102 protein-coding genes, 1 other RNA gene and 4 pseudogenes (1 of these 107 only partly in view) are annotated in these 111953 nt (G+C 64.2%); 57 read left to right on the plus strand and 50 right to left on the minus strand.

Features of this window, described 5'->3' with window-relative positions:
- Nucleotides 1-85 precede the first annotated feature (85 nt).
- Nucleotides 86-2494, plus strand: coding sequence for an NAD-dependent DNA ligase LigA (gene ligA, locus AB5S05_RS11600; RefSeq protein ID WP_369287683.1), 2409 nt, complete (start codon nucleotides 86-88; stop codon nucleotides 2492-2494).
- Nucleotides 2495-2654: 160 nt separating this feature from the next.
- Here the strand turns inward: ligA and AB5S05_RS11605 are convergent, their stop codons facing one another.
- Nucleotides 2655-3503, minus strand: a complete 849-nt coding sequence (locus tag AB5S05_RS11605; RefSeq protein WP_369287684.1) for a helix-turn-helix domain-containing protein — start codon at nucleotides 3501-3503, stop codon at nucleotides 2655-2657.
- A gap of 693 nt (nucleotides 3504-4196) precedes the next feature.
- On the opposite strand from AB5S05_RS11605, the gene AB5S05_RS11610 reads away from it, so the two are divergent.
- The 15 genes from AB5S05_RS11610 to AB5S05_RS11680 all read left to right on the plus strand — a co-directional run bounded on the left by AB5S05_RS11610 (nucleotide 4197) and on the right by AB5S05_RS11680 (nucleotide 18544).
- A complete protein-coding gene (locus tag AB5S05_RS11610) occupies nucleotides 4197-4847 on the plus strand; it encodes a DsbA family protein (RefSeq protein WP_369287685.1) in 651 nt (216 codons plus the stop codon).
- A 616-nt stretch (nucleotides 4848-5463) separates the two neighbouring features.
- The gene (locus AB5S05_RS11615; protein WP_369287686.1) at nucleotides 5464-5670 is read left to right on the plus strand and encodes a Flp family type IVb pilin; all 207 of its coding nucleotides are present in this window, start codon (nucleotides 5464-5466) and stop codon (nucleotides 5668-5670) included.
- Nucleotides 5671-5686: 16 nt separating this feature from the next.
- Nucleotides 5687-6202, plus strand: coding sequence for an A24 family peptidase (locus tag AB5S05_RS11620; protein ID WP_369287687.1), 516 nt, complete (start codon nucleotides 5687-5689; stop codon nucleotides 6200-6202).
- A 12-nt stretch (nucleotides 6203-6214) separates the two neighbouring features.
- A complete protein-coding gene (locus AB5S05_RS11625) occupies nucleotides 6215-7540 on the plus strand; it encodes a DUF8689 domain-containing protein (RefSeq protein WP_369287688.1) in 1326 nt (441 codons plus the stop codon).
- Between the two features lie 17 nt (nucleotides 7541-7557).
- Nucleotides 7558-8370 (plus strand): Flp pilus assembly protein CpaB, encoded by an 813-nt coding sequence (gene cpaB, locus AB5S05_RS11630; protein WP_369287689.1) that lies wholly within the window; start codon nucleotides 7558-7560, stop codon nucleotides 8368-8370.
- Nucleotides 8371-8543: 173 nt separating this feature from the next.
- Nucleotides 8544-10025, plus strand: coding sequence for a type II and III secretion system protein family protein (locus AB5S05_RS11635; RefSeq protein WP_369287690.1), 1482 nt, complete (start codon nucleotides 8544-8546; stop codon nucleotides 10023-10025).
- Nucleotides 10026-10135: 110 nt separating this feature from the next.
- Nucleotides 10136-10408 carry a hypothetical protein gene (locus tag AB5S05_RS11640; RefSeq protein ID WP_369287691.1) on the plus strand — a complete coding sequence of 91 codons (273 nt, stop codon included), beginning with the start codon at nucleotides 10136-10138 and terminating at the stop codon, nucleotides 10406-10408.
- A 71-nt stretch (nucleotides 10409-10479) separates the two neighbouring features.
- Complete coding sequence (locus AB5S05_RS11645) at nucleotides 10480-11772, plus strand: pilus assembly protein TadG-related protein (protein ID WP_369287692.1); 1293 nt, start codon at nucleotides 10480-10482, stop codon at nucleotides 11770-11772.
- Between the two features lie 120 nt (nucleotides 11773-11892).
- Entirely contained in the window at nucleotides 11893-12360 is a 468-nt protein-coding gene (locus tag AB5S05_RS11650) for a TadE/TadG family type IV pilus assembly protein (RefSeq protein ID WP_369287693.1), read from the plus strand.
- Between the two features lie 8 nt (nucleotides 12361-12368).
- Complete coding sequence (locus tag AB5S05_RS11655) at nucleotides 12369-12872, plus strand: TadE/TadG family type IV pilus assembly protein (protein WP_369287808.1); 504 nt, start codon at nucleotides 12369-12371, stop codon at nucleotides 12870-12872.
- Complete coding sequence (locus AB5S05_RS11660; RefSeq protein ID WP_369287694.1) at nucleotides 12866-14098, plus strand: AAA family ATPase; 1233 nt, start codon at nucleotides 12866-12868, stop codon at nucleotides 14096-14098. The genes AB5S05_RS11655 and AB5S05_RS11660 overlap by 7 nt, the downstream gene beginning before the upstream one ends.
- A 3-nt stretch (nucleotides 14099-14101) precedes the next feature.
- Entirely contained in the window at nucleotides 14102-15538 is a 1437-nt protein-coding gene (locus AB5S05_RS11665) for a TadA family conjugal transfer-associated ATPase (protein WP_369287695.1), read from the plus strand.
- A complete protein-coding gene (locus AB5S05_RS11670; protein ID WP_369287696.1) occupies nucleotides 15535-16521 on the plus strand; it encodes a type II secretion system F family protein in 987 nt (328 codons plus the stop codon). The genes AB5S05_RS11665 and AB5S05_RS11670 overlap by 4 nt, the downstream gene beginning before the upstream one ends.
- A gap of 24 nt (nucleotides 16522-16545) precedes the next feature.
- Nucleotides 16546-17514, plus strand: a complete 969-nt coding sequence (locus AB5S05_RS11675) for a type II secretion system F family protein (RefSeq protein ID WP_369287697.1) — start codon at nucleotides 16546-16548, stop codon at nucleotides 17512-17514.
- Nucleotide 17515: 1 nt separating this feature from the next.
- Nucleotides 17516-18544: a tetratricopeptide repeat protein gene (locus AB5S05_RS11680; protein WP_369287698.1), complete on the plus strand. Its 1029-nt coding sequence runs from the start codon at nucleotides 17516-17518 to the stop codon at nucleotides 18542-18544.
- A gap of 163 nt (nucleotides 18545-18707) precedes the next feature.
- On the opposite strand, the gene AB5S05_RS11685 is transcribed toward AB5S05_RS11680, so the two are convergent.
- Complete coding sequence (locus AB5S05_RS11685; protein ID WP_369287699.1) at nucleotides 18708-18986, minus strand: HU family DNA-binding protein; 279 nt, start codon at nucleotides 18984-18986, stop codon at nucleotides 18708-18710.
- A gap of 299 nt (nucleotides 18987-19285) precedes the next feature.
- On the opposite strand from AB5S05_RS11685, the gene ffs reads away from it, so the two are divergent.
- An RNA gene (ffs, locus tag AB5S05_RS11690) (signal recognition particle sRNA small type) lies at nucleotides 19286-19382 on the plus strand.
- Between the two features lie 152 nt (nucleotides 19383-19534).
- Here ffs and AB5S05_RS11695 read toward each other — a convergent pair.
- Complete coding sequence (locus AB5S05_RS11695) at nucleotides 19535-19822, minus strand: DUF3509 domain-containing protein (protein WP_369287700.1); 288 nt, start codon at nucleotides 19820-19822, stop codon at nucleotides 19535-19537.
- Nucleotides 19823-19892: 70 nt separating this feature from the next.
- The gene (locus AB5S05_RS11700; RefSeq protein WP_369287809.1) at nucleotides 19893-20114 is read right to left on the minus strand and encodes a hypothetical protein; all 222 of its coding nucleotides are present in this window, start codon (nucleotides 20112-20114) and stop codon (nucleotides 19893-19895) included.
- A 463-nt stretch (nucleotides 20115-20577) separates the two neighbouring features.
- Here AB5S05_RS11700 and dnaX point away from each other — a divergent pair, with 463 nt between their 5' ends.
- From dnaX to recR, 3 genes are all read left to right on the plus strand, one after another.
- Complete coding sequence (dnaX, locus tag AB5S05_RS11705; RefSeq protein WP_369287701.1) at nucleotides 20578-22632, plus strand: DNA polymerase III subunit gamma/tau; 2055 nt, start codon at nucleotides 20578-20580, stop codon at nucleotides 22630-22632.
- A gap of 19 nt (nucleotides 22633-22651) precedes the next feature.
- On the plus strand, nucleotides 22652-22978 hold the full coding sequence (locus tag AB5S05_RS11710) for a YbaB/EbfC family nucleoid-associated protein (RefSeq protein ID WP_016491885.1): 327 nt from the start codon (nucleotides 22652-22654) through the stop codon (nucleotides 22976-22978).
- A gap of 260 nt (nucleotides 22979-23238) precedes the next feature.
- Nucleotides 23239-23838: a recombination mediator RecR gene (gene recR / locus AB5S05_RS11715; RefSeq protein ID WP_369287702.1), complete on the plus strand. Its 600-nt coding sequence runs from the start codon at nucleotides 23239-23241 to the stop codon at nucleotides 23836-23838.
- Between the two features lie 3 nt (nucleotides 23839-23841).
- Here recR and AB5S05_RS11720 read toward each other — a convergent pair whose 3' ends face one another.
- Both AB5S05_RS11720 and AB5S05_RS11725 read right to left on the minus strand, forming a co-directional pair.
- On the minus strand, nucleotides 23842-24282 hold the full coding sequence (locus AB5S05_RS11720; protein ID WP_369287703.1) for a GNAT family N-acetyltransferase: 441 nt from the start codon (nucleotides 24280-24282) through the stop codon (nucleotides 23842-23844).
- Between the two features lie 47 nt (nucleotides 24283-24329).
- Nucleotides 24330-24773 (minus strand): rhodanese-like domain-containing protein, encoded by a 444-nt coding sequence (locus AB5S05_RS11725; RefSeq protein WP_369287704.1) that lies wholly within the window; start codon nucleotides 24771-24773, stop codon nucleotides 24330-24332.
- A gap of 100 nt (nucleotides 24774-24873) precedes the next feature.
- Here AB5S05_RS11725 and ftrA point away from each other — a divergent pair, with 100 nt between their 5' ends.
- Nucleotides 24874-25842: a transcriptional regulator FtrA gene (gene ftrA, locus AB5S05_RS11730; RefSeq protein WP_369287705.1), complete on the plus strand. Its 969-nt coding sequence runs from the start codon at nucleotides 24874-24876 to the stop codon at nucleotides 25840-25842.
- Nucleotides 25843-25917: 75 nt separating this feature from the next.
- Entirely contained in the window at nucleotides 25918-27066 is a 1149-nt protein-coding gene (locus tag AB5S05_RS11735) for an acyl-CoA dehydrogenase family protein (RefSeq protein WP_369287706.1), read from the plus strand.
- A 230-nt stretch (nucleotides 27067-27296) separates the two neighbouring features.
- On the opposite strand, the gene AB5S05_RS11740 is transcribed toward AB5S05_RS11735, so the two are convergent.
- The 12 genes and pseudogenes from AB5S05_RS11740 to AB5S05_RS11795 form a co-directional block, all read right to left on the minus strand.
- Nucleotides 27297-27725: an organic hydroperoxide resistance protein gene (locus tag AB5S05_RS11740; RefSeq protein WP_369287707.1), complete on the minus strand. Its 429-nt coding sequence runs from the start codon at nucleotides 27723-27725 to the stop codon at nucleotides 27297-27299.
- 302 nt (nucleotides 27726-28027) lie between these two features.
- Nucleotides 28028-28480, minus strand: a complete 453-nt coding sequence (locus AB5S05_RS11745) for a MarR family winged helix-turn-helix transcriptional regulator (protein WP_369287708.1) — start codon at nucleotides 28478-28480, stop codon at nucleotides 28028-28030.
- Nucleotides 28481-28587: 107 nt separating this feature from the next.
- A pseudogene (locus AB5S05_RS11750) lies at nucleotides 28588-28730 on the minus strand (NAD(P)-binding protein); the annotation flags it as partial.
- 111 nt (nucleotides 28731-28841) lie between these two features.
- Nucleotides 28842-32075 carry an EAL domain-containing protein gene (locus AB5S05_RS11755; RefSeq protein WP_369287709.1) on the minus strand — a complete coding sequence of 1078 codons (3234 nt, stop codon included), beginning with the start codon at nucleotides 32073-32075 and terminating at the stop codon, nucleotides 28842-28844.
- Entirely contained in the window at nucleotides 32072-32530 is a 459-nt protein-coding gene (locus AB5S05_RS11760; RefSeq protein ID WP_369287710.1) for a response regulator, read from the minus strand. The genes AB5S05_RS11755 and AB5S05_RS11760 overlap by 4 nt, the downstream gene beginning before the upstream one ends.
- A gap of 12 nt (nucleotides 32531-32542) precedes the next feature.
- Entirely contained in the window at nucleotides 32543-37219 is a 4677-nt protein-coding gene (locus AB5S05_RS11765) for a PAS domain S-box protein (protein ID WP_369287711.1), read from the minus strand.
- Nucleotides 37216-39447 (minus strand): ATPase, T2SS/T4P/T4SS family, encoded by a 2232-nt coding sequence (locus AB5S05_RS11770; RefSeq protein ID WP_369287712.1) that lies wholly within the window; start codon nucleotides 39445-39447, stop codon nucleotides 37216-37218. Before AB5S05_RS11770 ends, AB5S05_RS11765 begins: the two co-directional genes overlap by 4 nt.
- 9 nt (nucleotides 39448-39456) lie before the next feature.
- Nucleotides 39457-40584, minus strand: coding sequence for a sensor histidine kinase (locus AB5S05_RS11775; RefSeq protein WP_369287713.1), 1128 nt, complete (start codon nucleotides 40582-40584; stop codon nucleotides 39457-39459).
- Complete coding sequence (locus AB5S05_RS11780) at nucleotides 40577-41245, minus strand: GTP-binding protein (protein WP_369287714.1); 669 nt, start codon at nucleotides 41243-41245, stop codon at nucleotides 40577-40579. The genes AB5S05_RS11775 and AB5S05_RS11780 overlap by 8 nt, the downstream gene beginning before the upstream one ends.
- Nucleotides 41246-41252: 7 nt before the next feature.
- Nucleotides 41253-41780 carry a response regulator gene (locus AB5S05_RS11785; RefSeq protein ID WP_369287715.1) on the minus strand — a complete coding sequence of 176 codons (528 nt, stop codon included), beginning with the start codon at nucleotides 41778-41780 and terminating at the stop codon, nucleotides 41253-41255.
- Nucleotides 41777-43126 carry a response regulator c-di-GMP phosphodiesterase, NosR family gene (nosR, locus tag AB5S05_RS11790; protein WP_369287716.1) on the minus strand — a complete coding sequence of 450 codons (1350 nt, stop codon included), beginning with the start codon at nucleotides 43124-43126 and terminating at the stop codon, nucleotides 41777-41779. The genes AB5S05_RS11785 and nosR overlap by 4 nt, the downstream gene beginning before the upstream one ends.
- Nucleotides 43119-44414, minus strand: a complete 1296-nt coding sequence (locus AB5S05_RS11795; protein ID WP_369287717.1) for an ATP-binding protein — start codon at nucleotides 44412-44414, stop codon at nucleotides 43119-43121. The genes nosR and AB5S05_RS11795 overlap by 8 nt, the downstream gene beginning before the upstream one ends.
- Nucleotides 44415-44590: 176 nt before the next feature.
- On the opposite strand from AB5S05_RS11795, the gene AB5S05_RS11800 reads away from it, so the two are divergent.
- Complete coding sequence (locus AB5S05_RS11800) at nucleotides 44591-45265, plus strand: DUF6901 family protein (protein ID WP_369287718.1); 675 nt, start codon at nucleotides 44591-44593, stop codon at nucleotides 45263-45265.
- 15 nt (nucleotides 45266-45280) lie between these two features.
- On the opposite strand, the gene AB5S05_RS11805 is transcribed toward AB5S05_RS11800, so the two are convergent.
- The 16 genes from AB5S05_RS11805 to ccoN (AB5S05_RS11880) form a co-directional block, all read right to left on the minus strand.
- The gene (locus AB5S05_RS11805; RefSeq protein ID WP_369287719.1) at nucleotides 45281-45829 is read right to left on the minus strand and encodes an adenine phosphoribosyltransferase; all 549 of its coding nucleotides are present in this window, start codon (nucleotides 45827-45829) and stop codon (nucleotides 45281-45283) included.
- A 68-nt stretch (nucleotides 45830-45897) separates the two neighbouring features.
- Nucleotides 45898-46632: a fumarate/nitrate reduction transcriptional regulator Fnr gene (gene fnr / locus AB5S05_RS11810; protein ID WP_369287720.1), complete on the minus strand. Its 735-nt coding sequence runs from the start codon at nucleotides 46630-46632 to the stop codon at nucleotides 45898-45900.
- 205 nt (nucleotides 46633-46837) lie between these two features.
- A complete protein-coding gene (gene hemN, locus AB5S05_RS11815; RefSeq protein WP_369287721.1) occupies nucleotides 46838-48220 on the minus strand; it encodes an oxygen-independent coproporphyrinogen III oxidase in 1383 nt (460 codons plus the stop codon).
- A 113-nt stretch (nucleotides 48221-48333) separates the two neighbouring features.
- A complete protein-coding gene (locus AB5S05_RS11820) occupies nucleotides 48334-49017 on the minus strand; it encodes a sulfite exporter TauE/SafE family protein (protein WP_369287722.1) in 684 nt (227 codons plus the stop codon).
- A complete protein-coding gene (gene ccoS, locus AB5S05_RS11825; protein ID WP_369287723.1) occupies nucleotides 49010-49228 on the minus strand; it encodes a cbb3-type cytochrome oxidase assembly protein CcoS in 219 nt (72 codons plus the stop codon). Before ccoS ends, AB5S05_RS11820 begins: the two co-directional genes overlap by 8 nt.
- A gap of 106 nt (nucleotides 49229-49334) precedes the next feature.
- Nucleotides 49335-51734 carry a heavy metal translocating P-type ATPase gene (locus AB5S05_RS11830; RefSeq protein ID WP_369287724.1) on the minus strand — a complete coding sequence of 800 codons (2400 nt, stop codon included), beginning with the start codon at nucleotides 51732-51734 and terminating at the stop codon, nucleotides 49335-49337.
- A gap of 24 nt (nucleotides 51735-51758) precedes the next feature.
- Nucleotides 51759-52265, minus strand: a complete 507-nt coding sequence (locus AB5S05_RS11835) for a FixH family protein (protein WP_369287725.1) — start codon at nucleotides 52263-52265, stop codon at nucleotides 51759-51761.
- A 15-nt stretch (nucleotides 52266-52280) separates the two neighbouring features.
- Nucleotides 52281-53687 carry a cytochrome c oxidase accessory protein CcoG gene (gene ccoG, locus AB5S05_RS11840; RefSeq protein WP_369287726.1) on the minus strand — a complete coding sequence of 469 codons (1407 nt, stop codon included), beginning with the start codon at nucleotides 53685-53687 and terminating at the stop codon, nucleotides 52281-52283.
- Between the two features lie 137 nt (nucleotides 53688-53824).
- The gene (gene ccoP, locus AB5S05_RS11845; RefSeq protein WP_369287727.1) at nucleotides 53825-54811 is read right to left on the minus strand and encodes a cytochrome-c oxidase, cbb3-type subunit III; all 987 of its coding nucleotides are present in this window, start codon (nucleotides 54809-54811) and stop codon (nucleotides 53825-53827) included.
- Nucleotides 54808-54996 carry a cbb3-type cytochrome oxidase subunit 3 gene (locus tag AB5S05_RS11850; RefSeq protein WP_369287728.1) on the minus strand — a complete coding sequence of 63 codons (189 nt, stop codon included), beginning with the start codon at nucleotides 54994-54996 and terminating at the stop codon, nucleotides 54808-54810. The genes ccoP (AB5S05_RS11845) and AB5S05_RS11850 overlap by 4 nt, the downstream gene beginning before the upstream one ends.
- Nucleotides 54997-55002: 6 nt before the next feature.
- Nucleotides 55003-55611 carry a cytochrome-c oxidase, cbb3-type subunit II gene (gene ccoO, locus AB5S05_RS11855; protein ID WP_369287729.1) on the minus strand — a complete coding sequence of 203 codons (609 nt, stop codon included), beginning with the start codon at nucleotides 55609-55611 and terminating at the stop codon, nucleotides 55003-55005.
- Nucleotides 55611-57053, minus strand: a complete 1443-nt coding sequence (ccoN, locus tag AB5S05_RS11860) for a cytochrome-c oxidase, cbb3-type subunit I (protein ID WP_369287730.1) — start codon at nucleotides 57051-57053, stop codon at nucleotides 55611-55613. Before ccoN (AB5S05_RS11860) ends, ccoO (AB5S05_RS11855) begins: the two co-directional genes overlap by 1 nt.
- A gap of 364 nt (nucleotides 57054-57417) precedes the next feature.
- Entirely contained in the window at nucleotides 57418-58335 is a 918-nt protein-coding gene (ccoP, locus tag AB5S05_RS11865) for a cytochrome-c oxidase, cbb3-type subunit III (RefSeq protein ID WP_369287731.1), read from the minus strand.
- Entirely contained in the window at nucleotides 58332-58517 is a 186-nt protein-coding gene (locus tag AB5S05_RS11870) for a cbb3-type cytochrome oxidase subunit 3 (protein WP_369287732.1), read from the minus strand. Before AB5S05_RS11870 ends, ccoP (AB5S05_RS11865) begins: the two co-directional genes overlap by 4 nt.
- A 4-nt stretch (nucleotides 58518-58521) precedes the next feature.
- Nucleotides 58522-59130 carry a cytochrome-c oxidase, cbb3-type subunit II gene (gene ccoO, locus AB5S05_RS11875; protein ID WP_369287733.1) on the minus strand — a complete coding sequence of 203 codons (609 nt, stop codon included), beginning with the start codon at nucleotides 59128-59130 and terminating at the stop codon, nucleotides 58522-58524.
- The gene (gene ccoN, locus AB5S05_RS11880) at nucleotides 59130-60569 is read right to left on the minus strand and encodes a cytochrome-c oxidase, cbb3-type subunit I (protein WP_369287734.1); all 1440 of its coding nucleotides are present in this window, start codon (nucleotides 60567-60569) and stop codon (nucleotides 59130-59132) included. Before ccoN (AB5S05_RS11880) ends, ccoO (AB5S05_RS11875) begins: the two co-directional genes overlap by 1 nt.
- A 104-nt stretch (nucleotides 60570-60673) precedes the next feature.
- Between ccoN (AB5S05_RS11880) and AB5S05_RS11885 the strand changes: the two genes are divergently transcribed.
- A complete protein-coding gene (locus AB5S05_RS11885) occupies nucleotides 60674-61357 on the plus strand; it encodes an alpha/beta family hydrolase (RefSeq protein WP_369287810.1) in 684 nt (227 codons plus the stop codon).
- Nucleotides 61358-61382: 25 nt separating this feature from the next.
- On the opposite strand, the gene AB5S05_RS11890 is transcribed toward AB5S05_RS11885, so the two are convergent.
- The 3 genes from AB5S05_RS11890 to acnA form a co-directional block, all read right to left on the minus strand.
- Entirely contained in the window at nucleotides 61383-61862 is a 480-nt protein-coding gene (locus AB5S05_RS11890; protein ID WP_369287735.1) for a cyclic nucleotide-binding domain-containing protein, read from the minus strand.
- 185 nt (nucleotides 61863-62047) lie between these two features.
- Nucleotides 62048-63613 carry a methyl-accepting chemotaxis protein gene (locus AB5S05_RS11895; RefSeq protein WP_369287736.1) on the minus strand — a complete coding sequence of 522 codons (1566 nt, stop codon included), beginning with the start codon at nucleotides 63611-63613 and terminating at the stop codon, nucleotides 62048-62050.
- A 177-nt stretch (nucleotides 63614-63790) separates the two neighbouring features.
- Nucleotides 63791-66535 carry an aconitate hydratase AcnA gene (gene acnA, locus AB5S05_RS11900; RefSeq protein ID WP_369287737.1) on the minus strand — a complete coding sequence of 915 codons (2745 nt, stop codon included), beginning with the start codon at nucleotides 66533-66535 and terminating at the stop codon, nucleotides 63791-63793.
- A 214-nt stretch (nucleotides 66536-66749) separates the two neighbouring features.
- Here acnA and rlmM point away from each other — a divergent pair, with 214 nt between their 5' ends.
- The gene (gene rlmM, locus AB5S05_RS11905) at nucleotides 66750-67805 is read left to right on the plus strand and encodes a 23S rRNA (cytidine(2498)-2'-O)-methyltransferase RlmM (RefSeq protein ID WP_369287738.1); all 1056 of its coding nucleotides are present in this window, start codon (nucleotides 66750-66752) and stop codon (nucleotides 67803-67805) included.
- A gap of 13 nt (nucleotides 67806-67818) precedes the next feature.
- Here rlmM and AB5S05_RS11910 read toward each other — a convergent pair whose 3' ends face one another.
- Nucleotides 67819-68007: a hypothetical protein gene (locus tag AB5S05_RS11910; protein ID WP_369287739.1), complete on the minus strand. Its 189-nt coding sequence runs from the start codon at nucleotides 68005-68007 to the stop codon at nucleotides 67819-67821.
- Nucleotides 68008-68179: 172 nt separating this feature from the next.
- On the opposite strand from AB5S05_RS11910, the gene tusA reads away from it, so the two are divergent.
- Both tusA and AB5S05_RS11920 read left to right on the plus strand, forming a co-directional pair.
- Entirely contained in the window at nucleotides 68180-68431 is a 252-nt protein-coding gene (tusA, locus tag AB5S05_RS11915) for a sulfurtransferase TusA (RefSeq protein ID WP_369287740.1), read from the plus strand.
- Complete coding sequence (locus AB5S05_RS11920; RefSeq protein WP_369287741.1) at nucleotides 68431-68883, plus strand: gamma-glutamylcyclotransferase family protein; 453 nt, start codon at nucleotides 68431-68433, stop codon at nucleotides 68881-68883. Before tusA ends, AB5S05_RS11920 begins: the two co-directional genes overlap by 1 nt.
- On the opposite strand, the gene AB5S05_RS11925 is transcribed toward AB5S05_RS11920, so the two are convergent.
- Both AB5S05_RS11925 and AB5S05_RS11930 read right to left on the minus strand, forming a co-directional pair.
- Nucleotides 68841-69935 carry a DUF3080 family protein gene (locus AB5S05_RS11925; RefSeq protein ID WP_369287742.1) on the minus strand — a complete coding sequence of 365 codons (1095 nt, stop codon included), beginning with the start codon at nucleotides 69933-69935 and terminating at the stop codon, nucleotides 68841-68843. The two genes, AB5S05_RS11920 and AB5S05_RS11925, sit on opposite strands and share 43 nt — an antisense overlap.
- Nucleotides 69932-71323: an MATE family efflux transporter gene (locus AB5S05_RS11930; protein WP_369287743.1), complete on the minus strand. Its 1392-nt coding sequence runs from the start codon at nucleotides 71321-71323 to the stop codon at nucleotides 69932-69934. The genes AB5S05_RS11925 and AB5S05_RS11930 overlap by 4 nt, the downstream gene beginning before the upstream one ends.
- Nucleotides 71324-71471: 148 nt before the next feature.
- On the opposite strand from AB5S05_RS11930, the gene pdxB reads away from it, so the two are divergent.
- On the plus strand, nucleotides 71472-72620 hold the full coding sequence (gene pdxB, locus AB5S05_RS11935) for a 4-phosphoerythronate dehydrogenase PdxB (RefSeq protein ID WP_369287744.1): 1149 nt from the start codon (nucleotides 71472-71474) through the stop codon (nucleotides 72618-72620).
- 68 nt (nucleotides 72621-72688) lie between these two features.
- Here the strand turns inward: pdxB and AB5S05_RS11940 are convergent, their stop codons facing one another.
- The gene (locus AB5S05_RS11940; RefSeq protein WP_369287745.1) at nucleotides 72689-72862 is read right to left on the minus strand and encodes a PA1571 family protein; all 174 of its coding nucleotides are present in this window, start codon (nucleotides 72860-72862) and stop codon (nucleotides 72689-72691) included.
- 191 nt (nucleotides 72863-73053) lie between these two features.
- Here AB5S05_RS11940 and AB5S05_RS11945 point away from each other — a divergent pair, with 191 nt between their 5' ends.
- From AB5S05_RS11945 to AB5S05_RS11960, 4 genes are read left to right on the plus strand one after another with little or no spacing between them, the layout of a single operon-like run.
- A complete protein-coding gene (locus AB5S05_RS11945) occupies nucleotides 73054-74169 on the plus strand; it encodes an ATP-NAD kinase family protein (RefSeq protein WP_369287746.1) in 1116 nt (371 codons plus the stop codon).
- A 57-nt stretch (nucleotides 74170-74226) separates the two neighbouring features.
- Nucleotides 74227-74661 (plus strand): thiol-disulfide oxidoreductase DCC family protein, encoded by a 435-nt coding sequence (locus AB5S05_RS11950; RefSeq protein WP_369287747.1) that lies wholly within the window; start codon nucleotides 74227-74229, stop codon nucleotides 74659-74661.
- Complete coding sequence (locus tag AB5S05_RS11955) at nucleotides 74654-75067, plus strand: DoxX-like family protein (protein ID WP_369287748.1); 414 nt, start codon at nucleotides 74654-74656, stop codon at nucleotides 75065-75067. The genes AB5S05_RS11950 and AB5S05_RS11955 overlap by 8 nt, the downstream gene beginning before the upstream one ends.
- Before the next feature lie 29 nt (nucleotides 75068-75096).
- Entirely contained in the window at nucleotides 75097-76875 is a 1779-nt protein-coding gene (locus AB5S05_RS11960; protein ID WP_369287749.1) for an ABC transporter transmembrane domain-containing protein, read from the plus strand.
- Nucleotides 76876-76877: 2 nt separating this feature from the next.
- On the opposite strand, the gene rhtA is transcribed toward AB5S05_RS11960, so the two are convergent.
- Nucleotides 76878-77750 carry a threonine/homoserine exporter RhtA gene (gene rhtA, locus AB5S05_RS11965; RefSeq protein ID WP_369287750.1) on the minus strand — a complete coding sequence of 291 codons (873 nt, stop codon included), beginning with the start codon at nucleotides 77748-77750 and terminating at the stop codon, nucleotides 76878-76880.
- A gap of 211 nt (nucleotides 77751-77961) precedes the next feature.
- Between rhtA and AB5S05_RS11970 the strand changes: the two genes are divergently transcribed.
- The gene (locus AB5S05_RS11970) at nucleotides 77962-78747 is read left to right on the plus strand and encodes a dienelactone hydrolase family protein (RefSeq protein ID WP_369287751.1); all 786 of its coding nucleotides are present in this window, start codon (nucleotides 77962-77964) and stop codon (nucleotides 78745-78747) included.
- On the opposite strand, the gene AB5S05_RS11975 is transcribed toward AB5S05_RS11970, so the two are convergent.
- Complete coding sequence (locus tag AB5S05_RS11975) at nucleotides 78744-79604, minus strand: pirin family protein (RefSeq protein WP_369287752.1); 861 nt, start codon at nucleotides 79602-79604, stop codon at nucleotides 78744-78746. The two genes, AB5S05_RS11970 and AB5S05_RS11975, sit on opposite strands and share 4 nt — an antisense overlap.
- A 208-nt stretch (nucleotides 79605-79812) precedes the next feature.
- Here AB5S05_RS11975 and AB5S05_RS11980 point away from each other — a divergent pair, with 208 nt between their 5' ends.
- On the plus strand, nucleotides 79813-80277 hold the full coding sequence (locus AB5S05_RS11980) for a DUF3859 domain-containing protein (protein ID WP_369287753.1): 465 nt from the start codon (nucleotides 79813-79815) through the stop codon (nucleotides 80275-80277).
- 10 nt (nucleotides 80278-80287) lie between these two features.
- Here the strand turns inward: AB5S05_RS11980 and AB5S05_RS11985 are convergent, their stop codons facing one another.
- Nucleotides 80288-80722 carry an OsmC family protein gene (locus AB5S05_RS11985; RefSeq protein ID WP_369287754.1) on the minus strand — a complete coding sequence of 145 codons (435 nt, stop codon included), beginning with the start codon at nucleotides 80720-80722 and terminating at the stop codon, nucleotides 80288-80290.
- Nucleotides 80723-80907: 185 nt separating this feature from the next.
- Here AB5S05_RS11985 and AB5S05_RS11990 point away from each other — a divergent pair, with 185 nt between their 5' ends.
- The 4 genes from AB5S05_RS11990 to mddA all read left to right on the plus strand — a co-directional run bounded on the left by AB5S05_RS11990 (nucleotide 80908) and on the right by mddA (nucleotide 85721).
- On the plus strand, nucleotides 80908-81612 hold the full coding sequence (locus tag AB5S05_RS11990; protein WP_369287755.1) for a response regulator: 705 nt from the start codon (nucleotides 80908-80910) through the stop codon (nucleotides 81610-81612).
- Nucleotides 81613-81710: 98 nt separating this feature from the next.
- Nucleotides 81711-84512, plus strand: coding sequence for a PAS domain S-box protein (locus AB5S05_RS11995; RefSeq protein WP_369287756.1), 2802 nt, complete (start codon nucleotides 81711-81713; stop codon nucleotides 84510-84512).
- Nucleotides 84513-84629: 117 nt separating this feature from the next.
- Nucleotides 84630-84905, plus strand: coding sequence for a DUF4242 domain-containing protein (locus AB5S05_RS12000; protein ID WP_369287757.1), 276 nt, complete (start codon nucleotides 84630-84632; stop codon nucleotides 84903-84905).
- 54 nt (nucleotides 84906-84959) lie between these two features.
- A complete protein-coding gene (gene mddA, locus AB5S05_RS12005; RefSeq protein WP_369287758.1) occupies nucleotides 84960-85721 on the plus strand; it encodes a methanethiol S-methyltransferase in 762 nt (253 codons plus the stop codon).
- Between the two features lie 70 nt (nucleotides 85722-85791).
- Here mddA and fabB read toward each other — a convergent pair whose 3' ends face one another.
- From fabB to AB5S05_RS12030, 5 genes are all read right to left on the minus strand, one after another.
- Nucleotides 85792-87012 carry a beta-ketoacyl-ACP synthase I gene (gene fabB / locus AB5S05_RS12010; RefSeq protein ID WP_369287759.1) on the minus strand — a complete coding sequence of 407 codons (1221 nt, stop codon included), beginning with the start codon at nucleotides 87010-87012 and terminating at the stop codon, nucleotides 85792-85794.
- 12 nt (nucleotides 87013-87024) lie between these two features.
- Nucleotides 87025-87540: a 3-hydroxyacyl-[acyl-carrier-protein] dehydratase FabA gene (gene fabA, locus AB5S05_RS12015; protein ID WP_369287760.1), complete on the minus strand. Its 516-nt coding sequence runs from the start codon at nucleotides 87538-87540 to the stop codon at nucleotides 87025-87027.
- A gap of 193 nt (nucleotides 87541-87733) precedes the next feature.
- Nucleotides 87734-89683, minus strand: a complete 1950-nt coding sequence (locus tag AB5S05_RS12020; RefSeq protein ID WP_369287761.1) for an ATP-binding protein — start codon at nucleotides 89681-89683, stop codon at nucleotides 87734-87736.
- Nucleotides 89680-90576, minus strand: coding sequence for an ABC transporter substrate-binding protein (locus AB5S05_RS12025; RefSeq protein WP_369287762.1), 897 nt, complete (start codon nucleotides 90574-90576; stop codon nucleotides 89680-89682). Before AB5S05_RS12025 ends, AB5S05_RS12020 begins: the two co-directional genes overlap by 4 nt.
- A 31-nt stretch (nucleotides 90577-90607) precedes the next feature.
- On the minus strand, nucleotides 90608-92752 hold the full coding sequence (locus tag AB5S05_RS12030; RefSeq protein WP_438943570.1) for a TonB-dependent receptor plug domain-containing protein: 2145 nt from the start codon (nucleotides 92750-92752) through the stop codon (nucleotides 90608-90610).
- Nucleotides 92753-92912: 160 nt separating this feature from the next.
- Here AB5S05_RS12030 and AB5S05_RS12035 point away from each other — a divergent pair, with 160 nt between their 5' ends.
- The 10 genes and pseudogenes from AB5S05_RS12035 (at nucleotide 92913) to AB5S05_RS12080 (ending at nucleotide 101625) form a co-directional block, all read left to right on the plus strand.
- Entirely contained in the window at nucleotides 92913-93935 is a 1023-nt protein-coding gene (locus AB5S05_RS12035) for an NAD(P)H-dependent glycerol-3-phosphate dehydrogenase (protein WP_369287763.1), read from the plus strand.
- 23 nt (nucleotides 93936-93958) lie between these two features.
- Complete coding sequence (locus AB5S05_RS12040; RefSeq protein WP_369287764.1) at nucleotides 93959-94306, plus strand: DUF4389 domain-containing protein; 348 nt, start codon at nucleotides 93959-93961, stop codon at nucleotides 94304-94306.
- Nucleotides 94307-94316: 10 nt separating this feature from the next.
- Nucleotides 94317-94787, plus strand: coding sequence for a phosphohistidine phosphatase SixA (gene sixA / locus AB5S05_RS12045; protein WP_369287765.1), 471 nt, complete (start codon nucleotides 94317-94319; stop codon nucleotides 94785-94787).
- Between the two features lie 109 nt (nucleotides 94788-94896).
- On the plus strand, nucleotides 94897-96564 hold the full coding sequence (locus AB5S05_RS12050; protein ID WP_369287766.1) for an AMP-binding protein: 1668 nt from the start codon (nucleotides 94897-94899) through the stop codon (nucleotides 96562-96564).
- 72 nt (nucleotides 96565-96636) lie between these two features.
- Nucleotides 96637-97084 (plus strand): annotated as a pseudogene (locus tag AB5S05_RS12055) (hotdog fold thioesterase).
- Between the two features lie 138 nt (nucleotides 97085-97222).
- Nucleotides 97223-98032, plus strand: coding sequence for an alpha/beta fold hydrolase (locus AB5S05_RS12060; protein ID WP_369287767.1), 810 nt, complete (start codon nucleotides 97223-97225; stop codon nucleotides 98030-98032).
- Nucleotides 98029-98892 carry an alpha/beta hydrolase gene (locus AB5S05_RS12065; protein ID WP_369287768.1) on the plus strand — a complete coding sequence of 288 codons (864 nt, stop codon included), beginning with the start codon at nucleotides 98029-98031 and terminating at the stop codon, nucleotides 98890-98892. The genes AB5S05_RS12060 and AB5S05_RS12065 overlap by 4 nt, the downstream gene beginning before the upstream one ends.
- A 51-nt stretch (nucleotides 98893-98943) precedes the next feature.
- Nucleotides 98944-99606 (plus strand): glutathione S-transferase family protein, encoded by a 663-nt coding sequence (locus tag AB5S05_RS12070; RefSeq protein ID WP_369287769.1) that lies wholly within the window; start codon nucleotides 98944-98946, stop codon nucleotides 99604-99606.
- 8 nt (nucleotides 99607-99614) lie between these two features.
- The gene (locus AB5S05_RS12075; RefSeq protein ID WP_369287770.1) at nucleotides 99615-100418 is read left to right on the plus strand and encodes a DUF4892 domain-containing protein; all 804 of its coding nucleotides are present in this window, start codon (nucleotides 99615-99617) and stop codon (nucleotides 100416-100418) included.
- A 124-nt stretch (nucleotides 100419-100542) separates the two neighbouring features.
- The gene (locus tag AB5S05_RS12080) at nucleotides 100543-101625 is read left to right on the plus strand and encodes an AI-2E family transporter (protein WP_369287771.1); all 1083 of its coding nucleotides are present in this window, start codon (nucleotides 100543-100545) and stop codon (nucleotides 101623-101625) included.
- 18 nt (nucleotides 101626-101643) lie between these two features.
- Here AB5S05_RS12080 and AB5S05_RS12085 read toward each other — a convergent pair whose 3' ends face one another.
- Nucleotides 101644-102663: a patatin-like phospholipase family protein gene (locus AB5S05_RS12085; protein ID WP_369287772.1), complete on the minus strand. Its 1020-nt coding sequence runs from the start codon at nucleotides 102661-102663 to the stop codon at nucleotides 101644-101646.
- Between the two features lie 109 nt (nucleotides 102664-102772).
- Here AB5S05_RS12085 and selD point away from each other — a divergent pair, with 109 nt between their 5' ends.
- The 9 genes and pseudogenes from selD to AB5S05_RS12125 all read left to right on the plus strand — a co-directional run.
- The gene (gene selD, locus AB5S05_RS12090) at nucleotides 102773-103807 is read left to right on the plus strand and encodes a selenide, water dikinase SelD (protein WP_369287773.1); all 1035 of its coding nucleotides are present in this window, start codon (nucleotides 102773-102775) and stop codon (nucleotides 103805-103807) included.
- Nucleotides 103807-104907, plus strand: coding sequence for a tRNA 2-selenouridine(34) synthase MnmH (gene mnmH / locus AB5S05_RS12095; protein ID WP_369287774.1), 1101 nt, complete (start codon nucleotides 103807-103809; stop codon nucleotides 104905-104907). The genes selD and mnmH overlap by 1 nt, the downstream gene beginning before the upstream one ends.
- A gap of 151 nt (nucleotides 104908-105058) precedes the next feature.
- Nucleotides 105059-105337, plus strand: coding sequence for a hypothetical protein (locus AB5S05_RS12100; protein WP_369287775.1), 279 nt, complete (start codon nucleotides 105059-105061; stop codon nucleotides 105335-105337).
- Nucleotides 105338-105705: 368 nt separating this feature from the next.
- A pseudogene (locus AB5S05_RS22200) lies at nucleotides 105706-106791 on the plus strand (HAMP domain-containing protein); the annotation flags it as partial.
- Nucleotides 106792-107139: 348 nt separating this feature from the next.
- A pseudogene (locus tag AB5S05_RS22205) lies at nucleotides 107140-107646 on the plus strand (methyl-accepting chemotaxis protein); the annotation flags it as partial.
- Nucleotides 107647-107758: 112 nt separating this feature from the next.
- Nucleotides 107759-108676: an AAA family ATPase gene (locus AB5S05_RS12110; protein ID WP_369287777.1), complete on the plus strand. Its 918-nt coding sequence runs from the start codon at nucleotides 107759-107761 to the stop codon at nucleotides 108674-108676.
- On the plus strand, nucleotides 108673-109629 hold the full coding sequence (locus AB5S05_RS12115) for a DUF58 domain-containing protein (protein ID WP_369287778.1): 957 nt from the start codon (nucleotides 108673-108675) through the stop codon (nucleotides 109627-109629). The genes AB5S05_RS12110 and AB5S05_RS12115 overlap by 4 nt, the downstream gene beginning before the upstream one ends.
- On the plus strand, nucleotides 109626-111629 hold the full coding sequence (locus AB5S05_RS12120) for a transglutaminase TgpA family protein (protein ID WP_369287779.1): 2004 nt from the start codon (nucleotides 109626-109628) through the stop codon (nucleotides 111627-111629). The genes AB5S05_RS12115 and AB5S05_RS12120 overlap by 4 nt, the downstream gene beginning before the upstream one ends.
- Nucleotides 111629-111953, plus strand: partial view of a CHAD domain-containing protein gene (locus AB5S05_RS12125; RefSeq protein WP_369287780.1) — the 5' end (the start) only. It continues 446 nt past the right edge of the window; 325 of the gene's 771 nt are visible here — the first part of the coding sequence; its start codon is at nucleotides 111629-111631; its stop codon lies beyond the right edge, outside the window. Before AB5S05_RS12120 ends, AB5S05_RS12125 begins: the two co-directional genes overlap by 1 nt.

Consider the following 111953-nt stretch of genomic DNA (forward strand, 5'->3'; position numbering starts at 1 on the left):
CGTGGCCCGTCAGCTCTGGTTGTTAAGTTGAGTAAAATAGTGCGAGAGCAGCCGAGGCTGCTCTTTTCGTTTCCGAGAGACCGACATGACCGAAGCCCCCCAGCGTGATGCCGCGCAACGGAGTGCCGCCCAAACCGAGGCCGCCCAGCGCATTCTCCAGCTTCGTGGCGAACTGGATGAGCACAATTACCGTTACTACGTGCTGGACGAGCCCAGTGTTCCGGATGCCGAGTACGACCGCCTGTTCAACGAGCTGAAGGCCCTGGAGGCCGAGCACCCCGAGCTGGTCAGCCGCGACTCGCCCACCCAGCGTGTCGGTGGCGAGGCGTTGGCGGCCTTTGGTCAGGTGCGTCACGAGGTGCCGATGCTCAGTCTCGGCAATGCCTTCGAAGAGCAGGACCTGTTGGATTTCGACCGGCGTGTGCGCGAGGGTCTGGACCTGCCGGGCGGCGATCTGTTTGGCGATGGCGCCCTGATCGACTATAGCTGCGAACCCAAGCTCGATGGTCTGGCGGTCAGCCTGCTGTACCAGGACGGCCGGCTGGTGCGCGGCGCCACCCGCGGCGACGGCAGCACGGGCGAGGACATCAGCAGCAACGTACGCACCGTGCGCAACATTCCGCTCAAGCTGCATGGCGAAGACTGGCCCGGCGTGCTGGAGGTGCGCGGCGAGGTATTCATGTCCAAGGCCGGCTTCGAGGCCCTTAATGCCCGCCAGCTGGAATCAGGTGGCAAACCGTTCGCCAATCCGCGCAATGCCGCTGCCGGCAGCCTGCGCCAGCTCGATCCCAAGGTGACCGCCAGCCGGCCGCTGGAGTTCTGCTGCTACGGCATTGGCCGGGTCGAAGGCGAGCTGCCCGACAGCCATATCGGCATTCTCCAGGCTCTCAAGCGCTGGGGGCTGCCAATCAGCCCTGAACTCAAGCTGGCCAAGGGCGCCGAGGCATGTCTGGCCTACTACCGCGCGATTGGCGAGAAGCGCGATGCGCTGCCCTACGAAATCGACGGCGTGGTGTTCAAGGTCGATAACCTGGCCTTTCAGCGCGAACTGGGCTTTCGTGCCCGCGAACCCCGGTGGGCGATTGCCCACAAGTTTCCCGCGCGCGAGGAGGTGACCGAGCTGCTCGATGTCGAGTTTCAGGTCGGTCGCACCGGCGCCATTACGCCGGTGGCGCGCCTGAAGCCGGTTCAGGTAGCGGGGGTCACGGTGTCCAACGCAACCTTGCACAACATGGATGAAGTCGCCCGACTCGGCGTGATGATCGGCGATAGCGTGATCGTGCGCCGCGCCGGCGACGTGATTCCGCAGGTGCTCGGGGTGATCGCCGAACGTCGCCCGGCCGATGCGCGGGCGGTGCAGGTGCCGAGCCAATGTCCGGTCTGCGGTTCGGCGGTGGAGCGCACCCAGCTGATCAAGCGCAGCAAGGGCAAGGAGTCGGTCAGTGAGGGCTCGATCTATCGCTGCGTCGGTCGTCTTGCCTGCCAGGCCCAGCTCAAGCAGGCGATCATTCATTTCGTCTCGCGCCGGGCGATGGACATCGACGGGCTTGGCGACAAGATCGTCGAGCAGCTGGTCGACGAGGGTCTGGTCAGCTCGCCGGCCGATCTATACACCCTAGGGTTTGACCAGGTCGTCGCCCTGGATGGTTTCGCCGAGGTTTCGAGCAACAACCTGCTGGCCGCTATCGAAGCGAGCAAGCGGCCGACCCTGGCACGTTTTATCTATGCCCTGGGCATTCCGGATGTGGGGGAGGAGACTGCCAAGTTGCTGGCTCGTGCCCTTGGCTCCCTGCAGCGTATCGAGCAGGCGCTTCCCGAAGTGCTGACCTATCTGCCGGATGTCGGCCAGGAAGTCGCCCATGAAATTCATAGCTTCTTTCAGGATGGCCACAATCATGAGGTGATTGCACAGCTGCTCGAACGTGGCATCGATTTGCAGGAGGAGGGCGGACCGCACGCCGAGTTCGCTGCCTGTGCGAGCTTCGCGGGCTTCGTCGATAAGCTGAATATCTCGGGTATTGCCGCGACTGGCGCGAAGAATCTGGCCGACAAGGCCGGCAGCCTCGAGGCGTTGATCGCGCTTAGTCAGGACTGGCTGGAATTGAGTGTGATGAAGGGCCTCAACGGGAGAGCCAAGCAGGCACTGCGCGAGTTCTTCGCCAAGCCGCAGAATGTCGAGCGCGCTCGTGCGATCGAGGCGCAACTGCGCGAGTTCGGGATGCACTGGCACAGCGAGAAGAAAATCGTCGAGGGCCTGCCGTTGGCTGGGCAGACCTGGGTGCTGACCGGTAGCCTGGAGGTCATGAGCCGCGATGAGGCCAAGGTCAAGCTGGAAAACCTGGGGGCCAAGGTGGCCGGTTCGGTATCGGCCAAGACTACCTGTGTAGTCGCCGGGCCGGGCGCCGGATCGAAGTTGGCCAAGGCCAGCGAACTGGGCGTGAAGGTATTGGATGAGGAGGCATTCCTTGCCGAACTCGAGCGCCTGGCTGGTTGATCGCCGCGCACCTGGTACGGGGAGGCTGCAGCGGCTGGGTCGTAGCCTTGTGCGGTGTCACCTGAAGCCGCGCGCCAGCCCGATCAGCGGATCGCCCGGCTGGCGAACGGCCTGGCAACTGTGGGCTGCGCGACTTTGACGTAGCCAGGTTCTTTGCCCGTCACAGCACCCTCGTCTCGCTGAGGGCGAGGCTGCGCTCGGGCTGTGGCGCTGTGCCGGGCTGCTCGCGGCGGTAGTCGCTCGGGCTGCAACCGAAGTGCTGCTTGAAGGCACGTGCGAAATAGGAAGGGTCCTGGAATCCCACCTGATAGGCGATGGTGGTGATCGGCATTTCGCTGTTGTTCAGCAGTGCCTCGGCCTCTTCCATGCGCTTGCGCTGGACATATTCGAGGAAGCCCACGCCATAGGTTTGCTTGAACAGCCGGCTGAAGCGAAATGGGCTCATTTCGCAGCGTTCGGCCAGGTCCTTTTGCTCGATGTGTTCCTTGTAGTGCAGTTCGATGTACTGGATAGCCTTGTGCAATGCATGTTGCTTCTGGTGCTCGGCGGTAAGGCGTACGCTCTCCGGCAGGCTGATTGTGCGAGTCAGCAACTGCTTGTTTTTGCTCGAGCTTGCATCACTGCGAATCTGACACAGCTCATGCAGTGCTTTCAGGTAGCGATTGCGTTCGGACTGCAGCAGCGGCAAGACCAGATAATCCCACACCCCCGAGCGGAAGGCCCAGACCGCCAGTTCTTCGGAGTGCTGCATGGTCAACATGGTGATAGGGATAGAGGGCGCCGCGCGTTTGACGGCAATCAGCAGGTCGAGGCTCAAGGTGTCCGGATAGTCATAGTGCATGCAGATCATATCCGGGCGCTGCTGGCTGGTAACCCCGGAAACGCTGAGGTCGCGGGCCAACTTGACGTGGCACGTGTCCGAAAACTCTTGTATGGAATCCGAGGCTGATTGGTCGTGGGTAAGGTCGAACCACAACAACCGCGGAGCCGTTTCAGCGTGTGTGTTCATATGCACCTTGAACAGCTCTTTTGACTATTGATTCTTGTTCGTTACACGGGCAGAACCTGCTTCGTGTACTTTACAGTTAGGGTCAGAAGCTGTTCAGTGGCAAGAACAATTAGCTATAAGTTAATTCGCTTATATGTGTACAGGTTTTATTTTCTGCCAGGTAGCGGCCGAATTCATTGAGCAAGATGTAAGGAAATTTCTAGCAATATGATGCAGTTGGCATAGACTTTCTGGATGATTGTAGCGCCGCTGACTAGCTGAACACTTGGTGTATCGTCCAGTTTTCACCGCGACTAGCCGACAAATGGCCGGAACATTCATACAGCACGGGAATATCCACGGGACAGATGGCGCCAAAGCCTCTGCAAGAGATCGATGTGGTGGCGAACTGAATGCTCAAAGCCTCGGCTTTGGCAGGGGACGCAATCGAAGCAATGGGAAATCGATTAGGTGGGCTTTGCCTCTGCGCCATGACGAGTCCGGGGCATCGGCGATGAGCCCGCAGCAACGCAGTCTTAGTGCAGGTGTTGCTACGCTGGAGTAATTCCGCAAAGTATCCAACCCTATGGGGCAAGGCTATCCTGTTCCGGTGCCAACATGAATGCTTTGGTGGTATTCCGCTAGCATTGGTCTCGCTGTATGCATTTGCGCTGATCATCGTTGTTGTTTCTTTATCCGCCGGATGTCAAGTTCATGAACAGACGGATTGTCGTTCTCGTTATCAGCATCATTACCGCAGTGGGCTTTGTCGCCGCTGCGATCTTTCAGCAGCAGTTTTCCTCAGAGCAGGAAATCGTTCCTCCCGCCCCTCTGGACCCCAACTCCCTGGTTCGCTCTTATTCGCCGGTGATAGGACCCAAGAGCGCGCCAGTGACCATTGTTGAGTTCTTCGACCCATCTTGCGGGGCGTGCCGAATCCTCTACCCAATCGTCAAGCAAGTCTTGGCGGAACACCCGGGAGATGTTCGTCTGGTAATGCGTTATGTGCTGTTTCACCGAGGCTCTGAAGAAGCGGCAAGAATTCTTGAAGTTGCGCGTAAGCAGGGGCTTTTCGTACCTATTCTGGAGGCTATCCTCGACGCTCAGGCAGATTGGCATGATGACCCTGAGGCCCAGAAGGCTTGGGAGGCGGCCGCCGCTACGGGTTTGGATGTAGAAAAAGCCCGCGAAGTAATTTTGTCATCCGAGATTGATGCGGTGCTGAACAATGACATGGCTGACGTGAAAGCGATTGGTATTCGCAGGACGCCGACGTTCTTTGTCAATGGAGTGCCCCTTACGAAGCTCGGAGCAGAGCCGCTGCGAGAGCTTGTACGAAGCGAAATAGAGCGGGCGGCACAATAGTTCAGAGTTCTTCTGAATGGGCACCGCTCACAATGGGCACTCCGCAAGCAGGCTATTTTTCAATCGAATGCCTCGGTAATCACCACATTTCGCTCTCCGCCTCCCGGATGACCGGAAATCTCAAGTACCTCTTGTCCCGCTCTTTCTAGACGCGGTGCATTTCCTCTTCCAGTTCACACAGCCGAGCCACCGATAAGGCAACCTTGGTGAGTGTGCCGCACCAACTCCAGAGGCTCTTCGGGCTTGTGACTTACCCACCGCACCGCTTGGGTGTCGGCCAGGGTTTGCTCGAGGAGGAGTTTAGCGGGCTAAGCGAGAAGTGCGATGCCTTCACGCTCGATGCGATGGACTCGCTCGGCCGCGAGTTCTACGCCTGCCGGGTGCTGACTCCCAAGGGAGTTAACCGCGGAACCAGGTCTAGGGGCGATCAAGGTGAAGGGCAGGGTTGACCTGCTGACAATCCAGGCGCCTGCAAAAAATTACCAGTGATGTGCAAAAACCTCCTAACCCATCTCCCGGCTCTTAACTAGGGTTGAACAAAGGCGGAGCACGGCAAGGAGTTCATACAGGGAGAACACCGCGCCGCCTTTGCAAACACTCGAGTGAGGTGAGCAACATGACTATTCAAGCAATCAAGACTTCCGTGATGAAGTTCGTTAAGGACGAAGATGGCCTGACTATCGTGGAATATGCCGTGGCCGGTGGACTGGTAACCTTGGGAGCAGTGGCTGCATTTCTGCTTCTAGGTAACACCGTATGCGGTGCCATCGGTAGCCTGCAGCAGGCCATCCTGGGCAACGCAGTGGCCGTTACTCCCTGCTAGCGAAGGTGATGCAGCGATGTCCATGGAGCAGATGTTCCCCGTCATTTTGCTACTCGGGCTGCTGAGTGTTGCGGTGGTGAGCGATCTTCGCCGCCACCGCATCCCCAACGTGCTGGTGCTACTGGGCCTCGCTCTGGGCTTGGCCAGCCAGACCTATTCGGGCGGGGGCGATGGCCTGTTGGACGGGGTACTTGGGCTGTTAGTCGGCTTCGGGCTGTTTCTTCCCCTTTATGCCCTGGGGGGCATGGCGGCCGGCGATGTCAAGCTAATGGCCATGGTCGGCAGCTTTCTCGATCCGAATCTTGCGATGTGGGCCGCTTTTTTCAGCCTGATCGCCGGCGGGCTATGTGGGTTTCTGCTGATGCTGGCGCGAGGCCAGATAGCGCAGACCTTCAAGCGCTACTGGCTGATGCTGAAGGCCTTTACCTATCTAGCGCCGGCAGAGGACGAGGTGGCCGGAAAGCCTTTTCCTTATTCGGTCGCCATTTTACTGGGCACGTTGTTTATCAGCTATTTCCGGTTCTTTTCTTAGAGGGGTCTCGCCATGCATGCCCTAAGTCCCATTGGCAGTGATCATGTCGGCCTCGATCCGATTCAGCGCCTGGCACCGCAACCGTGCAGCGTGGCGGAAACCGGTCTGGCAGACAGTTTTCTCGGCGATCTGGTGTGCAAGCACCTGCACGACGCCGGTGTGCTGGACATGGCGCACCTGGTCGAGCGCTTGGCGCTGACCGGCTCGGTGCTGGAGGAGGTACTCGGCTATCAACGCAAGGACGGTCGTATCGAGGTGCTTGGCCAGACAGGGGGGCAAGGCTTGCGTTACGGCCTGACCGAGCGTGGCAGAAGCGCAGCCAAGGACGCCTTGGCGCGCAGTGGCTATATAGGGCCGGCGCCGTTCCCGGTGGAGCGCTACCGCAAGCTGCTGCTGGAGCAGACCGTGCACAACAGCCGGGTCGATGCCCAGGCCATGCGCGAGGCCTTCGCAGGTGTGGTGCTGCAAGAGGATATGCTCGACCAGCTTGGTCCGGCGATGAACTCGGGCCGCGCCATCATGATTTATGGGCCGGCTGGTACCGGCAAGACCTACATCAGCCAACGGTTGATCAACCTGTTCAACGAAGTGGTCTGGATTCCCCATGCCATCGCCATCAACGAGGCGGTGGTAGAGATCTTCGATCCCCAGGTGCACCAGCCGATACCCGTCGAGGCCAGGCAGCACAACTTGCGCCTGGACCAGGGCATCGACCGGCGCCTGTTGCAGTGTCGGCGGCCGATCATCGTGACCGGCGGCGAGCTGACCCTGGATATGCTGGATGTTCGCTTCGACCCCTACACCCGCCTGTATCAGGCGCCGCTTCAGCTCAAGGCCAGTAACGGCATCTTCATCATCGACGACCTGGGCCGTCAGCGGGTAGCACCGGTTGATCTGTTCAATCGTTGGATCGTGCCGATGGAGGAGAAGACTGACTTCCTCAATCTTGGCGGTGGTCGCCACTGCGAGATTCCCTTCGATCTGATTCTGGTGTTCTCCACCAATCTCAACCCGCTGGAGCTTGCCGACGAGGCCTTCCTTCGGCGCATTGGCTACAAGCTGCATTTCGACCACCTGCAGGTGGACGAGTACCAACGTATCTGGCAGCAGGAGTGCGCGAAGCTGGGCATTCCCCATGATCCCGAGTTGGTGAGCTATGCCATCGAGCGTCTGCATAAGGTGGAGGCCAAGCCACTGCTGCCTTGCCACCCGCGCGACCTGCTGGGCATGGCGCTGGACCGCCAACGCTACCTGGGTGAGGACGACTCGCACGCCATTACACCAAAGACGCTGATGTGGGCCTGGCGTAACTATTTCGTCAGCCTCGATCGCAGTTGAAAGAAGGAGACACCGTCATGAACTCTCGCACGCTTGTATTGATCGGTCTGTCAGTCGTCCTCGGCTTGGGCGCCGCCTTTCTGGCCAACAACTGGTTGAATGCGCGGCTCAATGCTGCAGGCCCGGACGACAATATGCTGAACGTGGTTGTGGCCACGGTTGAAATTCCTTTCGGCCAGATGGTCGAGGCCCAGCAGGTGACCTTGGTGCAGATGCCCAAGGGAACGGTGCCGGACGATGCCTTCGACTCCACTGACAAGGTGGTAGGCAAGATCGCCACCTTCGCCATGCTGCGTGGCGACATCGTGCGTGGTGCTCGTCTGGCCGAGCACCTGGGCGGCAGTACCCTGGCCTCGCTGATTGAATCGGACAAACGTGCGATCTCGGTGCGGGTGGACGATGTGGTCGGCGTTGGCGGCTTCCTGCTGCCGGGCAACCGGGTCGACGTGTTGGCCACCAAGAAGGTCAACGGCAGTGGCAACACCGCGAAGTCGGAAACCATCCTCGAGGATCTGCGGGTACTGGCAGTGGACCAGACCGCGAGCACCGACAAGACCCAGCCCGTGGTGGTGCGCGCAGTGACCCTGGAGATGACCAGCGAAGAGGCAGAGATTCTGGTCAAGGCGCAGCTCGAAGGCAAGTTGCAACTGGCCCTGCGCAATCCGCTGGATAACCAGAAGAAGCCGCTACCTCCAGTGGAGGAGGCTGTTGCCATGGTAGAGACCCCGGCGCCGGCGCCAAAGCCCGTAGTACGCCGTCGCAGTAGTGGCGGTGGTGGCGTCACCATCATCCGTGGCATCGAGGTTCAGGCTGCAAAGGTTCAGTTGTAGGACGTGCAACCCCTCTCCCTGCTTCGCCGCCGAGGGAGGGGTGCAGAAAAGGCAATGGCATCGACCATTTCGGTGTCCTGGCAAGCAGGCAAAGCGGCATACCAAGCAAGGAGTAGGGCATGGATATCATCCGAAGACTCGGGTCATACACGTTGTACGTACTAGGCGCCTGCATGCTGTCGAGCGCCGCTCTGCAGGCTGCCGAGCCAGCTCCGCTGGTCAGTGCCATGCCGACGGCGAACGTCAGCAATATTCAGGTGCCGATCTTCAAGTCGCGGGTGCTGACGACCCGCGCGCCGGTGAAGAAGGTCTCGGTCGGCAATCCGGATATCGCTGATATTCTGGTTACCAGCCCGACCCAGCTGTACCTGCTCGGGCGATCTCTGGGCAGCACCAACGTGCTGCTCTGGGATAGCCGCAACCGGCTGATCGACAGCCTCGATGTGGAGGTTGTGCATGATCTCGGTGGGCTGAAGAGCAAGCTGCATGAGCTGCTGCCCAATGAACAGGTGGCGGTGTACAGCGCCCAGGGTGCCCTGGTGCTGCGTGGCCAGGTGAGCAGCGCCGCGGCCATGGACACCGCGGTGAAGCTGGCCAAGACCTATAGCGCGCAAACCGCCAGCGTTGTTCAGGGCGAGGGAGAAGCCGCCGCGTCGACTCCGACCCAGTCCCTGGAGGTGATCAACCTGATGACGGTTGGCGGCAGCCAGCAGGTGATGCTCGAGGTCAAGGTAGCGGAGATGAAGCGCAGCCTGGTCAAGAGCCTCAACGTGCGCTTCAACGCTCTGGACTTCGGTTCGTCCAGCCGCTGGTCGACTGGTGCGTTCAATAATGGCGCCGGGGCGGCTGGAATCCCGTTTGGATTTGTTCCCGACCCCGATAATGCCGGGCAAATCATATTGGATCCGACCTCGTTGATTGGCAGCGGCAAGGGCTTTCTCGCCCAGTTCCTCTCCGACAACTTCCTGTTCAACGTGGCGCTGGAGGCTGCCAAGGACAACGGCTCGGCCAAGGTGCTGGCGGAGCCAACGCTGACCACTCTCAGTGGGCAGCAGGCAGAGTTCATTTCCGGCGGCGAGTTCCCCATTCCGGTCTCCGATCAGGATGGCATCACCATCGAGTTCAAGGAATTCGGCGTTGGGGTGAAGTTCCTTCCGGTAGTGCTGGATTCGGGGCGGATCAACCTCAACCTGAATGTGTCGGTGAGCGAGCTGGTGGCTGCCAACAGCCTGGTGGTGGAAACCGACAATACCTCGGGGTCAGCCACTCTGCTGGTGCCTGCACTGACCAAGCGTAGCGCCCAGTCGACTGTCGAACTTGGCAATGGGCAGACCATTGCTATCGCCGGCTTGATCAGCGAGAACACCCGGGACTTCGTCAGCCGTTTCCCGGGCTTGGGCGATGTCCCAGTGCTCGGCCATCTGTTCCGCAGCCAGGAATACGTCAACGGCGAGACGGAGCTGGTGATCCTGGTCACCCCGCACCTGGCCAAGCCAGTCGATGCTCGCACCGTGCGTCTTCCTACGGAGAAATTCGTCGAGCCAAGCGATGTGGATTTCTACCTGCTCGGCAAGACCAAAGGCCGCCAACTCGGGCGCCCGGTGCCGGTGAGTCTCGGGGTCAGCGAGGGCAGTTTTGGCCACGATCTCAACTAGTTGCTGTCGCCGTAGGGGCTGGCAATCCGGCCCCTACGCCGTCGAGTCGGATAGGAGAGGGCGGCTCACCTTGGTGAGCCCGGCAAGATCAACGAGTGGAGGCAACCACTATGAAACGCATGATCGTCTTGACGCTTCTGCTGCTTGGGCCGAGCGGTTGCATGACCTACGACGAGGGCCGGGTCGGCTCGACCGGCTATAGCATCTATCAGACCCACTACCAGCAGATTGCCGACAAGCAACTGGCTGCCAACCCGGGTGCGGAGGTTTCACCCCTTGGGGGGGATGGACCAGTGACAGAGCGCGTCATGGACGGCTATCGCGGCGTTACCGGTGATGCCGCCAACGTTGCTCAACCCCTCCAGATCAACATTGGTAACTGAGGGCTACGACCATGAAACCCCGTACGCGATGGCCGTTGACCGCGACGCCGGGGCGCCAGCGGGGAGCGGTGATGGTGCTGACCGTAATCGCCATGGCCTCCATCCTGTTGATGGCTGCCCTGGCCTTGGATGGCGGCCATATGCTGCTGAACAAAACGCGCCTGCAGAACGCCGTGGACGCAGCGGCCTTGAGTGGTGCCAAGACCCTGCAGACAGTGTTTGGCAGCGGTAACGCCTCCACGCTGACCCGTGATGCGGCGCTCAATACCCTGCTCCTCAACGCCAATGCCGCTGGCAATGGCGAGTTGATCACCGGCATCGGCGGCGGGGGAGTGGGAGCCTTCGCGGTGGTGGAGCTGTCGAACAGCGTGTATGGCCCCTTCTCTTTTCCCGGCCCAGTGGATGCCCGCTATGTGCGGGTGACAGTGCCCGACTATCCGTTGTCAGGGTTCTTCTGGGATTTTGCCCAGATCTTTTCCGCTGGCGGGCTTGGCGACAAGGCGGTGGCGGCCATCGCCACCGCGGGGCCGAGCCCATCGGCGTCGCCGTGCAAGATCGAGCCCATCATGGTGTGTGGCGACCCCAATGACGACCCGGCCGACAACGGTGGAACGTCCTACTGGGGCTACGGCTTCGGCGACCTGGAAGTGCTCAAGAGCGCGGCGGGCAACACACCTGTGATAGGGCCGGGTAACTTCCAGCTATTGCGCCTGGATGGAAACACCGGGGCCAACGACCTACGGCAGGCGCTCGCCGGTGGCATCAATAAGTGCAACGTGGTCGGCGATGACGTGCCTACCGAGCCGGGCAACACCGTGGGCCCCGTGGCCCAGGGGCTGAATACCCGTTTTGGCGTCTACAACGGCCCGGGCATGAACGCCACCGACTATCCGCCGGACTGGGTCACCCAGTTCAACAATCCGAAGATGACCTACAACAAGACTACTTCGCCGCCGCGGGTCGAGTACCAGGGGGTGCCGGTGACCTCGTCGGGAGGCGACCTGAGTGCCGGCGCCACGCCACTGTACGATTTGAATGACTGGCTTGCCGACAGCACCGCCTGCGCGGTATCTGGCAGTTGCCCGGGGGTCTTCGAGCGGCGCATGCTCAATATCGTTATCGGCAACTGCAATGGCGTATCCGGCGGCCAAGTCGACGTGCCAGTGCTGGACTTCGGCTGTTTCTTCCTGTTGCAGACAGTTGCCCAGCAAGGCAGCGAAGCGCAGGTGTTCGGCCAGTTCGTCAAGGAGTGCGAAGGCGATGGCTATGCCGGGCCGGTGCCGTCTGAAGATGTAGGGCCGAACATCATCCAGTTGTACAAGACCTATTTCAGCGGAGTGGCGACACCGAGTCCCGACTCCTAGGTCCGCGCCTAGGCCGGAAATCGCTCGAGGTACCGGGCCGCGTGGCAACGGCCGATGCCTCATGATCCCAGAGCGGCAGCAGCGGGGTTTGATTGCTTTTTGAATGGTGAGAGGTGTGCGATGAAAAGCTCCACGTTCAAGCCAATTCGCCACCAGCGTGGCCTGGCCATGGTCGAGTTCGCCATCGCCCTGCCGTTGCTGCTGCTGCTGCTGCTGGGCGTCGCCGAGTTCGGCCGCATGCTCTTTCAGTACAACAGCCTGCTACAGGCCAATCGCGATGCGGTGCGCTATCTGTCCGGAAAGGCCTGGAACGGGAGTATCGGGGCGGTCGCGATTACCCCGGTATTGGAGGCTCAGACCAAGAACATTGCGGTCTACGGTGCGCCCTTGCCTCAGGCCGGCAGCGTGGTGGTGCCGGGGCTGACCACCGCTGACGTGACCGTCGGTACAGTAGGGACCGACCACGTCCAGGTCAGCATCAGCTATGTATTTCGCCCCGTGATTGCGACTGGGTTGCCGGCGTTCGTCGGCAATGCCATTCCGCTGAACTTCCCGCTGGTGGCTACCACCGTGATGAGGGGGTTGTGATGAGCATCATGAACAGGCAACGCATGCGTGGCATCTACGTGGTGGAGTTCGCCATTATCGGCTTGCTGCTGTTCACCCTGTTGTTCGGGGTGCTGGAGATGGGCCGCGCCTACTTCACCATCAATACTTTGGACGAGGTAGTGCGCCGCGGCGCGCGCCTGGCCGCTGTGTGCGATATCCAGGATCCCGACGTGCTGCGTCGGGCGATTTTCAACGATGCGGGGGTCGATAGCTCGAGCCCACTGATCGGCAATCTGGACGCAGCCGACTTGACTCTCGTCTATCTGGACGTGAACGGCGCCGTAGTGGCCAATCCCAACGACCTTGTCACTGCCAATGGCTTCCGAGCCATCCGTTATGTGCAGCTGCGGGTGGAGAATTTTCCCTTCGAGCTCCTGATTCCTGGATTTCGTGGGGTATTCACCTTGCCGACATTCAGGTCGACCATTCCCCGCGAAAGCCTCGGTCGTCATCCCGAGGCAGGTGTAGTTCCGGAGATCACGCCATGCTGAACCTCAGAGAAGTACCCATTTCATCCAGTTCCTGTGGCAAATCCTCCAAGCAGCGAATGCGCCTGCTAATCAGCAGTCGCGAGGCCGGAGCCTTGCAGCATTTGCAACAGATTTGTCAGCAGATTCCGAATTTGCAGGTCGATACCCGCCTGGTCAGCAACGGCCATACCGATCCTCTCTATGGGCTGGAAAAAATACCCGACTTTCTCTTGCTGCGAGTCAGCCACCTTTGGCGGGAGGAATTGGCGGCGTTGCTGGAACACCCAGTGCACGAGCGACCGCCACTGCTGGTATGCGGTCCGCTGGAGGAACACGAGGGTATCCGCCTGGCGATGCAGGCCGGTGCCCGTGACTTCTTGCCCGAGCCGATTTCCGCCGAGGAATTGCTCGCCGCCCTGGGCCGAATGCTCAAGGAAGTGCGCTCCAGTGGCGGTCCGAGCGGGAAACTGGTCGCGGTGATGAACGCCAAGGGCGGTTCTGGCGCGACCCTGCTGGCTTGCAACCTGGCCCATCAGCTCAGTGCGAAGGGCGACAGTACACTGCTGCTGGACCTGGATCTGCAGTTCGGCAGTGTGCCCCATTACCTGGACGTGCATCCTGCCCACAGTCATGTCGAAGTGCTGCAACAGATCAACGAAATGGATGCCGTGGCATTGCGCGGTTTCTGCAGCCATTTCAGTCCGACCCTGCATGTACTGGGCGGTCGAGAGAGCGAACTGTGTTTGCCGCAGGATGTGCAAATCGAGCAGCTCGAGGCACTGCTGACGCTGGCACGCAGTACCTACGACTGGGTAGTGGTGGATCTGCCGCGGCAGATCGACCACCTTACCGGCATCACCCTGGAGCAGGCTGACCGGGTTTATATCGTGGTGCAGCAGAGCCTCAGCCACCTCAAGGATGCCAGCCGCCTGGCGCGTATTCTGCGCGATGAGCTAGGGGTGCGGGCTGACAGTCTGCAGGTGGTGGTCAATCGTTACGACAAGGCCGCACCGATCAGCCTGCGGGATATCGCTTCAGCATTGCGCTGCAACGAGTTGCAAAAACTGCCCAACGACTTCGCAGTGGTGAGCCAGAGTCAGAACACCGGCGCGCCCCTGGATCTGCATGCGCCACGTGCGCCTATTACGCTGGCGCTGAATGAGCTGAGCAAGGAGCTGATCGGCAAGCCGGCGGACGCGGATCAGGGTCTGTTCAAGCGTACATTCAGCCGTCTTTTCCGGGGGTGAATCATGCTCAGTGAATTTCGCAATCGTTTGCGTCAACAACCGCTCAAGGCCGTGGAGGCCGCGCCTGCCAATCCGGCGGGCGAGATCGAGCCCAATCAGCAACGGATGGCCTGGGAGGACCTGGCGCCTTCCGAACTCTATGAAACCAAGAGTCATCTCAGTGCGGTGGAGACCGAGTGGCGGGAAAAGGTTTACCAGAAACTGCTCAAGGTCATGGATCTGTCTCTGCTGGATTCTCTGGAGCAGGCGGACGCGGTGCGGCAGATACGAGAGATCTGCCTGCGCCTGCTGGACGAGCACAACGCCCCGGTAAGCGTGACCAGTCGCCAGTTGATCATCAAGCAGATCACTGACGAGGTGCTTGGCCTTGGGCCATTGGAACCGCTGCTGGCCGACCATAGCGTGTCCGATATTCTGGTCAACGGGCACTCCTCTGTGTATGTCGAGCGTCATGGCAAATTGCAGCAAACCGACGTGCGCTTCCGTGATGACCAACATCTGCTCAATATCATCGATCGTATCGTCTCTAGTCTGGGGCGGCGAATCGACGAGTCCTCGCCTCTGGTTGACGCGCGATTGAAAGACGGCTCCCGGGTCAACGCCATCATTCCGCCTCTGGCCATCGATGGCCCGAGCGTATCGATCCGCCGCTTCGCGGTGGATTTGCTCAACAGCGAAAGCCTGGTGGAAATGGGCACATTGACCCCGACCATCGCGCTGATGCTCAAGGCGATCGTGCGGGGTCGATTGAATGTATTGATCTCCGGCGGTACGGGCAGCGGCAAGACCACCATGCTCAACGTGCTGTCCAGCTTCATTCCACATAGCGAGCGCATCGTCACCATCGAAGATTCGGCCGAGTTGCAATTGCAGCAACCGCATGTGGTGCGCCTGGAGACCCGCCCGTCGAACATCGAAGGTCGGGGCGAGGTCAGCCAGCGCGAGCTGGTGCGCAACAGTCTGCGCATGCGTCCGGATCGCATCGTAATTGGCGAGGTGCGTGGTGCCGAGGCGTTGGACATGCTGACGGCGATGAACACCGGCCACGATGGGTCGCTCACCACCATCCACGCCAATACCGCCCGCGATGCCTTGGGCAGGGTCGAGAACATGGTGTCGATGACTGGCGCCACCTTCCCGATCAAGGCCTTGCGTCAGCAGATCGCCTCGGCCATCGATGTGGTGATCCAGCTCGAACGCCAGGAAGACGGCAGACGGCGTTTGGTCAGCGTGCAGGAAATCAACGGCATGGAGGGCGAGATCATCACCATGACCGAGATATTCGCCTTCGTTCGTCGCGGTATGGGCGAGCACGGCGAAGTACTCGGCGATTACCGGCCGACTGGCATGGTCCCGGCCTTCCGTGACGTGATGGCCAAGCGCGGCATCGAGTTGCCGCTGAGCATGTTCAGGCCGGAATGGATGGAGGGGCAGTCATGAATCAGATTCCCAGCGAGTTCATCCTGGCGTTCCTTGGCATGGTGTTCGCCGCAGTTTTTCTCCTGAGTCAGGGGTTGGTGGTGCCTGTATTCGGTGAGGCAGGTAAGGTGCGCAAGCGTATTCGTGGCCGCCTCCACGTGCTTGAGCGTGCCAGCGACTTGCCGAATATGCAGACGGTGTTGCGGCAGAAATACCTCAAGCGCCTGTCGCCGCTGGAGGCCAGGCTGGAGCAGCTGCCGGCCATGGAAGCCCTGTCGCAGATGATCGAGCAGGCCGGCCATGACTACCGTGCCTACCGGGTGGTTCTGCTTGGACTGTGCCTGGGCGCGGCCGCCGGCATTGTGTTCTGGCTGATAATGCACATCTGGTGGCTGGCATTGCCGGTGGCGTTTGCGGTGTGTTGGCTGCCGGTGCTGAAGATCGCCAGAGACCGCGCCAAGCGCTTCGCCGAGTTCGAGGAGGGCTTGCCGGATGCGTTGGACGCGATTTGCCGGGCGTTGCGCGCCGGCCACCCGTTCAACGAGACACTGCAACTGGTAGCCGAGGAGCACAAGGGGCCGGTGGCTCACGAGTTTGGGTTGACCTTCGCCGATATCAACTACGGCAATGACGTGCGACGGGCCATGCTCGGTCTGCTGGAGAGGATGCCGAGCATGACGGTGATGATGCTGGTGACCTCGGTGCTGATTCACCGCGATACCGGCGGCAATCTGACCGAAGTGCTGGAGCGCCTGAGCAGCCTGATTCGTGGCCGCTTTCGCTTCCAGCGCAAGGTCAAGACGCTGTCGGCGGAAGGACGAATGTCGGCTTGGGTGCTGGTGGCCGTGCCTTTCGTACTGGCAGCGGCGATTGTGCTCTCGAGCCCGGCGTACCTGCCGTTGCTGCTCAAGGAGCCCTTGGGGCAAAAGCTGGCAATAGCTGCTTTCGTCGCCATGTTGTCGGGAATTTTCTGGATTCGGAAGATCATCCGCATTCAGGTTTAAAAGCAGGCAGTGGAGGTATATGTCATGGACTATCTACTGAGTTTGCTCAATCGAGTAGTAGGCAACGAGGAACTTGCGCGCTTGTTGTTCGTCGGCGCCATCGGCCTAAGCGCGGTACTCGCCGTGGTGACCCTGGCCATGTTGGTGGTGGGGTTGCAGGATCCAGTGCAGCGCCGCCTCACCCTGATCAAGCGCGGACAAGGCGGGCTGGCCGTAGGCCAGGAAGCGCCAAGCAATCTGCAACTGATGCTGGAGCAGGTAGGTCAGCGTTTCAGCGCCGGTGAGGAGGGGCAGGATTCGGCGACTCGGATGCTGCTGACCCATGCCGGTTACCGCTCACCGGCGGCGGTGCAGACCTATTGGGCGGTGCGCCTGTTGTCGCCGTTGGTGTTGGTGGGGCTGACCTTGCTGGTATTGCCACTGATCCCCAAAGTCTCTCTAGGCGTAGGTACCTTGTTGGTACTTGGCGCTGCCGGTGTTGGCTGGCTGGTACCGGGCATCTATGTTTCCAGACGCAAGGAGGCGCGCATGACCCGCCTGCTGGTTGGCTTTCCCGATGCCCTGGACCTGATGGTGGTGTGTGTGGAGTCAGGCTTGGCCCTGCCTCAGGCCATTGAGCGCGTAGCCGACGAAATGGCGGTGAGCCAGCCTGAACTTGCAGTAGAACTGGCCCTGGTCAATGCGGAAATCCGTGCCGGCATCACCAGCACCGAAGCGCTCAAACATCTCGCCGAGCGCACCGGGCTGGAGGATATTCGGGGTCTGGTCAGCCTGCTGTCGCAGAGCATCCGCTTTGGTACCAGTGTGGCCGACACCTTGCGCATCTACGCCGAGGAGTTCCGTGATCGGCGTACTCAGGCTGCCGAGGAAAAAGCTGCGAAAATCGGCACCAAGCTGGTATTCCCACTAATCTTGTGTCTGTGGCCGAGCTTTTTCCTGGTGGCCATCGGTCCCGCAATCGTTGGGGTGCTTAAAGTCTTCGGGAAGGTATGAGATGAAAAGGATCAGTCTGCCGCTGCTGGCCATGATGGCCGTGTTGTCAGGATGCCAGACCATGGGGCCGGAGCCTGAGCTCAATACCCGCTCGGTATATTCGGGTGACAATTCGCTGCTTTATCAGGTTCAGAAGCAAGCAAGTTCGCCCGATAAGGCCATGCAGATCGCCGCGATGGCGTACCAGGCCGGCGATCTGGATCAGGCGCTGTATCAGTATTTAAAGGCCATAGAGCTGGACCCGAAGCGTTACGAGGCATTGGTATGGATCGGCCGAATCCACCGCGAGCGCGGCAATGTTCAATTGGCCGAGATGGCCTTTGCCGATGTGCTGGCAAGTGAGCCAGAGAATCTCGATGCACTGGCAGAGATGGGGCTGCTGAGATTGGCCAAGCGTGATCACCAAGGGGCGCAGGCCTTATTGTTCAAGGTGATTGCATTGGATCAGCGGCGCCTGGGCAATGAAATCGGCGAAGGTACCCCGGACGTCGCCGCGCTCAAGGTGGACAGCCAGTCGCCACTCAAGGTGTATAACGGGCTGGGGGTGCTGGCGGATCTGAATAACGACTTCGCACTGTCGGAGGCCTATTACCATCTGGCCATGCAGATAGATCCGCGCTCAGTGTTGGTGCAGAACAGCCTGGGTTATTCCTATTACCTTGCCGGACAATGGCCGCAAGCCGAGCGCACCTACCAGCGTGGTATTGGCTACGACGCTGCGTACAAGCCGCTTTGGCGCAACTACGGATTGCTGCTGGCTCGCATGGAGCGCTACGAGGAGGCTCTTTCTGCTTTCGAGCAAATCGGCAAGCGTGCAGAGGCCAGCAATGATGTCGGCTACATATGCCTGGTTGAGGGCAAGCTGGATGCCGCCGAGCAGTTTTTCCGCAGTGCTATCGAGCAGTCCCCTGTGTATTACGCCACGGCCTGGGAGAACCTAAACCGAGTACAGCAGGTAAGGCGCATTCGTCGGATGGGCGGCGCTTCGGCCCCGACGGAGGCCGCTCCGCTGGCAGCGCCAGCCCAGTAGCTGGCAGATTGCAATGCGCGGGCCGGCTTGCGCGCACTTGAGGAGCGGCATTAGTTCCCAGACGGGTTGGATTTCGCCTCCGTCAATTGAGTCTTGGTCAAATGCAGTGAGTTAGTCGCGTAGCGGCATAACCCACTGCCTGGTAGCCGACTTCTCTTGGTTCTCAGTTGATTGCGTCGGCCAGTGCCTTGGCTGGCACATACTTGACGACCTTCTTGGCTGCGATCTGGATGCTTTGCCCAGTCTGCGGGTTGCGTCCCGTGCGGGCTGGCCGCTCACTGACCTTCAATTTACCAATGCCTGGCAAGGTGATTTCATCGCCATTTTCCAGGGCGTCGCTGACAATCTCACTGAGTTGTTCGAGCGCCGCTCGCACGGTGGCTTTCTGGGCGTCGATGGCTTCTGCGATGTCGCTGATCAATTGGTCTTTGGTCATGGCCATTGGTATAGCTCCTTGAAGTGTGGTGGCTCTTGAAAAGTCACCGCGCAGATTACTGGGATTTCTCCTTGCCGACACTGCTTCAGGACAAATTCAGGAAGCTTTGGTCGCTATTCTGACGCGCCTCCGGGCCGAGAGTGCAACCTTGGTCGAACCTATGGCCATGGGCGGCGAGGGCGATTCTCCATGCCGGCCCCGGTGGGGCCGGATGATTAGCATAAGTGTCTGAAACGGTTGTAACTTCAGGACAAGCCGGTACAATGGCGCGGCCTACCGCCTGGTGGGCAGCGTTATGGTGGCCCTGCCGGTCCCCCCGCAACGATCAGCCGTGAACCCGGTCAGGCCCGGAAGGGAGCAGCCGCAGCGGTGACATTGTGTGCCGGGGTGTGGCTGGTGGGGTCCACCTCCATCTCCCAGGCCCATTCGGGCGTTTCGTGTTTTATTTCGAGTTGCTTTTTTGGGTCGCCGTGCTTCAGATCGTTGCCTGGCGTATTTCTTCGTGCCCAGCAAAAAGCCCTGCTAGTGGCAGGGCTTCATGTGGGGCAATCGCTTCAGGCTTGGTGGTAGCTGAGCACGCTGTCCTGCTCTTTGAGTGCCTTGCGCATTTCCGCGGGAATGTTGCCGGAGCGCACAGCCAGCTCCAGGCGGATTTCCTCCAGGCTCTGCGCAAAAGCTGAGCTATCGCCCAGTTGATCGGCGTTGAGCACGCGGCTGTAGGCAATGGCATCCGCCTCGTCGAGCAGGGAAAAGACTATGCTTCCGTCCGGGCGTGGTGAGCTGAATGTGGCTCGCAAGGGGGCGAACAGCTGTTCGACGAGCTGCTGGTTGGTGTTGTCCATGACTGTGCTCCATCCTGAGGGTGACTGGGTAAGACTACAGGATTGCCGCCAAGTTCAACGCCCGGATCAATCAGGCTGTCAATGACTGGCGGGTGCGCAGGATGACCTGCTGTATCGACTCTCTGCCGTATTGGCCGGGATACAGACGCTGGCTATGCTGGGCGATCCCCGCGTGATTGACCAGGGTGAAACTGAAGCTGCCGTTGCGGGTTGCCAGAATGCGGCAGTCGAGCGGCGCAAATGCGCTGGATAGGATGCTAATGGCATCCTGAATCTGGTGTTGGCTATTCATTTTCTGGGTGTTTCCTAAAACGGGCGCATCATTGCGCTGAGTAGAGCTCCAAGGGTCGGCCTTGCGGGCAGACGATATTTTCCGATCGGAGCGACGTTGCACGCTGAAGTTTCGCCTTGGCGGAGCTTCAGCGGGTCGGTACTTCGGAGGCAGGCTTGAGTCGGCGCTGGCGCGAGACGGCCTGATCAGTCAGCAGGTTGGGTCGGGGTTTAGAGCCGTGCAGCATCGCCAGCAGGGCGGATGCGCTCTTTGTTGCCCGAAGTCCATCGAGGGGGCCGGAAGGCCTGTTTGACTTACAGCGTGGTACGAACGGCGGCAATGGTAACCGACCGATCAAGAAATAGCCAGCATGGCCTGGGGTTTCCTGCGTGCATGTTGGCGCCGGCGCTGCGCATCGGATGCAATTTGCCCCATGCTCCGTTAGGATTGGCTCACTTTAGCTTTTCTCTCGTGACGGGTTTCGATGAGTTATCAGGTTCTTGCACGCAAGTGGCGTCCGCGCTCCTTTCGCGAAATGGTCGGCCAGACCCATGTGCTCAAGGCGCTGATCAATGCCCTCGACAGCCAGCGTCTGCACCATGCTTATCTGTTCACCGGCACTCGTGGGGTAGGCAAGACCACTATTGCGCGGATCATCGCCAAGTGCCTGAACTGTGAAAGTGGCATCAGCTCAACGCCCTGCGGCGTCTGCTCTATCTGCAAGGAAATCGATGAAGGTCGCTTTGTCGACCTGATCGAAGTCGACGCTGCCAGCCGGACCAAGGTCGAGGACACCCGCGAACTGCTGGATAACGTGCAGTACTCACCGAGCCGCGGACGCTTCAAGGTTTACCTGATCGACGAAGTGCACATGCTGTCGTCGCACTCGTTCAACGCGTTGCTCAAGACCCTGGAAGAGCCGCCGCCACACGTCAAGTTCCTGCTGGCCACCACCGACCCGCAGAAGCTGCCGGTGACCATCCTGTCGCGCTGTCTGCAGTTCTCCCTGAAGAACATGCCGCCGGAGCGGGTGGTCGAGCACCTCATTCATGTCCTCACGGCAGAAAGCGTTCCCTTCGAGGAGGATGCGCTGTGGCTGCTCGGCCGCGCTGCCGATGGCTCAATGCGCGATGCCATGAGCCTGACCGATCAGGCGATTGCCTTCGGTGAGGGCAAGGTCTTGGCCGCAGATGTGCGCGCCATGCTTGGCACCCTGGATCATGGCCAGGTCTACGGGGTGCTGCACGCATTACTCGAGGGCGATGCACGCGGGCTTATCGACGCGGTGCGTCATCTGGCCGAGCAGGGCCCGGACTGGAACGGCGTCCTGGCGGAAATCCTCAATGTGCTGCACCGGGTGGCGATCGCTCAGGCGCTGCCGGATGCGGTGGACAATGGCCAGGGAGACCGTGAGCGGGTGCTGGCCCTGGCCCAGGCGTTGCCGGCCGAGGACGTACAGTTCTACTACCAGATGGGCTTGATCGGTCGTCGTGACCTGCCCCTGGCGCCGGACCCGCGTAGTGGTTTCGAGATGGTCCTGCTGCGCATGCTGGCGTTCCGGCCAGCGGACACGGGCGACGCGCCGAGGGTGGCGCTAAAGCCGCTAGGGATTAGCCAGGCCACTGCTGATCCCCGCACCAACCCAGTGGCCGGCGCCGCTGCCGTGACTGCGCCGGTTGTGATTGCCCCCAGCGTAACCCCGGAATCGGCTTCGGCGCCGGCCATGAACTGCGAACCTGAACCCGTGGCCGAAAACGCCACTGAGCCTGCCCTTGAGGTGCCGCTCAGCGCCCCGATTGCGGGGCCATCGGTCAGCGCAGCGCCTGTCGCGCCAGCGATGGCGGTAGAGGCGCAGGTGGTTAGCGATCTGCCGTGGGAAGAGCAAGTGCCGAAGGTCGAGGCGAGCGTGCCTGTCGCCGCCAAGGTGTCTGCAGATGCGCCAGCGGCCGAGGTGGCTCCAGCAGCGCCTGCGGAAGAATCGGCGGTGCCGGAAAACCTGCGGGCCGAGGCCGAAAGTGACGACGAGCCGCCGCCCGGCGATTACGATTATGTGGAGATGGACGCCGAGTCGTTCGATTACGATTTCGATGCGCTCGAGCCTGTGCCGCCCGCCGAGCCTGAGCCGCTGCCAGCGGCACGGCCGGCAACGGGCCTGGCCGCCGAGTGGCTGGAGCTGTTCCCCAAGCTTGGATTGTCCGGCATGACGGGCAGCATCGGCGCCAACTGCACGCTGATTTCGGTCGAGGGCGACAACTGGCTGTTGCATCTGGATCCGGGGCACAGCGCACTCTTCAATGCGACCCAGCAACGTCGCTTGAATGATGCCCTCAACCAGCATCACGGTCGCGAGCTGAAGGTGCAGATCGAGCTGCGTCAGCCGGAACAGGAAACACCCGCGCAGGCCGCAGCGCGCAAGCGTGCCAATCGCCAGCGAGAGGCTGAAGCGTCGATTCACAATGACCCGCTGGTGCAGCAGATGATTCAGCAGTTCGCCGCTGTTATTCGGGCGGACAGCATTGAACCCGTGGATACCCCCTGAATTACCGAGGACTAGCACCATGATGAAAGGTGGCATGGCCGGCCTGATGAAGCAGGCCCAGCAGATGCAAGAAAAAATGCAGAAGATGCAGGAAGAGCTGGCAAACGCCGAGGTTACTGGCCAGTCCGGCGCGGGCCTGGTGAGCGTGGTAATGACGGGGCGCCATGACGTCAAGCGCGTGAGCCTGGATGACAGCCTGATGCAGGAAGACAAGGAAATCCTCGAAGACCTGATCGCCGCAGCCGTCAACGACGCGGTACGCAAGATCGAACAGAACAGCCAGGAGAAGATGTCCGGCATGACCGCAGGCATGCAGCTGCCGCCAGGCTTCAAGATGCCCTTCTGATCGGCGTCATGGCGCCCAGTTGGTGCACCTGACTGGGCGGCCGACGGACTCCAGATCCTCATGTGCACCAGCCGGGCCGTCCGGCGAGCGCATATGACGGCATTGCAGCAGGCACAGGCATCCTCATTTGCAGCCAGTAAACACCGGTGCCCATGTCTGCTGCGGCTTGTCCTGCAGGCGGTCTTACCATCCCTGGCTTAGGGGGTTGATCCCCCAGTCAAAAGCTTGCATAACGTTTCTGTTGCGAACGAGTATCTCCCATGAGCTTCAGCCCGCTGATTCGCCAACTGATCGACTCCTTGCGCGTCCTGCCGGGAGTGGGGCAGAAGACTGCCCAGCGCATGGCCCTGCAGTTGCTCGAGCGAGATCGCGGTGGCGCCCTGCGCCTGGCGCAGGCGCTGACCCAGGCGATGGAGGGGGTTGGCCACTGCAAGCAGTGCCGCACCCTGAGCGAGGACGAGGTCTGCCAGACCTGCCTGGACCCGCGCCGCGACGACAGCCTGCTGTGCGTGGTGGAAGGGCCGATGGATGTCTATGCGGTGGAGCAGACGGGTTATCGCGGTCGCTATTTCGTGCTCAAGGGCCACCTGTCGCCGCTCGATGGCCTGGGACCGGAGGCCATCGGTATTCCCGAGCTGCTGGCACGGGTCGAGGCGGGTAGCTTCAGCGAAGTCATTCTCGCCACCAACCCGACGGTGGAAGGGGAGGCTACGGCGCACTACATCGCTCAGCTATTGGCCAACAAGGGGCTGATCGCCTCGCGCATCGCCCATGGCATGCCGCTGGGCGGTGAACTGGAACTGGTCGACGGCGGCACCCTGGCTCACTCGATCGCCGGACGTCGACCCATCGTTCTCTAGCGTTTAGATGCAGCCTTCGGCCAGCCGGACCAGCGCCGCGCTATCCATCTGGTAGCCGATCCACTTGTCATCAGGGCGTCCGCCCAGGTGTCGGTAGAAGGTCTCGGCCGCCTGGTTGCCGGCCAGTACATCCCATTTCAAACGCCCGGCACCGCGCCCGGCACCCCAGCGTGCGACAGCCTGCATCAGACGCTGGCCAAGGCCTCTGCCGCGCCAACCCTGCTCGATATAGAGCTCCTTCAAGAGCAGGGTGGGGCGCAGGTCGTAGGTGAAGGGCACCTCCAGCACCACGGCGTAGCCGCGCAGGCTGGTATCCGCCACGGCGACGAAGACCTGGCATTGCGGGGCTGGGCCAAAGGCCCGTTGCAGCAGGGCCGATCGGTCGACGGTGAAATCCTGCAGATAGTCCTCAAACTCGGCCAGCGCGCGCATCAGTTCGAGCAAGGCCGGTACATCAGCGGGCCGCGCCGGACGCACCTGAACATCAGCCATCAGCATGCGCAGGCAATCCCCTGACCGTTCGGCTCGGTCGGGTTGCCGGCGCCGCTGATTAGGCTCAGGCCTTCGTCGAGCCAGCCGGTCACCCCACCAATCATCTCCTTCACGGCGAAACCCAGGCTGGCCAGGCGCACCGCCGCCTTGTGCACGCCGTTGCAGTGCGGGCCGGCGCAGTAGACGACGAACAGCGTATCGCGCGGGTAGCACGCCAGGCTTTCGGCGTTGATATGCCGCGCCGGGATGTTGATCGCCCCCGGCACATGGCCTGCGGCATAGGCTGCCTCGCCACGTACATCGACCAGCAGGTAATCGATGTCGCCGGCCTGCTGGCTGGCATGCACGTCGGAGCAGTCGGTTTCGAAACTCAGGCGGTTGCTGAAGTGCATCAAGGCCACGGCGGGCGAGGCGGCAGGGGTATGGCTGACGAGGCTGGGCATGGCAATCACTCCATCGGTTGTCGGGAATGGCGCCACTTTATCGGGGGCTTGGCCTGGGCTACAGTGGCGCGCAAGACAGCGACTGGTAGGTTTCCGCCAAATGCACGATGATCCCGGCCTGGTGGCCATCCTCGCCTATGACGGCCTCTGCACCTTCGAATTCGGTATCGCCGTGGAGATCTTCGGCCTGCCGCGGCCGGAGTTCGAGTTTCCCTGGTATCGCCACCAGATCGTCGGCCTGGATGCGGGGCCGATGCGGGCCATGGGCGGCGTCCAGGTGCTCGCCGATACCGGCCTGGAGGGGCTGGAGCAGGCCCGCACGGTGATCATTCCCGGTTGGCGCGATCGCGCCGAAGCGCCACCGCAGCCACTGCTCGACGCCTTGCGTGCAGCCCACGCGAGGGGCGCGCGCCTGCTATCGATCTGCTCCGGGGTGTTCGTCCTGGCGGCCACGGGCTTGCTCGACGGCCGTCGTGCGACCACCCATTGGCGCTACGCCGCCGAGTTGGCCGGGCGCTTTCCGGCGATCGAGGTCGATGCCCAGGTGCTCTACGTCGACGCCGGGCAGTTGATCAGCTCGGCCGGCAGTGCGGCCGGCATCGACGCCTGCCTGCACTTGGTCGCTCGGGACTGCGGCACCCAGGTTGCCAACAGCGTGGCGCGGCGCCTGGTGATGTCGCCGCAACGGGCCGGCGGTCAAGCCCAGTTCATTCCGACGCCGGTGGCGCAGGCGCCACGCCACGATCTCGCCAGCCTGATCGAATGGGTACGGCAGAACTTGGAGCAGCCGCTGGAGGTTGGTCAGTTGGCCAGGCGTGTGGCCATGAGTGAGCGTACTTTTCTGCGGCGTTTCAGTGAGGCCACCGGCATGGCGCCCAAGGCCTGGCTGCGCCACGAGCGCATGGCCCGGGCCCGCGAGTTGCTCGAGGGCAGCACGGCGAGCAGCGAGCGAATTGCCGAACTCTGCGGGTTCCGCTCGGTGGAAAGCTTTCGTGTGGCCTTCCGCAGTAGCGTTGGGGTGCCGCCTTCGGTGTACCGCGAGCGTTTCGGTACGGCGCATACGCCCTGATCGATGGCGAATGTCTCGTCTTGAATACCAAGCAAGCGCTCGGTAAGTTCTCTTGACTTGCCCAGGAGCCTTGCCATGTCTGTCTTCCAGGAATACTTCGATGCGTCCCATCAACTGGTGCGGGACTCGGTGCGGCGCTTCGTCGAGCGCGAGATCCTCCCGCATATCGACGGCTGGGAGGAGGCCGAGGGGTTTCCCCGCGAGCTTTACCTGAAGGCCGGTGCCGCCGGCGTGCTCGGGATCGGCTATCCGGAGGCGCTGGGCGGCAGCCATGAGGGTGACATCTTCGCCAAGGTGGCGGCCAGCGAGGAGCTGATGCGCTGCGGCTCCGGCGGCCTGGTGGCCGGGCTCGGCTCGCTGGATATCGGCTTGCCGCCGGTGCTCAAGTGGGCCAGGCCGGCATTGCGCGAGCGGGTGGTGCCGCAGGTACTGGCCGGCGAGAAGATCATGGCCCTGGCGGTGACCGAGCCATCCGGCGGCTCCGACGTGGCCAACCTGAAGACCCGTGCGGTGCGCGATGGCGACCACTACCGGGTGAGCGGCAGCAAGACTTTCATCACCAGTGGCGTGCGCGCCGATTACTACACGGTGGCGGTGCGTACCGGTGGCGCAGGGTTCGGCGGCGTCAGCCTGCTGCTGGTGGAGAAGGGCACGCCGGGGTTCAGCGTCGGGCGCCAGCTGAAGAAGATGGGCTGGTGGGCCTCGGACACGGCCGAGCTGTTCTTCGATGATTGCCGGGTGCCGGTGGAGAACCTGATCGGGGTGGAGAACGGCGGTTTTGCTTGCATCATGGCCAACTTCCAGAGCGAGCGCCTGGCCCTGGCGATCATGGCCAACATGACCGCGCAGCTGGCGCTGGAGGAGTCACTGCGCTGGGCGCGCGAGCGTGAGGCGTTCGGCAAGCCGATCGGCAAGTTCCAGGTGCTCAAGCACCGTCTGGCGGAGATGGCTACCCAGCTGGAGGTGTCGCGCGAATTCACCTACCGCCAGGCGGCGAAGATGGCCGCCGGCAAGAGCGTGATCAAGGAGATCTCGATGGCCAAGAATTTCGCCACCGACATTGCCGACAGGCTGACCTACGACGCGGTGCAGATCCTCGGCGGCATGGGCTATATGCGCGAGAGCCTGGTCGAACGGCTGTACCGCGACAACCGCATCCTCTCCATCGGCGGCGGCTCGCGGGAGATCATGAACGAAATTATCGCCAAGCAAATGGGCCTGTAGGGTGAATCAGGCTTCAGCGAACCGCCGTGCCCCTTGCAAGCCGGTAGGGTTAAGCACCGACAGCCACCCTAGGCCGGGCTTCTCTGGCATGCCAGGTGGTCGACGCCCCTGTTCATCGCAGCGCCTGTTGAATCCGCGAGCGCAGCAAGCGGCAGGGTTTGCTTGATGTTCATGATGCATGCCTGGTTAAGCGGGGCGCCAGATCGACGCCTCGCTGGGTTATCGACGGGTTAGTCGAGCAACGTCAGGGTGACATCGATGTTGCCGCGGGTAGCGTTGGAATAGGGGCAGACGATATGCGCGCGATCGATCAGTGTCTGCGCTTGTTCAGGCTCCAGGCCCGGCAGACTGATGCGCAGTTCGACCTCTATGCCGAAACCATTGGGAATCGCGCCGATTCCGACCACAGCCTCGATCGAGGCGTCAGCCGGAATCGCCAGCTTGTCGCGAGCGGCGACGAACTTCATCGCGCCGATAAAGCAGGCCGAGTAGCCGGCGGCGAACAGTTGTTCGGGGTTGGTGCCTGCACCGCCGGCGCCGCCAAGTGCTTTGGGTGTGCTCAGGGCGACGTCAAGTACGCCGTCGGAAGAGATGGCGCGGCCGTCGCGGCCGCCGGTGGCTTCTGCGTAGGCGCGGTAAGCAATGGTTTCGATCGACATGCTGGTATTCCTCTCTAAGTGCGTCTGGGTTGGTAGGTCGCTGTTGTTGCACAAGCCATCTGCGATGCCTGGCATTTAAGTTGTGAGCTAAAGAATGGAGCGCAAACAAAAAAGTGTGAGACGAAAGATATGGCGCAATAAGTTTGCGCGCAAGAGAGATTTTTGTTTTGTTTGCGATAAGCGCTGCCTTCTTTGGGCATAAGCACTGTGCTGAGGGCTTACGCGCAATAGCCGCGTAGTGCGTGATCGGGTAGTGGGAATATGGGGGGCTTGATGCTGGGCGGGGGGCTGTCGCCTGCCGATCAGAGCGCCTGTTGCAGGCTGTTGCGCAGGCCGATCAGTTCTTCTTTCAGGGCCTTGAGCGCTTCGGGTGTCTGCTGACTGGCATCTAGGATGCAGCGGGGGATGGCTTTGGCCCGCTCATGCAAGGCGCGGCCGTTGTCGGTCAGATGCAACTGGACCACGCGCTCGTCGGCGGTGCTGCGCACGCGCCTGAGCAGCCCTTCGGCCTCCAGACGCTTGAGCAGCGGGGTGAGCGAGCCAGGGTCGGTCAGCAGACGGTTGCTGATCTCGCCGACGGTAATACCGTCGCCTTCCCAGAGCACCAGCATCGCCAGGTACTGCGGATAGGTCAGGCCCAGTGCCTGCAACAGCGGCTTGTAGACCTTGGTCATCAACAGTGAGGTGGAATACAGGGCAAAGCACAGTTGGTTATCGAGGCGTAGTTCGGGGCAGCTGTCGTCTTGCGTGGCCATGGTGATCTCCGGCGGCGCATCGGTAATGGTGACAATTTATCGCGCCAACTACCGCGATGCCAATTGAATGAGTCAAGCGCGGCGCGCGCGGAACGAGGGAATCTTTCGACACCGGTTTGCCTTTCGAATATCAGGAAATCCTGTTCGCCTTCCTGCTGCAGGCGGATCGCCATGCCAAGGCCGGGGAAAAGCCGCTGCCGATGATTGCCACCTTGCAGTGCCGCTCGGCAGGAAACGCGGATGCAGGCATGGTCCAGGCTTCAGTCGTTTGTTTGCAATCTTCGGCGGTCGGGCACGCGGTGCCGTGTAGCCTATGCGGCAATCGGGGGCGATTTACCAAGGTCGACGCCGGTTGGGCGCTTCAGGTTTCCTGTGTGTCCGCCAGAGGCGGGTTGTCTTCCTTCTGTTTGGCCAGGCTATGGTGCTGGAATGCCTGGGCGATGGTCGCCCGCAGCTGGGTGTCGTCCCAAGGCTTGGTCAGGAACTTGTAGATGGCGCCTTGGTTGATGGCGTCGGTCACCGACTTGAGGTCGGTATAGCCGGACAAGACGATGCGAATGGTATCCGGATAGAGGTCCTTGACCCGGCTGAAGAACTCGGTGCCGTTCATTTCCGGCATGCGCTGGTCCGACAGGATCACCTGCACGTCATGTTTGGCGAGCAGCGCGAAGGCGTCCTGGGCGTGGCTGGCGATGAGAATCTGGTAGCCGTCTCGGCGCAGAACCCGGGCCAGGGCACGCAGGATGTTCTCTTCATCGTCGAGCAGCAAGAGCGTCTGCGCGGCGCTTTCCGCAGTGGCGCCGGACAGTTGCATGTGGGCCTTGTCATGCTGCGCCCGAAGGAATTTTTCCAGCAGCGGCAGGGGCATGGGTTTGGCGAAATAGTAGCCTTGGAACTCGTCGCAATGGCTCTTTAGCAGAAAGGTGAACTGCGAGTCGGTTTCGACGCCTTCGGCAATCACCTTCAGCTTCAGGTGATGGGCCATGGAAATGATGCCCTGGGTGATGGCGGCGTCGTGGCTATTGCTGATGACATCCTGAACGAAGGAACGGTCAATCTTCACCTTGTCGATTGGCAGGCGCTTGAGGTAGTTGAGACTGGAAAAACCGGTGCCGAAGTCGTCGATGGCGATGCGTATCCCCAGGTCCTTCAGCGCATGCAAGGTGAACACGGCCCGTTCGGCGTTGTCGAGCAGCACGGTCTCGGTGATCTCCAGTTCCAGTAGTTCTGCAGGCAAGCCAGTCGCGGCGAGGGTATTACGCACGCTTTCGACGAAGTTGGTCCGCTGGAACTGCACGGGGGAGATGTTTACCGCCATCACCGCGCCATGGAAACCCTGGTCGATCAACCTGCGCCCCTGCTGGCAGGCGGTCTTCAGCACCCATTCGCTCAGCGGGATGATCTGCCCGGTATCCTCGGCCACGGGCACGAACTGCGCCGGCGGTATGAAGCCCTGCTCGGCATGCTGCCAGCGCAGCAGCGCCTCGTAGCCGGTGACCCGGCCGCTGCGTCCGTCGATCTGCGGCTGGTAGTAGAGCTGGAAGGCTTCGGCCTCGATCGCTTTCTGCAGTTCGTTGCGCAGGTTGACCCGTTCGCTGACCTTCTGGTTGAGGTCCTTGGTATACCACTGGTAGTTGTTACGACCCTGCTGCTTGGCCTTGTACATGGCCAGGTCGGCCTGCTGAATCAACAGCGTTGGGGGCTCTATGCTGCCATCGCTCAGGGTGATTCCGATGCTGGCCGTGAGGTGCAGCTCGATGTCGCAGACCTTGTAGGGTCGGGCGATATTCTCGATCAGCCGGTCGGCGACCAGCAGCACGTCCTCCTCGCGGGCCAGGTCTGGCAGGACGATGATGAATTCGTCACCACTCAGGCGCGCCACCGTGTCGCCAGGACGAACCTGCTGGTTCATGCGGTTGGCAACCTCCACCAGCAGCTGGTCTCCGACGCTGTGGCCCATGGTGTCGTTGATCGGTTTGAAGCCATCCAGGTCGATGAACATGACCGCCAGGCTGCGTTGGTAGCGCTGGCTGATCTGACAGCCCTGGCCCAGGCGATCTTCCAGCAGCGAGCGGTTGGGTAGGCCGGTCAGTACGTCATGGCTGGCGTTGTAGGCCAGCTTGGACTCGGTGCGCTTCTGCTCGGAAATGTCATTCAGCACGCCGATGAAATGGCTGATCTGGCCGCGCTCGTCGGGAACCGGCGCGATATACAGATCATTCCAGAAGGGGGTGCCATCCTTGCGGAAATTTCGCAGCACCACATGGGTGTCGCGCATTTCCTGCAGGCCGAGGCGAACCTCGGTAAGGCCGGGCTGGTCATTCTGGCCGTTCTGCAGGAAGCGACAGTTGCGTCCGATGGCTTGCGCGGCGCTGTACCCGGTGATGCGTTCGAACGCCGGGTTGACGTAGATGATTGGCAAGTCCGCGGCTTGCGCGTCGCAGATCAGGGTGCCGTTGTAGCTTGCATCGAGGCTGCGTTGCAGCAGGCGCAGCTGCTTCTGCGCCGCCTTGCGCTGACTGATGTCGCGCAGCGAAAGCAGGCGCACCGTCTGTCCATCCCACTCAGTCTTGGCGCACTGGACTTCGACGTCGATCGGCTCGCCATCGGTGCGCGGGATGGTCCACTCGAACAAACCGCTGTGCTGCTCGGGCAAATCGATCGCCTCCTGCTTCAGGTTCGCCAGCGAGCGATGGAACAGGCGCTCCGCCGCCGGGTTGGCATAGCGAACAGTGCCTTCGCCATCCACCACCAGCATCGCGTCGCGGTTATCGGTGAGCAGTTGGCGAAACGCCTGCTTTCTGCGCTCGATTTCCAGGCTGGTCCTGAGCTTGTCCGTGACGTCCAGGGCCAGAGCCAGATACGCCGGCAGGCCATTGAAGTCGAAGTCATGGACCTGAACCTCGACCAGGATCTCCCGCCCGCTTTTGTGGCGGTTGACCCAAATGCCCGCTTCCGGGGGAAGATTGTTCTTCTGCAAGTGCTCGTAGCGCTCGCGAAAGCGCTGTTGCTCCTGCGCATCACGCACATCAAGAAGGGTCATTGCCAGCAGCTCATCGCGCGAGTAGCCATACATCTCGACGACCGCCTGGTTGACCGCGAGAAACTTCAGCGTAGCCTTGTGGAATACATACATCGGCTCGGGATTGTTCTCGAACAGCACACGGTAGCGGGCCTCGCTGTCGGCCAGGGCTTGCATCGCCTGTGCGCGGCCGAGCGCGTACTGGATACTGCGCGCCAGTAGCTGGCTGTCGATCTGCCCCTTGACCAGGTAATCGGCGGCGCCCATTTCGATGGCGTTGGCATCGAGCTCATCGTTGCCCTGGCCGGTCAGCAGGATGATCGGCGTACGCACTTGCTGACGTTGCGCGTGGGCGATGAGCTCCAGCCCATCTTCGGCACCCAGGCGGAAGTCGATCAGCAGCAGGTCATAGTGCTGGCGATCGATGGCTTCGATGCCCAGGCCAAAATCACTGATCCAATCCAGCTCGCAGTGCAGATGCTGGGCTTTTTGCAGCAGTTCGCGGGTGATCAGGTAGTCGTCTTCGTCATCCTCGATCAGCAGCAGGCGCAGGGGACGCTTGAGGTTGCTCATAGGCTCCGGTGCTCGGCAGGTAGTTCGACGATATCCAGCCAGTAGTGGCCGAGGGTTTGCACCACCTCGAGCAGACCGCTGAAACTGACCGGCTTGGTGATATAGGAGTTCACCCCTTGCGCATAGCTGCGCCGGATGTCTTCTTCGTCTGCGGAGGTGGTCAGGACGACCACGGGTATGTCGCGCAGCTGGGGGTCGGCCTTGATCTCGACCAGTGCTTCGCGACCGTCTTTGCGCGGCATATTGAGGTCCAACAGGATCAGCCCGGGCAAAGGAAAGCGTTGCCGGTCGGCGAAGGGCGCTGTGCCTCGCAGATACGCCAGCAGCTCTTCACCGTTCTCGACGAAACCAAGCTTGCTGGCCAGGCGACTCACGCGGAAGGCCTCGCGGATCAGCATGCAGTCGTCTGGGTCGTCGTCGGCGACCAGAATATGGATTGATGTTGTGTCCAGCATGGCTGCACCTCCCTATACAGACCCCATGAAGACAATGCGAAACGTGCTGCCCTGGCCAGGACAACTGCTTGCATTAACGCGGGCGCCGTGGCGCTCGGCGATCTTCTTGACGATTGCCAGGCCGATTCCTGTACCCGGGTAGGCCTGAGGTCCATGCAGTCGTTGGAACGGGTTGAAAATGCGGTCGAGGTACTTTTCGTCGAAACCGATACCCTGGTCCGCCACGCAAAGCGTCCAACTGGTAAGTCCCTGTCGCTCAGCATAGACGCGAATCCGTGGCGGCTCCCCCTCGCGGCGGAACTTGATGGCGTTGCTCAGCAAGTTTTGCAGCAGTTGACGCAGCTGTGTGGGGTCACCATCGAGCGTCGGCAGGGCTTCTCGCTCGACCAGGGCGCCACTGTTTTCCAGGGAGACCTCCAGGTCCTGCAGGACCTCGTCGAGAATCCCTTCCAGGCTCAGCCGCTGAAAGGGCCGGCCGCGGCTGGTGACCCGCGAATAGGCCAGCAGGTCGCGTATCAACGACTGCATGCGTGCCGCCGCCGACTTCATGCGTCCAAGATAGTCCTGGCCCTGTGGATCGAGCCCGTCGGCGCGCGACAACAGACACTCGGAAAACGCCTGGATCTTGCGCAACGGCTCCTGCAGGTCGTGAGAGGCGACGAAGGCAAACTCCTGCAATTCGCGGTTGCTGCGTTCCAGTTCGCGCAGACTTTCCTGCAGCGCCTGCTCGGCCTGCTTGCGCGCATTGATGTTGCGGGCCGCGCAATAGATCACCTGCTCCTCGCCCATGGCGGCGCTCATCTGCAGCCAATGCGGCTGGCCCTGGATGTCGAGCGCGCGGAACTCGAGGTCCAGAAGGGGTTCGCCGGCGAGCAGACGCTGCATGCGTTCGGCCAGCAGGGGCCGGTCCTGCGGTTCGATCAGTGCCAGGTAGGGATGGCCGATCAGGCAGGCCTGGGGATAGCCCAGCTCATCTTGAAAGGTCGGGTTGACCTGCAGGAAGTCGCCTTCCAGGCTGATCATGCACAACATCTCCAGCGACAGGCTGAAGAATCTGTCGCGTTCACGCATGGCCTGGTCCGCTAGGCGTTGCGCGCTGATATCGCGAACGGCCACGACCCAGCCATCGTGCACGCTGCCGTCGAGCAATGGCGCGCTGTCGAAGGCCATGTAGAGACGCCCATGAGCGTTTTTCGGCAGGCAGAACTCGCCGCTGAGATTGTCGGGCTCGGCGCCTGGCAATGGCCAGTCGCCAAGCGGCAGAGGCAGGTACTCGGCCAGTGGCTGGCCGAGCAGCTGCTCGGTCGAGCGACCGATCAGCCGGGCAGCCGCCGGGTTGATGAAGCTCAGCAGGCCCTGATTGTCGATGGCCAGCAGGCCCTCGGCGGTGCTGTTGGCGATGGCCGACGTGAAGCTCAGCTGTGATTTCAGGCGCTTCTCTGCGGCCATCACCGCGTGCAGCAGACGGCTGTGTTCCAGCACCGCCACGGCCATCTGGGCGAACTGCTGGGCCACCGCGAGGTCGTCAGGATCGAACTCGCCCTGGGCCTTGTCCGATAGTTGCAGCAGGCCGAGCTTGTTGCCGGCCTGGTCCTTCAGCGGCACCGCCAGCCATCCCCGCCGCGGCGGTAGGGGGGCGCCTGCATGGTCGAGGTGCGACCACTGTGGGTGGCTTCTTAATTGCGCATCGGACAGCAGCAGCGGTTGGTCCAGTTGGTCCAGTAGCGGTGTAAAGGCGTCCTCCTCGAACACGGTCGCCCGCCAGGCCTGGTATTTGTCGGAGAGCGATAGGGCCCAGAGCGACTGCGATCCGCGTCCGTCCTGAACCAGGCTGACCAGTGCCTGGTGGGCGCCGATCAATGTCCTCAGGCGCTCGGCCATGAAATCCAGCAGGGACTGGTTGTCGAGCAGAGCGCTCATGGTGACCGCGGATTCGTTCAGGCCTCGCAGCAGCTCGGCCTGGTGCTCGGAGTGCTGCAGGGTCGCGCGCAAGGCGTGGGTCATGCGGTTGCGCTCGGCGATGTTCTTGGCCACCAGAAATACCCCGACGATCTGCTCGTCGACCATGATCGGCAGCCCGGTCACCTCCAGTTGCAGCTCATTGCCTTGGCGATCGTGGCAACGGGTCTCGAAGTGTTGCGCCTGGCCCTGGCAGGCAGCCTGGAAGTGGGCGTCGAGGCGGGGCTGCTGGTCGGTTGCGGCCAGCCTGGAAAAGTCCTCGCCGAGCAGTTCCTGCTCGCTGTACCCGAACAGCTGATAGCCGGCCCGGTTAACGCTTTGCAGCTTGCCGTCCAGACCCAGCGAGAACACCGGGTCGGGGCTCAAGCTGAACAGCGAACGGTAGCGCTGCCTGCTTTCCTGCAGGCGCAGGCGGTCCTTCTGGTGGGCGATGGCGATAGCCGCCAACTGGCCGACGGTGGCGATCAGCTGCAGCTGATCGTCATCGGGCTCCATGACCTGACGGTGGTAGATGGCCAGTGAACCCAGCGCCTCGTCCCTGTGCGATATCAGCGGGATCGACCAGCAGGCATGCAGGCCGTGGGCCAGGGCCGGCGCGCGATAGTCCTGCCAGAGTGGATCGCTGGCGATGTCGCTGACGACGACCATGCGCCGGCGATGCATCGCCGTCCCGCAGGAGCCGGCGTTCGCAGCGATGGGGATGCTGCTCAGGTGGCGCCTGTAGTCGTGGGGCAGGCGGGGGCCGGCCGCCAGATAGAGGTTCCGCCCCGGGCGGTCGACCAGCATCACCGAGCAAAGGGCTGCGGGCTCCCGGGCCTCGGCCAACTGGCAGATGCAGTCGAGGATCTGCTCCAGCGGCTGGTCGGTGGAAATCATGCTGAGAATGTCACGCTGGTCCTCGAGATAGGCCTCGTTCTGCACCAGCGGAGTGACGTCGTGCGCCACGGCGAACAGGCTGTGGTCGCTTGCCGACCAGGCTACCGACCAGAGAACGTAGACATCGCTGCCGTCCTTGCGTCGACAGCGGTGGCGCAGCGAGGGGCTGGCGTCGCCGGCGACTATGGCCTGCAGCTCGGCAGCCGCCTGCTGGCGTTCATCCGGGTGAACGAACTGCAGATAGGGGCGGGCGATCATCTCTTCGGGCAGGTAGCCGAATACCGTATGACTGGAGGGGCTGACCTGGCTGAAGAAACCCCGGGCATCGATCGAGCAGAGCACATCCAGCGAGCAGGTCATGATGTGTTGGTTCAGTGCCTGCAGTTGGGTCTGGCGCTGCAGGCTGGACGCCAGCTCATCGTTGAGTCGGTGCAGGTGGTCGCTGCGCTCGCGGGCCAGGCGGGTCAGGCGCAAGCTGAGCATGAGCAGGAAACCGAAGGTCTGACCGAAGAGCAATACCAGCGACGGCAGATAGCTCATGGCGACAAAGGGGCCGGCATCGTCGCGCTGGCTGGAAAGGCGCCACTGGTCGCCGTTGGGCAGGCGTAGCTGTAACTCGCCTATCGGGGTGGGTGCCGGCAGGGCCGGGTCTAGCCCTGGGCCGAACACCAGGCGCCTGCCCTCGAATACGCGCAGCAGCAAACCTGGCGGTTGGGTATTGAGCGAGGCTGCCACCATCGCCCCCACATCCAGCTCGGCGATCAACAGTCCGGCTGCAGATCCAGGCGCTTGGAGAGGCACGGCGAGCAGGGTGGCGGCGTTGTCACCCTGGTGCAGAAAGGTCGCGCTGTTCGTGGCACGCCCACTACGCTGGACCTGCTGCAGCCATTCTCGCTGACCCGGGTTGGCGAGAAACGCCTCCAGCCACTTATCGGCTTCTGGCCGGCGGGCGTTTATCCGGTAGGGCTGCAGGCGTGGGTCCAGCAGGCCGAGCAGTTGCAGGTCGCCGCTGGCGCCCAGGGCCTTGTCACTCTGCTCATCCCAGGCCTCCTCAGACGGTTGGTCAAGGGCCTGCCAGCTTTCGGCGATTTGCCGCAGCAGGGCCAGGCGCCCCGCCAGGGTGCGCTCGATGGCGAGTTGCGCCTGGGCCAGCGCCAGGCTGCTCTGGCGTACCAGTGATTCGGCGTTCTGGGCGCTGAGCACGTACCAGATCAGGGCCGTAAGCAAGGAGCCGAGGGCCCCGGCGACCAGGCTGGGGCTATCGAACAGCGGCTCGGCATGCTCCGGCTGGCGCGGCAATATCAACAGGGCGGCGCCGAGCGAGAGGGTAAACAGGCAGGCAATGACGGTGTTTTCCGGCTTGAAGGCCAGTTGCATGGCGGCGAGCGGCAACCAGTCGCCGGCCAACTGGGCCGGCAGGCCGACGCTCAGCATCAGCACGCCAAGGGCCTGGCACAAGCCCTTGCCCAGGCGCCGATGCCGACGGAGCTGCATGGCCACTGCCAGCAGGATGCTGCCCAGGGCCAAGGCGCTGCGCATAGGCGCTAGAGTCCCCAGGGCTGCGCGGCTCTCGGGCAGGTCCGCTGTCGATAGATTCAGGGCCAGGCTAGAACCACACAGGAGCACCACGGCGCCCGTGCAGGCCAGGTTGAAACGGCGCCAGCCCTTGGTGTTGGCGAGCAGGCACAGGCCGAGCAGGATGGCCGCGACCGCGCTGTCCGGCAGTAGTATCAGGGTATGGCGGCTGGGCTGCTCGAGCTGCAGGTAGCCGATCAGGCTGATGGCGCCCAGGGCCTGCAGGGCGAAGGCGAGTATATGCAGATAGGCCTGCATGGCCATCGACGCCAGGCTCATGGCAGATCCTGGGGACCCAGCAGGCGCAGCAGTTCTTCGGCAGTGGTCAGGCCCTGCCGCAGCTTGTCCCGGGCGTCGTCGAGCAGGGTGAGCATGCCCTGTTGGTGGGCCAGGTCCTGCAGCTGGGTGACCCCGACTCCCTGGATGATGGCGTCGCGCAGTGCGTCGTTCAGGGTCAGCACCTCATGGATACCGATGCGCCCCTTGTAGCCCTGGTGGCAGTGGCTGCAGCCACGACCGCGGTAGAAGCGCAACTCGGCAGCGGCAAAGTTCGCGCCCAGGCGCTTGAGCGCTTCCAGCGGCGGTTCGGCCTCTTCCCGGCAGTGCAGGCAGATGCGCCGGACCAGGCGCTGGGCGATGATCGCCTCCAGCGCCGAGGCCAGCACATAGGGTTTCAGGCCCAGGTCGAGCAGGCGGGCGATGGTGGCCACCGCCGAGTTGGTGTGCAGGGTGGAGAACACCAGGTGGCCGGTGAGGGCGGCGTGGAAGGCCACATCGGCGGTCTCCTCGTCGCGAATCTCGCCGAGCAGGATCACATCCGGGTCCTGGCGCAGGATGGCGCGCAGGATGTGGGCGAAGCTCAGGCCGATGCGCTCGCGCACCGGCACCTGGCCGGCCAGGTCGACGTGGAACTCCACCGGGTCCTCGATGGTGACGTAGTTCTTCTCCGAACTGGCCTCGTGCTGCAGCAGGGCATAGAGGGTGGTGGTCTTGCCGCTGCCGGTGGGGCCGGTGGCCAGGACGATTCCCTGCGGCTTGCTGACCACGTGCAGCAGCCGCTCGAGGTTGTGCGGCGACAGGCCGAGGTCCTCCAGTGTTTGCGCCGCCGACTGGCGTTCCAGAACGCGCATTACCACTTTTTCGCCATTGATGGTGGGCAGGGTGGAAATGCGCAGGTCGCAGATACGCATCGCCGTCTTCACCGTGATGCGGCCATCCTGCGGGCGTCGCCGCTCGGTGATGTCCAGTTCGGCCATCACCTTGATCCGCGAGACCACGGCCATCAGCAGGCTGCTCGGTACCTGGATCTTGTCCTGCAGCACGCCATCGATGCGATAGCGCACGATGACCTGCTTGGTTCGCGGGTGAATGTGAATGTCGCTGGCGCCCAGACGCAGGGCTTCGAGAATGATCGCATTGACCAGGCGGATGGCCGGTGGATCCTCGGAGCTGCCGAGCAGTTCCTCGAGGTTCTCGCTGTCATCCTCGTCGAGAATGATCTCGATGCCTTCATAAGGATCGCTGCTGCCGACCACGGTGGCGATGTCGGCCAGTTGCGCGTCGTTATCGCCGAACACTTCTTTCAATTTTGTCTGCATCTGCGTGGCCTCGCAGAGCAGCGGATGAATGCTGTAGCCGCAGACGAAGCCCAGCTCGTCGATCAGGCCCTGGTCCATCGGATCGGCCATGGCCAGGCGCAGGCGCTTGTTCACCACCCTCAGGGGCAGCACCAGCTGGCGGGTACAGACGGCCTGGGGAATCAGTGACAGCAAGGAGGCATCGACCTGGAATTCGCGCAGGTCGATTTCTTCGAACATCAGGTCGTCGTGCAGCAGCTGGTAGATCTTCTGGGTCGGCACCCAGTCGTGCTGCAGGAGTTGGCGCAGCACCGAGCTCTTGTGGACCTGCATCTCCTTGTGCAATTGCTGGATCTGCTGGGCGTTGAGCAGGTTCTTCTTGTGCAGCAGGATGGCCAGCTGGCTGCGATTGGTGACGCTGAGTTTGGACAGGGTTTCCAGGTCGCGGTGCTGCTTCTTGTTCTCCTGCTCCAGGGCGCGGTTGCGCCGCATCAGGTCGTGCTGCTCCAGGGCCAGGGCGATGGTCAGACGCAGGTCGTCGTCGTTCCAGGGCTTGAGGATGAAGCGGTAGACCGCCCCATCCTTGATCGAGCCAATGACCGCGCCGGTGTTGGCATGGCCGGTGAGCATGATGCGGATGGTGTCCGGCCATCGTTCGCGAATGCGCCGCAACAGTTCGCTGCCATTCATGCCAGGCATCATGAAGTCGCTGATGACCAGCTCGACCGCCTGGTTTTCCAGGATCTTCAGCGCCTCATTGGCATTGCGGGCGAAGTGCAGCTGGTAGTTCTCGCGCTGCAGCACGCGCCTGAGCGCGGCGAGGATATTGGCCTCGTCATCCACCAGCAGCAGGTGGTAGGGCGCCGGCGCGGCGCCTTCGCCTTCCTCGGCGGCGTCGCTGACGAACAGGGAGGCATAACGCTTGGCCATACTGGCTCCTTAGCTCAAGGCGAAGCGCAGGGTTGCCCGAGTGCCCAGGCCGACTTGGCTGCTGAGGCGTATCTCGCCCTGGTGCGCGGCGAGGATATCGCGCGTCACGCAGAGGCCGAGCCCCGTGCCGGAACCGACGTCACGGGTGGTGAAGAAGGGGTCGAAGACCCGGCCCAGGTTTTCTTCGCTAATGCCGCAGCCGTCGTCTTCGATGGTGATTTCCACGGCATGGCGCGTGTCGCGGCTGGTGACCCGTATGTGGCCGTCTTCGCCCACTGCCTTGAGCGCGTTGTCCAGCAGGTTATAGAAGGCCTGGGACAGCTTGGCCGGGAAACCCGCCAGCTTGGGCAACTCGCCGAGGTCGAGCTGGATGGCCTGCGCGCGCGGGGTTTCCGCCTGCAACAGGTGGCAGGTGCTGGTGAGCAGGGCGTTGAGGTCGCAGGGGACGAAGTCGGCCTGGTCGATGTTGGAGAAGGTCTTCAGGTCGGCGACTATGTTGGCGATACGCTGGCCGCCGGCCAGGGATTCGCTGAGCAAGGCGCGAAAGTCGTCCAGCAACAGGGTGGCGTCTGGGTCCCGGGCGAGCTTGCCGGCGACTTCGTCGAGATAGTCGCAGGCGACCCGCAGGTTGCTGCTGATAAAGCCCAGTGGATTGTTGATCTCATGTGCCACCCCGGCGGCCAGTTGGCCGATGGCACGCAGCCTGGCGCTGTCGTAGAGCTGGCGCTGGGTCTGTTCGACCAGCGCGACCTGAGCATCGACCCGTTCCTGCAGTTGCTCGGCAAGCGCCTTGTAGCGCATGCGCGAGGCGTGCAGGGCGCGGTTGCGGCTTTGCAGCTCGGCATAGCTGGCTGCCGTGGAGTCCAGGTGCAGGTTGGCTGCCAGGCGGTACTTGGCTACTTGCAGCAAAATGGTTTCGAGCAGGCGCGCCGCCGCCCGGCGGCGTTCGGCCGGGAGCTCGCCATGCAGCCAGCCAAGCGTCTCCAGGTTCAGCTCCACCGGCTCGGCATCCTCGCGCGGTGACTCACTGAGGGCCACGGACCCGCCGCCGAGCGCAGCGAGGAGCAGGCAGAGGCGCTCGCGCTGCTCGGCGGGCAGCAGGTCATCCAGTCGCGGGTCCTCCTCGAAACTAAGCATGGGGCGGCTCCTGGGCGGCGCTGAGCAGACGGATAAAGGTCTGCTCGTCGATGTCGTGGTCGCTGGCCAGGGCGAAGTCGTGGTTCAGCACCGGATACAGCCGCACCAGCAACTGGCGCAGGCTCTCCACCACGCCTTCACCTTGCAGGGCACTGGCCAGGCTGATGGGCGACCAGGGAGTGGCCGCCCAGCGCGCCTGCAGGGTAGCCTCGTCGATGATGTCGCTCAGGTCGCGCTTGTTGAATTGCACCACCAGCGGAAGCCGCTCGATGTCCATGCCCAGCTTCAGCAGGTTGTCGACCAGGTTGTCGAAGGCGGTGGCATTGTTTTCCTGCTGGTTAAGCTGCGAGTCAGCCACGAAGATCACCCCGTCGGCGCGCGCCAGCACGGCTTTGCGGGTGCTGTCGTGCTGTACCTGTCCCGGCACCGTGTAGAGCTTGAGGCGCAGGTCGAGCCCGCTGTGGCTGCGCAAACCGATTGGCAGAAGGTCGAAGAACAGGGTGCGATCGTCGCGGGTTTCCAGAACCATCAACTCTCCCTTGCGCTGTGGCGCAAGCAAGCTGTGCAGCTGCATCAGGTTGGTGGTCTTGCCGCTCAGGGCTGGCCCGTAGTAGACCACCTTGAGCTTCAGCGTGCGTTCATTCGCCAGGTAGTCCGCCATCGTCGGTTCAATCCAGGTCGTCGATCAGAACGGCGCCGTCTGCGTCGCGGATGACGCGGGTCAACCCCGGATTCTCCTGCTCCAGCCGCAGCAGCTCCTGCTGCTGGCGGTAAAGGGCCGTCTGCTGCCGGCGCAATTGGTCGATCAGGCGCTGGTTCTCGACGCGCAGCAGATAGAGGTCGACGGCCGCACTCAAGGCGGCTTCGAGCTCGTAGTCTTCCCAGGGTTTGGCGATGAAGCGATAGACCTCCGCCTGATTTATTGCCTGCATCATCGTCTGGCGGTCGCCATGGCCGGTGAGCAGCAGGCGCATGGCCTGGGGTTGGCGCTGCTTGGCAAACTGCAGGTAGGTGACGCCGTCCAGATGCGGCATCTTGAAATCGGAAACGATCACCGCGTACTCATGCTCGGTCAGTGCGCTCAAGGCCTCCTGAACGTCGCTGAAGGCATGCAGCTCCCACTGGTGGGAGCGCAGTGCTCGCTGCAGCGACTTGAGGATCTGCGGCTCATCGTCGAGCAATTGAATCTTGATCATGAACTCGTCTCCGTGGCGAGCGCGGCATCCTCGGCAGTCCGCACGAACAGGGTGTAGTGGCCTTCCTCGCTGGCCTCGAAGGCAATCAGCTTGTCGATCAGCAGGCGGGTCAGCGTCTTGCCCTCGTTGAGCAGGAGCATGCCGTTGTCGGCGTTCAGGTTGCGTGCGAGCACCATGCCCGGCTCGAGGCGGCGGGTATCCAGGGCGAGAATGCTCGGATCGGCCAGGGTGAGGTCCGGGGCCAACTCGGTACAGAGCTTGACGAAGCGTTCGCAAAGCTCGGGGTCATAGAGGCGCGCGCTGTACTTGGTGATCAGCAACAGGGCCTCGTCGCGGCTCAGCCGACGCTCGAGGATGATGCCGCGTTGTAATTCGATAAAGTCCACCGCCAGCTTCAGCAGGCGTGAGCCGAAGGGGATGGCCTCGCCCTTGAGTCGGTCCGGGAAGCCGCTGCCGTCCCAGCGCTCCTGGTGATGACGAATCAGGCGCGCGGCGTCCTGCAATGGCTCCAGAGCCATCAGCAGGTTTTCGCCTTGACCGGGATACTGCCGATAGCGATCGCGTTCCTGCTTGTACAGCAGGTCTGAGGGACGATTGAGCAGCTGGTCATCCCAGGTCAGCTTGCCGACGTTGTAGAGCGCCGCGGCCATGGCCAGGTCGCGGCAGGGCCCTTCGCCAAGGCCGTGCTGCTCGGCGTAGGCGCGGACCAGGGCGATGACCTGGGTATTGGTCTGCTTGTCGCGGGGGATGCGCTGGTTGACCAGACTGGAGAACACCTCGGTGGCGGTCACATAGCTGCGCTTGAGCTCCTCGTACGCCAGGTCGAGCATGTCGGCCGTCTGTTCCAGCTCGGCAGTGCGCGCCTTGACCCGCTGCTCCAGGGTTTCGTTGAGTTCCTGCAGGCGCTGGTTCTGCTCACGGGTAAGTGCTTCCAGGCGCAAGCGTTCGCGCTCCGAATGCTGGAAGGCCAGGGCCTGGCGCAGGACCAGGCGCAGTTCTTCATCCTCCCAGGGCTTGCTGATATAGCGGTAGATCTGTCCCTGGTTGATGGCACGAATGGTGGTGTTGATGTCGGCGTAGCCGGTGAGCAGGATGCGTATGCTCTCGGGCCAATGCTTCTGTACTTCTGCCAGCAGGGTCGCGCCGTCCATGCCGGGCATGCGGGCGTCGGAGATGATCAGGTCGACCGGCTGCTCACGCAGCATCTGCAGGGCCTGTTCGCCGCCGCTGGCGATCCGAACGCTATAGGGCTCAGTCCTGAGCACGCGGCGCAGGCTGCTGAGAATGTTTTCCTCGTCGTCCACCAGCAGGATGCTGGCGGTCGGTGTTGGGCGCAGTTCACTCATCTGGTCTCGACTCTTCCTGACAACTCTGCGGGCTGGCTTGACGGAGCGGAAGCCAGACGCGAAAGCGCGTGCCCTGACCGCGTTCGCTGAATACTTCGATACGGCCGCCGTGTTTGCGCACGATGTTGTACGACAGTGACAACCCTAGCCCCGTGCCCTGGCCCACCGGCTTGGTGGTGAAGAAGGGCTCGTAGATACGGGTGAGCAGGTGCGGCTCTATGCCCCGGCCCGAGTCTTCGACCTCCAGCCAGACCCAGTCGGTCTGCTGGCCGCTGCGCAGGGTGATGCGACCGAAGTCGTCGATGGCGTGGGCGGCATTGACCAGCAGGTTCATCATCACCTGATTGATCTGCGAGGGTATGCATTCTATTTCCGGCAGTTCGCCGTAGTCCTTGAGCACCTCGGCCTTGTACTTGAGCTCGTTGTTGACCACGTTCAGGGTGCTGTCCAGGCCTCGGTGCAGGTCGGCGAGGCGAAACTCTTCGTCATCGGTGTGGGAGAAATCCTTGAGTGAAGTGATGATCTTCTTCACCCGGTCGATGCCGTCCTCGGACTCCGCAATCAGTGCCTCGACATCGCCGCGAATGTAGTCGTACTCCAACTGGTGCTTGAGTCGGCGCAGTTCCTCCAGGCTCGCCGCCTGGTCGATGGCGTCGATGATCCGTACCAGGTCGTGGACGTAACCGGCGAGGGTCTTGAGGTTGGAGAACACGTAGCCGATCGGATTGTTGATCTCGTGCGCGACGCCGGCAGCGAGTTGGCCGATGGCCGCCAGCTTCTCGGACTGCAGTAGCTGCGCATTGGCTTTCTCCAGTTTCTGGATCAATTGCTCCTGCTCGATCTGCTTATGGCACAAGGCCTTCAGCGCGGCATCCAGATGACTGTTGGTGCTGCTGAGCTCACGGGTGTTATAGAGCAGCAGGCCGAAGCAGGGCCGATCGCTATCGTCGGTGAAGGGGAAGAACAAGGCGTTCTGCAGCCGTGGGGGGACCGGTTCGCCGAAGCGGTTATACGGCAGATTCAGCAGGTTGGGACTCTCGCGCCACTCGTTGTAAGCATGCTCGCCCTGGTCGCGGGCTCGAGCCAGCATTTGGCTCAACTGCGGCGTGTCGGCTTCAGGAAAAACCTGGGTCAACTCCAGGCTCAGCGCCTGGCGCAACGGCTTGCCGCTGCACTGAGTGATGTAGTCATTCCAGTACTGAATGCGCAGCCGCTCGTCGAGCACGATCACCCCGCATTCGACTTGCTCGACAAGAGCGTGGGCCAGTTCTTTCTGGCGGCTGTCCATGGCTAGCTCCGTTCCAGGGGATAAGCGCTTCTTGGCTGACTAAGGACCCTTTTATCACCTAGAGTATCGACTAGAAAATGGCGTCTGAACTGTGGCGTTACGGAAATTTAGCGCCACACTGGTTTTATCATCATTTGCGCTCAGGTTAGTCCATGGTGCACGCGACGGCGGATGTCTTGCTCATTGAATATCACTTCGAGTTTGCCGATGGTCGTCACTGGCAACATCGAATAGACCCGGCTGGCAGCTTGGTCGAATCGGACGAAGAGTTGCCCGAATGGACGCGTCTGGGGTTTCGTCAGTGCGATCACTGCCCGCTGCGCGAACCGGAAACGGCGCATTGCCCGTTCGCGGTGGCGCTGGTGAAACCGGTCGAGGTCCTGGCGCAACTGCCTTCCTACGAGCAGGTGCAGGTGCGGGTCTTGTGGCGTGGCCGTGACATTCGCCAGCGCACCTCGCTGCAGCGTGCCTTCGGTTCGTTGCTTGGCGCCCTGGGGGCGACGTCCGGCTGCCCGCATACGCGGATGCTCCAGGCCATGGCCTGGTTCCACCTGCCCTTCAGTGGCTCGGACGAAACACTCTATCGCGTGCTGGGCACACATCTGCTCGGCCAGTACCTGCGTCAGCAGCGAGGCCTGCCTGCCGACTGGGCTCTGGACTCGCTGCGCGAACTCTACCGCAACCTGCGCCAGGTCAATCTGGGCATGACCGAGCGGCTGCGCGCCGCGGCTGTCGAGGACTCCGGGCCCAACGGGATGATTCTGCTCGACCTGCTGGCAGCCGATACCCTGTACTTGCTGGACCAGTACGAGGGCGAACTGGATCGCTTCTTCGAGGCGTTCTTCGAGTAGCCAGGGCGCCGACCGCTAGTATTCGTCGAGGGCGAAGGCGGTCAAGGTAAAGGTCGCAATGCCGATGTCCTGCAGCCGCTGTGAGCCGCCCAGGTCGGCCAGATCGATGATCGCCGCGGCCTCATAGATGCTGGCGCCCATTCGCCGCACCAGCTGCGCGGCGGCCAGCAGGGTGCCGCCGGTGGCGATCAGGTCATCGAAGATCAGTATCTTGTCGCCTTCGCAGAGGCTGTCCGCCTGGACTTGCAGCTGGCTCTGGCCGTACTCGGTCTGGTAGCCTTCGCTGAGCACTTCACCCGGCAGCTTGCCCTCCTTGCGAAACAGAATCAGTGGCTTGTTCAGTTCATAGGCGATGATCGAGCCAATCAGGAAACCCCGTGCATCGACGGCGCCGACATGGCTGAAATCGGCCTCGACATAGCGCTGAATGAAGCTGTCGGCGACCATGCGCAAGGCACGCGGCGACTGCAGCAGCGGGGTGATGTCGCGAAAGGTGACCCCGGCTTTGGGGAAGTTGGGAACGCGCTGGATCAGGGTCTTGATCGTGAATTCGTCGAATATCATCGCGAGACTCCTCGACTTGCCTGGCGAAGTTGCCGCTCAACAACAGTCTAGCCGGCCAGACGCCCCCGTCAGTTGTCGAGATTGCCGCCGGCCAGGGCGCACAGTTCGATGGGGTCGAGGATATGCACCGACTTGCCTTCGGCCTCGAGCAGCTGGTTCTGTTGAAAGCGGGTGAACACGCGCGACACGGTTTCGACGGCCAGCCCCAGGTAATTGCCGATCTCGTTGCGCGACATGGCCAGGCGGAACTGGTTGGCCGAGAAGCCGCGGGCGCGGAAGCGCGCCGAGAGGTTGACCAGGAAGGTGGCGATGCGCTCATCGGCGGTCTTCTTCGACAGCAGCATCATCATCTGCTGGTCGTCGCGAATCTCCCGACTCATCACCCGCATCAGCTGGCGACGCAGCTGTGGCAACTGCACGGAGAGCTCATCGAGTCGCTCGAAGGGGATTTCGCAGACCGAGGTGGTTTCCAGGGCCTGGGCGGAAACCGGGTAGGCCTCGGTATCCATGCCGGACAGGCCGACCAGTTCGCTGGGCAGGTGGAACCCGGTGATCTGTTCTTCGCCGGCATCGCTGAGGCTGAAGGTCTTGAGTGCGCCCGAGCGGACCGCGAACACCGAGTCGAATGCATCGCCCTGACGAAACAGGAACTCGCCCTTCTTCAGCGGCCGGCCGCGCTTGACGATCTGATCCAGGGCGTCCATGTCTTCCATGTTCAACGAAAGCGGCAGGCACAGACTGGCCAGGCTGCAATCCTTGCAATGGGCTTGATGGGTCATGGGCAGCTTGATGCTTTCGGACATCGGTGTTGATTCCCAGGTAGAACACACAGTGGCCGTAAGGGTACAGCAGCCTTGCGCTCTCAGCCAGTCGACGAAAGCCTGACCAAGGCGTCAGGCCATGTCCATCGGTCGGACGCCTTGGCACGCTGTTGGTGCGCCGGGAACGGTCCGGTGGGCGCGGCACTTGGTCGCGAATTCGCTTTGGCCTCTGCGGTGGCTGGAGGCGCTAGATCACCTGGGAGAAACGCTGCTGACCGTGCTGGTGCAGATAACGATCGAACACCATGCATAGCGCACGGACCAGCAGGCGGCCGGCCGGCTGAACCACGATCGCCTGGTTGTCGAGGCCGATCAGGCCGTCGCGGGCCATCTGCTGCAGTTGTGGCCAGGCGGCCGAAAAATAGTGGCGGAAGTCGATGCCGTGGTCGCGCTCGATATCGGCGAAGCGCAGGCTGAAGTCGCAGATCAGCCGCTGGATCACCGCGCGGCGTAACCTGTCGTCGCCGTTGCAGTGCAGTCCTCGCTGGGTGGCGAGCTGGCCGCTGCTCAGGTGCTGCTGGTAGTCGGCCAGGTCGCTGCTGTTCTGGCAGTAGAGGTCGCCGACCTGGCTGATGGCCGAGACACCCAGGCCGATCAGGTCGCAATGGCCATGGGTGGTGTAGCCCTGGAAGTTGCGTTGCAGACTACCGTCCTCCTGGGCGATGGCCAGGTCGTCATCGGCCAGGGCGAAGTGATCCATGCCGATATGCCGGTACCCGGCGGCGCGCAATTGCTCGATGCTGTTGTGCAGGATCGTCAGCTTGTCACCTGGGCTGGGCAGGTCACCGCGCTCTATGCGCCGCTGCGGCATGAAGCGCTCGGGTAGATGGGCGTAGTTGAACAGCGACAGACGATCGGGCTGCAGGGCGATGACCTCACTCAGGGTCGTGGCGAAGCTGGCCGGCGTCTGCAAGGGCAGGCCGTAGATCAGGTCGATATTCACCGAGCGAAATTGCAGGGTATGCGCGGCCTCGACGATGGCGCGGGTTTCCTCCAGGCTTTGCAGGCGATTGACCGCGCGCTGGACGGCCGGATCGAGATCCTGGACACCGATGCTGATGCGGTTGAAACCCAGCTCGCGGAGCAGACCCATGGTCGACCAGTCGGCTTCGCGCGGATCGATTTCGATGCTGTAGTCGCCGGAATCGTCATCCAGCAGGCTGAAGTGTTCGCGGAGCTGGCCCATCAGCTGGCGCAATTCGTCATGGCTGAGAAAGGTCGGCGTGCCGCCGCCGAAGTGCAGTTGCTCGATCGTCTGGCTGCGGTCTAGGTGACGACCGACGATGGCGATTTCGTGCCCCAACTCGCGCAGGTAGGCCTGGGCACGGCCGCGATCCTTGGTGATGACCTTGTTGCAGGCGCAGTAGTAACAGACATGGGCGCAGAAAGGCACGTGCAGGTACAGAGAAATGGGCCGTTGGGCCTGGCGACTGTCGCGCAGCGCATGCAGCAGGTCGAATGGACCTATGCCACTGTGGAACTGGGCCGCGGTGGGGTAGGACGTGTAACGCGGTCCGGCCTGATCGTAGCGGCGGATCAGGTCGGTATCCCAGTGGATGGCGTCGAGCATGCGAACAGGTTCCGGCAAAGGCAGTACCGGGGAGTCTAGGGAGATGCGCCGCGAGCGGTTTTGACCTGAGTCAAGGTGCCGCGGCTGTGGCGCCAAGCCCGCCTGGCCGCATACTAGTGCCCCATCAGCCAGTGCTGGTGCGGGCCGGGCAGGGTCCACAGGCCGAACAGGATCACCAGCAGACCGCCCGCCGTGCGCACCCCGCGTTTGCGTAGCAGGGCGATCATGCGCTCGGCGGCCATGCCGGTGGCGAGCAGGACCGGCAGTGTGCCCAGGCCGAATGCCAGCATCAGGGCGGCGCTGTCGAGGGCATCGCCCTGGCTGGCCGACCAGAGCAGGGTGCTGTAGACCAGGCCACAGGGCAGCCAGCCCCAGAGGCCGCCGAGTACCAGTGCCTTGCCGGCATGGTCGACCGGCATGAATCGCCGGGTCAGCGGCTGAATATGTCGCCACAAGCCCTGACCGAGGGCTTCGACTCGGGTCAGGCCACTCCACCAGCCGGCCAGGTAAAGGCCCATGCTGATCAGCAGCAATGCGGCGGCGACGCGCAGTACCAAGGCCGCCGGACTGCTGGCCAGGGCCCAGCCGGCCAGGCCGAGCAGCAGGCCGGCGACGCCGTAGCTGAGGATCCGCCCCAGGTTGTAGGCGAGCAGCAGGCGCAGGCGCTGCGCCCGCTGTTCCGGTGCGATAGCCAGGGTCAGGGCCCCCATCAGGCCGCCACACATGCCCAGGCAATGACCGCCGCCCAGCAGGCCGAGAATCAGCGCCGAGACCAGTTGGGGCGCCAGTTCAGTCACGCGGCGGCTCCTTGGTGTCCGCCGCCTCGCCGGGCTCTTGCACCTGATCGACGCCGGCCTTGTGCATGGGGTCCTCGTCGTCGAGCAGGATGCTGTGGGCGGGGCCGTCGAGGTCGTCGTACTGGCCGCTGTCGACTGCCCAGAAGAACAGCCAGATCGCGAATGCGACCAGTACCAGGGCCACGGGGATCAGAATGTACAGCGCTGGCATGGGGTCTCCGAATGCGATAAGGCGTAGGGTGGATCGGGGCGCGTAGCTGTCGCGTTGCACATCCATGCTTGCAGCCCTACGGTGGATAGGTGCCGTGCGATCCAGTCTACGAGCGGGTCAGGCGCAGGGCGTTGAGCACCACCAGCAAGGAACTGAATGACATGCCCAGGGCGGCCCAGATTGGGGTGATCCAGCCCAGGGCGGCAACAGGCAGTACCAGGCCATTGTACAGGCTGGCCCAGACCAGGTTCTCGACGATGATCCGGCGGGTGCGCCGCGCCAGTTCGAAGGCGTGCAGCAGGCTGTCGAGACGGTTGGACAGCAGCACCGCGTCGGCGCTGGTCTTGGCCAGGTCGGTGGCACTGCCCATGGCCACGCTGATGTCGGCGCCGGCCAGCACGGGTACGTCATTGACGCCGTCACCGAGCATCAGCACCCGGTGGCCTTGCTCATGCAGTTTCTTCAGTTCCGCCAGTTTGGCATCCGGGGTCATGCCGCCGCGGGCCTGCTCGATGCCGAGCTGCGCGGCCACGGCCTGGACCATCGGCGAGCTGTCGCCAGACAACAGCAGCACCTGCCAGCCGCGCGCGCGGCAGGCGGCGAGCAGGGCAGGGGCATCGTCGCGCAGGCGGTCGTCGAGGACGAACCAGGCCAGCGGCCCCTGGGTATCGCCGAGCAGCAGCCACTGGCCCTGGGCGCCGGGAATAGCCGGGGCGTCCCGGCCGCTGAGCTGGCTGACGAAGTCGGCCTGGCCGATGCGCAACTGGCGGCCGCCGACCACTCCTTGCAGGCCGAGGCCGGGAACGCTGTCGACCCGCTCGGCGGCCTGGGCGGCGCGGCCGAAGGCGCGGGCAATCGGATGTTCGGAGCGGTTCTCCAGCGCGGCGGCCAGAGCCAGACAGGCATCCCCATCCAGCTCACCCAGCGGATGAATCGCACTGAGGGTCAGGCGGCCTTCGGTCAGGGTGCCGGTCTTGTCGAAGATGACCGTGTCGATCTGGTTGAGTCCTTCCAGCACATGGCCGCGGGTGAGCAACAGGCCGAGCTTGTGCAGGGTGCCGGTGGCGGCGGTCAGCGCGGTCGGCGTGGCCAGCGCCAGGGCGCAGGGGCAGGTGGCGACCAACAGTGCCAGCACCACCCAGAAGGCGCGGCTGGGGTCGATCTGCCACCAGACCAGGCCGACCAGGGCGGCCGTGACGAGGACCACCAGCAGGAACCATTGGGCAACCCGGTCGGCCAGCTCGGCCAGGCGTGGCTTGTCGCTTTGAGCGCGTTCGAGCAGGCGGACGATCGCCGACAGCCGCGTGGCGTCGCCGAGCGCCTGCACCTGCACGGTCAGCGGGCCCTCGACGTTGAGGGTACCGGCGGTGACTTGATCGCCGGTGGCCCGTGCTTGCGGCAGATACTCGCCGGTCAGCAGGGACTCATCGATGCTCGACTGGCCGGCGAGGATGCGGCCGTCGGCGGGCATCAGCGCGCCCGGGGGGACCAGCACCCGATCGCCGACCGCCAACTCGCTGAGCAGCACGCGCTGGCTGTGGCCCTCGTCGTCCAGGCGCAAACAGGAGGCCGGCAGCAGGTTGACCAGCTGCGCGGTGGCCGCCGCCGTGCGCTCCCGCGCACGGCGTTCGAGGTAGCGTCCGGTGAGGAGGAACAGGGCGAACATGCCCACCGCATCGAAGTACAGTTCGCCCTGGCCGGTGACGGTCGACCAGATCCCGGCGACATAGGCGCCGCCGATCGCCAGCGACACCGAGACGTCCATGCTCAGGTGGCGGGTACGCAGGTCGCGCAGGGCGCCGCGGAAGAACTGGCCGCAGCAGTAGAAGACGATCGGCGTGGTGAGAAACAGGCTGACCCAGCGCAGGATCTTGTCCAGCTCCGGGCTCAGGTCGACGTTGAACTCCGGCCAGGTAGCCATGGTGGCCATCATCACCTGCATCCACAGCATGCCGGCCACGCCCAGCTCGCGCATGGCCCGGCGGTTCTCCTGTGCCAGCTGTTCGGCGGCGCTGTCGGCCTGCCAGGGGTGGCCGGCGTAGCCGATCCGGCGCAACTCCTTGAGCAGCGCGCTGAGGGGGAGCTGGCTGTCGGCCCAGCGTACCTGCAGGCGGTGGTTGGACAGGTTGAGGCGGGCCTCGGCGACGCCCGGCAGGCTGCGCAGGTGTTTCTCGATCAACCAGCCGCAGGCCGCGCAGCTGATGCCTTCGATCAGCAGGCAGGTTTCGCTCAGTTCGCCCTGGTGCTGCACGAACGGCTGCTGCACTTCGGCGCGGTCGAACAGGGCCAATTCGTCGGGCAAGGCCTGAGGCAGGTTCTGCGGGTTGGCGGCGGTGTCGCTGCGGTGCTTGTAGTAGTGCTCCAGGCCGCCGGCGACTATGGCCTCGGCCACGGCCTGGCAGCCGGGGCAGCACAGCTCACGGGGCGCGCCCAGCACCTGGGCGCGAAAGCGGCTGCCGGCGGGAACCGGCAGGCCGCAATGGAAGCAGGGAGTCGGGCTAGCCATCGAGTTGCGGTCGTGCGCCTGCCGTCACTGCTGGTGGCCGAGCAGAATGGTCCTGCCGGGCTCCAGGGTCTGTTCCTCGAACAGCCGCCAGTCCTTGCCGCCTTCCTGGCCGATCAGTTCGACGAAGCGCCGGCCTTCGACCGCATCCTGCATCTGCCCGCGATACAGTCCCTGGCCCTGGGGCTGGAGGATGATCCGGCGGTCGCGCTCCGGTTGGGTCGGCGAGATCAGGTTGAGCACCAGTTGCGCCGGGCCGCTGAAGCCCTGCAGGCGCAACTCGGCGGTCCCCGTCTCCTGATCCAGCACGAGGCTGGCGCGCAACTGCAGTTGTTCGGCGAGTTTTTCCCGCTCCAGCGACTGGTTGATGCCCTTGCCAACATCGTAATAGTCGTCGGAAATCAGCCCGGGCGGGTTGCGCGTGGCGAATACCAGCATCGACCCGCCTTGCACGACCGACAAGCCCAGCAGGCCGATGATGAACCAGGGCCAGAACTGCTTGTACCAGGGTTTGATGAGTGTTTCGTCAGCCATGCTGTATCTATCTCGTTAGCGAACGCTGGGGCCGATGAAGCGGCTGTCGGCGTCATTGTTGATGCTCGCGTCGTCGATGGAACGAACACGGAACATGATTTCGTTGGTGCTCGAAGGCAGCTTCTCCGGTTCTATCGACAGTTCGATCGGCAGCGACAGCACTTCGCCGGCCTGGGCCGTGATTTCGCGCTTGCCTTCGTAGACCAGGCCGTCCAGGCCATCGGCTTCGATCAGGTAGGTCACATCGCGCTGCGCCTTGTTCATGATCTTCAGGGTGTAGACGTTCTCGATCCGCCCCTGTTCGTTCTCGCGGTAGAGCACGCGGTCCTTGATCACATCGAGCTCGACCAGCGAACGCTCGGCCACGGCCCAGGCGAACAGGCCCATCATCGCCACCAGGGCAACCGCATAGCCGATCAGCCGCGGCCGCGCCAGGTGGGTCTTCTTGCCGGACAGGTTGTGCTCGGTGGTATAGCTGATCAGCCCCTTCGGATAGTTCATCTTGTCCATGATGCTGTCGCAGGCATCGATACAGGCCGCGCAGCCGATGCATTCGATCTGCAGGCCATCGCGGATGTCGATGCCGGTGGGACAGACCTGCACGCACATCTTGCAATCGATGCAGTCGCCCAGGCCCATGGCCTTGTAATCGGCGTCCTTCTTGCGCGGGCCGCGATGCTCGCCGCGGCGTGGGTCGTAGGAGACGATCAGGGTGTCCTGGTCGAACATCACGCTCTGGAAGCGCGCATAGGGGCACATGTAGATGCACACCTGTTCGCGCAGCCAGCCGGCGTTGCCATAGGTGGCCAGTGTGAAGAAACCGACCCAGAACACCGCCCAGCCACTGGCTTCGAGGGTGAACAACTCGCCGATCAGATCGCGGATAGGGGTGAAGTAGCCGACGAAGGTGATGGCGGTGGCCAGCGAGACGCCGACCCAGATGCTGTGCTTGGCGACCTTGCGCGCCAGCTTTTGCCCGGTCAGCGGCGCCTTGTCCAGCTTGATGCGCTGGTTGCGATCGCCCTCGGTGACTTTCTCCGCCCACATGAATACCCAGGTGAACACGCTTTGCGGGCAGGTGTAACCGCACCAGACGCGGCCGGCGAACACGGTAATGAAGAACAGGCCGAAGGCGCAGATGATCAGCAGCCAGGACAAGAGGACGAAGTCCTGTGGCCAGTAGGTCGAGCCGAAGATGTAGAACTTGCGCTCGGGCAGGTTCCACCAGACGGCCTGGCGACCATTCCAGGTCAGCCAGACGGTGCCGAAATAGAGCAGGAACAGGAAGGCGCCACCGAGCATGCGCAGGTTGCGAAAGATGCCGGTGAAGGCGCGGGTGTAGATTTTCTCGCGGTTGGCGTAGAGGTCGACCGTATCGGCCTTGGCAGGGGTGACGTCTTTAACGGGAATCTGTGCGCTCATCAGTGGGGTACCGCAGCGGTTGATTGGCTGCCCCGACCGATACATGCCGGTCGGGGTCAATTCACGATAACGCTATGGTACGCCTGAGAGGCCCTGCCCGGGTGCGACCGTGGGTCGCGTCCGGGCAGGCGGAGAGATTATTTCTCCTGGGTTTGGTGCGACAGGCTGTACACATAGGCCGCCAGCAGGTGCACCTTGTCATTGCCAAGGAAGTCCTGCTGGGCTGGCATTCGGCCGTTACGGCCATAGCGCAGGGTTTGTTGTACCTGAGCGAAGCTCGAGCCGTAGAGCCAGGTCTTGTCGGTCAGGTTCGGCGCGCCGAAGCTGTGTTGGCCCTGGGCGTCGGCACCATGACAGACTGCACAATTGGTCTTGAAGATGTCTTGACCTGCGGCAATGTCGGCGTCGATCCCTTCGGGGGTCTTCAGGCCCGACAGGCTGCGCACATAGGCCGCGACGTTCTTGATGCCTTGCTCGCCGAGGCTGTCCTTCCAGGCCGGCATGGCCGCCTGACGACCGCCCATGATGGTGGTCTTGATGGTTTCAGGCTCGCCGCCGTACAGCCAGTCGTTGTCGGTCAGGTTGGGGAAGCCGTAGGCGCCCTTGGCGTCGGAGCCGTGGCAGACCGAGCAGTTGGAGGCGAACAGGCGACCACCCATCTTCAGGGCCTGCTCGTCCTGAGCGACCTGTTCGATCGGCATGGCGGCATACTTGGCGAAGATCGGTCCGTACTGCTCCTCGGCCCTGGCCATTTCCTTTTCCCACTGGTGCACGCCGGTCCAGCCGCCGTTGCGCACGCCGTCGGCAACCTGGACGTTGGCGGCGAAGGGGGTCTTGGCCTCGTTGTCCAGGTACTGGTAGCCCGGCAGCAGGCCCTTCCAGTTGCCCAGGCCCGGGTACAGGGCCAGGTAGCCCAGGGCGAAGACGATGGTGGCGACAAACAGCAGGAACCACCACTTGGGCAACGGATTGTCGAATTCCTCGATGCCATCGAACTCGTGGCCGACCGTCTGGTCGGTGGTCTCCTGGCGCTGCCCCTTGCGGGTGCCGAAGATCAGCCAGGTCAGGGCGAAGATGGTGCCGAGGGAGAGGATTGTTACGTACCAACTCCAGAACGTGGTCATTGGTTTTTGCTCCTGGAAGATTGCTCGTCACGCTCGTTGGGTTTGGGCTCTTCGTCGGCGAAGGGCAGGTTGGCTGCCTCGTCGAAGTTGGATTTGCGCTTGCTGCTATAGGCCCAGAGCACAACGCCGATAAAGGCGATGAACACCACTGCCGTGCCTAAGCCGCGAATAGTCCCGATATCCATCGTGCGTTACCGTTTGGTGGTGATCGAGGTGCCGAGAACCTGCAGGTACGCGACCAGCGCGTCCATTTCGGTCTTGCCCTTCACGGCGTCCTTGGCTCCGGCGATGTCTTCATCGGTGTAAGGAACGCCAAAGCCGCGCATGACTTCGATCTTCTTCGCGGTGTCCTTGCCATCGAGTTTGTTCTCGACCAGCCAGGGGTAGGACGGCATCTTCGATTCCGGTACCACGTTGCGCGGGTTGTACAGGTGGGCGCGGTGCCACTCGTCCGAGTAGCGGCCGCCGACCCGGGCCAGGTCCGGGCCGGTGCGCTTGGAGCCCCACAGGAAGGGGTGGTCCCAGACGCTTTCGCCGGCTACCGAATAGTGGCCGTAGCGCTCGGTCTCGGCGCGGAACGGACGGATCATCTGCGAGTGGCAGCCAACGCAGCCGTTGGCGATGTAGACGTCACGGCCTTCGAGTTGCAGCGCGGTGTAGGGCTTGAGGCCCTCCACCGGCTCGTTGGTGACATCCTGGAAAAACAGCGGGACGATCTGGGTCAGGCCACCGATGCTGACGGCGATCACCATCAGCAGCGCCATCAGGCCGATATTCTTCTCGATGATTTCGTGTTTCATCAGTGCGCTACTCCGGCAGGAATCTGTGCGGCCGCGTCATATTCAGACGCCTTGGCGGCACGCACGGTGCGGAAGGTGTTGTAGGCCATCAACAGCATGCCGGTGACGAAGAAGGCGCCGCCGATCATCCGTACCACGAAGCCAGGGTGGCTGGCCTCCAGGGCTTCGACGAAGGAGTAGGTGAGGGTGCCGTCTTCGTTGACCGCGCGCCACATCAGACCCTGGGTGATGCCGTTGACCCACATCGAAGCGATGTAGAGCACGGTGCCGATAGTGGCCAGCCAGAAGTGGGCGTTGATCAGGCCGATGCTGTGCATCTGCTCGCGACCGTAGACCTTCGGGATCAGGTGGTACAGCGAGCCGATGGAGATCATCGCCACCCAGCCGAGGGCACCGGCGTGCACGTGGCCGATGGTCCAGTCGGTGTAGTGGGACAGGGCGTTCACCGTCTTGATCGCCATCATCGGGCCTTCGAAGGTGGACATGCCGTAGAAGGCCAGCGATACCACCAGGAAGCGCAGGATCGGGTCGGAACGCAGCTTATGCCAGGCGCCCGACAGGCTCATCATGCCGTTGATCATGCCGCCCCAGCTCGGCGCCAGCAGGATCAGCGACATCGCCATGCCCAGGCTCTGCGCCCAGTCCGGCAGGGCGGTGTAGTGCAGGTGGTGCGGGCCAGCCCAGATGTACAGGGTGATCAGTGCCCAGAAGTGCACGATCGACAGGCGATAAGAGTAGATCGGCCGCTCGGCCTGCTTGGGCACGAAGTAGTACATCATCCCCAGGAAGCCGGTGGTCAGGAAGAAGCCCACGGCGTTGTGGCCGTACCACCACTGGATCATCGCGTCGGTCGCACCCGAGTACATCGAGTAGGACTTGAACATCGAGACCGGCATTTCCATGCTGTTGACGATGTGCAGCAGCGCGGTCACCAGGATGAAGGCACCGAAGAACCAGTTGCCCACATAGATGTGCTTGGTCTTGCGCTTGACGATGGTGCCGAAGAACACCAGGGCGTAGCAGACCCAGACGATCCCGAGGAGGATGTCGATCGGCCACTCCAGTTCGGCGTATTCCTTGCTGCTGGTGTAGCCCATTGGCAGGGTGATCACCGCCAGCACGATGACTGCTTGCCAACCCCAGAAGGTGAAGGCGGCCAGACCGTCGGAGATCAGGCGAGCCTGGGTGGTGCGCTGAACCACGTAATAGGACGTGGCGAACAGGGCGCAGCCGCCGAAGGCGAAGATCACCGCGTTGGTGTGCAGGGGGCGCAGACGGCCGAAGCTGGTCCATTCCAAGCCTAGGTTGAGTTCAGGCCACACGAGTTGTGCGGCGATGAACACGCCTAGACCCATGCCGATGACTCCCCAAATCACCGTCATAACGGCGAATTGGCGAACCACCTTATAGTTATAAGCAGTCTGACTGATTGCTGTGCTCATGCTGGGTTCCACGGTTAATGGATGTTTTTAGGGGACAAAAAACGGCGGCAAGTATGTAGAAAGCAGGTAGCCATTGCAACGCCGCGAGCCAGCGCGGCCAGGCTTTCATGGGCTTTCGAAGGGGGTTCCAGCAGCAGCCGGAAGCGCCCTGTCACCGAAAAATGTGCCAGCGTAATGTCGCTCGATGAGGGGCCGCCCTAGAGTGATGGCGGCTAGCGACTGCTGAGAAGATTAGCTCAAGCAAAAAAATGCAAAAGCCATCGGTCGGGCAAGTGCGACGCTGCGTCGCACCTGATCTGGAGGGAAAATGGCCGACTGGCCAGGCTGGCGACGAGCACTGTCGCCAGCCTGGGGAGGCGCCGAGCTATTTCTGGCTCAGGCTGAGGACATAGGCGGCCAGCAGGTGCACCTTGTCGTTGCCCAGGTACTGTTCCTGAGCCGGCATCTGGCCGTTGCGGCCATAGCGGATGGTTTGCTGCAGCTGAGTCAGGCTCGAGCCATAGATCCAGCCGGCGGAGTGGGTCAGGTCCGGTGCGCCGAGCATGGGGTTGCCAGTGCCGGTGGTGCCGTGGCAGGCCACGCAGTTGCTGTTGAACAGCTGGGCGCCCTGTTCCAGGTCAACCTGGCTGTCGCTCGGCAGCGACAGGCCGGCCAGGTTGTGGCGCACATGGGCCGCGACCTGCTTGACCCCGTCATCGCCGAGGATCTGACCCCAGGCCGGCATCATGCCGTTGCGACCGTGCAGGATGCTGGTCTTGATGGTTTGGGCTTCGCCGCCCCAGCGCCAGTGCTGGTCGGTCAGGTTGGGGAAGCCCACTGCGCCCTTGGCGTCGGAGCCGTGGCAGATCGAGCAGTAGGTGGCGAACAGGCGACCGCCCATTTTCAACGCCTGCTCGTCCTTGGCCACCTCTTCCAGGGGCATGGCCGCATATTTGGCGAAGATCGGCCCGTAGAGCTCCTCGGCCTTGGCCTCTTCGCGTTGCCACTGGGCAACCTGGGTCCAGCCGTTCTCATAGCCCGGCAGCATGCCTTTCCAGTTGCCCAGGCCCGGATACAGCGCCAAGTAGACAATGGCGAACAGCAGGGTGGCGATGAACAGCATGAACCACCACTTGGGCAGCGGGTTGTCGTACTCCTCGATGCCATCGAAGGAGTGGCCCATGGTGGTGTCGGTTTCGCCCTTGTGCGTCTCGCTCTTGCGGGTGGCGAAGATCAGCCAGAACAAGGCGAGCAGGGTGCCGATGGTCAGCGCCGTGATGTACCAGCTCCAGAAAGTGCTCATGGGGTGTTGCTCCTCGATGCGGCAGTCATGGGTTCGTCGGCAAACGGCAGGTGCGCGGCTTCGGCAAAGGCGCTCCGGCGTTTTGCGCTGTAGGCCCAGAGGCAGACGCTGGTGAAGGCCAGCAGGACCAGGGCGGTGCCTATGCCGCGCAGGGTGCCGATATCAATGATGTCGAAGGCCATGTCCCTACCTCTTGTTCTTGACGGCAGTGCCGAGCACTTGCAGGTAGGCGACCAGCGCATCCATCTCGGACTTGCCCTGGACCGCTTCCTTGGCTCCGGCGATGTCGGCGTCGCTGTAGGGCACGCCGAGGGTGCGCATGGCCTGCAGCTTGGCGGCGGTGTCCTTGCCGTCCAGGCTGCTTTCGGTCAGCCAGGGGTAGGACGGCATCTTCGACTCGGGCACCACGTTGCGCGGGTTGTACAGGTGGGCGCGGTGCCACTCGTCCGAGTAGCGACCGCCGACCCGGGCCAGGTCCGGGCCGGTGCGCTTGGAGCCCCACAGGAAGGGGTGGTCCCAGACGCTCTCGCCGGCTACCGAGTAGTGACCGTAGCGCTCGGTCTCGGCGCGGAACGGGCGGATCATCTGCGAGTGGCAGCCGACGCAGCCCTCGCGGATATAGATGTCACGGCCTTCCAGTTGCAGCGCGGTGTAGGGCTTGAGGCCCTCGACCGGCTCGTTGGTGACGTCCTGGAAGAACAGCGGGACGATCTGGGTCAAGCCGCCGATACTCACGGCCAGCACCATCATCAGCGCCATCAGGCCGATATTCTTCTCGAGTGTTTCGTGTCTCATCAGTGGGCTCCTTCAACCGAAAACTGCGCGGCGGCTTCCAACTCGGCCGGCTTGCTGGCGCGCACCGTCTGCCAGACGTTCCAGGCCATCAGCAGCATGCCGCTGAAGAAGATCGCACCGCCGATGACCCGCACCACGAAGCCGGGGTGGCTGGCTTCCAGGGCTTCGACGAAGGAGTAGGTGAGGGTGCCGTCTTCGTTGACCGCACGCCACATCAGGCCCTGGGCGATGCCGTTGACCCACATCGAGGCGATGTAGAGTACGGTGCCGATGGTGGCCAGCCAGAAGTGGCCATTGATCAGGCCGACGCTGTACATCTCCTTGCGGCCGAATACCTTGGGGATCAGGTGATAGAGCGAGCCGATCGACACCATGGCGACCCAGCCTAGGGCGCCGGCGTGGACGTGACCGATGGTCCAGTCGGTATAGTGGGACAGGGCGTTGACGGTCTTGATCGCCATCATCGGGCCTTCGAAGGTGGACATGCCGTAGAAGGCCAGGGAGACCACCAGAAAGCGCAGGATCGGGTCGGTGCGCAGCTTATGCCAGGCGCCGGAGAGGGTCATCATGCCGTTGATCATGCCGCCCCAGCTGGGGGCCAGCAGCACCAGCGACATCACCATGCCCAGGCTCTGCGCCCAGTCGGGCAGGGCGGTGTAATGCAGGTGGTGCGGGCCGGCCCAGATGTACACGGCGATCAGCGCCCAGAAGTGCACGATCGACAGGCGATAGGAGTACACCGGGCGCTCGGCCTGCTTGGGCACGAAGTAGTACATCATCCCCAGGAAGCCGGCGGTAAGGAAAAAGCCCACGGCGTTGTGGCCGTACCACCACTGCACCATGGCATCGGTGGCGCCGGAATAGATCGAGTAGGACTTGGTCAGGGTCACCGGGATTTCTAGGTTGTTGACCAGGTGCAGCAGGGCCACGGTGAGGATGAAGCCGCCGAAGAACCAGTTGCCGACGTAGATGTGGCTGACCTTGCGCTTGATCACTGTGCCGAAGAACACGATCGCGTAGCTGACCCAGACGACGGTGATCAGGATGTCGATCGGCCATTCCAGCTCGGCGTACTCCTTGCTGGTGGTATAACCCAGTGGCAGGCTGATCGCCGCCAGGAGGATCACCAGTTGCCAGCCCCAGAAGGTGAAGGCGGCGAGCTTGGGCGCGAATAGGGTGGCTTGGGAGGTGCGCTGCACCGCGTAGTAGCTGGTGGCGAACAGCGCGCAGCCGCCGAAGGCGAAGATCACCGCGTTGGTATGCAGGGGACGCAGGCGGCCGAAGCTGGTCCACGGCAGGTCGAAGTTGAGCGCGGGCCAAGCCAGTTGCGCGGCGATCAGCACGCCGAGCCCCATCCCGACTATGCCCCACACCACCGTCATAATGGCGAATTGGCGAACCACCTTGTAGTTGTAGGCGGCACTGGTTGTTGTGTTCATGTCTGGGCTTCCATCCACGGTTATGGGCAGATCAATCGAAGGCGATCGGCCTGGTGCGTCCCGGCGGGCGCGCAGGTCGACGGACTCTTAAAAGCGAGGCAAGCATGAGCAAAGGGCAAAGTGCCGGTATTGACGAGGGTCAATGCTCGCAATGGCAGGCAACGGGGAACTGGTTATGGGATCTGCCCGCTGGCGAGCGCCGGGCAACGCTGATATTGGCCCATGGCGCGGGTGCGCCGATGGACAGCCCATTCATGCAGCAGATGGCGCAAAGCCTTGCGGCGCGGGGCATTGCGGTGCTTCGCTTCGAGTTCGACTACATGGCTGCCAGGCGTCTGGACGGCAAGAAGCGCCCGCCCAATCCGCAGGCCAGGCTGCTCGAACAATGGCGTGAGCGCTATGTTCAGGTGCGCCAACAGGTCGCAGGACCGCTGGCCATCGGCGGAAAGTCCATGGGGGGGCGCATGGCCAGCCTGCTCGCCGATGAACTGGGCGCCGATGCCCTGGTCTGCCTGGGTTATCCGTTCTACGCGGCGGGCAAGCCGGACAAGCCGCGCGTCGCGCACCTGGCCGGGCTGCGCACGCCGACCTTGATCGTGCAGGGCGAACGCGATGCCCTGGGCAACCGCCAGGCGGTGGCCGGCTATCCGCTGTCGGCGTCGATTCGGTTGCATTGGCTGGAGAGCGGCGATCACGACCTCAAGCCGCTGAAGCGTTCGGGCTTCAGTCATGAGCAGCATCTGGCTGCCGCGGCGCAGGCCGTCGCGGGGTTTCTCGGCGGCGACTAGTGGCGGGACGACCGGCCAGGCGCGCTTAGGCTGTTTCGGTCGGCGGACGCAGAATGCAGTAGCTGAGAAAGCGGCTCATGTCCCGGGAAAGGTTGATGAAGAAGATGCTGAACTGTTGGCTGTCCAGTTCCTGCAGCCTGGCCAGTCCCTGGCTGGTGATTTTCAGCACGATGCACTCGCTGGCCGCCTCACCGCTCAGCAACCGCGGGCGCATCGCCAGCATGGCGGGAAATCCGATGCTTTCACCATCGCCACCGATATGGGTGATCTGCCGGCCGGCCTCGCCGTCCTGGTAGATCGTCATGCGCCCCTGGAGAATCACGAAGAAGCAGTCGGCGACTTCACCCTGGCGGTAGAGCGTTTCGCCCGGCGTCAGCCTGAGCAGCTCGCCGGTGGCCAGCACTTGCTCGAGGAAGCTGTCCGACAAGGCGCCGAATGCGGACATCTGCTTGAAGGCCTCGGCAGGAAGGGTAGCGCTGAGTGCAGCCAGGTCGAGCGTTTGCATGCAATGGCACTCCATGGGGAGTGGCTTTCGGGGCGCGGGCGAGCGGCTTCGCCGTCAGGGCTTCTGGGTGCTGGCGATTGCGGGGAAGCCCTGCAGGCAGTATAGGCCCTGGCGATCGAAGGCCGACAGCGCCGGGGCGAAGGAGGGAAGGCGCACCGGTTGGGCCCGGTGCGCCCTTGCCGCGCTTAGCGGTTGAAGCGTTCCACCAGGGCGTACTGGTCCTGGGCGGTGTTGGTCAGCTCGGCGCTCAGACGCACCGTGCCCTGGGCTTCCTGGGAGGTCTGGTCGGCCAGCTGGGCGATATTGGTGATGTTCTGGTTGATCTCGTCGGCCACCGCGCTCTGCTCCTCCGCGGCGGCGGCGATCTGGTTGGCCATGTCGGCGATATTGGCCACCGCGTCGCTGATCCCGGCCAGGGCCTGGTCGGCTTGCTGTACCCGCTCGACGCCGTCGTCGGCCTGCTTGCGACCGATTTCCATGGTCATCACGGCTTCCTCGGCCGTGCGCTGCAGCTTGGCGATCAGCTGATGGATCTGCCCGGTGGATTCGGCGGTGCGCTGCGCCAGCGAGCGCACCTCATCGGCCACCACGGCGAAGCCGCGGCCCATCTCGCCGGCCCGCGCCGCCTCGATCGCGGCGTTGAGCGCGAGCAGGTTGGTCTGGTCGGCGATGCCCTTGATCACATCGACCACGCCGCCGATCTCGTTGCTGTCCTGAGCCAGGCGGGTGACGGTCTCGCCGGTGTCGCCGACCGACTGCGACAGGCGCTGGATCGCTTCACGGGTTTCCGCGGTAATGCTGCGGCCCTGGCTGGTCAGGCGGTTGGCTTCCTGGGTGGCGATGGCCGTACGGGCCACGTTGCTGGCCACTTCGAGGGTGGTGGCGGCCATTTCGTTGATCGCGGTGGCGACCTGTTCGGTTTCCTGGCGCTGGCGATCCAGGCCGGTGGAACTGCTGTGCGCCAGGCTGTCGGCCTGCCGTGCCTGGTTGGTCAAGTGCTCGGCGCTGTCCTGCAAGCGGGTCAGGCAGGTCTTCAGGCGTGCGTCCTGGCTGAGCATGGCCATTTCCAGACGGCCCTGGTCACCGCGACTGTCGGTGTACATCTGGGCGATCAGCGGGTCAGAGGTGGTTTGCTCGGCGAGCGCCAGCAGGCGCTTGATGCCGCGGTTCTGCCAGGCCAGGCCGGCCAGGCCCAGGGGGATCGACAGCGCGGCGGCGGCGGCGAAGCCCCAGCTGGAGTCGAGCCAGGCGCCGATCAGGAAGCCGATCTGGCTGACCAGGATGAACGGCAGCCAGTCCTGCAGCACCGGCAGCCAGCTGTCGCGCTTGGGAATCGGCGATTTGCCGGCATTGATCCGCTGGTACAGGGCCTCGGCGCGACGCACCTGCTCGGCAGTCGGCTTGACCCGCACCGATTCGTAGCCGACCAGCTGGTTGTTTTCCAGCACCGGCGTGGCATAGGCATTGACCCAGTAGAAATCGCCGTTCTTGCAGCGGTTCTTGACGATGCCCATCCACGGCTTGCCCTGCTTGAGGGTGGCCCACATGTGGCCAAACACCGCTGGCGGCACGTCCGGGTGGCGCACCAGGTTGTGCGGCGCGCCCATCAGTTCTTCGCGGCTGTAGCCGCTGATCGCGATGAAGGCGTCGTTGCAGTAGGTGATCTGGCCCTTGAGATCGGTGGTGGAAATCAGGCGTTGCTGGGCCGGAAAGCTGCGTTCACGCTGAGTGATGGGTTGATTATTGCGCATGGGGTCTCGTCCCTAAGGGAGGGGGGATACGATGTCATCGGCCTGGGTGGCCCGAAGTTGAGCGGAAATTTTGTCCGACAGTGTAACGGGATCGCGTGCGACATCCCATTTCTGCGCGCGACAGCAGGCAACAAAAAACGGGTAGGGGACGTGGCCCTTACCCGTCTGGATTGGGCCTCAGCCAGCGATCAGCTGGCGCAGCACATAATGCAGGATGCCGCCGGCCTTGAAGTACTCGACCTCGTTGAGGGTGTCGATGCGGCACAGCAGTTCGGCGCTGTCGTGCGAGCCGTCGGCGCGGACGATCTCCAGCATCAGGCTCATGTGCGGATGCAGTTCGACGCCATCCAGGCCGCAGATGCTCAGGGTTTCCTGACCAGTCAAATCAAGGGTCTTGCGATCGCGGCCGGGTTTGAACTGCAGGGGCAGCACGCCCATGCCGACCAGGTTGGAGCGGTGGATGCGCTCGAAGCTCTCGGCGATCACCGCCTTGATCCCCAGCAGGTTGGTGCCCTTGGCTGCCCAGTCGCGGGACGAACCGGTGCCGTATTCCTTGCCGGCGATCACCAGCAGCGGCGTACCGGCGGCCTGGTAGCGCATGGCCGCCTCATAGATCGACAGCTTTTCGCCGCTGGGCAGGTGCAGGGTGTTGCCGCCTTCCTCGCCGCCGAGCATCTCGTTCCTGATACGGATATTGGCGAAGGTGCCGCGCATCATCACCTCGTGGTTGCCGCGGCGCGAGCCGTAGGAGTTGAAGTCCTTGGGCTCCACGCCTTGCTCGCGCAGGTAGCGCCCGGCCGGGCTGTCGGTCTTGATCGAGCCGGCCGGGGAGATGTGGTCGGTGGTGACCGAGTCGCCGAGCAAGGCAAGGATGCGCGCTTGGTGGATATCGCCGATATGCGGCGGCGCATCGGCGATATTCTCGAAAAACGGCGGGTGCTGGATATAGGTGGAGTCCGCCTGCCAGGCGTAGGTGTCGGCCTCGGGGACCTCGATGGCCCGCCATTGTTCGTCGCCGTCGAACACGGCCGCGTACTCCTTGTCGAACATCGCGGTTTCCACCTGCTTGACCGCTTCGGCGATCTCGCCCTGGGTCGGCCAGATGTCCTTGAGGTAGATGGCCTGGCCATTGTCCTTGCGGTGGCCGATGGGTTCCTTGGCGATGTTCATGCGCACGGTGCCGGCCAGGGCGTAGGCCACCACCAGCGGCGGGGAGGCCAGCCAGTTGGTCTGCACCAGCGGGTGCACGCGGCCTTCGAAGTTGCGATTGCCCGAGAGCACCGAGGCGACGGTCAGCGAGTTGTCCTGGATGGCTAGCTCGATCGGCTCGAGCAGCGGGCCCGAGTTGCCGATGCAGGTGGTGCAGCCATAGCCGACCAGATCGAAACCCAGCTCGTTCAGGTAGGGGGTCAGGCCAGCGGCATCCAGGTATTCGGTCACCACCTTGGAGCCCGGTGCCAGAGAACTCTTGACCCAGGGCCGGCGCTGCAGGCCGTTGATCACGGCCTTCTTGGCCAGCAGACCGGCGGCCATCATCACGCTGGGGTTGGACGTGTTGGTGCAGGAGGTGATGGCGGCGATCACCACCGCGCCGTCCTTGAGCCGGTGGGTCTGGCCCTCGTGGTGATAGTCAGCCTCGCTGACCTGGGCCGAGGCGCCGACCGCAGCGCCGCCACCGCCCTCGCTGAGCAGGCGGTCTTCCTCCTTCGGTGCGGGATGCAGGTGCAGGCCCATGAACTCGTCGAAGCTGCGGCTGACCTCGGCCAGGGGCACCCGGTCCTGCGGGCGCTTGGGCCCGGCCAGGCAGGCCTCGACGCTACCCATGTCCAGCTCCAGACTGTCGCTGAATTGCGGGCTGTGGCCCTGCTCGCGCCACAGGCCCTGGACCTTGCAGTAGGCCTCGACCAGTTGCACGCCCGGTTCCGGGCGACCGGTCAGGCGCAGGTAGTCCAGGGTGACCGCATCGACCGGGAAGAAGCCGCAGGTGGCGCCGTACTCGGGCGCCATGTTGGCGATGGTGGCGCGGTCGGCCAGGGGCAGCTCGGCCAGGCCGTCGCCGTAGAACTCGACGAACTTGCCGACCACCCCCTTGCTGCGCAGCATCTGGGTCACGGTCAGGACCAGATCGGTGGCGGTGATGCCTTCCTTCAGCTTGCCGCTCAGCTTGAACCCGACCACCTCGGGGATCAGCATCGACACCGGTTGGCCGAGCATGGCCGCCTCCGCCTCGATGCCGCCCACGCCCCAGCCGAGCACGCCCAGGCCGTTGATCATGGTGGTGTGCGAGTCGGTGCCGACTAGGGTGTCGGGGAAGGCCAGGGTCTGGCCGTCCTGTTCCTGGGTCCAGACCGTGCGGCCGAGGTATTCCAGGTTGACCTGGTGGCAGATGCCGGTGCCCGGCGGCACCACGCGGAAGTTGTCGAAGGCATGCTGGCCCCAGCGCAGGAAGGCGTAGCGCTCGCCATTGCGCTGCATCTCCATGGCCACGTTCGCCTCGAAGGCGGCCTTGGAGGCGAACTTGTCGACCATCACCGAGTGGTCGATCACCAGGTCGACCGGTGACAGCGGGTTGATCCGCTGTGGATCGCCGCCGGCCTTGGCCATGGCCTCGCGCATGGCGGCCAGGTCGACCACCGCCGGCACGCCGGTGAAGTCCTGCATCAGCACCCGCGCCGGACGATACTGGATCTCGCGCTCGGAGCTGCGGTTCTTCAGCCAGTCGCTCATGGCCTGCAGGTCGGCGCCCGTGACCGTGCTGCCGTCCTCCCAGCGCAGCAGATTCTCCAGCAGCACCTTGAGCGATATGGGCAAGCGGTCGATGTTGCCAAGGCGCTTCGCAGCGTCCGGCAGACTGAAATAATGGTAGGTCTGGTCGCCGACCTTGAGCTCTCGGCGGCAGTTGAGACTATCTAGGGAAGGCATCGCGCATCTCCTCGCTGTAGGTGCTGTCAGGCCAGGTATCTACTCAAGCCTAGTAGGCTGGCGGCTGCATGGGGCGGTGGCCGGCAGTTTGCCGCCGCAGCCGTGGTGCGCTCGCCGCGCGATGCCGGAGCCAGCCCTGGGCGCAGCTGCAGCGGCCGATGACGCCCCTGCAACGATCGACTCGGCTATCATGCGCGCCTTGAGGAGAGTCCCGATGAATACTTTGCTACTGCACTGCCGCCCCGGTTTCGAGAACGAGGTGTGTGCGGAGATCGCCGAGCACGCCGCGCGGCTGGACGTGGCGGGCTACGCCAAGGCCAAGCCGGCTACGGCCTGCGCCGAATTTATCTGCAGCCAGGCCGATGGCGCGGAGCGTCTGATGCGTGGCCTGCGCTTCGATCAGCTGATTTTCCCTCGGCAGTGGGCGCGCGGCCGGTTCGTCGCACTGCCGGAAACCGACCGGATCAGCGTGCTGCTGGAGCACCTGGCCGACTTCCCTACGTGCGGCAGCCTGTGGCTGGAAGTACTGGATACCAACGACGGCAAGGAACTGTCGAACTTCTGCAAGAAGTTCGAGGCGCCGCTGCGCAAGGCGTTGGGCAAGGCCGGCAAGCTGGTGGACGATGCAAAAAAACCGCGCCTGCTGCTGACCTTCAGGAGCGGGCGCGAGGTGTTCGTCGGCCTGGCCGAGGCGAACAATTCGGCGCAGTGGCCCATGGGCATTCCGCGCCTGAAGTTCCCTCGCGAGGCGCCAAGCCGTTCGACCCTCAAGCTGGAGGAGGCTTGGCACACCTTCATCCCGCGCGAGCAGTGGGAGGAGCGTCTGTCGGACGAGATGACCGGGGTCGACCTCGGCGCCGCGCCGGGTGGCTGGACCTACCAGCTGGTGCGCCGGGGCATGCTGGTGACCGCCATCGACAACGGGCCCATGGCCGAGAGCCTGATGGACACCGGCCTGGTCCAGCACCTGATGGTCGACGGCTTCACCTGGAAGCCCAAGCAGCCGGTGGACTGGATGGTCTGCGACATCGTCGAGAAGCCCGCGCGCACGGCGGCCATGCTGGAAACCTGGATCGGCGAGGGCCACTGTCGTGAGGCGGTGGTCAACCTCAAGCTGCCGATGAAGCAGCGCTACGCCGAGGTACGACGCCTGCTGCAGCGCCTCGAGGACGCCTTCGCGGCGCGCAAGATCCGGGTGTCGATCGCCTGCAAGCAGCTCTACCACGATCGCGAGGAAGTGACCTGCCACCTGCGCCGGCTGGGCAAGTAGCCGGCCGCGGGGCTCAGGTCGTATCGGCGCCGCGCGCAGGCTGACGCCTGACCCAGTAGCTCTGCTTGTGCCCGCGCGCCTCGAACTCGCGGGCCAGGGCATCGGCGGCGGCCCGGCTGAGGCCCGAGCGGACGACGAACTCGTTGCCGTTGTCGTCCAGGCGAACCAGGCACCACTGATCCTCCCGGGAGGGGATTGGCATGCTCGGGACCTCCACGCGGCGGACACAGCCGCTGACGTTTGTCGATTGACTCTGATCAGTGTGCCGCGGCCTGCGCGCGCATCCTGGCCGGTCCGACGGACTGCCGCTTGGTTGAAGGTGACCTCGGGGTCAGCTTTGCGCGACAATGGCCTTCTGTTTCTGGAGCCAGCCGATGCCTTTGTCCCCCGACACCCTTCACGATGACCTTCTCGACGCCAGCGGGCTCAACTGCCCCGAGCCGGTGATGATGCTGCACAACAAGGTGCGCGACCTGCCGCCCGGCGGCCTGCTCAAGGTGATCGCCACCGATCCCTCGACCCGCCGCGACATTCCCAAGTTCTGCGTGTTCCTCGGCCATGAGCTGCTGGAGCAGGCCGAAGATGCCGGCACCTACCTCTACTGGATTCGCAAGAAGGCCGACTGATGGGCTGGTATTTCGCCTACGGCTCGAACATGAACCCGGCGCGCATGCAGGCGCGCGGCTTGATTGTCCACGAGGCCATGTCCGGCCATCTGCCGGGCTTTGCCCTGTGCTTCAACAAGCGTGCAATGGACCGTCCCGGCTGTGCCTACGCGAATATTCGCCACCATCGCGATGGGGTGGTCGAGGGCGTGCTCTATCGCCTGGCGGCGCTGGAGGAGATCGGCAAGCTCGACCCGTTCGAGGGCACGCCGATCTATTACAGCCGCGAGCGGCTGCCGATCATTACCGCCAATGGCGTGCAGCCGGCCTGGGTGTATATCGCCAACCCGGCCTTTCGCCAGGAAGGGCTGCTGCCGGCCAGCGATTACCTGGATCACCTGCTGGCCGGGCGTGAATTCCTTTCCGAAGCCTACTGGTCGCGGCTGGCGGCCTGGCCGTCCCAACCGGCCTGACCGGGCGCCAGGCCGCAACTGCGCAAGGTCTCTTGCCAGGCGCGTACATGCCTGGCCGTCGCCGCCTGGAAATCGGCCCACAGCGAGTCGTCGGCGCCGGCCAGTTCGAGCAGGTAGCGGCGGGTCGCCGGCGGGACCTGCTCCAGCTCGCTCAGGCGACGCAGGCTGGCGCTCCAGCGTTGTCCACGCTGGTCCACCAGCGCCAGATAGGGCTGCAGGACACCGGCGTAGTACTTGACGAAGATGTTCTGCAGGATGCGCCCGCGCGGCGTCGCCCGGCCCAGTGGACAGACGGGGCGCAGCCGCTGGCGGCTCTCCAACAGCTCGCTGGCCCGATTCAGGGTAGCGCCGAGACTGACCAGGCTGGTGATCAGCTGGCCACCCTGGGCGCTGCTGTGCAGGGCGAAGAACAGCGGGTCGAGCGCCGGTGTCGAGGGCGGCAAGGTCTCGGGCAAGGCACTGCCCAGGGCGGCCAGCTGCGCCAGGGCATCCAGCGTGGGGTCGTCCGCCGCGGTCTCGTCCGCCGCGCCGACGGGCAACGCCTGGTCGGCGAAGCGCAGGTAGTGTTCGACCTCCGGGCTGCCGTTGAGGGCATTCCAGAACACCGCCGGCAGCTGGGCACGCTTCTGCGCCGCCAGCTCCTCGAGCAGGGCGGGCAATTTATGGTCGTCGCTGCCGCGCAGGGCCGAGCGGCAGTCGTCCAGGGCGCGCAGCAGGTCGCCTTCATAGGCCAGACGGCTGCTGGGCTGCAGCTGTTTGCCGAGGCTGCTGTTGCGCAGGCTGATCTGCTGCTGCAGGCGCGGGCAGCGACGCACGTCGAGCAGCAGGTCGAGCAGGCCGATGCGCAGCTGGGCAATCTCGATCAGCCGATCGCGCCGTGCCGGCATGCGGTAGCGCGGCAGTTGCGCCGGGTCGAAGGGGGCGACCCCGGCACCTTCGACGCCGTTGTTCAGGCGCCGCAGGTAATCGGCCTGCAGGGCCAGGCCGTCGTCGGCCGGCTGGCAGGCCATCAGGGAGAGCAGGATCAGCAGGGCAGGCAGTCTGAGCGTCATCTGGCCAGCTTAGCCGCGCGGATGCGCCGCCGCGCGCTGGCGGCCAGACGGATCGCCAGCATCACCGCCGCGCAACTCAGGCCCACCACCAGACCCTGCCACAGGCCGCGCGGGCCGCTGGGCTCGCCAAACCAGCCGGTCAGGCCGAGGCTGTAGCCGACCGGCAGGCCGATGCCCCAGTAGGCGAACAGGGTCAGCAGCATGGTCACCCGGGTGTCCTGATAGCCGCGCAGGGCGCCGGCGGCGGTGACCTGGACCGCATCGGAGAGCTGGAACAGCGCGGCATACACGATCAGGGTCGCGGCCAGGGCGATCACCGCCGGGTCCGGGCTGTAGATCTGCACGATCTGCTCGCGCAGCAGCAGGATCAGGCTGGCCGACAGGCAGGCATAGGCCAGCGCGCTGGCCATGCCGACCCCGGCGGCGAAGCGCGCCTGGCGCGGCTCGCCGCGGCCCAGGGCCTGGCCGACCCGCACCGTGACCGCCATGCCCAGCGAGTAGGGGATCATGAACACCAGCGAGCTGAAGTTCAGGGCGATCTGGTGTCCGGCCACCACGGTGGCGCCGAGGCCGCCGATCAGCAGGGCGATCACCGCGAAGATGCTCGACTCGGCGAATACCGCGATGCCGATCGGCAGGCCGATCGACAGCAGGCGCCGGATGACCGGCCACTGCGGGCGGTCGAAGCGCTGGAACAGCTGGCTCGCCCGGTAGTAGGGCGCCCAGCGGACCCAGCCGAGCATGCCCAGCAGCATGAAGCTCATCACCAGGGCGGTGGCCCAGCCGCAGCCGACCCCGCCCATGGCCGGCAGGCCGAGCTTGCCGTAGATGAAGATGTAGTTCAGCGGAATGTTCAGCAGCAGCCCGCACAGGCCCAGGACCATGCTCGGGCGGGTGTGGCCCAGGCCGTCGCTGAAGCAGCGCAGCACGTGGTACAGGGCCACCGCCGGAAAGCCGCAGGCGACCGCGCGCAGATAGCCCATGGCCGGGGTGATCAGGTCGGGTTCGACGTCCATCAGGCGCAGCACCGCCTCGGCGTTCCACAGCAGCACGGCGGCGCTGCCACCCACGCTCAGCGCCAGCCACAGGGCCTGGCGCACCAGCGGACCGATGCTGGCCGGCTCGCCGGCACCGAAGCGCTGGGCCACCTTGGGCGTGGTGGCCAGGAGGATGCCGGTCATCAGCAGGAATACCGGCACCCAGATCGAGTTGCCCAGGGCCACCGCGGCCAGGTCGCGCGGGCCGACCCGGCCAGACATCAGGGTGTCGACGAAGCCCATGGCGGTGTGCGACAGCTGGGCGATGATGATCGGCGTGGCCAGCAGCAGCAGGCCGCGCAGTTCGCGGCGCCCGCGCTGCAGACGCGATTCGGCGGGTTGAGAGGTCATCCACTGGCGCTCTGGGAAAACCGCGTAGTCTACGCCCTGACACAACGGTCAGGAAACCGGCAAGCGGGGGGCTTGTGCCGGTTGCCCGCGGGGGCGACGTTGACGGCGGGCTGCCTTAGAATGGCGGCCTGACTTGCGGAGCCCTGCCATGCGAATTGTTGCCGACGAAAACATTCCCCTACTCGACGAGTTTTTCGCCGATTTCGGCGAGATTCGCCGCCTGCCCGGACGGGCCATCGACCGCGCGGCGCTGGGCGATGCCGAGCTACTGCTGGTGCGCTCGGTGACCCGGGTCGACCGGGCCCTGCTCGAGGGCAGCGCGGTGCGCTTCGTCGGCACCTGCACCATCGGCACCGATCACCTGGACCTCGACTATTTCCAGCAGGCTGGTATCGGCTGGGCCAGCGCACCCGGCTGCAATGCCCGCGGGGTGGTCGACTATGTGCTCGGCAGCCTGCTGGTGCTGGCCGAGCAGCAGGGCGTCGAGTTGGCGCAGCGGAGCTACGGCGTGGTCGGCGCCGGCCAGGTCGGCGCACGCCTGGTCGAGGTGCTGCGCGGCCTGGGCTGGCGGGTGCTGGTCTGCGACCCGCCGCGCCAGGCGGCCGAGGGCGGGGATTTCGTCAGCCTCGAGCAGGTGATCGCCGAGTGCGACGTGCTCAGCCTGCATACGCCGCTGACGCGCGAGGGCGCACATCCAACCCATCACCTGTTCGATGAGGCGCGTCTGGCCGCGCTCAGGCCCGGGGCCTGGCTGATCAACGCCAGTCGTGGCGCGGTGGTGGACAATGCGGCCCTGCGCGCGCTGCTTGGCCGGCGCGACGACCTGCAGGTGGTGCTGGATGTCTGGGAGGGCGAGCCGCAGGTGGATCTCGAGTTGGCCGGTCTGTGTCGCATCGCCACCCCGCATATCGCCGGCTACAGCCTGGACGGCAAGCTGCGCGGTACCGCGCAGATCTACCAGGCCGCCTGCCGTTATCTGGGGCGCGAGCAGACCCAGCACCTGGACGAGCTGATGCCGGCGCCCTGGCTGCCGGCGCTGAGCCTGGATGCCGCTGCCGCTGCCGCGCCGGCCTGGGCGCTGGCCACCGTCTGTCGTGCGGTGTACGACCCCCGGCGTGACGACGCCGACTTTCGCCGGAGCCTGAGCGGCGATGCGCCGCTGCGGCGCGCGGCCTTCGATGCGTTGCGCAAGCATTACCCGATGCGCCGCGAGATCGACGGTCTGCGCGTCAGTCTGCACGGCGAAGCGCCGCAGTTGGCGCAGCTGGTCAAGGCGCTGGGCGCAACGCTCTGCTGAGCCCGGGCTGTTCGCGGGCAGCAAGAAAAAGCCCAGGCATGGCCTGGGCTCGATGTGCGGTGGCTAGCTCAGTCGTGCTGTTCGGGCGGCGGCGCCAGGGAGTCCTTCTCCAGTTCGCTGCAGGCTTTCTGGACCATTTCCTCGGTAATGGCTATTTCATGGCCCTCGCCATCGATGATCGCACCGCCTACTGGCTGTTGCGGGTCGACGGGGTGCTCGGCGGTTTGCTTGGGCAGGCTCATGCTGGTCTCCTGAATCGAGGCGGATGCGCGCAGTCTAAAAGCGCCAGGTGAACGCGCGGTGACAATTGGGTTACCGGCGTCGGCCATCCGCCATACCATTGGATTCGCCAGTGACTCCACCTTCACTGTGCCAAAAAACACCAGGCGCTGGAAGCCGACCGACAGGTGGCCTGGGCGCAAACGAGGTACGCATGAGTAAGTTTCATCTGGGCTTGATCATCAACCCGCTCGCCGGGCTGGGCGGCCCGGCCGGGCTCAAGGGCAGCGACGGCATTGCCGAACAGGCGCTCGCCCTGGGCGTGCAGCCAAAGGCGGCGCAGCGCACCCGTATCGCCCTGGAGCAGTTGCTGGCGGTGCGCGAGCGCCTGGAGTTCCTGACCTTGCCCGGCGTCATGGGCGCCGAGCTGCTGGCCGAGATGGGCTTTGCCCACCGCACCCTGGGCGAGTTGGGCGCGGGGCCGAGCAGCGCCGCCGATACCCGCCGGGCAGTCGAGTTGCTGCAGGACGCCGGGGTCGCCCTGATCCTCTTCGCCGGCGGCGACGGCACCGCTCGGGACGTCTGCGCGGCGGTGCGCGAGGGCCAGCCGGTGCTGGGCATTCCGGCCGGGGTGAAGATCCAGTCCGGGGTCTACGCGATCAGTCCAAGGGCGGCGGGCGAGCTGACCCGGCGCCTGGTCGAAGGCGGCCTGGTGCGCCTGGCCAGCGGCGAGGTGCGCGACCTGGACGAGGCCGCTCTGCGCGAGGGCCGGGTCGCCGCGCGCTGGTACGGCGAGCTGTGCGTGCCGGAGGAGGGCGGCTACCTGCAGCAGGTCAAGCAGGGCGGCATGGAGTCCGAGGAACTGGTGCTCAGCGACCTGGCCGCCTGGCTGGAGGACAGCTGGGAGGCCGATGTGCGCTACATCTTCGGTCCGGGTTCGACCCTGCACGGCCTGGCGCAGAACCTCGGGCTGGAGACCACCCTGCTCGGCGTCGACGTGATCGAGAACGGCCGGGTGATCGCCCGCGATGTCCACGAGGCGCAGCTGTTCGAGCTGGTGCGCGAGCACCCGGCGCGCCTGCTGGTCACCGCCATCGGCGGCCAGGGTCATATCCTCGGCCGCGGCAACCAGCAGATCAGCCCGCGGGTGCTGCGGGCGGTGGGCCTGGATCAATTGCGGGTGGTGGCGACCAAGCGCAAGCTCGGCACCCTGCAGGGCCGGCCGCTGCTGGTCGACACGGGCGAGGTGCAGCTGGACGACGCCTTCCCCGATGCGGTGCGGGTCTGGGCCGGCTACCGGGAGGAGCTGCTGTATCCGCTGAGTCGCTAAGCGGCGGCTGTTGCTGGCAGACTAGGCGTATTGCCATGGCCCAGGGAGTGTGCCGGAATGACCCATGACAAGCAGCCACCCTATCTGCGGCCCGGTGAGCGGCTGGTGCTGTTCGACGGGCACTGCAAGCTGTGCAATGGCTGGGCCAGGTTCCTGATTCGCCACGATCGCCGGCGGCGGCTGCGCCTGGCCTCGGTGCAGTCGCCCGAGGGCCAGGCGATTCTCGCCTGGGGCGGGTTGCCCCTCGAGCGTTTCGATACCCTGGCCTATGTCGAGGATGGCCGGCTGCTGGTCCGTTCCACGGCGGTGCTGCGCGTCCTCGCCCAGCTGCCGTGGCCCTGGCGGGCGTTCGCCTGGTTGCGCCTGTGCCCCCGGCCTTTGCGCGACTGGTGCTACGACCGCATCGCGCTGAGTCGCTATCGGCTGTTCGGCCGTTACCCCAGTTGCCTGCTGCCGAATCCCGACCATGACGAGCGCTTCCTGCATGGCTGAGCAAAGATTACGGCGCATCGCCCAGGTGGCGCGCTACGCCCTGGCGCTGGTGTTCCTCTGGCACGGCCTGGTGCCGAAGCTGCTCTGGCCCAGCCCCGACGAGCTGGCGATGATCATGGCCCACGAGCCGGCGGCGCAGGTGCTCGTGGCCCCCGCGACGCTGGCGCGGTTCGCCGGCTGGGCCGAGGTGACCCTGGCCCTGCTGCTGGTGACCCGCCCGTGGCGCTGGCCGTTGTTGCTGGCCGGGCTGGCATTGCTCCTGTTGCTGGTTGATGTGGCGCTGTTCAGTCCCCATCTACTGATTCAGGCGTTCAACCCGGTCTCGACCAACCTGGCCGCCTTGGCACTGTGTCTGGTGGCCTGGCTGGCCGAAGCGCCGTCGTCCGCTCCTGTCCAACCCCAATAAGGCGGGTTTACGCCGCTTTGCGAGTACCCATGATCGCGATCCTGTCCGCCCGCCAACGCAATGCCCTGCGCATGGCCGCCCGTTTCGTCGCGCCCTATCGCTGGCGGGTCGTCGGCGCGCTGCTGGCGCTGCTGTTCACCGCCGGCATCACCCTGTCGATGGGCCAGGGCATCAAGTTGCTGGTCGACCAGGGCCTGGCGACCCAGTCGGCCACGGCGCTGCGCCAGTCGATCGGCCTGTTCTTCGTCCTGGTGCTGGCCCTGGCGCTGGGCACCTACACCCGCTTCTACCTGGTGTCGTGGATCGGCGAACGCTTCGTCGCCGATATCCGCAGGCGCGTGTTCAACCACCTGATCGGGCTGCACCCGGGCTTCTACGAGAGCAATCGCAGTTCGGAGATCCAGTCGCGCCTGACCGCCGACACCACCCTGCTGCAGTCGGTGATCGGCTCGTCGCTGTCGATGGCGCTGCGCAACCTGATCATGCTGGTCGGGGGCGTGGTGCTGCTGGTGGTGACCAATCCCAAGCTCAGCGGCATCGTGCTGCTGGCCTTGCCGCTGGTGGTGGCGCCGATCCTGATCTTCGGCCGGCGGGTGCGCCAGCTGTCGCGCCTGTCGCAGGACCGGGTGGCGGATGTCGGCAGCTACGTCGGCGAGGTGCTCGGGCAGATCAAGACGGTGCAGGCCTACAACCACCAGGACGAGGACAAGCGCCGCTTCGGCCTGTCCGCCGAGGCGGCGTTCGACACCGCGCGCAAGCGCATCGCCCAGCGCGCCTGGCTGATCACCGTGGTCATAGTGCTGGTGCTCGGTGCGGTCGGGGTGATGCTCTGGGTCGGCGGCATGGACGTGATCGCCGGGCGCATTTCCGGCGGCGAACTGGCCGCCTTCGTGTTCTACAGCCTGATCGTCGGTGGCTCCTTCGGCACCCTCAGCGAGGTGATCGGCGAGTTGCAGCGCGCCGCCGGTGCCGCCGAGCGCATCGCCGAGCTGCTGCAGGCGCGCAACGAGATAGTCGCGCCGAGTACCGGTCTGCTCCCGCTAACGCAGCCGGTGGAGGGGCGCATCGAGCTGCAGCAGCTGCGCTTCGCCTATCCCTCGCGGCCGGACAGCTATGCCATCGATGGCATTGACTTGGCTATCGAACCGGGCGAAACCCTGGCCCTGGTCGGGCCCTCGGGGGCGGGCAAGTCGACCCTGTTCGATTTGCTGCTGCGCTTCTTCGACCCCCAGGGCGGGCGCATTCTGATCGACGGCCAGCCGATCGAGCGGCTCGATCCCCGTGCGCTGCGCCGCTGCTTTGCCCTGGTGTCGCAGAACCCGGCCCTGTTCTTCGGCACGGTCGAGGACAACATCCGCTACGGCAAGACCGACGCCAGCCATGCCGAGGTCGAGGCGGCCGCTCGCGTCGCCCATGCCCACGAGTTCATCATGAAGTTGCCGGACGGCTACCAGACCCACCTCGGCGACGCCGGCCTGGGCCTGTCCGGCGGCCAGCGCCAGCGCCTGGCCATCGCCCGCGCACTGCTGGTGGACGCGCCCATCCTGCTGCTCGACGAGGCCACCAGCGCCCTGGATGCCGAGAGCGAGCACCTGATCCAGCAGGCCCTGCCGCGCCTGATGGCGGGACGTACCACCCTGGTGATCGCCCACCGCCTGGCCACGGTGAAGAGCGCCGATCGCATCGCGGTGATCGAACAGGGTCGGCTGGCAGCCATCGGCCGGCATGCCGAGCTGGTGGCCAGCAGCCCGCTGTATGCGCGCCTGGCCGAACTGCAGTTCGACAGCGCCAAGGCCAAGTCCGCCTGAACTCAGAGCAGCTTGCCCTGCGGCCTGATGGTGGCGGCGGCGCCGGCCGAGGCGAGAATGATCGCGCCGATGGCCAACCACTGGTTGAGGGCCAGTTGCTCGCCGAGGAACAGCAGGCCGGAGAGGGCGGCGATGGCCGGCTCCATGCTCATCAGGGTACTGAAGGTGCGTGCCGGCAGGCGGGTCAGGGCGATCATCTCCAGGCTGTAGGGCAGGGCCGAGGACATCAGCGCGACGGCCAATGCCACCGGCAGCAGCTCGGCGGCGAACAGGCCGCCGGCGGTCTGCCAGACACCGATTGGGAACACCAGCAGGGCCGCCACCAGGGTGCCCAGGGCTGCGGTGTAGGAACCGTGCTGGGCGCCGGCCTTCTGCCCGAAGATGATATAGAGCGCCCAGCAGACCCCGGCGCCGAGGGCCAGGCCCATGCCTTGCGGGTCCAGGCGGGTGTCGGCGGCCTGGTCCGGCAACAGCAGCCAGATACCGAATACCGCCAGGACTACCCAGAGGAAGTCCAGGGCGCGGCGCGAGGAGAGCAGCGCCAGGGCCAGCGGGCCGGTGAATTCCAGGGCCACGGCGACGCCCAGTGGAATGGTCTTCAGCGACATGTAGAACAGCAGGTTCATGCTGCCCAGGGCCAGGCCGTAAGCCAGCAGCGAGCGGCACGATTGCAGGGTCAGGCGCGCCCGCCAGGGTCGCATGACCAGCGACAGGATCACGGCTGCCAGCCCCAGGCGCAGGGCGGTGGTGCCTTCGGCGCCGATCAGCGGAAACAGGCTCTTGGCCAGCGAGGCACCGCTCTGGATGGAGACCATGGCCACCACGAGCAGGGCGATGGGCAATAGAACCGAGGCGGCAGGGCTTGAGCGGGGCATGCGGGTGTCCGGCGGGGCTGGATGTAAATAAGGGGTTGCACGATACAGGGCATTGCGACTTGCTGCTCGTCCGGTTTTTCTCCCGGCCGGGTGCCAGGTGCTGGATTGCGCCTGCTATTGTCCTTAGGGCCGTGGTGGCGAGGCGGCTGCTGCGAGCTCCGCCGCCTCGCCACCCTGGTCCGATGCTCTGGTGCTCAACAGGAGGTGTGCGATGAAACTATCACTGCTGGCCTTGACCTTGTGCGCCCTCGGCGGCGCCGCTCAGGCGGCGATGGTGGACCGGCCGGTTATCTACGAGATAGACGGCGAGCCGTTCGAGGGGCGCCTGGTGTACGACGATGGCGTCAGTGCGCCCCGGCCGGGCTTGCTGATGGTGCCGGACTGGATGGGCGTGACCGAGAATGCAACCGCCCAGGCGCGACTGGTCGCGGCGGACAAGTACGTGATCTTGGTGGCGGATATGTATGGCCAGTCGATCAGGCCGAGCAACGCCCAGGAGGCCGGCGCGGCGGCCGGTGCGGTGCGCGCCGACCGGGCCCTGATGCGCAAGCGGGCGCAGGCGGCCGTCGCGGTGCTCCAGGCGCAAGCGTCGCAGGTGGCGCTCGATGCCAGCCAGCTGGGCGCCATCGGCTTCTGCTTCGGCGGCGGCGCCATCCTCGAACTGGCTCGTTCCGGCGCGGCGCTCAAGGGATTTGTGTCCTTCCACGGCAACCTGGATACGCCCGACCCAACCGATGCGCAGAACATCAAGGCGCCGGTGCTGGTGCTGCATGGGGCGAATGATCCGTCCGTTCCCCCGGCCCAGGTCGATGCCTTCGTCGATGAGATGAAGGCGGCCAAGACCGACTGGCAACTGGTCAGCTATGGCGGTGCGGTGCATTCGTTCACCAATCCACAGGCCAACGTGCCGGGGCGCAATCAGTACCACCCGCTGGTGGCGGCGCGGGCCTATCGGGCGATGAACGACCTGTTCGACGAGGTCTTCGCCGTACCTTAGCGCGGCAGTTCGAGGCGTGTCGTTTCCCCCGGCACCTCGGGCCAGTCGTGGCTGCGCCAGCGGGCCCGGGCCTGCTCGATCAGTGCCGGGTCGCTGGCGACGAAATTCCAGTTGATTCGCCGCGGCCCCAGGGATGTGCCGCCGATCAGTACCAGGTGGCTTTCGCCGCAGGCGCTGAGGGTGAAGCTTTCGCCTTCGGGCAAGACCAGCAGCGTGTGCGGCGCCAGCGCTTGGTCATCCAGCAGGGCCTCACCGTCGATCAGATAGAGCGCCCGCTCGGGGTGCTCGGCGGCAATGGCCAGGCTGGCGCCGGCCGCTAGCCTGAGATCGGCGTAGAGGGTGGGCGAGCGCACTGGTACCGGCGACTGCAGGCAGAAGCCCTGGCCGGCGATCAGGCGGATCTGCACGCCCATGCTGTCGCGGTAGGGCAGGCAGTCGGCGATGTAGTGGCTGTAACTCGGCTGCGCCCGTTCGTCGGCCTTGGGCAGGGCCAGCCATACCTGCAGCCCGTGCAGGCGCGAGCCGCTGGCGCGCAGCGGCGGCGGGGTGCGCTCGACGTGCGCCACGCCACAGCCTGCGGTCATCCAGCTGACGTCGCCGGGCAGCACCAGTTGATCGCTGCCGAGGCTGTCCTTGTGCTGCACCTGGCCCTCGAACAGGTAGGTGAGGGTGGACAGGCCGATATGTGGATGCTGGTTGATGTTCATCCCGCCGCCGGGCGGGTAGTCCCTCTCGAGCATATGGTCGAAGAAGACGAAGGGCCCCACGCTGCGACACTGGGCTGCGGGGAGCAGGCGCAGGACCGGCTGCCCGGCGATGTCTTCCCGGCGCGGGCGAATCAGCAGCGGCTCGCTCATGAGCGGACCTCGGACCATGCCCCGTGCAGCGCCGCCGAGTGGCGAATGCGGTTCATGCGGACTCCAAATCGCTTGGCTCACTGCCAGCCTAGTCTACCGTGGGTGCCGCCGGCCAGCCCCAGGCATGGCCGGCGGCGCAGCCGCGGAGCTGTCATGTGCCTGTCATGGCGATGTCATAGGCTCGCGCCACCCACACAAGGAGCGCGACATGCAATACACCCCTTTCAGTGCAGTGGCGGCACTCATGCTGATGGCCGGGCTGGTCCAGGCCGAGGTTCGCGTCGAGGGACCGGTCGAGTACGGCATCTTCGCCAGCGAGTATCAGGACTACCAGCCGGGCGAGCGCGTCCTGACCCGCAGCAACCAGGAAATCCAGCAAACCGAGGTGATTCCGGCCAGGCTCGGTACCAAGTTCGGCCTGCGCTTCCAATTGCGCGGCAAGACCGCCAGCGACTCGCCCTTGACCCTGTTGTACCTCACCCCGGGCGTCACGACTCCTGACGGTGAGCGCCACGACAAGTTCGTGGTGGTACAGAAGCTCGTTCCCGGCGCGGCACAGGACCTGATGGCGTTCGAGTTCAGCGAGCCTTACGAGGTCGTGCCGGGTGAGTGGCACCTGATGGTGTTCCAGGACGATCGCAAGCTGGCCGAGCAACGCTTTCAGGTCCGTTGAGCGGCGCCGTTCAGGCCAGGCTGCTGTGCAGGCGGGTGCCGTGGGTCAGGTTGTCGGCCAATGGGCAACGCCGTTCGATCTCCTCGAGAAAGGCCTGCTTGGCCTCGCGACTGAGGTCGGCGTCGATCTCCACCTTGAGGCGCAGGTCCTGAAACCCGGGGCGCACGTCAGTGCGTCTACCCAGCAGACCGTCGGGGTCGTAGTCGGCTTCGATCTCGAAGCGCATGCCGCGCAGGTCGATCTTCTGCTGGTGGGCGATAAACCGGCCCAGGGTACCGAAGCAGCCGGCCACCGCCGCCATCACCACGTCCAGTGGCGTGGGGCCTAGGCCCTGGCCCCCTGCGCGGCTGGGTTGATCCATGACCAGGCGGTGCTCGCCGCACTGCACCTCGATGCTCATGCCGGCATTCATCTGGCCCTGGGCGCTGATGGTCTTCAAGCTCATGCCATATACCTCGTGTTTCGCATGTTCGCTCGCCAGGCGGGGGCTTTGGCTCGTCATCAGCATAGGGTGCTGCGCCGCTCGGGCATTGATCCTGGTCAACCGGTCCGGCGACAGGCACGTCCGGCGCCGCCCCACGGGTGCTCTGACTATGCTGTAAACAATGCGCTGTCGACGAGGTGGAGGGCATGGAGCAGGGCGCGCGGATCCTGGTGGTCGACGACGACGAAGCTGTGCGTCAGCTGCTGGAAGACTACCTTGGCGAGCACGGCTATCGGGTTCAGGGGTGCAGCGATAGCACGGGGTTGCGCCAGTACCTGCAGGCCGGTGTTCCCGAGCTGGTCCTGCTGGATGTTGGCCTGCCCGGTGAGGATGGCTTGAGCCTGGCGCGTTTTCTGCGCGAACACCATGACCTGCCGGTGATCATGATTTCCGGAGCCGGCAGTTCGGTCGATCGCACCATCGGCCTGGAGGTGGGGGCCGATGATTACCTGGCCAAGCCCTTCGATCCACGCGAGCTGCTGGCGCGAGTCAAGAGCGTGCTGCGGCGCTATCGACGCACCCCGTGCGGCGAGGCTGAAGCTGTCGTCGCAGGCATTGCGCTGGGGCGCTACCGTCTCGACCTGCAGCGCCGCCAGCTCTGTGACGAGCAGGGGCGGGAAGTGGAGCTGACGGCCATGGAGTTCGACCTGTTGCAGGCGTTTGCGCAACGCCCCAATCGTCCCCTTTCCCGCGACCAGTTGCTCAACCTCACCCAGAACCGCGACTGGAGCCCTTACGACCGCTCGATCGATATCCGCATCGCCCGCCTGCGGCGCAAGCTGGAAGAGGACCCGGAGAAACCGCAGATCATTCGCACCGTGCGCGGCGTCGGCTACATGCTGGTGCCCTGAGCCTGCCTTGTTTCAATTGTTTCAGTCTGGTTGCCGCGGGGCTGAGCGGCGCCGGGGCTCCCTATACTCAGGACAACGCGGTGGTGGGGAGAAACAGCATGACTCAGCCGACGCCGGCACTGGTCACCAGTGCCCTGGATCATCCGCTGCGGCAGATCGTCGACAACAGCAGTGCGGTGATCTACATCAAGGACCTCCAAGGCCGCTATTGCCTGGTCAATCCAGCTTTCGAGCGGTTCTTCAAGCTGCACGCCGAAGAGGTGCTGGGGCGCAGCGATCACGAGTTGTTCGGCAGCGCCGTGGCGGATCGCCTGCGTGCCAACGACCTGAGTGTGATCAGCCTGCGCCACCCGGTGGAATTCGAGGAGCAGTTGCAGTTGCAGGATCGCTCCTGGACCTATCTGTCGAGCAAGCTCCCGCTGTTCGACGAGAACGGCCAGGTCATCGCCGTGTGCGGCATCTCTACCGATATCAGTGAGCGCAAGCGGGTCGAGGAGGCGCTGCGGCATGTCGCCCTGGGGGTGGCCGCCGCGAGCAGCGAAGAGGTGTTCGAGGCTCTGGTGCGCTACCTGGCGCGCTCGCTGCACGCCGACTTTGCGTTCGTCAGTCGCATGAGTGATCCGAGCAGCCGGCAGCTGAGTACCCTGGCGCTCTACTACGCCGGCAAGCTGCGCGCCAATGTCAGCTACCCGATCGTCGGCACGCCCTGCCAGGAGGTCTTCGGCAAGGCCTTTCACCTGGTCGAGTCAGGACTGGGCCAGCGCTACGCCGCCGACGAAAGCCTGCGCCTGTTCAACCTGGACAGCTACGCCGGCTACCCCTTGTTTGCCAGCGATGGCCGGCCGCTCGGGCTGATTGCGGTGGGCCACAGTGGTCCTTTGCCCGAGCGGGGGCTGGTCGAATCGATCCTGCGGATTTTTTCTGTACGGGCCGCCGCGGAGTTGCAGCGCCTGGATGCCGAGGCGAGCTATCGGGCGATCTTCGAAGCCTCCGAGGACGCTATCTTCGTTCATGACCTGGACAGCGGCGCCCTGGTCGACGTCAATCCACGGGCTTGTCAGGCCTACGGCTACAGCTATGCGCAGATGCTGCAGAACAACATCGACGCCTTCAGTGGTGGACAATTGTCCTGCACGGGCGAGGACGCCGCCAGCTGGCTGGAGCGGGCACGCAATGAAGGTCCGCAACGCTTCGAATGGTGCAGGCGCAACCAGGATGGCAGCCTGCATTGGGATGAGGTATTCCTCAAGCGGGCGACCATCGGCGGGATAGACCGCATCCTTGCCTTCACCCGCGAGATAACCCAGCGCAAGGAGGCCGAACGTGCCTTGCGCGCCAGCGAGCAGCAGTATCGCACCATCGTCGGTAGCGCACTGGACTGCATCATCGGCATGGATGCCGAGGGGCGCATCACCACCTTCAACCCGGCCGCCGAGCAGTGCTTCGGCTATCGCCGCGACGAGGTCCTGGGCCAGCCCCTGGCCGAGCTGATCATCCCCGAGCGTACCCGCGGCGCTCATCAGCAGGGGCTGCAGCGCTATCTGCAAACCGGTGCGGGCCCCTATCTGGGGCGGCGGGTCGAAGTGTGTGCACTGCGCGCCGACGGCCGGGAGTTTCCGGCCGAACTGGCTATTTCCGTGGTCAAGGACCGTCAGGGGCCGCACTTCATCGGCTTCCTGCGAGACATCACCGAGCGCAAGCAGGCCGAGCAGCACCGCGAACAGCTCGAGCGGCAGCTGCGTCAGGCCCAGCGCATGGAGGCCATCGGTCATCTCACCGGGGGCATCGCGCACGACTTCAACAACCTGCTGACCAGCATGCTTGGTTATACGGTCATGGCCGAGGAGTTGGCCGAAAGCCAAGGCGACGAGCGCCTTTGCCGTTACCTGGCGCGGGTGCAGCATTCGGCGGAGAAGGCCCGCGACCTGATTCAGCAGATGCTGACCTTCAGCCGCGGCAGTCGCGGGAAGCCCCAGCCTGTGCGCCTGGGCCAGCTGATTGGCGACTTTCTGCAATTGTTGCAGTCGACCTTGCCTGCCAGTGTCGAGATCGAAACGGATCTGGCTGAGGAACTGCCCCTGGTGTTGGTCGATCCGGTACAGCTGGAGCAGGTGTTGATGAATCTGTGCATCAATGCCCGCGATGCAATGGGCGGCGTCGGACGCCTGCATGTCGCCATGCAGCGCTGTCAAATAGGCGAAAGCGTCTGCGCGTCCTGTCAGCAGTGCTTTGCCGGCGATTATCTGCAGCTGTCGGTGGCCGATTCTGGACCGGGGATCGCCAAGGAGTTGCAGGGGCGAATATTCGAGCCCTTTTTCAGCACCAAGGCTCAGGGGCAGGGCAGTGGCATGGGCCTGTCGATGGCACATGGCATCGTCCACGAGTATGCCGGGCACATCCGCCTGCGCAGCCGGGCTGGTGAGGGCACCCGCTTTGAAGTGCTGATTCCCTTGCTTGGCGAAGAACAGCAGCCGGCGGCACGCGCGCAACCCACCGGAGTCAACGAAGCCGACAGACCCAAGCTGCGCGGGCGCGTGGCGATAGTCGACGACGAGCCGCAAGTTGCCGAGTTCATGGCCGAACGCCTCGCGGCCTGGGGCCTGGATGTCCAGGTGTGGTGTGACGCCGAGCAGGCGTCGGACGAGCTGCTGAGCGCGCCCTACGCCTGGGATCTGGTGATACTCGACCAATGCATGCCGCGTCTGACCGGTCTGCAGTTGGCCCGGCGTCTGCTGGCTGCCCGCGCCGATTGGCCGATTGCCCTCTATACCGGCTTCAGCGACGGCTTGAGTGAGGCCGAGGTGCTGGACCTGGGGCTGCGTGCGCTGCTGCACAAGCCGCTGGATCAGGCTCGCCTGTATGAGCTGTTGAGGCTGACGCTGTCCGACCAGGCAGATTGAAACCAAACGCATACAAAGCATGCATGGACTGTGGTCGTTCCGATACAGCGGCCATGCAACCTGACCTCAGCTGCAGAACGGTCTGCAGCATCACAAGAAACGAGGCAGGACGTACCCATGAAACGCTATGTGATCGAACGTCATATTCCCCGGGCCGGACAGATGAGCCAGGCCGAACTGGCCATCGCCGCGCGTCACTCGCACCAGGTCCTCAAGGGGCTGGGGGGTGACATCCAATGGCTGCACTCCTATGTCACCGACGACAAGCTGTTCTGTGTCTACCTGGCACAGAGCCCGGAGCTGATCCGGCGTCACGCGCAGATCAGCGGTTTCCCGGCAGACCGCATTACCGAGGTCTGCAGTGTGATCGATGCCGGTCACGCCGCCTGTTAATCCACTGAAGATGGTGACCCGTCGAACGATGCCGGTCACGCAGAGGAAACAACCATGAAACGCCTTGCGATCTTTGTTTACGGCATCGCCAGCTATGCCGTGTTCTTTGCCACCTTTCTCTATGCCATAGCCTTCGTCGGCAACCTGCCGTTGGTGCCGCAGCGCATAGATGGCGTGCCCGAGCTAGCCCTGGGGAACGCGCTGGTGATCGATGTATTGCTGCTGGCCGTGTTTGCCGTGCAGCACAGCGTGATGGCGCGTCCGGCCTTCAAGGCCTGGTGGACGCGGATCATTCCTCAGGCAGCGGAGCGCAGCACCTATGTCCTGCTTTCCAGTCTGGCGCTGATTGCCTTGTTCTACTTCTGGCAGCCACTGGGAGGTACTGTCTGGCAGGTGGATAATCGCAGCGCTCGGTTGCTGCTGTCCGCCGGGTTTGCCTTCGGTTGGGCGCTGGTGCTGTACAGCACCTTCCTGATCAACCATTTCGACCTGTTCGGCCTGCGCCAGGTCTGGCTGAACCTGCTTGGCAAGCCCTACACCGCATTGCCGTTCAAGACCCCGGCGGCCTACAGGGTGGTGCGTCATCCGCTCTATCTGGGCTGGTTTCTCGCCTTCTGGTGCGCCCCGCAGATGACGGCCACGCACCTGCTCTTCGCATTGCTGACCAGCGGCTACATCCTGATTGGCATCTACTTCGAGGAGCGGGATTTGCTCAAGGCCCACCCCGAGTACGAGGCCTATCGCCAGCGCGTTCCCATGCTGCTGCCGCGCTTGAAGTCCAGGGCCGTACGCGAGGAGGCGAAGGAGGCCGCCTGAAGAGCGTAAGAAAAAGGGCGCCCCATGGGGCGCCCTTTTTCGTGTGCTCAAGCGGTTCGAGCTGTCCCGACTACTTGCCGGTCCAGCGCTTCAATACCAGGGTGGCATTGGTGCCACCGAAGCCGAAGCTGTTGCTCATCACGGTATCGATCTTGGCATTCTCGACGGTGCTGCGCTGAATCGGCAGGTCGGCGATTTCCGGGTCGATTTCCTCGACGTTCACCGAGCCGGCGATGAAGTTGCCTTCCATCATCAGCATGCAGTAGATCGCTTCCTGTACACCGGCGGCGCCCAGGGAGTGACCGGAGAGGCTCTTGGTCGAGCTGATCGCCGGCGCCTTGTCGCCGAATACTTCGCGTACCGCCCGGCTTTCCGCGACATCGCCGACTGGGGTCGAGGTGCCGTGGGTGTTCAGGTAGTCGACCGGTGTGTCGACGGTGGCCAGGGCCTGCTGCATGCAGCGCACTGCACCTTCGCCACTCGGCGCGACCATGTCGTAGCCGTCGGAAGTCGCGCCATAGCCGACGATTTCTGCGTAGATCTTCGCACCGCGCTTGAGCGCGTGCTCCAGTTCCTCGACCACCACCATGCCGCCGCCGCCGGCGATGACGAATCCGTCACGCTTGGCATCATAGGCGCGCGAGGCCTTGTCCGGGGTCTCGTTGTACTGGGTGGAGAGGGCGCCCATGGCATCGAACAGGAAGCTCTGGCTCCAGTGCTCTTCCTCGCCGCCGCCGGCGAAGACCATGTCCTGCTTGCCCATCTGGATCTGCTCCATCGCATTGCCGATGCAGTGGGCGCTGGTGGCGCAGGCCGAGGAGATGGAGTAGTTCACGCCCTTGATCTTGAATGGCGTGGCCAGGCAGGCGGAAACGGTGCTGCCCATGGTGCGCGGCACGCGGTACGGGCCGACACGCTTGACGCCCTTTTCACGCAGGATGTCCATGGCTTCCATCTGGTTGAACGTGGAAGCGCCACCGGAACCGGCGATCAAACCGACCCGCGGGTTGGAGATTTGTTCGTCGGTGAGGCCGGCATCGGCAATCGCCTGCTGCATCGACAGGTAGGCGAAGGCAGCGGCATCGCCCATGAAGCGGTAGACCTTGCGGTCGATCAGTTCTTCCAGGTTCAGGTCGACGGACCCGGATACCTGGCTGCGCAGACCTTTCTCGGCGTATTCCGGATTGAAACGAATGCCCGACTTGCCTGCGCGCAGGCTGGCGGAGACGGTTTCTTTGTCATTGCCCAGGCAGGAAACGATGCCCAGACCGGTAATCACGACGCGACGCATGGAGAGAATCCTTTAAAAACTGTCGGTAGAGGTGAACAGACCGACGCGCAAGCCTTCGGCACTGTAGATCTCGCGGCCATCGACACTGACGCTACCATCGGCAATGGCCAGGATCAGCGAACGAGTGATGGTGCGCTTGATCTGGATGTTATAGGTGACTTTCTTGGCGGTCGGCAGCACCTGACCGAAGAACTTCACTTCGCCCGATCCGAGGGCACGGCCGCGACCGGGGTTGCCCTGCCAGCCGAGGAAGAAACCAACCAACTGCCACATGGCGTCGAGCCCCAGGCAACCAGGCATCACCGGATCGCCTTCAAAATGGCAGCCGAAGAACCACAGGTCCGGGTTGATATCGAGCTCGGCGACGATCTCGCCCTTGCCATACTTGCCGCCGGTCTCACTGATATGGGTGATGCGGTCGATCATCAGCATGTTCGGCGCGGGCAGTTGCGCATTACCTGGGCCGAACAGTTCGCCGCGACTGCAGCGCAACAGGTCTTCCCGGGTGAAAGCGTTTTGTTTGGTCATGCGAGCTCCTCAATAAATCCCCACGCGCCAAGGCTGGGCGAATCGTCCTGGCCGGCGCGCATCTGATGCGACAGCCGGCAGCCTAGTCATAGACTGTTGCGATGTGGTGAAAGTCACAGCGCGCTCAGTACAGTTGTACTCCGCTCGCCCGCTCTTGTCACAGGCGCAGCCTATTCCCAGGCGTTCGTTCGGACTAGCTTGCAGTACTTTGCTCGCTCTGGCCACTGGCCAATGGTCGCGCAGGCAGCCAGCGCAAGAGTATTCGCTGCAGGTCCGCGCGCTTGAACGGCTTCGCCAGGTAGTCATTCATGCCGGCGGCCAGGCAGTTCTCGCGGTCGCCCTGCAGCGCATTGGCGGTCAGGGCGATGATCGGCAGGTCGGTACGGTTAACCAGCCGGCGAATCTGGCGGGTGGCCTCATAGCCGTCCATGATCGGCAGGCGGCAGTCCATGAGTATCGCGGCGAAATCCTGCTGCTCGACGCGCTGTACCGCCTGGGCGCCGTCTGCGACCAGGGCGACCTGATAGCCCAGGCTTCGCAGCATGGCTTCGATCACGGTCTGGTTGACCGGGTTGTCTTCGACCAGCAACACCTGCTGTCCCTGCCCTTGCTCTCGATCGCTGCGGTCGTTATCGCTGTGCGCCGGCGCGCTGGCGTGGCGGGAGAAGGGCAGCGGAATCTCCAGGGTAAAGGTCGAGCCCCTGCCTTCCTGGCTGCTGGCGCGCAAGGTGCCGCCCATGCGTTCGGCCAGGGTGCGGGCGATTGGCAGGCCGAGGCCGGTGCCGCCATAGCGCCGGGAGATCGAGGTGTCGGCTTGCTGGAAGGCATCGAACATTCGCTCCAGGCGTGCGGGCGAAATGCCGATGCCGCTGTCGTGCACCGCGCAGGTGAACCAGAGCACCTGGTCATCCAGCGCCTGCCAGCGGGTTTCCACTCGAACGCTTCCGTTCTCTGTGAATTTCAACGCATTTCCGATCAGGTTCACCAGGATCTGCCTGATCCGTGTCGGATCGCCTTGCACTTGCAGGTGGTCCAGGTCGTTCTGGGCTTCAAGTTGCAGCTCGAGGCCGCGTTGCTGGGCGCTGTGTTGGAAGACCTGAACGGAGGTCTGGATCAACTCCAGCAGATTGAATGGAATTCGCTCCAGCTCCAGGGCATCGCGCTCAATGCGCGAGAAGTCGAGGATATCGTTGATGACCTTCAGCAGGTGCTCGGTGGACTCGGTGGCCAGTGCCGCGTACTCGACCTGTTCCTCGGTCATCTCGGTGGTTTCGAGTAACTGCAGCATGCCGAGAACGCCGTTCATCGGGGTGCGCAATTCGTGGCTCATCATGGCCAGGAAATCGGATTTGGCCCGGTTGGCCTGTTCCGACTCTTCGCGTGCCTTGACCAGCAGGTCGATGGCTTGCTGCTGTTCCTGGCTGGCGCGTTCGAGCCCTCTGGCCAGGTTGTTGATGTGCCGGGCCAAGGCGCCCAGTTCTCCGTCGTCGGACTCCGGCAGGGTACGCTCGTAGTTGCCGGCCTGTATCGCGCTGACCGCCTCACCCATGGCACTGAGCGGCTGCGACAGGCGGCGCGCCAGGCGCCGGGCCAGGGCGAAGGTCAGGATCAGTGCGAGCAGAGCCAGGCCGGCGGCCTTGAACAGGATCTGCTGCTGGCGGCTATTGAAGGCGTCATTGGACATGCCGACCACCACGCGGCCGAGCAGATCATCCGAGGGCACATCCTGGCGGGCAGAGCCCGGGCCCAGGAAGTCATCGGCCAGTTCAATGCGCTGCAGGCGAATCGGTGCCTGAAACACATCCACCTGGCCGCTGGTCTGGCTCTGGCCGCTGGGCTGCTCGACATACACGAGGATATTGTCCTCGCGGTCGCGCACCTCGAGGAAGCGTACATGGGGGGTGTTGAGGGTGGCCTGCAGCAGCGTACCCAGTACCTCGAGGTTGCCGGAAATCACCCCGTACTCGGTCGCCGGCGCCAGTTGGCTGGCGATCAGCTGGCCGGTGTGGTCGAGTTCCTGGCGCAGGTCCTGCAAGCGCTCCCAGGTAAAGAAGCCGGTCAGGAGCAACGTCAGGAGCAGCGCCGGGCCTACGCTGATCAGCTGCGTGCGGGTATGGATATCCCCGAGGCGGCTCAGGTTCATGGGTTCTCTCCTTCGGCCACTTGTCGCGTCAGCTGCGCGTCCTCAGCCATTTCTATGGCCAGTGCGCGGGCCACCTGACGGTTGCCGAGCACCTTGAAATAAGCGGGGTACCCAGCGCTTGGCCAGTTCTCTGGAGGCTGATCGAGCAGTTGGTCGAGGCTGGCTAGCCAGTCGGCCTTGTCGCTGTAGCTGCTGGCCAGGCTGCCCGCCCGGACGAAGCCGGCATTGGGCCCGATCAGTGTGCGTTGCTGGGAATAGCTGGTGAGCAGCAGGCTCTTTGCCGTTTGTGAGTTATACAGGTCGCTGTCATTCAGGCCGAGGAGCAGGTCGCTGCGCCCGAGCAGCGACAGCAGCGGGCGATTGTCGCGGGTATCCGGCCAGTCCTGGGCGATGATCTGTAGGTCCAGTTCTGCGGCGATTGGCCGCAGCTCATCGATAAGAAACTCGCTGTGTCGATCATGCAGCACGCCGATGCGCTTCGCGTGTGGCAGCAGCAGTTTGGCCAGGCGTAGCTGGCGAGCGGGGGCCGGTTCGCTCCAGAGCAGGCTGAGATTGTCCGGGCGAGTGGTGCCGAGGCGCTGGCGGGCCTGCTCCTGGCTGACCCGCAGGATCAGGGTTGGCGGCCCTTGGTGAGTGCTCAGGCGCCAGTCCAGCGCTTCGGAACCGAACAGGATCAGGCGCGCGGTGTCGGGTATCGCGGCCGGGACGGGAAGCCGCTGCAGTGGCACAAACTCGACCTTGTCCGCGGGACGGCGCTCGGCCAGGGCGGCGCCGAAGGCGCTAATGGCCGCCTGGTCCGTGGCGCCGCTGAGGATGATCGTGGCCGCCTGGGCCGCCGAACCGCAGAGCAGGCAGCAGACCAGCAGCCAGTGGCGAATCCATAGGCCTGGCATGGAACTCTTCCGTGAGGGTGCGCGTGGCATCCTAAAACTCTAGCTCCGCACTGAAATACAGCAGCTGTCGTTGGTCGTAGTTGTTCTCGCGCCAGGTCAGTGGCTGGTCGTCCAGGCGCTGCTGCAGCATGCCGGCCAGCTCCAGCGTGGTGCTGCCGATGGCGATGCGTTTGGCCAGGCGTGCATCGACACGGCCGAAGCGGTAGTCGTTGAGTCGATCGGCGCCATAATAGAACAGCGAACTGGACCAGCCCTGGCCCCAGTCGCGCAGCCAGCCGGCCGAGCCACTGTGGCGCGCCGTGAGGCGCTGCTCCTCGTCGCTGCTGGCGCTGGCGTCGACGTAGGCGTACGTCAGGCGCAGGCGGTCGGCGTAGCCCATCTGCCAGTCGAACTGCGCCTCGGCGCCGCTAAAGCGCATTTCGTTGTCGTTGGTCGGCAGGAAGCTATTGTTGCGCAGCGGTTCGCTGATCATGCTGTGGATCTCGTCGTAGAACAGCTTGAGGTCCACGGCGATCCCGCTGTCGGCGAACAGCCCGTTATAGCCCAGCTCGCGTGAGCGCATGATTTCCTGGTCGAGGTTGCCGGGGCCCAGCGCGCGGGCGAAGTAGCTCGCTTCGCTCTGGCCAAAGGCCAGTGGCTGCAGGTTGCGTGCCCGATAGCCCCAATCGGCGTTGTTTTCGAACATGTCCGGGGAGCGTATGGCTTCGGAATACACCGCGCGCAGGCCGTGGGCCGGCGTGATCAGGTAGTTGAGGGCGATGCGCGGCGTGAGCGAATCGCCGGCACGCTGGTCGCTTTCCAGCATGGCGCCACCCTGGAGCAGCCAGTGTTCGCCCGGTTGCCATTCCAGGTGGCCGAACAGGCGCCAGATATGGTTGCTCAGGGTGTCATCGAAGAAGGTTTCGGACTCGGCCTGGTCGTAGCGGTAGCTCAGGCCGCTGAGCAGGCGTAGCTGGTCGGTCAGGCTGAGGGTGTCCTGCAGTTCGAGGTCGTAGCGGGTTTCGCGGGTATTCTGGTTGATGTCGCCACATACGGTCTGCAAGGCACCGCCGAACAGCTGACCCTGGACCGTACTGGCTAGTGCCTGCTCCTGAGCGGTGCCCACAGGAATGACCAGCGGATTCTGGGCGAATGTTGCGACATAGCGCGGGTTTAGCGCCCACAACTGGCCCAGCTCCGGGCTGAAGGCGATTTCCGCTTCGCAGGCACGCCACTCCTGGGTGCGCTCCCAGCGTTGCGCCGAGCCCTGCAGATAAAGGCTGTGGCCGGGGTCGAGATCCAGGGTCCAGCGCAAGGAGCCGGCATAGTCGCGCGCGCTGATGTCTGAGTCCGCCGAGCCGTCGGCGATAGTCGGGTCGAACACCGCCTTGTAGCCGTAGGGGCGCTGGTCACTGCCTTCCTTGGCCGCAAGCTGCCAGTCGAGGCTGTTGGCGCTGTCCAGTTGCTGGCTGACGGCCAGGTTGAGGCGGTTCAGGCGCCGACTGTCGCGGTAGTCGCGGCCCAGGTGGTCGTGATCGAAACCCTCGCTCTGCTGCCCGGACAGCGACAGGCGCATGGCCCCATCTTCCCAGGCGGCGCCGTGGCGGGCGTACCAGTCATGAATCCCGCGCTGACCCTGGATGGTCTTGAGGTGGGTGCCGCGACTGTCGAGCGGGCTGCGGGTCAGGATATTGATCACCCCCATCAAGGCGTTGGCGCCGTAGCTGACGGTGTTCGGTCCGCGAAAGACCTCGATCCGCTCGATGTCCTCGATGGCCACCGGGATGTCCATCCAGTCGACTCGTGCCAGGCCGGGACGGTAGACCGAACGGCCATCGACCAGTACCTGCAGGCGGCGGGCCTCGGTGGCGTTGGTGCCGTGGTAGTTGACCGTGGCCTGGTTGCCATTGCGGTAGCCGATCATCAAGCCGGGCACCAGGCGCAGCAGTTCGGGGATGTCCCGCGCGCCGCTGGCGCGGATCAGGGCGCTGTCGAGCACCGTAATGCTGCCAGGAACGGCCGCCGGTGCCTGCTTCAGGCGGGTGGCGGTGAGAATCTGGGGAACGACCGGGTCGCTGCCGAACAGGTCATCGGCCAGCGCATGGGTGCCGGCCAGCAGCCCCAGCAGCGCCATCGAGAGAGGGAAACGGGTTGTGCAGATCACGCAACGGCCTTGTTCGCGTTTAGATGTGTGCATGTTAACCGAGCCTGGCCGCTTTGCCAGTCGCTTGGCCTGCCAAGCCGACCCGCCGATGCCGATTGCCGGGTCGCTCGCCGCGCTTAAGGCTGGCCGCTGATGCCCTGGTCCGTATAATGCGCGCAGACTGCTATCGAGAATGGCCCATAACGGACTTCCTATGACTGAACAGCAACCCATCGCCGTGCTTGGCGGCGGCAGCTTCGGCACCGTCCTGGCAAACCTGCTGGCAGAGAACGGCCAGCGCGTGATGCTGTGGATGCGTGACCCGGAGCAGGCCGAAGCGATTCGCAGTGCTCGCGAGAACCCGCGCTACCTCAAAGGGGTAAAGATTCACCTCGGCGTGGAGCCGGTCACCGACTTGCCTGCGACCTTGCAGGCCTGCCAGATGGTGTTGGTGGCGTTGCCCTCGAGCGCCCTGCGCCAGGCCTTGCAGCCGGTGGCAGCATTGCTCGACGGCAAGCTGCTGGTCAGCACCACCAAGGGCATCGAGGCGCAGAGCTTCAAGCTGATGAGCCAGATTCTCGAGGAGATAGCGCCCAACGCGCGCATCGGCGTGCTGTCGGGCCCCAATCTGGCCAAGGAAGTCGCCGACCATGCCCTGACCGCCAGCGTGATTGCCAGCGAGGACGAGGAGCTTTGCCAGCGGGTGCAGGCCGCTCTGCACGGCCGCACGTTTCGCGTCTACGCCAGTGGCGACCGCTTCGGTGTCGAGCTGGGCGGAGCGTTGAAGAATGTCTACGCGATCATGGCTGGCATGGCGGCAGCCTTGGGCATGGGCGAAAACACCCGCAGCATGTTGATCACCCGTGCGCTGGCGGAGATGACCCGGTTTGCCGTGCACCTGGGCGCCAACCCGATGACGTTCCTCGGCCTGGCCGGGGTCGGCGACCTGATCGTCACCTGTTCGTCGGCGAAAAGCCGTAATTATCAGGTTGGTTATGCCCTGGGCGAGGGCCTGGGGCTGGAGGAGGCGGTGGCGCGCCTGGGCGAGGTGGCCGAAGGGGTCAATACCATCAAGGTGTTGAAGGCCAAGGCCGAGGAGCAGCAGGTGTATATGCCGCTGGTTGCCGGTTTGCATGCCATTCTGTTCGAGGGGCGTACCCTGGAGCAGGTGATCGAGGCGCTGATGCGCGCCGAGCCCAAGACCGACGTAGATTTCATTTCCACCAGCGGTTTCTGACTGCGACCGATAAGGAGATTGTCATGAGCGAAGAAAGCACGGAACTGGAGCGCGAATCCATCCTCCTGCGAATCATGTGGATGGTGGTGTTCACCATCGTCTGGCAACTGGCCGAGCTGCTGCTCGGCGCCACGGTGCTGCTGCAATTGGGCTACCGCTTGTTCTACGGCGCGCCCAACGACAGTCTGCTCGGGTTCGGCGACAGCCTGAGTCAATACCTGGCGCAGATCGGTCGTTTCGGTACCTTCAATACCGATGACAAGCCCTGGCCCTTCGCCGATTGGCCGACTCCTCAGTCGCCGCAGGGTGAGGCGCCTCATAGCGTGCCACCAGCCGCGCACCCGGTGCGTGACGAGGAGCCCAAGCTGTGAGCCTGCTCGCGTGAGGCTGTGGTTGCTTCGCCATGGCGAAGCCCAGGCGCAGGCGCGCAGCGATGCCGAGCGCACCCTGACCGCGCGCGGTCGTGAGGAGATCGCGCAAGTGGCGGTGCAGCTGCAAGCGCGGCCGCTTGCGGCAATCCTGGCCAGTCCCTACGTGCGGGCCCAGCAGAGCGCTGCCCTGGTGCGCGATGCACTGGGTTTGGTCGACGACATCCATACCGTGCCCTGGCTGACGCCGGACAGCGATCCGCGCCTGGTCCTTACCAGGCTGGATGACTATGCCGGAGAAGAAGTGCTGCTGGTGACTCATCAGCCCCTGGTTGGCGCCCTGGCGGGGCTGCTGATTCATGGCCACCGCCAGCAGCCGCTACCGATGCATACCGCCAGTCTGGCCGAGCTGGACGGCGAGTTGGTAGCAGCAGGGGCAATGGATCTGCTGGCCCTGGTGCATCCCCATCAGTCGTTGAAATAGCACTACACAGCGAAACATTTCTTAACTTGCGGCTCGACTTTGTGCGTGGAATAGTCCGACCAAGCAGTTGCTCGGTTGGCTCCACAAAAACAACAAAGGAGAAAGGCCTGTGGTTGATGCTATTCGTTTGCCATTGCAAGTGTTCTACGAGCGCGAGGCGCGTCATCCGAATAAGCGCTACCTGGTGCAGCCACTGCCCGGTGGCGGGCTGGAGGAGTTGAGCTGGGCCGACGTCGGCGAGCAGGCACGCCGCGCCGCCGGCTGGCTGCGCAGCCGCGAACTGACCCAGGGCAGCCGCATCGCGATCATTTCCAAGAATTGCGCGCACTGGATCATTGCTGACCTGGCGATCTGGATGGCCGGCCATGTGTCGGTGCCACTGTACCCGAACCTCACTGCCGACTCGGTACGCCAGGTACTCGAGCATGCCGAGGCGGCGCTGGCTTTTGTCGGCAAGCTGGACGACTGGCCTGGCATGGCGCCGGGCATCCCTGATTCGCTGCTGACCATCGGCATGCCGCTGCGCCCGGACGGCGACTTCGACTACCTGTGGAGCGATCTGCAGGCATGCACGCCGATCCAGGATCAGCCAGTGCGCAGCGCCGATCAGCTTGCCAGCATCATCTACACCTCCGGCACCACCGGCATGCCGAAAGGGGTGATGCAGACATTCGGCAGTTTCGGTTTCGCCGCCGGCAACGCCATCGAACTGTTCGGCATCGCTGAGCAGGACCGGGTGCTGTCCTACTTGCCGCTGTGTCACGTCGCCGAGCGTATGTTCGTCGAGCTGTCATCGATCTATTCGGGGCAGACGGTGTTCTTCGCCGACAGCCTGGATACCTTTCTCGACGACCTGCGGCGGGCGCGTCCGACCGTCCTGTTCGGTGTGCCGAGGATCTGGACCAAGTTCCAGATGGGGGTCTATAGCCGGATGCCGGCGCGGCGGCTGGACCGGCTGCTGCGCTTGCCGCTGATCGGCCCCGTGGTCGGCAAGAAGGTATTGGCCGGCCTGGGGCTGGACGCCGTGCGCTATGCGCTGTCCGGCGCGGCGCCGGTGCCGGAGGCGCTGCTCAACTGGTACCGGCGCCTGGGCCTGGAGGTGCTCGAGGTCTATGGCATGACCGAGAATTGCGGATACTCCCACGCCGGCCGACCGGGCAAGTTCAAGTCCGGCTGGATCGGCCAGAACAGCACCGGCGTCGAGGTACGCATCGCCGAAGATGGCGAGGTGCAGGTGCGCAGTGGCGCGACCATGCGCGGCTACTACAAGGAGCCGGAAAAAACCGCTGAAGTACTGACTGTCGATGGCTTCCTGCGTACCGGCGACAAGGGCGAGCAGGATGCCGAGGGCAATCTGCGCCTGACTGGACGGATCAAGGAGATCTTCAAGACCAGCAAGGGCAAGTATGTCGCGCCGGCACCGATCGAGAACCGCCTGGCCGTGCACTCGCGGATCGAACAGGTGTGCGTGGTGGGCGACGGTATGCCGCAACCGATGGCCCTGTGCGTGCTGTCCGAGATCGGCCGGCAGGAAGCGGCCAATGGCAGTCGAGCCACCTTGGAAGGCAGCTTGAAGCAGTTGCTCGACGAGGTGAACCAGGCGCTCGACCAGCACGAACGCCTGCAGCGCCTGGTGCTGGTCAAGGACAGCTGGGCGGTGGACAACGGCTTCCTGACCCCGACCCTGAAAATCAAGCGCAATGTGGTCGAGGGCACCTATGGGCCACGTTTCGCCGAGTGGGGCGAACAGCGCGACCCGGTGCTCTGGCACGATTGAACGGCAACCGGGGCTGCCCGATCGAGGGAAGCCCCTGTCTATCCCGATGACCCGCGATAGCGAGGATCTTGCATGAGCCTCTGGAGACAGTCCCCCGAAATCGAGCAACTCAACGCCACCCTGCGAGACACCATCGGCGAGCAACTGGATATCCGCTTCGAGGCCTTCGATGACGCGCTCGATCAGCGCCAGCATGGTCGTCGATCGGCGCACTCGGCAAGCCTACGGCCTGCTCCATGGCGGCGCCTCGGTGGTGCTGGCCGAGACCCTGGGCTCGATGGCCAGCTACCTGTGTATCGACACCGAGCGCTTCTACTGCGTGGGTCTGGAGGTCAACGCCAATCACCTGCGCGGCCTGCGTAGCGGGCGGGTCACGGCGGTGGCGCGGCCGGTTCATCTGGGTCGCACGACCCATGTCTGGGACATTCGCCTGAGCGGCGAGGACGGCAAGCTCAGCTGCATTTCGCGCTTGACCATGGCCATAGTGCCCTTGGCCGGGAAGGGGCCCGCTCCGTCCTGAGTGCCCAGCGCGGCAAGGCGCATGGCACGCGCCCCATGAGCTTTGGCCATAGTGCCGTCATTCACTGGCCGTTCTGTCATTGCTGCTCAGGGACGACTGCTGGACAATCTGGCGATCCTTTTGCGTAAGTCGATGACCATGCTCCAGTCCGTTTTCTTTGCCCATGCCAATGGTTTTCCCTCCGCCACCTACGCCAAGTTGTTCGCGGCCCTGGCCCCCGAATACCGGGTGCAGCACCTCGAGTTGCACGGCCATGACCCGCGCTTTCCGGTCGATGACAACTGGGCGAGTCTGGTCGCAGAGCTGATTCACCACCTCGAGGCGCGCGCCGAGCCGGTCTGGGGAGTCGGGCACTCGCTTGGCGGCGTGCTGCACTACCACGCCGCGCTGCAGCGTCCCGACCTCTATCGCGGGGTGGTGATGCTCGACTCGCCGGTACTGACCCTGGCCGATCGAATGGTCATCCGTGCGGCCAAGCGCTTCGGTTTTATCGACCGCATCACCCCCGCCGGGCGCACCCTCGGGCGGCGTGAGGAATTCGGCGACCTGGACGAAGCACGCCGCTACTTTGCCGGCAAGAGCCTGTTCCGCCGCTTCGACCCGGAGTGCCTGGATGCCTATCTGCAACATGGCCTGCACAGCACCGGCAGGAGCCTGCGCCTGCGTTTCGATCCGGCCACCGAAATCAGCATCTATCGCAACGTGCCGCACACCAGTCCGGGGCGGCCGCAGCAGCTGCGGGTGCCGCTGGCGATGGTTCGCGGGCGCCATAGCCGGGTGGTGATGCGCCATCACGCACGCCTGGTACGGCGCATGCCGCGTGGCGAATACCTGAGTCTGCCGGGCGGGCACATGTTTCCGCTGGAGCGTCCGCAGGATACCGCCGAGTTGCTCAAGTCACTGTTCGCGCGCTGGGACGAGCCGTTCCCCAGCAAGGAGTCCGCATGAGTCCTATTTTCGAGGAGGTGCGCCTGCGCCTGCCGCATATCGAGCTGGCCGCCCACCTCTACGGGCCCGAGGATGGCCTGCCGGTGATCGCCCTGCATGGCTGGCTGGATAACGCCGCGAGCTTCGCTCGGCTGGCGCCAAGGCTGCCGGGGTTGCGTATCGTCGCCCTGGACTTTGCCGGTCACGGGCACTCCGATCATCGCCCGTTGGGCGCCAGCTATGCCATCTGGGACTATGTCCACGATGTACTGCAGGTCGCCGAACAGTTCGGCTGGCAGCGCTTCTCCCTGCTTGGTCATTCCATGGGCGCCATCGTCTCGGTGCTGCTGGCCGGCGCGCTTCCCGAACGGGTCGCGCGCCTGGCCCTGATCGACGGCCTGATGCCCTACACCGGCGAAGCCGAGAGCGCGCCGCAGAAGCTGGCCGAGGCCCTCAAGGCGCAGATGGCCCTGGCCGGCAAGCGCAAGCCGGTCTATGCGCAGTTCGATCGGGCGGTAGAGGCGCGCATGCGCGGTGTCGGCGCGGTCAGTCGCGAGGCCGCCGAACTGCTGGCGCAGCGCGGGTTGATGCCGGTGCCGGGTGGCTTTACCTGGCGCACCGATAGTCGACTAACCTTACCCTCACCGTTGCGCCTGACCCGCGCCCATGCCCAGGCCTTCGTCCGCCACCTGCAATGCCCCACCAGCCTGGTGCTGGCCGAGCAGGGCATGCTGCTGGCCCAGCCGGGGTTGCGCGAGTTGCTCGAGGAGGTATCGGTCAGCCGGACCGAGTTGCCGGGCGGCCATCATCTGCACCTGGATGACGAGGGCGGCGCGCAGCTCGTAGCAGACTGTTTCAATCCTTTCTTGCGCTCGCCTTGACTTGCCGGAAGCAACTGGGGAAAGGTGGTGCCGACTGCCATGGAGATTTGCATGATCGACCTGTATACCGCCGCCACTCCCAATGGCCACAAGGTGTCCATCGCTCTGGAAGAGCTCGAGTTGCCCTACCAGGTGCATGCACTGAGTTTCGACAGGAAAGAGCAGAAGACCCCGGCATTTCTCGCGATCAACCCCAATGGCCGAATTCCGGCGATCGTCGACCGCGCCAATGGTGATTTCGCCGTGTTCGAGTCGGGGGCCATCCTCGTCTATCTGGCCGAGCTGACCGGCAAGCTGATGCCCCAGGATGCCAAGGGGCGCTCGCGGGTGCTGCAGTGGCTGATGTTCCAGATGGGCGGCATCGGCCCGATGCAGGGCCAGGCCAACGTGTTCTTCCGCTACTTTCCGGAACGACTGCCAAGCGCCATCGACCGTTATCAGCACGAGACCCGCCGTCTCTACGAGGTGCTCGACCGGCGGCTGGGCGAGGTCGAGTACCTGGCTGGCGACTACAGCATCGCCGATATCGCCAGCTACCCCTGGGTGCGTATCCACGACTGGTCGGGGGTTGCGGTCGAAGGGCTGCAACACCTGCAGCGCTGGATGGCGGCGCTCGAGGCGCGCCCCGCGGTACAGCGAGGCCTGCAGGTGCCGCGACGCGAAACCAACGACGATCGCGCGGTGAAAACCGCTCAGTCGATGCTGATCCGGTGAGGGCGGCCATGCGTTGTCTCGTTCTGGGGACCGGCCTGTTGGCCGCTGTATCGGCGTTCGCCGAGGATGTGCCTGGCAGTCATGATCTGGAGTTTCTGCCGCGTTTTCCCGGTACCCAGATCGTTCGCTTTGCCGAGGCGGCCGAGCAGGAGCGGACCTATCCGCAAGGCGCGGTTCGCCGTATCAGCGGGCGGCTGCGCTATGAGCGCGAGGTACAGGTGCAGGGGCGGTACGTCTCCCTGACCTATGAACTGCCGCGTACCCATTCGGCCGGTGAGGTGTTTACCGCGGCCCGCGAGGCCATGCAGGCGCAGGGTGCCGAACTGTTGTACTGGTGCCAGGAGCGCGAGTGCGGGCCAAGCAACCTGTGGGCCAATGCGGTGTTCGGCCAGTCCATCCTCTATGGTTCCGACGAGCAGCAGGCCTATGTGCTGATGCGCCTGGCCGAGCCCCGTCAAGACAGCTTGCTGGCGCTTTACAGCATCACCCGTGGCAATCGGCGCGCCTACCTGCATGTCGAGTGGCTGGGCGCCGATGGGCCGCTCGGCGACCTGCGGCCCACTCCGGCGACGCTGCTGCGACAGCTGCGTGACAGCGGCGAGCTGCGTCTGCCCGGGCAGACCGAACCGAGCGAGCCCTGGGCGGTGCTGCTGGCCCGCAGTCTCAACCTGGACAGCACCCTGCGGGTCAGCCTGGCCGGCAGCCAGGCCGCGGCCTGGCGCCAGGCCCTGATCGACAAGCGGGTGCGCGCCGCACGGCTGGAACTGGGCGATGCCGAGACGCCGGGGCTGCGGATCAGCCTGCTGCGCTGAGGTTCGCTGATGCGCGCCGTCGGCTTGTCGGCCCCGACGCGCACAAGGCATTCTAGGTGGGTGCGCGCCGTGCCTTGTGAATCAGGTGATGGCGGCGTTTCTTGTCTTCTTGGGGGCTTGCTGGATGCTCAATAACGACCGCCTGCTGGTGCAGATCCTGCTTCTGGGGCTGCTGGGCGCCAGCTTGTGGGTGCTTGCACCGTTCTGGTCGGCGCTATTCTGGGCGGGGGTGTTGGCCTTCGCCAGCTGGCCACTGATGCGCTTGCTGACACGCTGGCTGAGGGGGCGACAGGCGGCCGCCGCCGGCCTTTTGACCTGCGGCTGGATCGTCCTGGTGGCGGTGCCGCTGGTCATGCTCGGTTTCAATTTGGCCGACCACATCCGCGATGCCACGGTGATGATCAAGGGGTTCCAGGTCGAGGGCTTGCCGGCGCCGCCAGCCTGGCTGGCAGGTGTACCCCTGGTGGGGCAGAGCCTGGTCGATGGCTGGCAAACCATCGATCAGCAGGGGGCTGCGCTCTTTGCCACCCTGCGGCCGTATCTGGGGCAGGTGGGCAACTGGCTGCTGGCGCGTAGCGCGCAGCTGGGTGGCGGGGTCCTGGAGCTGGCCCTGAGCCTGGTGCTGGTGTTTTTCTTTTATCGGGACGGCCCGCGTCTGGCCGCGTTCGTCCACAGCCTGCTGGAGCGTCTGATCGGCGACCGCGCGGAACACTATCTCGAACTGGTGGCCGGTACCGTGCAGCGCGTGGTCAACGGGGTCATAGGCACGGCCGCGGCGCAGGCCGTGCTGGCGCTGGTCGGCCTGTATATAGCCGGTGTTCCGGGGGCCATGCTGCTGGCCAGTCTGACCTTCGTGCTCAGCCTGATCCCCATGGGGCCGCCTCTGGTCTGGGTGCCGGCCACCGCCTGGCTAGCCAGCCAGGGCGACTATGGGTATGCCATTTTCCTCGGGATCTGGGGGTTCTTCGTGATCAGCGGGGTGGACAATTTCCTCAAACCCTACCTGATCAGCCGAGGCGGCAATCTGCCGCTGGTGGTTGTGCTGCTTGGGGTGTTTGGCGGCATCCTGGCCTTTGGCTTCATGGGCCTGTTTCTCGGCCCGACCTTGCTCGCCGTGGCCTATAGGCTGCTCGGCGACTGGGTCGCCAATGCACCGGTCAGCGCCGATGTCATCGAGACCGAGGCGCAGGCGCGGGAGTCGAAGTAAGCCGGGGCGTCCCTGGCCTCAGTCTTCGCCGCGCTCATATTTGTCCAGGGCGTCACGGGCGATCAGCTGGCCCAGGCGGATCAGCTCCGGCGCTTTGTAGAACTCGAAGAAACGACAGGCCCGGCGCGGCACATTGACCAGGATATCCGGTGGGTAGCCGGCGATCTTGTACTGCGCGAGGGATGTCTGCATCACCTCGAAGCTCTGGTTGATCAGCTCCAGCAGGGAGGCCGGCCCACTGATATCGGCGATTCGCGAACCGCTGGCGGACTTGGTGGCGGCGGCGCTCTCCTGTTCACCCCCGTTCAGTGGTGACTCCTCGATCAGCGCAGCGGCGGCCGCTGGTTCATCTTCCAGCAACAGCAGGGCATCGTCCTCGCCATTCTTGCGACGAAAGGAGGGCAGGCGCGAACCAAGCGAATTCATCATCTGATCGAAGCGCCCCTTGAGTGCCGGTGGCCGCTCGATCTCGGGCAGCGGGTAGTGGCGCTGGCTGGTCGAGTTGAGGTTGACCGCGATGATCAGGTCGCAGTGACTGGAAACCACCGGTACGATCGGCAGTGGGTTGAGCAGGCCGCCATCAACCAGCATGCGCTTGCCTTGGACCACCGGGGTGAACAGGCTGGGAATGGCGGCCGAGGCGCGCATGGCCTGGTGCAGGCAGCCTTCCTGAAACCAGATTTCCTGCTGATTGGTCAGGTCGGTGGCCACGGCGGTAAAGGTGATCGGCAGGTCTTCGATATTGATCTCGCCGACGATTTCGCGGATGCGACCGAAGACCTTCTCGCCACGAATGGCGCCGAGGCGGAAACTGACGTCGAGCAGACGCAAGACGTCGAGGTAGTCCAGGCTCTGCGTCCAGTCGCGGTATTCCTGGAGCTTGCCGGCCGCATGGATGCCACCGACCACCGCACCCATGGAACAGCCCGCGATACAGGTGATCTCATAGCCGCGCGCCTCCAGTTCCTCGATCACCCCGATGTGCGCATAACCGCGCGCGCCGCCGGCCCCCAAGACCAAGGCTACTCGCTTAGACATGTTTGCCCCCCATAACGCATTGTTTTATCAACATACGCTCGGCGTTCGCCGACGCCAAGACAGCTTTTGCTAGAATGCCGCCGCCTGTCGACCCGATCAGAGAGATTCCATGAGCGAGCCCATTCGATTGACCCAATACAGCCATGGCGCCGGTTGCGGCTGCAAGATTTCCCCCAAGGTACTGGAGGTGATCCTGGCCGGCAGCGGCGCGCAGAATCTCGACCCGAACCTGTGGGTGGGCAATGCCTCGCGTGACGATGCCGCGGTCTATGCTATCGACGGTGAGCGCGGCGTGGTGTCGACCACCGACTTTTTCATGCCGATTGTCGACGACCCCTATGATTTCGGCCGGATCGCCGCCACCAATGCGATCAGCGATGTTTACGCGATGGGCGGCGATCCGCTGATGGCCATCGCGATTCTCGGCTGGCCGGTCAATGTACTGGCTCCGGAAGTGGCCCGCGAGGTGATCCGTGGCGGGCGTGCCGTCTGCGACGAGGCGGGCATTGCGCTGGCCGGTGGCCATTCGATCGATGCGCCCGAGCCGATCTTCGGCCTGGCGGTCACCGGTCTGGTCGAGAAGCGCCATATGAAACGCAATGACACCGCCCAGGTCGGAGACAAGCTGTACCTGAGCAAGCCACTGGGCATCGGTATCCTCACCACCGCCGAGAAGAAGGCCAAACTGCGTGCCGAAGACATCGGCCTGGCGCGCGACTGGATGTGCACCCTGAACAAACCCGGCAGCCGTTTCGGCAAGCTGCCGGCCGTCAACGCGATGACCGATGTCACCGGCTTCGGCCTGCTCGGCCACCTGGTCGAAATGGCCGACGGCAGCGGCCTGAGCGCTCGCATCGAGTTCGCCAGGGTGCCGCGCCTGGCCAGCGTCGAGTACTACCTGGAGCAGGGCTGTATCCCCGGCGGCACCCAGCGCAACTTCGACAGCTATGGCGACAGGATTGCCCCGCTGAGCGAGCTGCACAAGCTGCTGCTGTGTGACCCGCAGACCAGCGGCGGCCTGCTGATCGCCGTAGGCGAGGCGGGCGAGGCGGAGTTTCTGGCGGTCGCCAGGGAGCTGGGCCTGGCGCTGGAGCCAATCGGCCAGCTGCAGGCGCGCCAGACCCACGCGGTCGAGGTGGTGTGATGCGGGCCAATACCAGCGATTATCGCCAGCTGTTTCTCGACGATGTGCCGATGATGGATGCGCGCGCCCCGGTGGAATTCGCCAAGGGTGCCTTTCCCTGTGCGGTCAACCTGCCGCTGATGGACGATAGCGAGCGGCAAAAGGTCGGCACCTGTTACAAGCAGCATGGCCAGCAGGCGGCCATCGAACTGGGTCATCGCCTGGTCAGTGGCGAGACCAAGGCGCAGCGCCTGGCCGCCTGGGCGGCCTTTGCCCAGGCCAACCCGCAGGGTTACCTGTACTGCTTTCGTGGCGGCCTGCGTTCGCAGACCGTTCAGCACTGGTTGAAAAGCGAGGCCGGAATCGACTATCCCCTGGTAACCGGGGGCTACAAGGCGATGCGCAGCTTCTTGATCGAGACCACCGAGCAGGCCCTGGCGCAGTGCGATTTCATTCTGGTCGGCGGCATGACCGGCACCGGCAAGACCGAGGTGATCGCCCAACTCGGCAACGCCCTGGACCTGGAGGGGCACGCCAATCACCGCGGCTCCAGCTTCGGCAAGCGGGCCACCAGTCAGCCGGGCCAGATCGACTTCGAGAACGCCTTGGCCATCGACATCCTGAAGAAGCGTGCGGCGGGCCTCGAGCAGTTCGTGCTTGAGGACGAGGGCCGCATCATCGGCAAGTGCTCGTTGCCGCTGCCGCTCTATCAGGGCATGCAGCGCTTTCCGCTGGTGTGGCTGGAGGACAGCCTGAGCGGGCGTGTCGAACGCATTCTCAAGGACTACGTGGTCGATCTGAGCGCCGAGTTCATCGCCCTGCTGGGGCCGGAGGAAGGCTTCAGGACCTTCGCCGAACGCCTGCAGCAAAGCTTGGCGAACATCGTCAAACGACTCGGCGGCGAGCGCTATCAGCGGCTGGCGGCAATCATGGACCAGGCCTTGCAGGAACAGGCCGGTCAGGGTGATCTGGGCCTGCATCGTGCCTGGATCGAGGCGCTGCTCGTGGAGTACTACGACCCGATGTATGCCTACCAGCGCGAGAACAAGTCCGGGCGGATCGAGTTCGTCGGCGAACAGGCCGCTGTGGTGGAGTTTCTCCGCGAGCGGGCACAGGGCTGAAGGCGCGGCACTTTTTGCCACCCCGCCCGTCCTATCGGAATAGGCATAGATCACTATGCTATGAAGCAAAGTGATGGTACAGGCGCGCGTTGCTCGAGCAATGGAGTCCGCGTGAGCCTTGGGTTGTTGTCCTTAGTCTGGAGTATGCGAAATGAAAGCCTGGATCTGCTTGCCGATGATTGCCCTGGTACTGGCCGGTTGCGCCGGTAAGACGGCCTATCGCGATAGTTGCGCCAATCAGCTCAATGCGGCCTGGCGTGAGCTGGACCTGGCCAAGGCCGAGGGGTTTGCGGGGACAGTGAGTTATTCCAAAGCCCTGTCGCTGCTGACAGCGGCTAAGACCCAGCAGCAGTTCGAAGCCTACGAAGGCTGCACCAGTAAATCCGAACGAGCGCGCTTCTATATCCGCGAGTCGCGCGCCGGCCGCTGAGCCGGCAGCTATTCCTTCCCTCGTCACCCCCGTGCCGACCGGCGCTGGCTAAGGTTCGGCGACGGTCGGCCGATAGCCCCATGGCAGCCTTTCGTCATCGACCGGGTTTGGGCGTGCGGTTATCCAGTCCGGCCGATGGGCGTGTGACGGCGCAGCCACTAGGTGGCTGCGCCGTCATTGGGCAATGATCTGAAAACGACTGTTAGTTAGTTGATTTCACCAACGCTAGCTTGGCCCGCTTGTCGCGGGGCAAGCGCTGCTCCTATGTTGTCACGCGGGAACGCGAGCGGGTCGGGCAGCCTACAGGGGTGCTTGGTAGTCACCTTGGGGAAGGAGTTGCGAATATGTGGACTGTTCTGCTGCGGGGTATGGCCAGCCTGAGCACGGCGAAGAAGCTGGCGCTGGGTTTCGGTGTGGTGCTGGCGCTGACCGCCTTGGTGGCTGCCACCGGTCTGTCGGCGTTGCGCGAGGTCGGCGACCGCTCGGCCTTGCTCGAGCGCATGAGCACGATCAACTCCCAGGTACTGCGGATTCGCCGCAGTGAGCAGGACTTCGCCCTGACCGGCAATGCGCAGCACGTCACCGCCCTGCACGAGCAGGCCGATGCGATTCTGCAGAACAGCGAGAGCCTGCGCGCCGAGTTGCCGAGCGACGAAAGCCAGGCGCTGGGCGAGGTGGCCGACGCCTTGGCCGAGTACCGTGCGGCCTTCGACCGCTATGTCGAGCTGACCGAAAACATGCAGCTGTCTCTGGAGGCGGCCAACTGGCTGGTGGTCAGCGCCGCCAACAGCCTGGACCTGCTTCAGGAAGGCCTGAGCGAGGATGGCATCGACTTGCTCAAGAGCAGCCAGGGTGGCGAAGGCACCGAGTCGGTGCAGCAGGCCGGCCAGATCGGCAAGATTCACCAACTGTTGTTGATGGCGCTCAATCAGGCGCGCGAGCGCCTGGAGAAGAGTCGCAGCACCGGCGAAGTGGCCGATACGGCGATTGAGGAAGCCGTGGAGGCCCAGAAATTGGCCGGCGAACTGCGTGATGCCATGCAGGATCCAGGTTATGCGTCGGTGCTGGTCGAGGTCATCGGCAACGTCAATTCCTTCAACGAGCGCCTAAAGCAGTACACCGCCTATCTGCAGCAGCAGAAGCAGGAGCATGTGCGGCTGGTCGAGCAGGCCGAGCGCATCCTCGGCCTGGTGGATCAGGCCGATGCCCGCCAGAAAGACAGCCTGCAGGCGCAGCTGCAGGCCAGCACCTGGCTGATTTTGCTGGCCACCGTGCTGGCTCTGCTGATCGGCCTGCTGGCAACACTGAGCATTACCCTGTTGATCGTGCGGCCGCTCAAGCAGGTGATCGAACTGGCTCGGCAGATCGCCGGTGGCGACCTGAGCGTGCAGATCGACGTACAGCGCCGTGACGAAGTAGGGCAGCTGCAGGGCGCCATGCAGAGCATGTCGAGCAACCTGCGCGAAATGGTCGGTCATCTCCAGGGCGGTGTGACGCAGATTTCGGCGTCTGCCCAGTCCCTGTCGACGGTAACCGAGCAGACCCGTCTGGGCGTCAACGGCCAGAAGGTGGAAACCGACCAGGTGGCCACGGCCATGAGTGAGATGACCGCCACCGTGCATGAGGTGGCGCGCAACGCCGAGGCGGCGGCCAACTCCACCGAGCAGGCCGACAACCGGGTGAGCAGCGGTGTCGAGGTAGTGCGCCAGACCCTGGGGCGGATCGACCAATTGGCGGCGGCCATGGTCGTTACCACCCAGAGCATCGAGCGACTGAGCCAGGACACCCAGCGCATCGACTCGGTGCTCGATGTGATCAAGGCCGTCGCCGAACAGACCAACCTGCTGGCGCTCAACGCCGCCATCGAAGCGGCCCGGGCCGGCGAGCAAGGCCGTGGCTTCGCCGTGGTGGCCGATGAGGTGCGCGCCCTGGCCCGGCGGACCCAGCAGTCTACTGCGGAGATCGAGGGCTTGATCGCCAGCCTGCGCGAGGGTGCCCGGCGCTCGGTGGAGGACATGCGCCAGAGCGGCGCACTGGTCGAGCACGTGGTACGCGACGCCAATCAGACCGAGGGGGCGTTGACTGGTATCGCCGAGGCGGTGACGCTGATCTTCGAGATGAATCAGCAGATCGCCGCGGCGGCCGAGGAGCAGAGCGCCGTGGCCGAGGAGATCAGCCGCAGCATTACCTCGATCCGCGATATCGCCGATCAGTCGGCCGCGGCCATGGACGAGACCGCCGAGTCGAGTACCAGGCTGGCGAGCCTGGGCCGCGACCTGCAGGGCATGGCGGCGCACTTTCGCCTGTGATCAGCCTGCCCCCCAGCAACACCGCGCACAGTTTCGTGAGCAAAGGTTACCGGGTGCTTTGCCCGGAAGGAGCAGGCCAGTAGCATCGTGTCACTTGCATGAGGAGTGAGCGATGCGCACCAAACTGGATACCTGCCTGGCCGCGGTGAATCAGGTGCTGTTGGGCAAGGAGCCGCAGGTACGCCTGGCCGTGGCCTGCCTGCTGGCGCGCGGGCACCTGTTGATCGAAGACCTGCCGGGGATGGGCAAGACCACCCTCAGCCACGCGCTGGCCAAGGTGCTGGGGCTGAGCTTTCAGCGTATCCAGTTCACCTCTGACCTGCTCCCCGGCGACATTCTCGGCACCTCGGTGTTCGACCGGCACAGTGGACAGTTCAGCTTCCACCCCGGGCCGATCTTCGCCGAACTGGTGCTGGCTGACGAGATCAACCGGGCCACGCCGAAGAGCCAAAGTGCGTTGCTCGAAGCCATGGAGGAGGGCCAGGTGACCATCGAGGGCGCAACCCGACCGCTGCCCGAACCCTTTTTCGTCATTGCCACGCAGAACCCGGTAACCCAGGGCGGCACCTTCGCCCTGCCGGAGTCGCAACTGGACCGCTTCCTCATGCGCCTGTCACTGGGGTATCCGGCCAAGGCGGCGGAGCGGGCCTTGCTCTTGGGCGACTCACGCCGATCACTGCTGCCGCGCCTGGAGCCGGTGCTCGATCATGCCGAATTGGCCATGATTCAGGCCGAAGTGCCCAAGGTGCGCGTCAGCGATGCCCTGGTGGATTACGTGCTGCGCCTGGTCGAGGCGACGCGTTGCCAGCCCCAGTTCGCCTGGGGGCTGTCGCCGCGGGCGAGCCTGGCATTGCTGGGCGCGGCGCGGGCCTGGGCATTTATGGCCGGGCGCGATTACGTGATTCCCGAGGATGTGCAAGCGGTGTTGCCGTCGGTGGTCGGCCATCGCCTGCGCGAACGCGCCGACCCTGCCGGTCACGGCGCCGGAGCCCTGGTTCAGTGGCTGCTGAGCGAGGTGTCGGCGCTGTGAGCGCATGGCTCAAGCCGCACTGGGATCGCTGGCTGGCCCGTCGGATCCCGCAGTCGCCCGTCGTGCGCCTCAATCAGCGACGGATTTTCATCCTCCCGACGCGGGTCGGCGCGGCTTTCGCCCTGGCCCTGCTGCTGATGCTGCTGGCGGCGATCAACTACCAGAACAGCCTGGCCTATGGCCTGACCTTCATGCTCGGCGCGGTATTCGTCATCACCATCCTGCATACCTACCGCAACCTCGCCGGCCTGATCCTCAAGGCCGCGGGGGCGAGCCCGGTATTCGCCGGTGAGTGCGGGCACTTTCGCGTGCGCCTGGAAAGCGACGCGCGATCGCATCAGGCGATTGCCCTGGGCTGGCCGCCGAGCGAGTTGCAGAGCCTGGATGTGCCGGCGCAGGGGAGCAGCGATTGCGAACTGAACCTGCCGGCGTTGCACCGGGGCTGGCTGCGCCCGGGTCGCCTGCGGGTCGAGAGCCGCTTTCCGCTGGGCATTCTGGTGGCCTGGAGCTGGGTCGATCTCGATCAGGCGCTGTTGGTCTACCCGCAGCCAAAGGCGGGCGAGTTGCTGCTGGCCGGCGGCGCCGATGAGCAGCAGGAGGTCCCAGGCTCACAAGTCCAGGGGCGCGGTGCCGAGGATTTTCAGGGCCTCAAACACTATCAGCCGGGCGAATCCAGGCGTCGCCTGCACTGGAAGGCGTATTCGCGCGGGCAGGGGCTGCTGGTCAAGGACTTCGCCGCCCTGAGCGGCGAGGACCTCGTGCTGGATTTCGACCAACTCGGTGGTGATGTCGAAACGCGCCTGTCGCTGCTTTGCCATTGGGTGCTGCAACTGTCCCGGCGCCAGCAGGCCTTCGCCCTGTACCTGCCAGATCAGGTCCTTCCCTGCGACAGCGGCGAACGCCACCGCGAGAACTGCCTGCGGGCTCTGGCGCTGTTCGGTGAGTCTGGATGAACGGCGCGGCGGCGATACCGCGGATCAGCCTGATCTGGCTGCTGGTGGCCCAGGCGCTGGTGATCATCCCGCACCTGGGGCATTTGCCGCTCTGGGTCGTGGCCTTGTGGCTTGTCTGCGCGGCCTGGCGAGTGCAGATCTTCCGCATGCGCATGGGCTATCCCAATGGCTGGCTCCGGGGCGGTCTGATTCTGGGCGCGGCGGCAGGGGTATTGCTGTCGCGCGGCAGTCTGGTCGGGCTGGATGCCGGCGTGGTGCTGCTGATCGCCGCCTTCATTCTCAAGCTGCTGGAAATGCGCACGCGGCGTGATGCCCTGGTGCTGATCTTTCTCGGTTTCTTCTCGGTGGTCACCGCCTACCTGTTCGACGATGGCATCCTCGCCGCGCTCTACAGTCTGCTGCCGGTGACCGCCTTGCTCGCCGCGCTGATCGGCCTGCAACAGAGCGATGTGGCGGCTCAGCCATGGCCGACCTTACGACTGGCCGCTGGCCTGCTGTTGCAGGCGCTGCCGTTGATGCTGCTGCTGTTTGTGCTATTTCCGCGCCTGGAGCCGCTGTGGTCGATGCCGGCACCGAAAAACCGGGCGCTCAGCGGCCTGTCCGAGAGCATGGCGCCGGCGGACATCGCCGAGCTGAGCCGTTCGCCGGCGCTGGTATTTAGGGCCAGCTTCGAGGGTAGAACGCCACCGCGTAGCGAGCTGTATTGGCGGGCCCTGACCCTGGACCATTTCGATGGCCGGCGCTGGTCGCAGTCGAGCCTGAGCAAGCAGGCGCCACCCGCCCTCTGGGAGAAGCGCGGGGAGCCCCTGCACTACAGCATCATCATGCAGCCAAGTGCGCAGCCCTGGCTGTTCGCCCTGGATGTCGGCGAAACCCGATTGGCGCACACCCGGCAGATGAGCGACTTCCGCCTGCAGCTTCCGGGCCCGGTCGATCGGGCGTTGCTGTACCGGGTCAGCTCCTGGCCGGCGGTGGTGCGCGAGCCGGACGCGAGTGCCGCGCGCCTGGCCACTGCCCTGCAACTGCCAGTCGGCGGTGATCCGCGCAGCCGCGCCTGGGGTGCCGAGCTCAGGCGGCAGTATCCGCAGGCCGAGCAACTGGTGCAGGCATTGCTCAGCCGCTTCAACCGCCAGCCCTTCGGCTATACGCTGCGCCCGCCGAAGCTGGGTCGCGACAGCATCGATGAGTTTCTGTTCGAGACGCGTAGCGGCTTTTGCGCCCATTACGCCGGTGCCATGACCTTCGTCCTGCGCGCGGCCGGCATCCCGGCGCGAGTGGTGGCCGGGTATCAGGGCGGGGAGTACAACCCGGCGGGCAACTATATTCAGGTGCGCCAGTTCGATGCCCATGCCTGGGTCGAGTACTGGCAGCCCGGTCGCGGCTGGCTGGCGGTCGACCCGACCTTTCAGGTCGCCCCCGAACGCATCGAGGCCGGCCTGGAGGAGGCGCTGGCGCAGGAGCAGAGCTTTCTCGAAGACCTGCCGTTTTCGCCGCTGCGCTATCGCCAGCTCGACTGGCTCAACCGCCTGCGCCTGGGCTGGGATAATCTCAACTATGGTTGGCAGCGCTGGGTGTTGGGCTACCAAGGCGCTGAACAGCTGCGCCTGCTGCAGCGCTGGTTCGGTCATACCGACGGGCGCACGCTGGGCTTCGCGCTGGTTGCCGGCGCCGGCCTTCTGCTGGCTGTGCTGGCCCTCTGGCTGTTCAAGCCCTGGCAGCGCGAGGTGGATGCGCAGCAGCGCCTGTTCAGACGCTTCGAGCGCTTGCTGGCGCGCCATGCAGTGCCCCGTTCGCCCGGCGAGGGCGCACGGGCCTATGCTGAACGTGCAGCCCGGGCCCTGCCGCAGCAGGCTGGGCCGATCCGCCGCTTCGCCGATGCCTACGAACAGCAGCGCTATGCGGGGGGGAATGCGTCGCCCGCGCTGTTGCGGACGCAGCTGGCGGCGTTGCGGCGAGCGCTGCCCTGGCGCTTGACGAGTCTGGAACGAGATAGCAGGTGATGAAGGATCAGTTTGAAGCCGTGCTGACGACGCTGCTGCGCCTGCAGGTGGCGCTCTACGCCTGTCACGAGCGCATGGCCGCCGGAACGGACGCGGAGGCGCTTCACGATCTGCGTGTCACCCTGCGCAGGTTGCGCAGCCTGCTGCGCCCCTTGCGCAAGCTGCCGGCATGCGCGCAGCTGCAGCAGCGGGCCGCCGCGTTTGGCCACCTCAGTGGCCCCGTGCGCGACCTCGAGGTGCTGCTCGCGCACCTGCAGGCGAAGGGGCCCGCCGATGCCTTCAGGCGGCGTCAGCCGCAAGTGCGCCAGGGCCATTCGGCATTGC

The organism is Pseudomonas zhanjiangensis, from assembly GCF_041027545.1.
GTDB classification, from domain to species: Bacteria; Pseudomonadota; Gammaproteobacteria; order Pseudomonadales; family Pseudomonadaceae; genus Aquipseudomonas; species Aquipseudomonas zhanjiangensis.

Coding starts and splice junctions, on each gene's coding strand:
- AB5S05_RS12060 (WP_369287767.1), top strand. CDS start 97,223: ATGCTCCAGTCCGTTTTCTTTGCCCATGCCAATGGTTTTCCCTCCGCC.
- mnmH (WP_369287774.1), top strand. CDS start 103,807: ATGCGGGCCAATACCAGCGATTATCGCCAGCTGTTTCTCGACGATGTG.
- AB5S05_RS11945 (WP_369287746.1), top strand. CDS start 73,054: ATGAGTAAGTTTCATCTGGGCTTGATCATCAACCCGCTCGCCGGGCTG.
- AB5S05_RS11680 (WP_369287698.1), top strand. CDS start 17,516: ATGAAAAGGATCAGTCTGCCGCTGCTGGCCATGATGGCCGTGTTGTCA.
- AB5S05_RS11755 (WP_369287709.1), bottom strand. CDS start 32,075: ATGAGCAACCTCAAGCGTCCCCTGCGCCTGCTGCTGATCGAGGATGAC.
- AB5S05_RS11920 (WP_369287741.1), top strand. CDS start 68,431: ATGGGCTGGTATTTCGCCTACGGCTCGAACATGAACCCGGCGCGCATG.
- ccoP (WP_369287727.1), bottom strand. CDS start 54,811: ATGACCACGTTCTGGAGTTGGTACGTAACAATCCTCTCCCTCGGCACC.
- AB5S05_RS11785 (WP_369287715.1), bottom strand. CDS start 41,780: ATGATCAAGATTCAATTGCTCGACGATGAGCCGCAGATCCTCAAGTCG.
- recR (WP_369287702.1), top strand. CDS start 23,239: ATGAGCTTCAGCCCGCTGATTCGCCAACTGATCGACTCCTTGCGCGTC.
- AB5S05_RS11635 (WP_369287690.1), top strand. CDS start 8,544: ATGCTGTCGAGCGCCGCTCTGCAGGCTGCCGAGCCAGCTCCGCTGGTC.
- AB5S05_RS11640 (WP_369287691.1), top strand. CDS start 10,136: ATGAAACGCATGATCGTCTTGACGCTTCTGCTGCTTGGGCCGAGCGGT.
- AB5S05_RS11770 (WP_369287712.1), bottom strand. CDS start 39,447: ATGGCCAAGCGTTATGCCTCCCTGTTCGTCAGCGACGCCGCCGAGGAA.
- AB5S05_RS11745 (WP_369287708.1), bottom strand. CDS start 28,480: ATGGCCACGCAAGACGACAGCTGCCCCGAACTACGCCTCGATAACCAA.
- AB5S05_RS11660 (WP_369287694.1), top strand. CDS start 12,866: ATGCTGAACCTCAGAGAAGTACCCATTTCATCCAGTTCCTGTGGCAAA.
- AB5S05_RS11990 (WP_369287755.1), top strand. CDS start 80,908: ATGGAGCAGGGCGCGCGGATCCTGGTGGTCGACGACGACGAAGCTGTG.
- selD (WP_369287773.1), top strand. CDS start 102,773: ATGAGCGAGCCCATTCGATTGACCCAATACAGCCATGGCGCCGGTTGC.
- nosR (WP_369287716.1), bottom strand. CDS start 43,126: ATGAGTGAACTGCGCCCAACACCGACCGCCAGCATCCTGCTGGTGGAC.
- AB5S05_RS11980 (WP_369287753.1), top strand. CDS start 79,813: ATGCAATACACCCCTTTCAGTGCAGTGGCGGCACTCATGCTGATGGCC.
- ccoO (WP_369287729.1), bottom strand. CDS start 55,611: ATGAAACACGAAATCATCGAGAAGAATATCGGCCTGATGGCGCTGCTG.
- AB5S05_RS11760 (WP_369287710.1), bottom strand. CDS start 32,530: ATGCTGGACACAACATCAATCCATATTCTGGTCGCCGACGACGACCCA.
- AB5S05_RS12030 (WP_438943570.1), bottom strand. CDS start 92,752: ATGCACACATCTAAACGCGAACAAGGCCGTTGCGTGATCTGCACAACC.
- AB5S05_RS12110 (WP_369287777.1), top strand. CDS start 107,759: ATGCGCACCAAACTGGATACCTGCCTGGCCGCGGTGAATCAGGTGCTG.
- AB5S05_RS12080 (WP_369287771.1), top strand. CDS start 100,543: ATGCTCAATAACGACCGCCTGCTGGTGCAGATCCTGCTTCTGGGGCTG.
- AB5S05_RS12020 (WP_369287761.1), bottom strand. CDS start 89,683: ATGAACCTGAGCCGCCTCGGGGATATCCATACCCGCACGCAGCTGATC.
- AB5S05_RS12075 (WP_369287770.1), top strand. CDS start 99,615: ATGCGTTGTCTCGTTCTGGGGACCGGCCTGTTGGCCGCTGTATCGGCG.
- AB5S05_RS12040 (WP_369287764.1), top strand. CDS start 93,959: ATGAGCGAAGAAAGCACGGAACTGGAGCGCGAATCCATCCTCCTGCGA.
- AB5S05_RS11895 (WP_369287736.1), bottom strand. CDS start 63,613: ATGCGCAATAATCAACCCATCACTCAGCGTGAACGCAGCTTTCCGGCC.
- AB5S05_RS12100 (WP_369287775.1), top strand. CDS start 105,059: ATGAAAGCCTGGATCTGCTTGCCGATGATTGCCCTGGTACTGGCCGGT.
- AB5S05_RS11735 (WP_369287706.1), top strand. CDS start 25,918: ATGTCTGTCTTCCAGGAATACTTCGATGCGTCCCATCAACTGGTGCGG.
- cpaB (WP_369287689.1), top strand. CDS start 7,558: ATGAACTCTCGCACGCTTGTATTGATCGGTCTGTCAGTCGTCCTCGGC.
- AB5S05_RS11925 (WP_369287742.1), bottom strand. CDS start 69,935: ATGACGCTCAGACTGCCTGCCCTGCTGATCCTGCTCTCCCTGATGGCC.
- fabA (WP_369287760.1), bottom strand. CDS start 87,540: ATGACCAAACAAAACGCTTTCACCCGGGAAGACCTGTTGCGCTGCAGT.
- AB5S05_RS11695 (WP_369287700.1), bottom strand. CDS start 19,822: ATGGACAACACCAACCAGCAGCTCGTCGAACAGCTGTTCGCCCCCTTG.
- AB5S05_RS11610 (WP_369287685.1), top strand. CDS start 4,197: ATGAACAGACGGATTGTCGTTCTCGTTATCAGCATCATTACCGCAGTG.
- AB5S05_RS11670 (WP_369287696.1), top strand. CDS start 15,535: ATGAATCAGATTCCCAGCGAGTTCATCCTGGCGTTCCTTGGCATGGTG.
- AB5S05_RS11765 (WP_369287711.1), bottom strand. CDS start 37,219: ATGAGCCTGGCGTCGATGGCCATGCAGGCCTATCTGCATATACTCGCC.
- rhtA (WP_369287750.1), bottom strand. CDS start 77,750: ATGCCCCGCTCAAGCCCTGCCGCCTCGGTTCTATTGCCCATCGCCCTG.
- AB5S05_RS11665 (WP_369287695.1), top strand. CDS start 14,102: ATGCTCAGTGAATTTCGCAATCGTTTGCGTCAACAACCGCTCAAGGCC.
- AB5S05_RS11930 (WP_369287743.1), bottom strand. CDS start 71,323: ATGACCTCTCAACCCGCCGAATCGCGTCTGCAGCGCGGGCGCCGCGAA.
- AB5S05_RS11780 (WP_369287714.1), bottom strand. CDS start 41,245: ATGGCGGACTACCTGGCGAATGAACGCACGCTGAAGCTCAAGGTGGTC.
- AB5S05_RS11910 (WP_369287739.1), bottom strand. CDS start 68,007: ATGCCAATCCCCTCCCGGGAGGATCAGTGGTGCCTGGTTCGCCTGGAC.
- ftrA (WP_369287705.1), top strand. CDS start 24,874: ATGCACGATGATCCCGGCCTGGTGGCCATCCTCGCCTATGACGGCCTC.
- ccoN (WP_369287734.1), bottom strand. CDS start 60,569: ATGAACACAACAACCAGTGCCGCCTACAACTACAAGGTGGTTCGCCAA.
- AB5S05_RS11655 (WP_369287808.1), top strand. CDS start 12,369: ATGAACAGGCAACGCATGCGTGGCATCTACGTGGTGGAGTTCGCCATT.
- AB5S05_RS11835 (WP_369287725.1), bottom strand. CDS start 52,265: ATGGCTGACGAAACACTCATCAAACCCTGGTACAAGCAGTTCTGGCCC.
- AB5S05_RS11645 (WP_369287692.1), top strand. CDS start 10,480: ATGGTGCTGACCGTAATCGCCATGGCCTCCATCCTGTTGATGGCTGCC.
- AB5S05_RS11955 (WP_369287748.1), top strand. CDS start 74,654: ATGGCTGAGCAAAGATTACGGCGCATCGCCCAGGTGGCGCGCTACGCC.
- AB5S05_RS11805 (WP_369287719.1), bottom strand. CDS start 45,829: ATGATATTCGACGAATTCACGATCAAGACCCTGATCCAGCGCGTTCCC.
- AB5S05_RS11970 (WP_369287751.1), top strand. CDS start 77,962: ATGAAACTATCACTGCTGGCCTTGACCTTGTGCGCCCTCGGCGGCGCC.
- AB5S05_RS11975 (WP_369287752.1), bottom strand. CDS start 79,604: ATGAGCGAGCCGCTGCTGATTCGCCCGCGCCGGGAAGACATCGCCGGG.
- AB5S05_RS11985 (WP_369287754.1), bottom strand. CDS start 80,722: ATGAGCTTGAAGACCATCAGCGCCCAGGGCCAGATGAATGCCGGCATG.
- AB5S05_RS11620 (WP_369287687.1), top strand. CDS start 5,687: ATGTCCATGGAGCAGATGTTCCCCGTCATTTTGCTACTCGGGCTGCTG.
- AB5S05_RS11885 (WP_369287810.1), top strand. CDS start 60,674: ATGAGCAAAGGGCAAAGTGCCGGTATTGACGAGGGTCAATGCTCGCAA.
- AB5S05_RS12025 (WP_369287762.1), bottom strand. CDS start 90,576: ATGCCAGGCCTATGGATTCGCCACTGGCTGCTGGTCTGCTGCCTGCTC.
- AB5S05_RS11625 (WP_369287688.1), top strand. CDS start 6,215: ATGCATGCCCTAAGTCCCATTGGCAGTGATCATGTCGGCCTCGATCCG.
- ccoO (WP_369287733.1), bottom strand. CDS start 59,130: ATGAGACACGAAACACTCGAGAAGAATATCGGCCTGATGGCGCTGATG.
- fnr (WP_369287720.1), bottom strand. CDS start 46,632: ATGTCCGAAAGCATCAAGCTGCCCATGACCCATCAAGCCCATTGCAAG.
- AB5S05_RS11675 (WP_369287697.1), top strand. CDS start 16,546: ATGGACTATCTACTGAGTTTGCTCAATCGAGTAGTAGGCAACGAGGAA.
- AB5S05_RS11775 (WP_369287713.1), bottom strand. CDS start 40,584: ATGCTTAGTTTCGAGGAGGACCCGCGACTGGATGACCTGCTGCCCGCC.
- AB5S05_RS12035 (WP_369287763.1), top strand. CDS start 92,913: ATGACTGAACAGCAACCCATCGCCGTGCTTGGCGGCGGCAGCTTCGGC.
- AB5S05_RS11615 (WP_369287686.1), top strand. CDS start 5,464: ATGACTATTCAAGCAATCAAGACTTCCGTGATGAAGTTCGTTAAGGAC.
- tusA (WP_369287740.1), top strand. CDS start 68,180: ATGCCTTTGTCCCCCGACACCCTTCACGATGACCTTCTCGACGCCAGC.
- acnA (WP_369287737.1), bottom strand. CDS start 66,535: ATGCCTTCCCTAGATAGTCTCAACTGCCGCCGAGAGCTCAAGGTCGGC.
- AB5S05_RS11960 (WP_369287749.1), top strand. CDS start 75,097: ATGATCGCGATCCTGTCCGCCCGCCAACGCAATGCCCTGCGCATGGCC.
- AB5S05_RS11740 (WP_369287707.1), bottom strand. CDS start 27,725: ATGTCGATCGAAACCATTGCTTACCGCGCCTACGCAGAAGCCACCGGC.
- ligA (WP_369287683.1), top strand. CDS start 86: ATGACCGAAGCCCCCCAGCGTGATGCCGCGCAACGGAGTGCCGCCCAA.
- AB5S05_RS11605 (WP_369287684.1), bottom strand. CDS start 3,503: ATGAACACACACGCTGAAACGGCTCCGCGGTTGTTGTGGTTCGACCTT.
- ccoN (WP_369287730.1), bottom strand. CDS start 57,053: ATGAGCACAGCAATCAGTCAGACTGCTTATAACTATAAGGTGGTTCGC.
- AB5S05_RS11940 (WP_369287745.1), bottom strand. CDS start 72,862: ATGAGCCTGCCCAAGCAAACCGCCGAGCACCCCGTCGACCCGCAACAG.
- AB5S05_RS12065 (WP_369287768.1), top strand. CDS start 98,029: ATGAGTCCTATTTTCGAGGAGGTGCGCCTGCGCCTGCCGCATATCGAG.
- rlmM (WP_369287738.1), top strand. CDS start 66,750: ATGAATACTTTGCTACTGCACTGCCGCCCCGGTTTCGAGAACGAGGTG.
- AB5S05_RS12000 (WP_369287757.1), top strand. CDS start 84,630: ATGAAACGCTATGTGATCGAACGTCATATTCCCCGGGCCGGACAGATG.
- AB5S05_RS11650 (WP_369287693.1), top strand. CDS start 11,893: ATGAAAAGCTCCACGTTCAAGCCAATTCGCCACCAGCGTGGCCTGGCC.
- AB5S05_RS11685 (WP_369287699.1), bottom strand. CDS start 18,986: ATGGCCATGACCAAAGACCAATTGATCAGCGACATCGCAGAAGCCATC.
- AB5S05_RS11710 (WP_016491885.1), top strand. CDS start 22,652: ATGATGAAAGGTGGCATGGCCGGCCTGATGAAGCAGGCCCAGCAGATG.
- pdxB (WP_369287744.1), top strand. CDS start 71,472: ATGCGAATTGTTGCCGACGAAAACATTCCCCTACTCGACGAGTTTTTC.
- AB5S05_RS12120 (WP_369287779.1), top strand. CDS start 109,626: ATGAACGGCGCGGCGGCGATACCGCGGATCAGCCTGATCTGGCTGCTG.
- hemN (WP_369287721.1), bottom strand. CDS start 48,220: ATGCTCGACGCCATCCACTGGGATACCGACCTGATCCGCCGCTACGAT.
- AB5S05_RS11700 (WP_369287809.1), bottom strand. CDS start 20,114: ATGAATAGCCAACACCAGATTCAGGATGCCATTAGCATCCTATCCAGC.
- fabB (WP_369287759.1), bottom strand. CDS start 87,012: ATGCGTCGCGTCGTGATTACCGGTCTGGGCATCGTTTCCTGCCTGGGC.
- AB5S05_RS11830 (WP_369287724.1), bottom strand. CDS start 51,734: ATGGCTAGCCCGACTCCCTGCTTCCATTGCGGCCTGCCGGTTCCCGCC.
- mddA (WP_369287758.1), top strand. CDS start 84,960: ATGAAACGCCTTGCGATCTTTGTTTACGGCATCGCCAGCTATGCCGTG.
- AB5S05_RS12085 (WP_369287772.1), bottom strand. CDS start 102,663: ATGTCTAAGCGAGTAGCCTTGGTCTTGGGGGCCGGCGGCGCGCGCGGT.
- AB5S05_RS11890 (WP_369287735.1), bottom strand. CDS start 61,862: ATGCAAACGCTCGACCTGGCTGCACTCAGCGCTACCCTTCCTGCCGAG.
- AB5S05_RS11995 (WP_369287756.1), top strand. CDS start 81,711: ATGACTCAGCCGACGCCGGCACTGGTCACCAGTGCCCTGGATCATCCG.
- AB5S05_RS11870 (WP_369287732.1), bottom strand. CDS start 58,517: ATGGCCTTCGACATCATTGATATCGGCACCCTGCGCGGCATAGGCACC.
- dnaX (WP_369287701.1), top strand. CDS start 20,578: ATGAGTTATCAGGTTCTTGCACGCAAGTGGCGTCCGCGCTCCTTTCGC.
- AB5S05_RS11850 (WP_369287728.1), bottom strand. CDS start 54,996: ATGGATATCGGGACTATTCGCGGCTTAGGCACGGCAGTGGTGTTCATC.
- ccoG (WP_369287726.1), bottom strand. CDS start 53,687: ATGAGCGCACAGATTCCCGTTAAAGACGTCACCCCTGCCAAGGCCGAT.
- ccoS (WP_369287723.1), bottom strand. CDS start 49,228: ATGCCAGCGCTGTACATTCTGATCCCCGTGGCCCTGGTACTGGTCGCA.
- AB5S05_RS11795 (WP_369287717.1), bottom strand. CDS start 44,414: ATGGACAGCCGCCAGAAAGAACTGGCCCACGCTCTTGTCGAGCAAGTC.
- AB5S05_RS12070 (WP_369287769.1), top strand. CDS start 98,944: ATGATCGACCTGTATACCGCCGCCACTCCCAATGGCCACAAGGTGTCC.
- AB5S05_RS11725 (WP_369287704.1), bottom strand. CDS start 24,773: ATGCCCAGCCTCGTCAGCCATACCCCTGCCGCCTCGCCCGCCGTGGCC.
- AB5S05_RS11950 (WP_369287747.1), top strand. CDS start 74,227: ATGACCCATGACAAGCAGCCACCCTATCTGCGGCCCGGTGAGCGGCTG.
- ccoP (WP_369287731.1), bottom strand. CDS start 58,335: ATGAGCACTTTCTGGAGCTGGTACATCACGGCGCTGACCATCGGCACC.